Origin of the sequence: Chryseobacterium sp. 'Rf worker isolate 10', from assembly GCF_050753305.1 — a bacterium.
Classification (GTDB): domain Bacteria; phylum Bacteroidota; class Bacteroidia; order Flavobacteriales; family Weeksellaceae; genus Chryseobacterium.
Window position 1 is genome coordinate 403,701 of the sequence record NZ_JBOZOF010000002.1, and the last position, 115,343, is coordinate 519,043.

The 115,343-nt window shown below is 36.1% G+C and carries 104 protein-coding genes and 2 tRNA genes (2 of these 106 cut by a window edge); 39 read left to right on the top strand and 67 right to left on the bottom strand.

All coding sequences use genetic code 11. From position 1 onward, the window contains the following. Nucleotides 1-374 carry the start of a hypothetical protein gene (locus LKL37_RS11785; protein WP_431610766.1) on the bottom strand. Its footprint begins 2,854 nt before the window's first position, so 374 of the gene's 3,228 nt are visible here — the first part of the coding sequence; the start codon lies at nucleotides 372-374; its stop codon lies beyond the left edge, outside the window. A 152-nt stretch (nucleotides 375-526) separates the two neighbouring features. Between LKL37_RS11785 and LKL37_RS11790 the strand changes: the two genes are divergently transcribed. Beyond that, nucleotides 527-1,435 (top strand): T9SS type A sorting domain-containing protein, encoded by a 909-nt coding sequence (locus LKL37_RS11790; RefSeq protein WP_431610767.1) that lies wholly within the window; start codon nucleotides 527-529, stop codon nucleotides 1,433-1,435. 157 nt (nucleotides 1,436-1,592) lie between these two features. Further along, the gene (locus LKL37_RS11795) at nucleotides 1,593-2,402 is read left to right on the top strand and encodes a T9SS type A sorting domain-containing protein (protein WP_431610768.1); all 810 of its coding nucleotides are present in this window, start codon (nucleotides 1,593-1,595) and stop codon (nucleotides 2,400-2,402) included. A 62-nt stretch (nucleotides 2,403-2,464) separates the two neighbouring features. On the opposite strand, the gene LKL37_RS11800 is transcribed toward LKL37_RS11795, so the two are convergent. From LKL37_RS11800 to LKL37_RS11835, 8 genes are all read right to left on the bottom strand, one after another. After that, on the bottom strand, nucleotides 2,465-5,287 hold the full coding sequence (locus tag LKL37_RS11800; protein ID WP_431610769.1) for an aminopeptidase: 2,823 nt from the start codon (nucleotides 5,285-5,287) through the stop codon (nucleotides 2,465-2,467). Nucleotides 5,288-5,340: 53 nt separating this feature from the next. Then, nucleotides 5,341-6,720, bottom strand: a complete 1,380-nt coding sequence (gene pyrF, locus LKL37_RS11805) for an orotidine-5'-phosphate decarboxylase (protein WP_431610770.1) — start codon at nucleotides 6,718-6,720, stop codon at nucleotides 5,341-5,343. Between the two features lie 121 nt (nucleotides 6,721-6,841). Continuing rightward, entirely contained in the window at nucleotides 6,842-7,183 is a 342-nt protein-coding gene (locus tag LKL37_RS11810) for a YkvA family protein (RefSeq protein WP_431610771.1), read from the bottom strand. An 83-nt stretch (nucleotides 7,184-7,266) separates the two neighbouring features. Beyond that, on the bottom strand, nucleotides 7,267-7,806 hold the full coding sequence (locus LKL37_RS11815) for a TlpA family protein disulfide reductase (RefSeq protein WP_431610773.1): 540 nt from the start codon (nucleotides 7,804-7,806) through the stop codon (nucleotides 7,267-7,269). Nucleotides 7,807-7,815: 9 nt separating this feature from the next. Continuing rightward, entirely contained in the window at nucleotides 7,816-8,379 is a 564-nt protein-coding gene (locus LKL37_RS11820; RefSeq protein ID WP_431610774.1) for a thioredoxin family protein, read from the bottom strand. Nucleotides 8,380-8,396: 17 nt separating this feature from the next. Further along, nucleotides 8,397-9,467, bottom strand: a complete 1,071-nt coding sequence (gene aroC, locus LKL37_RS11825) for a chorismate synthase (protein ID WP_431610775.1) — start codon at nucleotides 9,465-9,467, stop codon at nucleotides 8,397-8,399. A 50-nt stretch (nucleotides 9,468-9,517) separates the two neighbouring features. Beyond that, nucleotides 9,518-11,089, bottom strand: a complete 1,572-nt coding sequence (locus LKL37_RS11830; RefSeq protein WP_431610776.1) for an LIC_10190 family membrane protein — start codon at nucleotides 11,087-11,089, stop codon at nucleotides 9,518-9,520. Between the two features lie 119 nt (nucleotides 11,090-11,208). Further along, on the bottom strand, nucleotides 11,209-11,763 hold the full coding sequence (locus LKL37_RS11835) for a YMGG-like glycine zipper-containing protein (protein WP_431610777.1): 555 nt from the start codon (nucleotides 11,761-11,763) through the stop codon (nucleotides 11,209-11,211). A gap of 321 nt (nucleotides 11,764-12,084) precedes the next feature. Here LKL37_RS11835 and LKL37_RS11840 point away from each other — a divergent pair, with 321 nt between their 5' ends. Further along, nucleotides 12,085-12,525 (top strand): hypothetical protein, encoded by a 441-nt coding sequence (locus LKL37_RS11840; RefSeq protein WP_431610778.1) that lies wholly within the window; start codon nucleotides 12,085-12,087, stop codon nucleotides 12,523-12,525. 458 nt (nucleotides 12,526-12,983) lie between these two features. Here LKL37_RS11840 and LKL37_RS11845 read toward each other — a convergent pair whose 3' ends face one another. After that, the gene (locus LKL37_RS11845; RefSeq protein ID WP_431610779.1) at nucleotides 12,984-13,817 is read right to left on the bottom strand and encodes a glycosyltransferase family 2 protein; all 834 of its coding nucleotides are present in this window, start codon (nucleotides 13,815-13,817) and stop codon (nucleotides 12,984-12,986) included. Between the two features lie 418 nt (nucleotides 13,818-14,235). Here LKL37_RS11845 and LKL37_RS11850 point away from each other — a divergent pair, with 418 nt between their 5' ends. Continuing rightward, the gene (locus LKL37_RS11850; protein WP_431610780.1) at nucleotides 14,236-14,415 is read left to right on the top strand and encodes a hypothetical protein; all 180 of its coding nucleotides are present in this window, start codon (nucleotides 14,236-14,238) and stop codon (nucleotides 14,413-14,415) included. 164 nt (nucleotides 14,416-14,579) lie between these two features. Here LKL37_RS11850 and LKL37_RS11855 read toward each other — a convergent pair whose 3' ends face one another. After that, nucleotides 14,580-14,972, bottom strand: coding sequence for a hypothetical protein (locus tag LKL37_RS11855; RefSeq protein ID WP_431610781.1), 393 nt, complete (start codon nucleotides 14,970-14,972; stop codon nucleotides 14,580-14,582). A 312-nt stretch (nucleotides 14,973-15,284) separates the two neighbouring features. Here LKL37_RS11855 and LKL37_RS11860 point away from each other — a divergent pair, with 312 nt between their 5' ends. From LKL37_RS11860 to LKL37_RS11880, 5 genes are all read left to right on the top strand, one after another. Then, on the top strand, nucleotides 15,285-15,767 hold the full coding sequence (locus tag LKL37_RS11860) for a hypothetical protein (protein ID WP_431610782.1): 483 nt from the start codon (nucleotides 15,285-15,287) through the stop codon (nucleotides 15,765-15,767). A gap of 3 nt (nucleotides 15,768-15,770) precedes the next feature. After that, entirely contained in the window at nucleotides 15,771-16,697 is a 927-nt protein-coding gene (locus tag LKL37_RS11865; protein ID WP_431610783.1) for an IS1595 family transposase, read from the top strand. Beyond that, on the top strand, nucleotides 16,688-16,933 hold the full coding sequence (locus LKL37_RS11870; RefSeq protein ID WP_369842509.1) for a hypothetical protein: 246 nt from the start codon (nucleotides 16,688-16,690) through the stop codon (nucleotides 16,931-16,933). Before LKL37_RS11865 ends, LKL37_RS11870 begins: the two co-directional genes overlap by 10 nt. Before the next feature lie 130 nt (nucleotides 16,934-17,063). After that, a complete protein-coding gene (locus LKL37_RS11875) occupies nucleotides 17,064-17,456 on the top strand; it encodes a hypothetical protein (protein WP_431610784.1) in 393 nt (130 codons plus the stop codon). Continuing rightward, nucleotides 17,446-18,639, top strand: a complete 1,194-nt coding sequence (locus LKL37_RS11880; RefSeq protein WP_431610785.1) for a DUF6575 domain-containing protein — start codon at nucleotides 17,446-17,448, stop codon at nucleotides 18,637-18,639. Before LKL37_RS11875 ends, LKL37_RS11880 begins: the two co-directional genes overlap by 11 nt. 167 nt (nucleotides 18,640-18,806) lie before the next feature. Here LKL37_RS11880 and LKL37_RS11885 read toward each other — a convergent pair whose 3' ends face one another. From LKL37_RS11885 to thrA, 9 genes are all read right to left on the bottom strand, one after another. Then, on the bottom strand, nucleotides 18,807-19,034 hold the full coding sequence (locus tag LKL37_RS11885) for a glutathione synthase (RefSeq protein ID WP_431610786.1): 228 nt from the start codon (nucleotides 19,032-19,034) through the stop codon (nucleotides 18,807-18,809). 434 nt (nucleotides 19,035-19,468) lie between these two features. Then, nucleotides 19,469-19,738 (bottom strand): hypothetical protein, encoded by a 270-nt coding sequence (locus tag LKL37_RS11890; protein WP_431610787.1) that lies wholly within the window; start codon nucleotides 19,736-19,738, stop codon nucleotides 19,469-19,471. 278 nt (nucleotides 19,739-20,016) lie between these two features. Next, a tRNA-Cys gene (locus tag LKL37_RS11895) sits at nucleotides 20,017-20,087 on the bottom strand. A gap of 58 nt (nucleotides 20,088-20,145) precedes the next feature. Then, entirely contained in the window at nucleotides 20,146-20,643 is a 498-nt protein-coding gene (locus LKL37_RS11900; RefSeq protein ID WP_431610788.1) for an RDD family protein, read from the bottom strand. Between the two features lie 45 nt (nucleotides 20,644-20,688). Next, nucleotides 20,689-22,053, bottom strand: a complete 1,365-nt coding sequence (locus LKL37_RS11905; protein WP_431610789.1) for a DUF4403 family protein — start codon at nucleotides 22,051-22,053, stop codon at nucleotides 20,689-20,691. A 36-nt stretch (nucleotides 22,054-22,089) separates the two neighbouring features. Beyond that, nucleotides 22,090-22,458 carry a dihydroneopterin aldolase gene (folB, locus tag LKL37_RS11910; RefSeq protein WP_431610790.1) on the bottom strand — a complete coding sequence of 123 codons (369 nt, stop codon included), beginning with the start codon at nucleotides 22,456-22,458 and terminating at the stop codon, nucleotides 22,090-22,092. Between the two features lie 4 nt (nucleotides 22,459-22,462). After that, nucleotides 22,463-23,767 (bottom strand): threonine synthase, encoded by a 1,305-nt coding sequence (gene thrC / locus LKL37_RS11915; RefSeq protein WP_431610792.1) that lies wholly within the window; start codon nucleotides 23,765-23,767, stop codon nucleotides 22,463-22,465. A gap of 16 nt (nucleotides 23,768-23,783) precedes the next feature. Then, nucleotides 23,784-24,710, bottom strand: a complete 927-nt coding sequence (locus LKL37_RS11920) for a homoserine kinase (RefSeq protein WP_431610793.1) — start codon at nucleotides 24,708-24,710, stop codon at nucleotides 23,784-23,786. Between the two features lie 10 nt (nucleotides 24,711-24,720). After that, the gene (gene thrA, locus LKL37_RS11925; RefSeq protein ID WP_431610794.1) at nucleotides 24,721-27,168 is read right to left on the bottom strand and encodes a bifunctional aspartate kinase/homoserine dehydrogenase I; all 2,448 of its coding nucleotides are present in this window, start codon (nucleotides 27,166-27,168) and stop codon (nucleotides 24,721-24,723) included. A gap of 333 nt (nucleotides 27,169-27,501) precedes the next feature. On the opposite strand from thrA, the gene LKL37_RS11930 reads away from it, so the two are divergent. The 4 genes from LKL37_RS11930 to LKL37_RS11945 all read left to right on the top strand — a co-directional run bounded on the left by LKL37_RS11930 (nucleotide 27,502) and on the right by LKL37_RS11945 (nucleotide 28,375). After that, nucleotides 27,502-27,696: a bacteriocin-like protein gene (locus LKL37_RS11930; RefSeq protein WP_431610795.1), complete on the top strand. Its 195-nt coding sequence runs from the start codon at nucleotides 27,502-27,504 to the stop codon at nucleotides 27,694-27,696. A gap of 51 nt (nucleotides 27,697-27,747) precedes the next feature. Beyond that, nucleotides 27,748-27,918, top strand: coding sequence for a bacteriocin-like protein (locus tag LKL37_RS11935; RefSeq protein ID WP_156121586.1), 171 nt, complete (start codon nucleotides 27,748-27,750; stop codon nucleotides 27,916-27,918). A 62-nt stretch (nucleotides 27,919-27,980) separates the two neighbouring features. Continuing rightward, a complete protein-coding gene (locus tag LKL37_RS11940; RefSeq protein WP_047379010.1) occupies nucleotides 27,981-28,190 on the top strand; it encodes a bacteriocin-like protein in 210 nt (69 codons plus the stop codon). Between the two features lie 11 nt (nucleotides 28,191-28,201). Next, nucleotides 28,202-28,375, top strand: a complete 174-nt coding sequence (locus LKL37_RS11945) for a hypothetical protein (protein WP_431610796.1) — start codon at nucleotides 28,202-28,204, stop codon at nucleotides 28,373-28,375. Nucleotides 28,376-28,448: 73 nt separating this feature from the next. On the opposite strand, the gene LKL37_RS11950 is transcribed toward LKL37_RS11945, so the two are convergent. The 4 genes from LKL37_RS11950 to LKL37_RS11965 all read right to left on the bottom strand — a co-directional run bounded on the left by LKL37_RS11950 (nucleotide 28,449) and on the right by LKL37_RS11965 (nucleotide 31,303). After that, nucleotides 28,449-28,610 (bottom strand): bacteriocin-like protein, encoded by a 162-nt coding sequence (locus tag LKL37_RS11950; protein ID WP_431610797.1) that lies wholly within the window; start codon nucleotides 28,608-28,610, stop codon nucleotides 28,449-28,451. Between the two features lie 52 nt (nucleotides 28,611-28,662). Beyond that, nucleotides 28,663-29,682, bottom strand: a complete 1,020-nt coding sequence (gene nadA / locus LKL37_RS11955; protein WP_034694934.1) for a quinolinate synthase NadA — start codon at nucleotides 29,680-29,682, stop codon at nucleotides 28,663-28,665. Between the two features lie 110 nt (nucleotides 29,683-29,792). Then, nucleotides 29,793-30,359 carry a guanylate kinase gene (gene gmk / locus LKL37_RS11960; protein WP_129038118.1) on the bottom strand — a complete coding sequence of 189 codons (567 nt, stop codon included), beginning with the start codon at nucleotides 30,357-30,359 and terminating at the stop codon, nucleotides 29,793-29,795. Between the two features lie 86 nt (nucleotides 30,360-30,445). After that, nucleotides 30,446-31,303: a YicC family protein gene (locus LKL37_RS11965; protein ID WP_431610798.1), complete on the bottom strand. Its 858-nt coding sequence runs from the start codon at nucleotides 31,301-31,303 to the stop codon at nucleotides 30,446-30,448. A 178-nt stretch (nucleotides 31,304-31,481) separates the two neighbouring features. Here LKL37_RS11965 and miaA point away from each other — a divergent pair, with 178 nt between their 5' ends. Then, nucleotides 31,482-32,402, top strand: coding sequence for a tRNA (adenosine(37)-N6)-dimethylallyltransferase MiaA (gene miaA / locus LKL37_RS11970; RefSeq protein ID WP_431610799.1), 921 nt, complete (start codon nucleotides 31,482-31,484; stop codon nucleotides 32,400-32,402). A 250-nt stretch (nucleotides 32,403-32,652) separates the two neighbouring features. On the opposite strand, the gene LKL37_RS11975 is transcribed toward miaA, so the two are convergent. The 4 genes from LKL37_RS11975 to LKL37_RS11990 all read right to left on the bottom strand — a co-directional run bounded on the left by LKL37_RS11975 (nucleotide 32,653) and on the right by LKL37_RS11990 (nucleotide 39,582). Continuing rightward, entirely contained in the window at nucleotides 32,653-34,065 is a 1,413-nt protein-coding gene (locus LKL37_RS11975; RefSeq protein WP_431610800.1) for an efflux transporter outer membrane subunit, read from the bottom strand. A gap of 172 nt (nucleotides 34,066-34,237) precedes the next feature. Next, nucleotides 34,238-37,420: an efflux RND transporter permease subunit gene (locus tag LKL37_RS11980; protein WP_431610801.1), complete on the bottom strand. Its 3,183-nt coding sequence runs from the start codon at nucleotides 37,418-37,420 to the stop codon at nucleotides 34,238-34,240. 40 nt (nucleotides 37,421-37,460) lie between these two features. After that, the gene (locus LKL37_RS11985) at nucleotides 37,461-38,621 is read right to left on the bottom strand and encodes an efflux RND transporter periplasmic adaptor subunit (protein WP_105701916.1); all 1,161 of its coding nucleotides are present in this window, start codon (nucleotides 38,619-38,621) and stop codon (nucleotides 37,461-37,463) included. A gap of 364 nt (nucleotides 38,622-38,985) precedes the next feature. Continuing rightward, on the bottom strand, nucleotides 38,986-39,582 hold the full coding sequence (locus LKL37_RS11990; RefSeq protein ID WP_089689792.1) for a TetR/AcrR family transcriptional regulator: 597 nt from the start codon (nucleotides 39,580-39,582) through the stop codon (nucleotides 38,986-38,988). A gap of 299 nt (nucleotides 39,583-39,881) precedes the next feature. On the opposite strand from LKL37_RS11990, the gene LKL37_RS11995 reads away from it, so the two are divergent. Beyond that, nucleotides 39,882-40,436 carry a thioredoxin family protein gene (locus LKL37_RS11995; protein ID WP_047378998.1) on the top strand — a complete coding sequence of 185 codons (555 nt, stop codon included), beginning with the start codon at nucleotides 39,882-39,884 and terminating at the stop codon, nucleotides 40,434-40,436. A gap of 115 nt (nucleotides 40,437-40,551) precedes the next feature. Here LKL37_RS11995 and LKL37_RS12000 read toward each other — a convergent pair whose 3' ends face one another. Next, nucleotides 40,552-41,457, bottom strand: a complete 906-nt coding sequence (locus LKL37_RS12000; protein ID WP_431610802.1) for an AraC family transcriptional regulator — start codon at nucleotides 41,455-41,457, stop codon at nucleotides 40,552-40,554. Between the two features lie 123 nt (nucleotides 41,458-41,580). On the opposite strand from LKL37_RS12000, the gene LKL37_RS12005 reads away from it, so the two are divergent. Genes LKL37_RS12005 through LKL37_RS12015 form a run of 3 tightly spaced genes read left to right on the top strand, consistent with a single transcriptional unit; the run spans nucleotide 41,581 to nucleotide 46,747 of the window. Next, nucleotides 41,581-42,810: an MFS transporter gene (locus LKL37_RS12005; protein WP_431610803.1), complete on the top strand. Its 1,230-nt coding sequence runs from the start codon at nucleotides 41,581-41,583 to the stop codon at nucleotides 42,808-42,810. A 2-nt stretch (nucleotides 42,811-42,812) separates the two neighbouring features. Next, entirely contained in the window at nucleotides 42,813-44,294 is a 1,482-nt protein-coding gene (locus LKL37_RS12010; RefSeq protein WP_431610804.1) for a trehalase family glycosidase, read from the top strand. Nucleotides 44,295-44,317: 23 nt separating this feature from the next. Further along, nucleotides 44,318-46,747, top strand: a complete 2,430-nt coding sequence (locus LKL37_RS12015; protein WP_431610805.1) for a TonB-dependent receptor — start codon at nucleotides 44,318-44,320, stop codon at nucleotides 46,745-46,747. Nucleotides 46,748-46,880: 133 nt separating this feature from the next. Here the strand turns inward: LKL37_RS12015 and LKL37_RS12020 are convergent, their stop codons facing one another. Next, nucleotides 46,881-47,519 carry an MBL fold metallo-hydrolase gene (locus tag LKL37_RS12020; RefSeq protein ID WP_431610806.1) on the bottom strand — a complete coding sequence of 213 codons (639 nt, stop codon included), beginning with the start codon at nucleotides 47,517-47,519 and terminating at the stop codon, nucleotides 46,881-46,883. 70 nt (nucleotides 47,520-47,589) lie between these two features. Here LKL37_RS12020 and LKL37_RS12025 point away from each other — a divergent pair, with 70 nt between their 5' ends. Further along, entirely contained in the window at nucleotides 47,590-48,807 is a 1,218-nt protein-coding gene (locus tag LKL37_RS12025) for a type IX secretion system plug protein domain-containing protein (protein WP_431610808.1), read from the top strand. A gap of 370 nt (nucleotides 48,808-49,177) precedes the next feature. Continuing rightward, on the top strand, nucleotides 49,178-51,142 hold the full coding sequence (locus LKL37_RS12030; protein ID WP_431610809.1) for a M4 family metallopeptidase: 1,965 nt from the start codon (nucleotides 49,178-49,180) through the stop codon (nucleotides 51,140-51,142). 88 nt (nucleotides 51,143-51,230) lie between these two features. On the opposite strand, the gene hemH is transcribed toward LKL37_RS12030, so the two are convergent. The 3 genes from hemH to LKL37_RS12045 are packed head-to-tail and all read right to left on the bottom strand — an operon-like array spanning nucleotide 51,231 to nucleotide 53,692. After that, nucleotides 51,231-52,259, bottom strand: a complete 1,029-nt coding sequence (gene hemH, locus LKL37_RS12035; protein ID WP_431610810.1) for a ferrochelatase — start codon at nucleotides 52,257-52,259, stop codon at nucleotides 51,231-51,233. A 15-nt stretch (nucleotides 52,260-52,274) separates the two neighbouring features. Beyond that, nucleotides 52,275-52,802, bottom strand: a complete 528-nt coding sequence (locus LKL37_RS12040; RefSeq protein ID WP_431610812.1) for an NADPH-dependent FMN reductase — start codon at nucleotides 52,800-52,802, stop codon at nucleotides 52,275-52,277. Nucleotides 52,803-52,813: 11 nt separating this feature from the next. Further along, complete coding sequence (locus tag LKL37_RS12045) at nucleotides 52,814-53,692, bottom strand: NifU family protein (protein WP_431610813.1); 879 nt, start codon at nucleotides 53,690-53,692, stop codon at nucleotides 52,814-52,816. Nucleotides 53,693-53,856: 164 nt separating this feature from the next. On the opposite strand from LKL37_RS12045, the gene LKL37_RS12050 reads away from it, so the two are divergent. Further along, the gene (locus LKL37_RS12050; RefSeq protein ID WP_149387001.1) at nucleotides 53,857-54,393 is read left to right on the top strand and encodes a gamma carbonic anhydrase family protein; all 537 of its coding nucleotides are present in this window, start codon (nucleotides 53,857-53,859) and stop codon (nucleotides 54,391-54,393) included. 173 nt (nucleotides 54,394-54,566) lie between these two features. Here LKL37_RS12050 and LKL37_RS12055 read toward each other — a convergent pair whose 3' ends face one another. Continuing rightward, nucleotides 54,567-55,019: a hypothetical protein gene (locus LKL37_RS12055; protein WP_431610814.1), complete on the bottom strand. Its 453-nt coding sequence runs from the start codon at nucleotides 55,017-55,019 to the stop codon at nucleotides 54,567-54,569. Between the two features lie 82 nt (nucleotides 55,020-55,101). Here LKL37_RS12055 and LKL37_RS12060 point away from each other — a divergent pair, with 82 nt between their 5' ends. Beyond that, nucleotides 55,102-57,228 (top strand): helix-turn-helix domain-containing protein, encoded by a 2,127-nt coding sequence (locus LKL37_RS12060; RefSeq protein ID WP_431610815.1) that lies wholly within the window; start codon nucleotides 55,102-55,104, stop codon nucleotides 57,226-57,228. Nucleotides 57,229-57,262: 34 nt separating this feature from the next. Here the strand turns inward: LKL37_RS12060 and LKL37_RS12065 are convergent, their stop codons facing one another. Further along, nucleotides 57,263-58,111, bottom strand: a complete 849-nt coding sequence (locus LKL37_RS12065; RefSeq protein ID WP_431610816.1) for a M12 family metallopeptidase — start codon at nucleotides 58,109-58,111, stop codon at nucleotides 57,263-57,265. Between the two features lie 321 nt (nucleotides 58,112-58,432). Here LKL37_RS12065 and LKL37_RS12070 point away from each other — a divergent pair, with 321 nt between their 5' ends. Next, nucleotides 58,433-59,449 (top strand): LLM class flavin-dependent oxidoreductase, encoded by a 1,017-nt coding sequence (locus LKL37_RS12070; protein ID WP_431610817.1) that lies wholly within the window; start codon nucleotides 58,433-58,435, stop codon nucleotides 59,447-59,449. Between the two features lie 54 nt (nucleotides 59,450-59,503). Beyond that, nucleotides 59,504-60,625 (top strand): 3,4-dihydroxy-2-butanone-4-phosphate synthase, encoded by a 1,122-nt coding sequence (gene ribB, locus LKL37_RS12075; RefSeq protein ID WP_431610818.1) that lies wholly within the window; start codon nucleotides 59,504-59,506, stop codon nucleotides 60,623-60,625. A 101-nt stretch (nucleotides 60,626-60,726) separates the two neighbouring features. Here ribB and fmt read toward each other — a convergent pair whose 3' ends face one another. From fmt to folK, 6 genes are all read right to left on the bottom strand, one after another. Then, nucleotides 60,727-61,674: a methionyl-tRNA formyltransferase gene (fmt, locus tag LKL37_RS12080; protein WP_431610819.1), complete on the bottom strand. Its 948-nt coding sequence runs from the start codon at nucleotides 61,672-61,674 to the stop codon at nucleotides 60,727-60,729. 163 nt (nucleotides 61,675-61,837) lie between these two features. Next, nucleotides 61,838-63,742 carry a RecQ family ATP-dependent DNA helicase gene (locus LKL37_RS12085; protein WP_431610820.1) on the bottom strand — a complete coding sequence of 635 codons (1,905 nt, stop codon included), beginning with the start codon at nucleotides 63,740-63,742 and terminating at the stop codon, nucleotides 61,838-61,840. A gap of 78 nt (nucleotides 63,743-63,820) precedes the next feature. Beyond that, complete coding sequence (locus LKL37_RS12090; protein WP_431610821.1) at nucleotides 63,821-65,257, bottom strand: OmpA family protein; 1,437 nt, start codon at nucleotides 65,255-65,257, stop codon at nucleotides 63,821-63,823. A 211-nt stretch (nucleotides 65,258-65,468) separates the two neighbouring features. Further along, the gene (locus tag LKL37_RS12095) at nucleotides 65,469-66,995 is read right to left on the bottom strand and encodes an OmpA family protein (protein WP_431610823.1); all 1,527 of its coding nucleotides are present in this window, start codon (nucleotides 66,993-66,995) and stop codon (nucleotides 65,469-65,471) included. 44 nt (nucleotides 66,996-67,039) lie between these two features. Beyond that, nucleotides 67,040-68,119: an OmpA family protein gene (locus tag LKL37_RS12100; protein ID WP_431610824.1), complete on the bottom strand. Its 1,080-nt coding sequence runs from the start codon at nucleotides 68,117-68,119 to the stop codon at nucleotides 67,040-67,042. 17 nt (nucleotides 68,120-68,136) lie between these two features. Further along, entirely contained in the window at nucleotides 68,137-68,553 is a 417-nt protein-coding gene (gene folK / locus LKL37_RS12105) for a 2-amino-4-hydroxy-6-hydroxymethyldihydropteridine diphosphokinase (RefSeq protein ID WP_431610825.1), read from the bottom strand. 20 nt (nucleotides 68,554-68,573) lie between these two features. Here folK and sppA point away from each other — a divergent pair, with 20 nt between their 5' ends. Then, nucleotides 68,574-70,331 carry a signal peptide peptidase SppA gene (gene sppA / locus LKL37_RS12110; RefSeq protein WP_431610826.1) on the top strand — a complete coding sequence of 586 codons (1,758 nt, stop codon included), beginning with the start codon at nucleotides 68,574-68,576 and terminating at the stop codon, nucleotides 70,329-70,331. A gap of 76 nt (nucleotides 70,332-70,407) precedes the next feature. On the opposite strand, the gene LKL37_RS12115 is transcribed toward sppA, so the two are convergent. The 6 genes from LKL37_RS12115 to rpmB all read right to left on the bottom strand — a co-directional run bounded on the left by LKL37_RS12115 (nucleotide 70,408) and on the right by rpmB (nucleotide 72,870). Next, nucleotides 70,408-70,668 carry a GlsB/YeaQ/YmgE family stress response membrane protein gene (locus LKL37_RS12115; RefSeq protein ID WP_431610828.1) on the bottom strand — a complete coding sequence of 87 codons (261 nt, stop codon included), beginning with the start codon at nucleotides 70,666-70,668 and terminating at the stop codon, nucleotides 70,408-70,410. A 71-nt stretch (nucleotides 70,669-70,739) separates the two neighbouring features. Beyond that, nucleotides 70,740-71,693 (bottom strand): signal recognition particle-docking protein FtsY, encoded by a 954-nt coding sequence (gene ftsY / locus LKL37_RS12120; protein WP_431610829.1) that lies wholly within the window; start codon nucleotides 71,691-71,693, stop codon nucleotides 70,740-70,742. 15 nt (nucleotides 71,694-71,708) lie between these two features. Next, nucleotides 71,709-72,176, bottom strand: coding sequence for a RidA family protein (locus tag LKL37_RS12125; RefSeq protein WP_431610830.1), 468 nt, complete (start codon nucleotides 72,174-72,176; stop codon nucleotides 71,709-71,711). Between the two features lie 89 nt (nucleotides 72,177-72,265). Beyond that, entirely contained in the window at nucleotides 72,266-72,418 is a 153-nt protein-coding gene (locus tag LKL37_RS12130; protein WP_073175385.1) for a DUF4295 domain-containing protein, read from the bottom strand. Between the two features lie 20 nt (nucleotides 72,419-72,438). Next, nucleotides 72,439-72,621 (bottom strand): 50S ribosomal protein L33, encoded by a 183-nt coding sequence (rpmG, locus tag LKL37_RS12135; RefSeq protein ID WP_027373683.1) that lies wholly within the window; start codon nucleotides 72,619-72,621, stop codon nucleotides 72,439-72,441. Nucleotides 72,622-72,627: 6 nt separating this feature from the next. After that, nucleotides 72,628-72,870: a 50S ribosomal protein L28 gene (rpmB, locus tag LKL37_RS12140; protein WP_002976757.1), complete on the bottom strand. Its 243-nt coding sequence runs from the start codon at nucleotides 72,868-72,870 to the stop codon at nucleotides 72,628-72,630. 243 nt (nucleotides 72,871-73,113) lie between these two features. Between rpmB and LKL37_RS12145 the strand changes: the two genes are divergently transcribed. Further along, nucleotides 73,114-74,823: a T9SS type A sorting domain-containing protein gene (locus LKL37_RS12145; RefSeq protein ID WP_431610831.1), complete on the top strand. Its 1,710-nt coding sequence runs from the start codon at nucleotides 73,114-73,116 to the stop codon at nucleotides 74,821-74,823. A gap of 201 nt (nucleotides 74,824-75,024) precedes the next feature. On the opposite strand, the gene lnt is transcribed toward LKL37_RS12145, so the two are convergent. After that, nucleotides 75,025-76,659, bottom strand: coding sequence for an apolipoprotein N-acyltransferase (gene lnt / locus LKL37_RS12150; RefSeq protein WP_431610832.1), 1,635 nt, complete (start codon nucleotides 76,657-76,659; stop codon nucleotides 75,025-75,027). A 70-nt stretch (nucleotides 76,660-76,729) separates the two neighbouring features. Next, entirely contained in the window at nucleotides 76,730-77,071 is a 342-nt protein-coding gene (locus tag LKL37_RS12155; RefSeq protein ID WP_431610833.1) for a winged helix-turn-helix transcriptional regulator, read from the bottom strand. A gap of 94 nt (nucleotides 77,072-77,165) precedes the next feature. On the opposite strand from LKL37_RS12155, the gene LKL37_RS12160 reads away from it, so the two are divergent. The 3 genes from LKL37_RS12160 (at nucleotide 77,166) to LKL37_RS12170 (ending at nucleotide 78,660) form a co-directional block, all read left to right on the top strand. Continuing rightward, entirely contained in the window at nucleotides 77,166-77,534 is a 369-nt protein-coding gene (locus LKL37_RS12160) for a nuclear transport factor 2 family protein (RefSeq protein WP_431610834.1), read from the top strand. 23 nt (nucleotides 77,535-77,557) lie between these two features. Then, entirely contained in the window at nucleotides 77,558-78,121 is a 564-nt protein-coding gene (locus LKL37_RS12165) for a hypothetical protein (protein WP_431610836.1), read from the top strand. A gap of 116 nt (nucleotides 78,122-78,237) precedes the next feature. Then, complete coding sequence (locus LKL37_RS12170; RefSeq protein ID WP_431610837.1) at nucleotides 78,238-78,660, top strand: VanZ family protein; 423 nt, start codon at nucleotides 78,238-78,240, stop codon at nucleotides 78,658-78,660. On the opposite strand, the gene proC is transcribed toward LKL37_RS12170, so the two are convergent. The 4 genes from proC to LKL37_RS12190 all read right to left on the bottom strand — a co-directional run bounded on the left by proC (nucleotide 78,641) and on the right by LKL37_RS12190 (nucleotide 82,544). Beyond that, the gene (gene proC / locus LKL37_RS12175) at nucleotides 78,641-79,444 is read right to left on the bottom strand and encodes a pyrroline-5-carboxylate reductase (protein WP_431610838.1); all 804 of its coding nucleotides are present in this window, start codon (nucleotides 79,442-79,444) and stop codon (nucleotides 78,641-78,643) included. The genes LKL37_RS12170 and proC overlap by 20 nt on opposite strands. Before the next feature lie 381 nt (nucleotides 79,445-79,825). Further along, the gene (gene murB / locus LKL37_RS12180; protein ID WP_431610840.1) at nucleotides 79,826-80,839 is read right to left on the bottom strand and encodes a UDP-N-acetylmuramate dehydrogenase; all 1,014 of its coding nucleotides are present in this window, start codon (nucleotides 80,837-80,839) and stop codon (nucleotides 79,826-79,828) included. 3 nt (nucleotides 80,840-80,842) lie between these two features. Next, nucleotides 80,843-81,328: a hypothetical protein gene (locus tag LKL37_RS12185; RefSeq protein WP_431610841.1), complete on the bottom strand. Its 486-nt coding sequence runs from the start codon at nucleotides 81,326-81,328 to the stop codon at nucleotides 80,843-80,845. 10 nt (nucleotides 81,329-81,338) lie between these two features. Further along, nucleotides 81,339-82,544 (bottom strand): pyridoxal phosphate-dependent aminotransferase, encoded by a 1,206-nt coding sequence (locus LKL37_RS12190; RefSeq protein WP_105701883.1) that lies wholly within the window; start codon nucleotides 82,542-82,544, stop codon nucleotides 81,339-81,341. Between the two features lie 216 nt (nucleotides 82,545-82,760). On the opposite strand from LKL37_RS12190, the gene LKL37_RS12195 reads away from it, so the two are divergent. The 4 genes from LKL37_RS12195 to LKL37_RS12210 all read left to right on the top strand — a co-directional run bounded on the left by LKL37_RS12195 (nucleotide 82,761) and on the right by LKL37_RS12210 (nucleotide 88,583). Continuing rightward, on the top strand, nucleotides 82,761-85,343 hold the full coding sequence (locus LKL37_RS12195; protein WP_431610842.1) for a fibronectin type III domain-containing protein: 2,583 nt from the start codon (nucleotides 82,761-82,763) through the stop codon (nucleotides 85,341-85,343). A 143-nt stretch (nucleotides 85,344-85,486) separates the two neighbouring features. Then, nucleotides 85,487-86,671 carry a hypothetical protein gene (locus LKL37_RS12200; RefSeq protein WP_431610843.1) on the top strand — a complete coding sequence of 395 codons (1,185 nt, stop codon included), beginning with the start codon at nucleotides 85,487-85,489 and terminating at the stop codon, nucleotides 86,669-86,671. Between the two features lie 10 nt (nucleotides 86,672-86,681). Then, nucleotides 86,682-88,103 (top strand): hypothetical protein, encoded by a 1,422-nt coding sequence (locus tag LKL37_RS12205; protein WP_431610844.1) that lies wholly within the window; start codon nucleotides 86,682-86,684, stop codon nucleotides 88,101-88,103. A gap of 24 nt (nucleotides 88,104-88,127) precedes the next feature. Beyond that, complete coding sequence (locus LKL37_RS12210; protein ID WP_431610845.1) at nucleotides 88,128-88,583, top strand: DUF1801 domain-containing protein; 456 nt, start codon at nucleotides 88,128-88,130, stop codon at nucleotides 88,581-88,583. Nucleotides 88,584-88,932: 349 nt separating this feature from the next. Here the strand turns inward: LKL37_RS12210 and LKL37_RS12215 are convergent, their stop codons facing one another. The 5 genes from LKL37_RS12215 to LKL37_RS12235 are packed head-to-tail and all read right to left on the bottom strand — an operon-like array spanning nucleotide 88,933 to nucleotide 97,853. Further along, nucleotides 88,933-90,198, bottom strand: a complete 1,266-nt coding sequence (locus LKL37_RS12215) for a TolC family protein (protein WP_431610846.1) — start codon at nucleotides 90,196-90,198, stop codon at nucleotides 88,933-88,935. Then, nucleotides 90,188-93,283, bottom strand: coding sequence for an efflux RND transporter permease subunit (locus tag LKL37_RS12220; RefSeq protein WP_431610847.1), 3,096 nt, complete (start codon nucleotides 93,281-93,283; stop codon nucleotides 90,188-90,190). Before LKL37_RS12220 ends, LKL37_RS12215 begins: the two co-directional genes overlap by 11 nt. 15 nt (nucleotides 93,284-93,298) lie before the next feature. Continuing rightward, complete coding sequence (locus tag LKL37_RS12225) at nucleotides 93,299-94,402, bottom strand: efflux RND transporter periplasmic adaptor subunit (RefSeq protein ID WP_431610848.1); 1,104 nt, start codon at nucleotides 94,400-94,402, stop codon at nucleotides 93,299-93,301. A gap of 56 nt (nucleotides 94,403-94,458) precedes the next feature. Continuing rightward, nucleotides 94,459-97,131: a magnesium-translocating P-type ATPase gene (gene mgtA, locus LKL37_RS12230; RefSeq protein ID WP_431610849.1), complete on the bottom strand. Its 2,673-nt coding sequence runs from the start codon at nucleotides 97,129-97,131 to the stop codon at nucleotides 94,459-94,461. Nucleotides 97,132-97,154: 23 nt separating this feature from the next. After that, complete coding sequence (locus LKL37_RS12235) at nucleotides 97,155-97,853, bottom strand: MgtC/SapB family protein (protein WP_431610851.1); 699 nt, start codon at nucleotides 97,851-97,853, stop codon at nucleotides 97,155-97,157. A 363-nt stretch (nucleotides 97,854-98,216) separates the two neighbouring features. Between LKL37_RS12235 and LKL37_RS12240 the strand changes: the two genes are divergently transcribed. Then, on the top strand, nucleotides 98,217-99,062 hold the full coding sequence (locus LKL37_RS12240; RefSeq protein WP_431610852.1) for an EamA family transporter: 846 nt from the start codon (nucleotides 98,217-98,219) through the stop codon (nucleotides 99,060-99,062). A 250-nt stretch (nucleotides 99,063-99,312) separates the two neighbouring features. Here the strand turns inward: LKL37_RS12240 and LKL37_RS12245 are convergent, their stop codons facing one another. Continuing rightward, the gene (locus LKL37_RS12245) at nucleotides 99,313-100,674 is read right to left on the bottom strand and encodes an ATP-binding protein (RefSeq protein WP_431610853.1); all 1,362 of its coding nucleotides are present in this window, start codon (nucleotides 100,672-100,674) and stop codon (nucleotides 99,313-99,315) included. Between the two features lie 30 nt (nucleotides 100,675-100,704). Next, entirely contained in the window at nucleotides 100,705-101,406 is a 702-nt protein-coding gene (locus LKL37_RS12250) for a response regulator transcription factor (RefSeq protein WP_431610854.1), read from the bottom strand. A gap of 101 nt (nucleotides 101,407-101,507) precedes the next feature. On the opposite strand from LKL37_RS12250, the gene LKL37_RS12255 reads away from it, so the two are divergent. Next, nucleotides 101,508-102,182, top strand: a complete 675-nt coding sequence (locus LKL37_RS12255; RefSeq protein ID WP_431610856.1) for a YiiX/YebB-like N1pC/P60 family cysteine hydrolase — start codon at nucleotides 101,508-101,510, stop codon at nucleotides 102,180-102,182. Nucleotides 102,183-102,342: 160 nt separating this feature from the next. Beyond that, on the top strand, nucleotides 102,343-102,654 hold the full coding sequence (locus LKL37_RS12260; protein WP_431610857.1) for an NIL domain-containing protein: 312 nt from the start codon (nucleotides 102,343-102,345) through the stop codon (nucleotides 102,652-102,654). 266 nt (nucleotides 102,655-102,920) lie between these two features. On the opposite strand, the gene murA is transcribed toward LKL37_RS12260, so the two are convergent. Both murA and LKL37_RS12270 read right to left on the bottom strand, forming a co-directional pair. Continuing rightward, nucleotides 102,921-104,228, bottom strand: a complete 1,308-nt coding sequence (gene murA, locus LKL37_RS12265) for a UDP-N-acetylglucosamine 1-carboxyvinyltransferase (protein WP_034695010.1) — start codon at nucleotides 104,226-104,228, stop codon at nucleotides 102,921-102,923. After that, a complete protein-coding gene (locus LKL37_RS12270; RefSeq protein ID WP_431610859.1) occupies nucleotides 104,228-104,902 on the bottom strand; it encodes a DUF4290 domain-containing protein in 675 nt (224 codons plus the stop codon). Before LKL37_RS12270 ends, murA begins: the two co-directional genes overlap by 1 nt. Before the next feature lie 187 nt (nucleotides 104,903-105,089). Between LKL37_RS12270 and LKL37_RS12275 the strand changes: the two genes are divergently transcribed. Then, the gene (locus LKL37_RS12275) at nucleotides 105,090-106,529 is read left to right on the top strand and encodes an alpha-amylase (RefSeq protein ID WP_431610860.1); all 1,440 of its coding nucleotides are present in this window, start codon (nucleotides 105,090-105,092) and stop codon (nucleotides 106,527-106,529) included. A 217-nt stretch (nucleotides 106,530-106,746) separates the two neighbouring features. Here LKL37_RS12275 and LKL37_RS12280 read toward each other — a convergent pair whose 3' ends face one another. Beyond that, entirely contained in the window at nucleotides 106,747-107,157 is a 411-nt protein-coding gene (locus LKL37_RS12280) for a thiol-disulfide oxidoreductase DCC family protein (protein WP_431610861.1), read from the bottom strand. Between the two features lie 4 nt (nucleotides 107,158-107,161). After that, on the bottom strand, nucleotides 107,162-107,629 hold the full coding sequence (locus LKL37_RS12285; RefSeq protein WP_431610863.1) for a heme-binding domain-containing protein: 468 nt from the start codon (nucleotides 107,627-107,629) through the stop codon (nucleotides 107,162-107,164). 415 nt (nucleotides 107,630-108,044) lie between these two features. On the opposite strand from LKL37_RS12285, the gene katG reads away from it, so the two are divergent. Beyond that, nucleotides 108,045-110,324: a catalase/peroxidase HPI gene (gene katG / locus LKL37_RS12290; protein WP_431610864.1), complete on the top strand. Its 2,280-nt coding sequence runs from the start codon at nucleotides 108,045-108,047 to the stop codon at nucleotides 110,322-110,324. 136 nt (nucleotides 110,325-110,460) lie between these two features. Here the strand turns inward: katG and LKL37_RS12295 are convergent. Then, nucleotides 110,461-110,531: transfer RNA gene (locus LKL37_RS12295), tRNA-Gln, on the bottom strand. A gap of 376 nt (nucleotides 110,532-110,907) precedes the next feature. Between LKL37_RS12295 and der the strand changes: the two genes are divergently transcribed. Beyond that, a complete protein-coding gene (der, locus tag LKL37_RS12300; protein ID WP_431610865.1) occupies nucleotides 110,908-112,218 on the top strand; it encodes a ribosome biogenesis GTPase Der in 1,311 nt (436 codons plus the stop codon). A gap of 61 nt (nucleotides 112,219-112,279) precedes the next feature. Here the strand turns inward: der and LKL37_RS12305 are convergent, their stop codons facing one another. Beyond that, a complete protein-coding gene (locus LKL37_RS12305) occupies nucleotides 112,280-112,762 on the bottom strand; it encodes a GNAT family N-acetyltransferase (RefSeq protein ID WP_431610867.1) in 483 nt (160 codons plus the stop codon). A gap of 173 nt (nucleotides 112,763-112,935) precedes the next feature. Continuing rightward, nucleotides 112,936-115,343 carry the 3' portion of a Pls/PosA family non-ribosomal peptide synthetase gene (locus LKL37_RS12310; protein ID WP_431610868.1) on the bottom strand. Its footprint extends 1,513 nt past the window's final position, so the window shows 2,408 of its 3,921 coding nt (coding positions 1,514-3,921); its start codon lies off the right edge, out of view; the stop codon is at nucleotides 112,936-112,938.

The following is a 115,343-nucleotide window of genomic DNA, read 5'->3' on the forward strand; positions in this document are numbered from 1 at the left end:
ATACTTGCTAAAATTGTAACGTCTTTGGATAGCCGTCCTGAGATCTGAAGATCCATAGAACTTTGTACAGACTGTCCCTGGTTATTTCCAAAAGTAATCCCACGGATAATGGAACCCTTTGAATTTAGCTCTCCTAAAAATCTCTTTTTATCATTTTTTGCCAGTACAGCCTCATCAATAACGATCTTGTTGTGCGTTCTGATAAAGTCCAGTGTGTCTTTTGCAAAAATATCCTGTTCAAGCCTTGCTGCGAGAATACTGTCTCTTTTTATACTGTCTTCAGGAATGTTAGGATTTTTCCACGAGAATACCTGAGCATTTCCTGAAAATATGCCTAAGAAGAAAAAAATGAATACAAGAGTAAAATTTCGCAACTTTTAAAAATAATTCGTAAAAATAATTAAAAAATGTTAACATTAAGGGCTTAACTATAATTAACAAAAACTTAACCTGTTTATTGTCCCAAATAAAAAATTAGATGTAGTTTTGTGATGTAAGAAAATTATTAACAACAGAAAATTAAATCATGAAAAAACTTTATTCGTTAGCTATTGTTTTAGCATCAACTTTAGCATTTGGTCAAATCAGCTTGACAACTTCTGGAACTGCATACACTGAAAATTTTGACGGGATGGGACCTACAGGAACGACTTTACCTACAGCATGGGTATCAACTGCACCTACTGTTATTGTTTCTAACGGATCTTCAAATTCAGGAGCTATTTACAACGTAGGAACTACTGGAGCTACTGATAGAGCACTAGGTACTTTGGCTTCAAACTCTCTGACTCCAGTTTTCGGGGCATCTTTTACTAATAATACAGGATCTGCTATCACATCTTTAGCGATCAGCTATACGGCAGAACAGTGGAGAACAGGAAGCAGTAATACAGCAAACGAAGTGGTCGCTTTTTCATACAGTACTGATGCAACTAGCTTAACAACTGGTACATGGACTCCAGTTACAGCATTAGATCTTAATGAAATTTTAACAACAACAACTTCAAGTGTACAGGTAGATGGAAATTTACCAGCTAACAGTGCTAGTAAAAATGGTACAATCCCAGGTTTAAATATTGCGAATGGTACTACATTCTGGATTAAATTTACAGATGATAATGCAGTGGGTAACGATGGAATGTATGCTGTAGATAACTTTTCATTAACTCCTTCTGGGGGAACTTTAGCTGTGATCGACGCTAAGAACAAAAAAGCAGGTAACTTCGTAAAGAACTCTTTCGTTAAAAACAATGAGATTGTTTTCGGATCTGATGTAAAAGATGTGAAAGTTTTCAACATGTCCGGACAGATTGTAAAAGAAGCTTCTGTAAAACAAAACGAAACTGTAAGCGTTGCTGAATTATCAAAAGGAAACTATATTGTAACAGGTACAGTGAATAACCAACCGGTTTCTCAAAAAATTCTTAAAGACTAATCTCTTTTAGATAAAAATACAAACAGCTGCTTCATTGAAGTGGCTGTTTTTTTATGATTATTTGTTGATTTTTAGATTTTCCTATCCTATTTATTTCTTAATTTGGTGGTATTGTTTTTGATATTTTTATTTCAAATCCATTTCTAAAATTAATACGATGAAAAAAATCTTTATTCTTGCAGGACTTTTATTATTAACAGCCTTTTCGAATGCTCAGATTGTAATCAATGAGATTTATGGTGGTGATGCCAACTCAGGTGCTGTATTGAAAAATAATTATATTGTACTCAAAAATGTTGGACCCAACCTTGTTTCTTTGACGGGAGCAAGTATTCAATATGCTCCGGCGATAGGTGCTTTTACTGAATATCATACACTTCCGGATTTTACTTTAGGGCCAGAAGAAACCTACTTAATTCAGGAGTCAGCCATTGAAGGAGGTACTGAAGATCTACCGCCACCCAATTTTATTGCCACTACAATAATTAATTTTGACGGAACACCGAACAAATCTGCCGGGTTAAAGATTTCCAGTGTTTCAGGAAAAATAGCTTTAGCTGGAAATATAGTGCAGGTTAACGGACCTTCTGCGTCTAATGTGCTGGACTTTGTAGGTTACGGTTCCAATGCAGATCAATTTAAAGGCGATGGGCCGGCTCCTTCTCCCACTACAACCACTGCCATTAAAAGAACATTAGTGAGTAATAATGATAATATGGCAGATTTTTCACTCGAAGGAAGTGTGAAATCAGGCTTTGTACAGAATCCTTTTATAAAAGACAGTAAAGTGATATTCGGAACAGAGGTGAAGGATGTGAAAGTATACGATACATTCAGACAGGTTGTTAAAAAATCACCCACAAAATTAGCTTCAAGTCTTGATATTGCTGAGTTACCAAAAGGAACTTATATTGTTACAGGAACTATCAATAATATTCCTATTTCTCAGAAAATTATAAAAGATTAGTTTTTAATAAAGAAGGACAGCCTATTCATCAGCTGTCCTTTTATTTTTTGTTTTCAAGAATATTAATACCAGCCTCTTCTCGCTGCATTAATGATTGATCCAAGATTAAGAATCAATGTATATCTGATACGTTTACCATAATCTTTGAATGAAGGTTCAAATCCTAAAGAAGACTGTATGGGAAAGTAAACTTCAAGAAAATCCGGGATAATTCTTACTTTAACTCCGGTGTCCCATATGAATTTGGCAGGAAGATCTTTGTTTTTATAAACTCCTGCATCGGCATAAACATGGAATATTTTCCAGATGCTTGAATCTACGTTTGCAGATGTGATCCATTGATTCACGGTTCCTGGTAAGAATGATTTAAAACCACCGTCAGCTAATATAAACTGTTGTGAAAGAAGACCGCTGCTGGCACTCTCTCCCAAAAGGGTATAAGAGAATGAGTAATTGGAAACCCTTGAAATACCATAGTCGAAAAGATTATTTCGGGTATTGTTTCTTAAAAAGTATCCTGCAAATAAACGTAAGCTCAGCTTTTGTTTAGGAGCAAATTCCCATCTGTAGAAACCTTCAGCCGTAATTTTGTTGAAATCTTCCATTCCCTGAGCGCTCAGACTGAAACTTTTTTCATGGATCATCTGGCTGTCACTATAGCCGTATCCAATGCTCCAGAGATTATACTTGCTGTAGTCGTTATCAGCAATCATTTCAGGACTCAGATCTCTTTCAAAATAATTATAAGAAATTCCGATTCCTCTGCTTACTGTACTTCTTGGATTTTTTCTGAAGTTGATGGAAGAAGATATTGATGTCTTTCGGTAGGCCAGGTCATAATCATAGTGAAAATAAGAACCTGATAATCCAAAAGTTAAGCTTCGGATAATGCTTTCTGCCGGCAGAATAGAGTAGGACACTGCTCCTGAACCGGTCAGTTTTCCTGTTCCGGTACTATAGGTTGGTGTTACTGAATACAAGAATTTCTGATCAAAGAAAGATTGGTTTTTTAAATTAACTCCCAAAAGAAACTTATCATACGTATTGTTGAAACGTACTCTCGGGCTGATATAAATTTCGTTGTATTCAGGATTTGGAATGTCTTTTATTAATTTAAGTTTAATTTTTTTAGCATTGGAAAAAATTCCTTTTGCATACAGAAAATTATCTCTGTAATTGGATTCCGGAAAGATGTAGCCACTATTTAAAGTGACTTTGTAAATGTTATCTGAAGCAGGAAGCGTCAGACTGGTCATGCGCTCATTTTCTTCAGTATCTATCCAGTATGCTTTCTTTTCTCCTTCTCTGGTTTCCGTTTCCAGTTTTACAGGAATAGAAATATCGGTATTTTTTACAATGTTTATTTGGAGTGAATCATTTTCTTTTCGAATGTTTTTTAATTTGAAATCCACTCTGTTTTTCTGCTTGAAAAAATTTGAAAGATAGGTTGTTGACTTGCTCTTTTCAGAAAGAGAAGTCAGAAACTCTTCAGGATGTATTCTTTTTCCGGAGTTCTGAGAAATATAATTTCTTACAATGTCATTGAAATGATCATACCCCATTTTATCCGCTGAATAATTAAAAAGACTTCCGGTTTCAAAACTGCTGACAGCCATATCATTAAAGTTACTCAAAACAGGAAAATGCTCGGTAATCTTCTGATCAAGGTTTTGCAGCATGATATACTGATAGGAAAGCCCATAACGGTCCAGAAGTTTTACTTTGGAAGCATGGAATAATTTTAAAGGTTTAATTCCGAATATTTTGGTTTCAGGAAGCGTACCTAAAAGTTTGGTGTCTGGATAGAATTTTTTCAGATACTGAATTTCCAGATAAGATTTTAAACCGTTTTTGAACCAATGATCTTTTTCTTTATCGGCAATAACGCTTTCATCAAGAATCTTCTTGGTGATCATTCCAAAATAATCCAGATCAGTTTTTTCAGCGTTGGTAAATAGCTGGAATCTGAATTTCCAGAAGGTAATATCATTATTTCCGAAAAAATCTTCTTTAGCTCTGAATTTATCCGAAATGAAAATGCTTTTCGGTAAAGACCCGATTCTTTCTTTCAGGAATTTTAATTGTAAAGGAAGATAGAATTCCAGGTTTTGTTTTTCTTCAGGGTTCAGGTTATACCCAAACTTGATTTCGGTTTCTGCCCCGTCAACATTGGTTTTTATAGAAGGATAACCAATGGAAGAGATCAAAAACTCAGGATCAGAATCCAGATTTCCCCTAAAAGAATTCATCTGAATCTGCGGAAGATTACCTTCAACAAACGTATTTACAGGGATATCAAAGTTGATGGTCCAGAAAGTATTAAAACTTACAGGTTCTTCGATATCGTGGTAGTTTCTTTGGGAAATATTGTCCGGATCAAAATGATCCGGAACAATAAAGAAATATTTTAATACTGTATTCTGAGCGGATGTTCCATATCCCGTAAAAGTTTTATCGGGAAGCTGCATTCTGTATTGCAGTTGTAATGTAACACTTTCGCCAGGTTTCAGAACATTTTTCAGAGGAATAAAAAGATTTTCATCTGAGAGTGTATTCACAGGAATGACTTCATTTTCAGAATTTTTAATATTCAGTTCAAGAAGTTTTCCCAATTGATCACTTTTCGCAAAATGCAAATCCGTATTCCGGTCTTCCAGTTTTCTGTAGACTAAAGAAGTTCCGCGTCTGTTGTAAGCGGAAACCCAATTCAGGAGTTTAATGGTCTGCAGATCTTTTTCAGAATGATTGTAATAAACAATTTCCTGATTGATCTCAAGGTTCTTTTTGTCAGATGACAGTTTAGCTTCAATGTATATGCTGTCTTTCTGTGCAGAAACCTGTGCGACTCCCCAGAACAAAATAAGACAAATGCTGATCTTTTTCAAATATTCGTGATAAAGCCCAAATATAACTTATTTTGTATATACTTTATAGGATTTTAACCCTGAATTGTCTTTTTGTCCAAAGAATTAATATAAGCATTCCAGCCTTCGGTCTTATAAGTGATTGCAGATGCTTCAGGATCATCAGATTTATAGATTCCTCTTCCCACGATAATAAAATCTGTGTGCAGTGTTTTGAATACATGTTCCGGTGTATTGTACTGCTGTCCTTTACCATCTCCGGAATCAGCAAGATTTACACCTGGAGTGAATAATAAAAGGTCTTCAGGAATTTTATTCTGAGATACACCACCAATTACATTCGGATGAGATAAAGCTACTTTTAAAGCCTCTTCACGATAGCTTGCAGTTGTTAATGCTCCTTTGGAAGACATTCCAACGATGGCTACCACCCCTACATTTTTGAAGCAGTCTAATGATTCAAAACCTCCGATCACCTGAGAGGTTACGAAGTCTGCCCAGTTTGTAATTTTGAACGCTCCGCTTGTAAACTGAAGTTCCTGCGTATTTCCGATGTCAGCAAATTTTCTATCTTCCATCAGTAAGAACTGATGTTTTGCAGCAATTGCTTTTAAAGGAGTGATTGTTTTTTCATAATCAAAATCAGAAATGATATCAATATGCGTTTTTAAAGCAATAACGTGCGGGCCTACTTTTTCAGCAAGTTCTAATAGCTCCTGAGTGGTTGTAACATCAGCAGAAGCAATAAGGTTTGATTTTTTTGCTAAAGCTGTTTCCAGTAATTTTTTTGAAACAGAATGTTGTGTAGTCTCCAGTTTCTGCTCGTAAGAAGATCTCGTTTCTTCTTCAAACTGAATATGATTCCCCTGAAGGAAATCCTGGATTCTTTTTACCTCTTCATCAGACAGTTCACCGGTTTCCTGAAGAATATCACATACTTCCGAAATGTTGAAAAGCGTGTGCACTCTATACCCTTTACTTTCCAATAATTGTTTTCCACCCTGTTCTCTGTCTAATACCACAACGATGTCAGAAACTTTAAGATCTTCCTGTTCTATTTCAGGAATGGTTTCTAACAAAGATTTTCCCGAAGTGATTACATCTTCTACCAAAAGACAGTTTTGTCCTTTCTGGTAAATTCCTTCAATCAGTTTTTTTGTACCGTAGCTTTTAGCCTCTTTTCTTTTTATAATTAATGGAATGTAGCTTTCCAGAGACATTGCAGTTGCCATAGGAAGAGCAGCATAAGGAACTCCACAGATTAAATCAAAATTATCTAAAGGAAGCATTTCCAATAAATAATTAGCAAGATTTTTTAAAATTTTAGGATCTGAAGCCAAAGGTCTCAGGTCTACATAAAAAGGACTTTCAATACCACTTTTCAGGGTAAACCTTCCGAATTTAATGATGCCTAGTTGGTAGCACTCTAAGAAGAATTCTTTTTTACTTTCCATTATTTTTTATTAGATATTGCAAATTTAAGGAATTGAAATAAGGCTTAAAAATTTATCGCTCATTTGTAAATAAAAAACCACCCTGGATTGACCAGGATGGTGTGAAAAATATAATAAACTATTATTTTACGATTTCAGCATCAATAACTTGGGTACCGCTGTATTTTTGCTGGGCTTCCCATAATAAAAACTTGTCAACCTCTTTGATGAGTTTTGGAATGGTAAGTGACAATACTGCCAGATCATCCATCACTCCAAGCACAGGTATGGCAAATTCAGGAAGCAGGTCGATCGGAGAAATGACATATAAAATCCCCAGTAAAGGAAGAATAATGTCTATGGATCTCATCGGATAGGTTCCTCTTCTCCACATTTTGACCATTCTGAAAATATCAGGGATCTTTTTTACAAAGCCCTTGTGATTGATAGCTTCTTTTGCAAGATTTAATTTTGAATATTTCATTTTGTGTTTGGATTTAATAAATTTTTCAACGATATAAATTTCACAAATCCTGTACCAACAAATTATAAAATTTAGTTAAAATATTATTTGATGATATTGTCAATGAACTGATGCACAGTCTCTGTGTTCCAATCTTTTGTAGCATCTTCTTTAATAAGGATTCTTCCGTGCTTATCCAACAGGAAAGTGGTAGGGAATACTTTAGGAAGAATTTTCTCAGAAATAGGGCTTTGAGCAATATATACAGGAACAGTATAGTTATTTTCTTTTAAAAACTTTCTTACATCTTCTTCCTTATCATTCATGGCTATCAATACGAAGTCTACATGATCTTTTCTGGTATCATAAAGCTTCTGAATAGAAGGCCATTCTTTTCTGCAGGGCGGGCACCATGTTCCCCAGAAATTCAGGAAAACACCTTTATCCTTAAAATTTTTAAGATTGGTGCTTGGAGCATTGATTCCTTTAAGTTCTATATCGTAATCCTCTTCACTGATATGAACAGCATTTTCAATGGTGGCTACCGGAAAGAATGTATCCTTCAGGAAATTCCTTATTCCCGGTACAAAAGCAACCACACCGATAATGGCAATGATTACAAGATAAATGATACTTTTTTTCATATCTCTTTTTTATAGAAGATCTAAAATTTCCTGAACAGCATCTTTTCCTCTGTTTTTGGCATAATATATCTGCAGATCATTATAAAAAGTATCTTTTGGATACGCTTCAGGATCAGCTTTATATTTCATCAGAAGCTCATATCCATATTTCGGACGTGGGCCCCACGAATTTTTTACATTCAGGTCTTTATCCAGAATCAATACTTTAGGGATAGATTCTGTACCATTGGTCAGAAACTGATTAATTAAACTTTTATCGCTGTCTCTCAGGAAAACTCTTACTTCATTATGTCCTTCAAAAAATCTGAAAAGTGCAGGCACTGTTGCGCTTGCATCTCCGCACCATGCTTCGGAAATGATTAAAATCTTTCCGTCAAAATTTTTGGCAGCAAGTTCTTTCAGTTGATCTTCATCCGGAACGTATTTTTTTACCGTTCTGTCCATTCTTTGAAGACCCAGTTCGTAATATTGTTTATAGTCAAGTTCCTGTTGGTTGGCAGGATTTTCTAATCTTTCTTTTGCAATCTGAAGGTATTCTTCAAAAGAAATTCCTTTATCCCAGTAATTTTTCATTACCAAAAATATTTATGTTAAAAATTATTGATGTTTCTTGTTTTGTTGATCAAAAACAGGTCGGCCAGTACAAATGCAGCAAGACTTTCCACTACAGGAACCGCTCTCGGAACTACACAAGGATCGTGACGGCCTTTTCCTTCTACGATGACAGGATTTCCGTCTTTGTCAATACTGTCCTGAGGTCTAAGAATAGTAGCCACAGGTTTGAATGCTACACGGAAATAGATATCCATTCCATTAGATATTCCTCCCTGAATTCCTCCTGAAAGATTAGATTTTGTAGTAAAATCTGTATTGAAAGCATCATTGTGCTCTTTTCCTGTCATTTTGGCACCGCAGAAACCGCTTCCATATTCAAAACCTTTACAGGCGTTGATATTAAGCATTGCTTTTGCCAGTTCGGCCTGAAGTTTTGAAAAAATAGGTTCACCAATTCCTACAGGAACGTTTTTAATCACACAAGTGATGGTTCCACCAATTGTATTACCTTCTTTTTTGATTTCTTTGATTCTTGCAATCATCTTTTCCGCTGTTTCAGCATCAGGACAGCGAACATCATTGCTTTCCGTTTGAGAAAAATCTAAAGCCTGATATGGTTTTTCACAGAAAATATCACCGACGGAAGAAACGTAAGCGTTGATCTCAATGTCTGGTAAAAGCTGTTTGGCAAGTGCACCTGCTACTACCCAGTTCATTGTTTCTCTTGCAGAAGATTTTCCACCCCCACGATGATCCCTGAAACCAAATTTCTGGTCATAAGTAAAATCAGCATGACTTGGACGATATGCGCCTGCGATATGATCATAATCTTTCGATTTCTGATTTTCGTTTTCGATAATAAAACCAATTGGGGTACCTGTCGTTTTTCCATCAAAGATTCCGGAAAGAAACTTTACTGTGTCACTTTCTTTTCTTTGTGTAACGATTGCTGACTGGCCGGGTTTTCTTCGGTTCAGTTCGTACTGAACCTGATCGAGATCTACCGCTAAACCTGCCGGAAAATTATTGATGATACCGCCATAAGCCACTCCGTGACTTTCTCCAAATGTTGTAAGACTAAGAAGATTACCTAATGTGTTGAACATACTACAAAATTACCTTTTTTTCTTCAGATAATAAAGTTTCTGGATTTGTTCTATTTATCAGTGTTTTTGATATTATTGATAACCTTTTGGGCTTCCTTTTTTTCTTCTGAAGTCATTTTTTTCCAGATAAATCCTTTTTTAAGATCATTTTTGTCTGAAAGCTGAGGGAAAATACCTGCTTCCACATAGTCAAAGATATAGTTTGGATTAACGGCAGGAATTGGAGTATCAAAACTGTAAGGATAGTGATGAGAAATATTAAATTTAAAATTTCCGACTTTAAATGTGTTAAACTGATGATACTCGTAGGTTGAAGGTTTGTAAAGCTGTTTTTTATCAATTCCTGTCATGAAACTTCCTACTCTGAAACTTGGAATATACCTCTGGATAAATTCAGGTAAAGATAAGATAGAAATACATAATAAGCTTAGCGCTGAAAAAATAGCAATGGATTTCTTTCGGTCAAAATATTCATAAAACAGAACGAAGAATATCACGAAAAAAACATCTATAAAAAATCTGTATTGTGCGGAAAATACCAGTACTAATATACTTTTAATCAATAATGAAATACAGATCAGTGTGATGAGCTTTTTCTTTTTTATCCAGGCAAATGCAATGAAAATAACTAAGCTCAGAACAAAAAGAATATTGATTTTGGATTTGATTCCTTCCAGAGAAAACCAGCTTTTAATATAATCCGATGTTGAAAATTTTTGAATTTCCTCATACGTATACTGCATGTCATAGGTTTTCATGATGGCAAATTGCGACGAAATTTTTAAGACTTCCGTATTAGGTTTCCATGATACTCCCAAATCACCTATTGCTACAGGAAAAACAGGATAACCGAATACCCAGATATTTTTCATGAAGAAAAGCACGAGGATTATACTACCTAAAAATAATGGTCTGAAATTATTTCTGAAGATAAAGAAAGAACTTAAAAATGTCAATATCGGCAGCCATATCATGGTAGGTTTTATGGCAAAAACAAAGACTGAAAATGCAAAAAGCAGCTTGGTATTTCTGTTCCCGGTTATAATTTCATTTAAAATAATGAGTGAAAAAATAATGACAGGAAGATCCGGACTTGGCGATTGTGAAAACAGCAACAATACCGGTATGAAACAAAGGTGTATCCAGCTTTTTCTTTCAATGGTATAAATGCTGTAGATGATGAGCAGTATGGTATTGATTCTTAGAAACGGATCGGAAAAATTTGAAAACCCAGCCTGAAAGATATGCCAGATAGACATTTGACCCAGTGTCAGGTCTATATTGGAAATTCCTTTTACCAGTCCATATTCTGTAAGCCACTTGAGTGTGGGAATATAATATCCGAAATGATCTAATATATAAGGATAAAAAGAACCGGCGAACATAATTATCATAGAACTTATGCCCAATAATGCAAAGTCTTTTTTTGAAAACTGATAAAATTCCTGATAGAGCTTATGTTTAAAGAAAAAGAGTAATCCAAATAGTATGGAAGCTGCTTCTACATAAATATTTAAGGGGACAAAAAAAGAAAGAAATGTCCATATCAGACTTATTCCCAGGATTCCGGATAAAATTTTTCCCGAGATTCCGTCGAATAAAAATCCCCATATATTTTCCATGATTTTTCCCCAGCCCATAAGGACGGGAATGATAAAAATGGAAGAAAACAAAATCAATATCATAAAAAAAGATTGCTTAAAAATAAGCAATCTTTATATTCTATTATTAAAAATATTTTTTAACGGGGTTGTACTCTTCCGTCTTTTCTATCTTGTGATCTACCAATGGTATATCCTGTAGCTCCTCCTACAACACCACCAATTACAGCTCCCAGTCCTCTGTTTTTCTTAGCGATCAGGGCTCCGGCTGCAGCTCCACCTACAGTACCAATCACGGTTCCCTTAGCGGCCTTGCTCCATCCTTTTTTCTGAGTAGTTCCTTGTGAAGTACCACTTCCGTTATTGGCATAACTTCCGTTGCTGCTTCCTCCTGAATTGGAATTTGAGCTTCTGTCTCTATATATTGTTCTGGTTTCTCTGATCACCTTTGGTCTTGAATTATTTTCAGCAGCAGCTCTTGCTTTTTTGTTTTCTGATATACTGTCTGCTTTTTTCTGAGCTTCATAGACCATTTTTTCCTTTTCAATAGCCAATTTCTGTTTTTCTATTTCAAGCTGTCTTGCCTGAAATTCGAGCTTCTGTGCTTCCAGTGACTTCTCTGCAACGCTGTCATCTTTCTTGCAGGCCGTCATTAAAAAGACGGATAAAAAACCTGCTAATACTATCTTTCTCATAATTCAAATTTTAATACGATAAAGCCATAACGACTTTGATTTTAATTATATTTTCAATTATGAAGCCAAATTTTAGTTAATAAATGTTAAAAACAATAATAAAAAGAGAGTTAATTTTATATAATGATCAGTTTTGTACTGTTGGTGGTAGATTCCGGTGGTTTAAGAATAATGATTTGATTTTTTTTTGATTGCATGTTTTCACACGAAAAAAACTTATTAAACTAAATTTTATCAGAACATTTATAAATTTTAGTTCACTGATAGTTTTTATTGAATTCATATAAGTTGACTACTTTTGAATACCAAATTACGTTTAATATGAAAAAATCAATTTTTACAGTATCAGCATTAATTGGATTACTGGCTGTTACAACGTCGTTTTCTTCTCCGGAAACAATAGAGAATAATAAAAACTGTTCAGAAATAACTGATACAGCGCCAAAAACTCAGACTTATAAGATTCGTTACGGGCTTCTTTCTAAAAGCGGAACAAAAATTCTTTCGGGAAATTATGATGTAGGAAGTTTTGTTGCCGAAAATATAGCTACCGGAGAAATATATGATACTTATTATGGAGGTGGATTTCAGTCGGTTCCGCAATATTATGACGGCCTTCCGGCAGGAACTTATACTTTTTCTGCGATGCAGGGACAAGGTGGCTGGGTTGGGTATGGAACAGTAGTTGCTACAGTTTCGGACGCACAGGTAGATTCTGATGGATATATTACGGTGTATATTCCGATAATTTGGGAAGAATAGGGTTTGTGAACCCAAAAATATTTAGCTAAATTTACGATTCTGGGAATAAGGTTTTTTTTAGATATTAAATAATCATCTATCAGCTTTATTTTCTTTATGCAATTCTTAATAGCGTAAAATTATTTTTGATGTAATCTTCAGGACCAAGTTTGACTCTTATATAAAGTAATCATTCTTCTGTACCATATTGTATTTATATTTTTCTCTTAAAGAAATATAATAATAACGGTTGTGTTGAGTGATTCTACAACATTCTGTTTGGATTTTTTCTAAATAGATTTTTTTCATCATTTGTGTTTTTTAGGCCTCCTTCAGGAGGCCTTTTTATTTTGACCGACTTTTCAAAAAAAGTTTATGATTATGCTCATATAATAATTGTACAGTAGATGGTATATTTGATAAAACATTTCCATTCCATATTTTATCAAAAAGACTCCTCGTTTCGAGAAGTCTTTTGTTTATATATTATCTAAAGTAACTTTTATTTTGCTGATTAAGCGTTCTATTCGGTTGTTCTGATAATTAAGGAGTTCAAATATTTCCTGTGAACTGGTGAAAATTTCAGGAACCATTTTGTTGTTGATATTTTTGAGTCCCCGTCTCTTCATAGTCTCATGGATCACTCTTGCAAATGAGTCTTTTGCGCTTTGTTTGGATTTGTCCTGGGAAATTCCATCAGAATGCATTCTGTATAAATATAAAGGTTCTTTGAGGTATTTTACTTCTCCCTGTTCCAATATTTTTAAGTAAAGATCCTGGTCTACCGCATTTTTCAGATTAGGATTAATTCCTTTTGTTCTTAAATATGTTTCCCTTTTGAAGGTAAAGAAATGGGCAACCTGAATAGGGCAATTGAAAAAATAACGGTTGTTGTAGATTTGCTTGGTGCCGGCATATATACTTTTAGGAGTAAGATTTTCATCACAAAGTCTCATCTGGGAATAAACGGCTACCAGATCATTTTTATGTATAAATTCATGAATGGTTTTTTCCAGAGCTTCCGGATAAATGGTATCATCCGGATCAAGGTAGGCACACAGATCTCCCTGAGCATATTGTATGCAGGCTGCTTTTGTAAAACCACAACCTTCATTGATGGTGTTATGATAGAGTTTGAAGCGGGAGTCATTTTTAATCAGTGATTGTATAATCTCTACTGAATTATCTGTAGAAGCATCATCAATAATAATCACCTCCCAGTTTTCATAGGTTTGATTAATTAATGATTGATAGCATTCTTTAAAATACTTTCCATTATTATAGTTGGCTATAAGTATAGAAAAATTTATCACGTTATTTTGAATTAATAATGTAAAATTATAAAATAATACATATGAAAAACATAACCTGGATCATAGTATATTTCATATATTTTTATTATATTTTAAAGATTATGAGTGATAATTGTATTCTTTATATTGTTTATTGGTGAATAATATATAAAAATTAAAGACAAATCGATGATCGGTAAATATTTAGTAATTATTTATTGTCTTTTTTTGAGAAATAGTTTCTAAAAGCTGGAAAATGCTCTATTTAAAAGAAATAATCATTTTATGATTATACTCATAAAATAAGAATAAAGACTGGTATATCTTTGGTGTAAGAATTAATAGATAAAATAATTTTGGTAATTATACGTTAGTTTACACTAAAGAATAAAATTCATATTTTATATCATTTTTATTATATTTGATAAAATTGATAACTATGAATAAATTTATTGAAATTAATGGTACACATTTTAATCTTTTTCACGTAATTTCCATTAGAGCAAGTAAAGATACAAGAACAGGATATCCCATGCTTACCATAAAGTTTTCAAATGGTGAAACTGAGAAGATTATTTGTCAACAAGCTAACGAAATTATTTCAAAGCTAAATATGTAAAAAATTTCACAATACAAAAACAAAAGAGACCAACTATTAAATTAGTAGGTCTTTTTTTATTAACAATTTTAAATTTTAAGAATTATGAAAATTATAAAAATGAAAAAATGGTATTTTAAAAATGACTTATTTGAAACAAAATCAATAAGACATTGTATGTTTCCTTAAATACCTAATTCAGCAAATTGAGTTTGTATTTCATCCATGAAATATTGATTATCAAAATACTTTAATTGTAAGTGGGTAAGATTTGGATTATTTAGCATTATAAACATTCTAGTATTTGCCATACATGTTTGAATTAATCCAGCTAATGTTTCAACCTCTGCTCTTAAAGTATTTCTATCAGCTTGCTCTAATGCGAATGTTGTTATCGTTTTACAGAATAAATGTTGTTGTTGATCGATAGGGAGTAATAATTCAAATCTAACTTCAAGAATTAGATGTCCTTCTCTTTCAATTGGGTTTAATAAAAACCCGTAATGTTGGTGCTCAAGATTTTGTTCAAGAATGTCATTGTTTAGGCATGCTACAGCAATGATTTTAATATCTCTCATAGGTAAAAGTTTTGTCCAAATATAAGTAAAAAAGGTATAATTTTTGTATTTTTGTAGCAATATTTATCGAACAAGAAAGCGTTAAGCTATTTTAATCTGGGTTCTGAAATCTGACAGTTTCTACACTTTGCCCCACACGATTAAAGTAACTGATGCTCACTCCATATGGTGTGGGTTATATGTTGCTATTTATCATTGGGGCAGGTTTTGTCAGAACCTCAGAACAGGATTAGTAGTCTACAAAGCCCACGCCTTTCTATTTTAAATCAAAAATATTTCTACTTTGGGTTTTGAGTGGATTAAAATTCACCAATGAAAAAAATTATCTTTTCCTTATTTATGTTAATGGGAACTTTTTGCTTTTCCCAAACTGTAACTAAAAAGTATAACTCATATTATAACAGATATGATTATTTCGATTCTTCATCAAACCTTATAGGTTATGAAAAGTACAATAGTTACTCTGGAAGGTGGGAGTATTACAGTTTAAGAAGCCCTCAACAATCAAGACAACCTTATCAGTATAAAGATCCTGAACAATTAGATATTTCTAATTTAGGTAATGCTGCAACAACTTTACAAAATAGATATAACGATAATAGAAGAAAAGCTCAAACTGTAATAGACGATATTGTTTATCAAATAAAATCTATGAATATATCAGATTCTAGGAAGTCTAAGATATTAAATGCTTTTAATGAGACTGTTAATATGAATATACGAAGAATTTCAAATGGTGAGATTAATTGGCTTTATGATGTATCTAATATTATTATAAAAAATACAACTGAATAGATTATGTTTAACACCAATATAAAATCAGTATTTGAATTAACTCAAACCTTTTCAACAGAACAGGATTGCATTGATTATTTGGAGATGTTGAAATGGAACAAACTTCCTGTAAGTCCTTTTGATGAAACTTCAAAAGTATATAAGTGTAAGAATAATCAATATAGATGCAAAAATACAGGCAAGTATTTTAATGTTAAGACAGGAACAATGTTTGAGAATTCTAAAGTTAGTCTTCGTAAATGGTTTATGGCTATTTGGCTTGTTACGTCCCACAAAAAAGGGATTAGCTCAATACAATTAGGAAAAGATATTGGAGTAAGACAAGCAACAGCATGGTTCATGTTACAAAGAATTAGAGCCTGTTTTGGTATTGAGAATAATAATGAGCTTGAAGGTATTGTAGAATGTGATGAAACTTTTATTGGAGGCAAGAATAAGAACCGCCACAAAGACAAGAAGGTTCCACACTCACAAGGCAGAAGTTTCAAAGACAAAGTTCCTGTGATGGGAATGTTGCAAAGAGATGGTAAAATGAATGCATATGTTGTAGATGATACAAAAAGAAAAAGTATTCAACCTTTGATTTGTAGATATGTAAATCCTGAGAAAACAATATTAATAAGTGATGAATGGTGGGCTTATAAAGGCTTAGATAAATATTATACTCATAATGTAATCGACCATTCTAAAAAAGAGTATGTAAGTTTGCAGGACAATAATATACACACAAATAACATAGAAGGAAGTTGGAACATACTGAAAAGAAGTGTTTCAGGAATGTACAATCACGTTTCAAAAAAGCATCTTCAAAAATATGTTGATGAATTTGTATATAGATTTAACCTGAGAAAGGTCACAGACCAAGAAAAATTCAGATATTTGTTGTCAAATTCAAATGTCCGAACTAAGTATAAAGAATTATGTCATTAGGTGAAGCACTTAAAGAAAAAAATGTGAGATACATTACAAAAGATGGTGTAGATTATTTTTATGTTGAAGATATAAAGAAAAATTATGAATACTTTGCATTCGATGGAACTGAAATAATTTACATAGACAATATTCCTTTAGTTGATGGCAAACATGTGCTTAAATTAGTGGAATTCGATTTGAATATGAAAAAGGTTTTAAACTTTAAACCTAAAAAGAAAGATAAAGAATCTTAATCTGTGAATCAATACTTTTGTGAGTAATATTTTTAGTTTTTAAATTTGCATATCTTCTATGTAATGAATATTTTATATATTTAAAGCCTTATAATTATTTGTTTCACCAAATCATAATATAATAAGTGCTATGTGGAAAGAACAACTTCCTGATAAATGTCCGACTGATAAGGCAATTGATTTAGAATCCGAAGTATTTAGAGTCACAAAGTCTGAGACCCCTTGTGATGATGATTTTTTAGTATATGCAAAGCTCTATCCAGAAAATACTAGATATCAAAAAGTATGTAAAGCTTATGCAATATCTTTCTTTAATACTATTGAAAATGCAAAAAATGCCATAAAAGCTTCTATTGAAAGAGGAAACAAATTAGGAAATTATATTGCCAAATACAATTTAGTTAAAGAACATGGTAAATCTGAACTAAATGAAAGTAACGGACATATAAGCACATGGTTTTATGAAAATGCAAATTTTGAAAGTAATAATACATTAAACATTATTGAGTATAATGACAATTGATTCTAAATATCATATTCCTGAATTCCCACTTAATTTAAGTGTGGTAGAGGCTTTTGATTTTTCAGAAGAACCAGTCTTATTACTTGAACAAGATGAAATTGGAAATTTCTATTTAAGTTATTTAACATATTCTAATGGAGAAGCTGATGTTGAAACAAGATCTTATCTTCAAATAAGTAAAGAAAAACTCCAAAATGTTTTTGAAAATAAAATTTCAGTTTATCATGCTTTTTCAAAACCTGAAAATGGTTCCTTATATGTTATAGATTATGATTTGAGAACTGGTGATGCATTGAATGTATTTCTCGTCCCCATAAATGTAATATCTGAATACAATTTAGTACCTGATTGGTATAATTATAATTTTGATTATTCAATTAAAGAGGTTGAACTAAGTGAGACATATATCTTAAACTATTCTGAGAAAAAGCAAAATTTAATATTTGATTTTTATTTACAAAGTGAAAATTTAAAATCATCTATAAAGCCATATGCTTTTTTTAAAGTTTTTACGCCTGTAGTTGATATAATCAAAAATTTAGTAGGTTTTGATAGTAGAAATGCTGATAAATATCTCGAATTTTCAAATCTAAGACAGGCATCATTAGGTATCACAATTGAAATTAATTACTCTAATGATTTATTTTTAGAAAAGGAAGATATTGCAATAAATACAATTATCGATTTATTAAATGCACAAAATCAAGAGGACTTTAAGAAAGTTATCAATTCTACTAAAGACACGAAATATATAAAAGAATATTCTTTAATTATAAAAACAATCATTGATAATAAAGCAACTCTTAGTACTGCATATGCTAATCCTATTACAAAAGAGGTTAAGTATGCTATATTAGATGAGGAAAAAGCTAAAATTGCAAAATCAATTATTGATGAATCGTTTGAAGTTATTGAAGACATTGAAATAATAGAAGGGATATTTAGGGAGATTGATATTGATGCAAAAGAACCTTCTTTTAAAATATATGCCCCTAGTGAAGATATCTCAATAAGGGGTAAATTTGAAACCTCAATACTTGAAAAGATACAGAATGATTATGTAAATATTGGAAAAGAAAACTATCGATTTACAATAAAGACTTTATATTATCCTGAAACAACTGTTAAATCAGAAGAAATAAAGAGGTATATAACAGACTATGAGTTAATTAATAAAGAATAATAAATATTAAGAGGACTAATTAATTTTAGTCCTCTTTTATTTTTAACAAGTTAGTGTAAACTAACGTATAATTACCATAATTTTTATCTCTGAAATAAAATTTTTTTTCATCATTTGTGTTTTTTGAGGCCTCCATTTTTGGAGGCTTTTTCTTATGATGAAAAGTTTTAAAGATCAAATAGTATTCTGCCTTCAAACGGTGTATCCCATATGATAAATACTTTATCATTTGATTTTCGTAGAGGAGCCTGAACTACTTCATAGTCTCCTTTTTCGGTCAGTCTTTCTATGATAAGATCAGAACCTTCACCTATTTCATTTGTTTTATATTCCAACTGATATTCTTTTTCATTGCTTTTTGTGAAATCTTCTTTACTAAAAATTCTTTGTGCCATGATTATTTAAATTTATTGGATTGGTTTTAATAAAGAATAAATTATGCCAATAGGGTATTGATATGATTTTTTTTGAAAGTCAATACACTATATATTTCCTGAATATGAATTTTATTTTATAAAACTGTAAATTATTTTTTTTCTAACATTTCTACCCTGATATTATATTTATCTGAATTAATTATAAATAATTATGAAGTGCTTTTTAAAGCATCAATAAAATAGGTTTAAAATGCTGAAATTGTAAAAATGGTATCACACGAATAAATCTGTTTTTTTTGTCAAATTTGTTATTCTTGGCACGATTTTTCGATATAGAAATATAACTCATGTTTAATTTGAGTTTTCATGGTTATTAGTTTTTATCCTCGGAATTTCCGAGGATTTTTTTTGAATTGAAATAAAAAATCCCCGCCAAGTGGCAGGGATATTTATTAAGGCAGGTTTGATAAATCATCTAATTTACTTTCTAAAGACAGAACTTCAGCATTGTTATACTGATGTGCTTTATCAAGTAAGTGTCCCAGATAAATGACGATAGAGTCTATATTCCTTCTTGAAATAAAAATATTTTCTCTTTGAATTTCCTCTTCTATTTCTTCCACATAATCTATTTCTTCATCATCAGCTTTGTCTTGTATTTCCTTTTCATACTGTATTGCTGCGAGTATGAGGTTTTTTTCTTCAGGGGTAAAGTGTATCATCAGTATTTGATTTTAGTATTATTTTTCTATAGATTCTTTGATCCCTTTTTTAACGGCATATTTTATTAATCTGTAAAAACCATAAATACCACCGAATATCAATAGGGTTAATATAATTGCTGAAATGATAATGTGTGTTGATGATATTGATAAAAACATGGTTAGCTATTTATTAAAGATATGGTTATTATTTTTTCATAAATATAATAATATATGTGTGATAATGAGGTAAGAAATAAAAACAAAAAAACCTCTAAATAACTTAGAGGTTTTTTCTGAGGTACCTAGCGGATTCGAACCGCTGTAGATGGTGTTGCAGACCACTGCCTAGCCGCTCGGCCAAAGTACCATTTTTACCATTTTTGAGATGTGCAAATATAGCAAAATTTCTTTATGAACAAAAGTTTTTAAGCAATTTCTTTCTTTCCAAGAGCTTCTATCTCGCTTTTTGCTTGAATTTCAGCCTGATAATTTTTGATGTTAATTACCCTTGTATCACTCCATTTGTCATGCCAGCCGTTTACCCCAAGAAATGATAGACCGTCAAAAGGAACAATTCTGGAAAGAGTTCTGTAAATAATTTGCTGGGTGGTAGGCTTTGTACCATCTGTACTGATTACTTTGGTTCCTGTAATATACTTTGCAACGGTTCTCCCATCTAAATAGTTTTCCATCAAAAAATAATAAAGACAATAATTGAAATTTCCAATCAGAATTTGCCCTAACAAATTTCCATTACTATAGAAGTAGAAAAACTCAATTGAAGTGGCTTCATAAAGAAGATTAGAAACAGTAGAGAGAAGATAATTAATAATATATAGTACTATAAGATCCAGAAAATTATTAGCCAGTCTGATTCCTGATGAGGCTTTGTTATATTCAACAACATTTAGAATTCTTTTCATGTGTAAGATTATTAGTTTTTTAGTTTAATTTTTTATTTAAAGTTTTTAGAATCCGTTCACCAATAATTTTAAAGAGGCATTGGTGTCAATTACAGCCGTAATACCTGTATCGCTGAGTAGAATTTTGCTTGGTTTAAGATTGAAAACTTTTCCGTTCATCTTTAATCCTTTATAATATTCTTTGTTAAAAGCTTCTTCAATACTTTTTCTGGAGGCTTCTTCCAATTCCTGAGTGGGAATGCCATATTCCTCTTCAATCATTTTTACTATTTTTCCCTGGAATAGAAGTGAGGCTGTTTTTTGCAGGATATTGGTCGTTTTCAGTTTAAACTTGGTTTCTGATAAAACAATTTTTCTCTTTGTTTCATCATACACCGGGATTCCTGAAATAATAGAAGTTCCTTTTATATAGCCATCGGTTTGAGCCTCAATAACCACTCTGTTATCCAGTCCATACACTCGGATGTCAGTTACTTTCACTTTAGAATCACGCACGTCAAATTCTTTATTAAGGAAAGTTTTTCTTGCCATATTACTTGCTTCCGTAAAAGGAATATTGGCCGTCGTCTGTAAAATAAACTTATCCGCAACAGTGGGAGTGGAGTTAAAATTAGCAACACTTGTTACTGGTGAAGAAGCTGCAGGTTTATTTCCTGTAAAAGTTTCGGAATAAATATCAACACCAAGGGTAGCATTGATCTGGTTTCCATAAAATTTCAAAGGAGTGATATTAACTGCTACCGGACTTACTTTCAGCCAGGTATTATATTCTTCCGAAATATTGAAAGGCTGCAGAAAAGTATTCCACGCCATTAAGGCATATTGCTGGAAGTTCAGCTGCGTAGCCATTTGCTGGTCTATCGTTTTACAGAATTTTTCCTGTTGCTCCTTTAAACTTTTTTCGACAATGGAGGTAATAGGAATCTGTATTCTTCCATAATCAAGCACGGGTTTGCTTACCCATCTGAAACCGTTCGGCTGGGTATTCGTAGTGATGGTCCAGTTGTTTTTAAAAGTAACTGTTGTATTGAAAGACATTACTGTTTCGAAGGTGGTGTTCTGATAGGTATATACTCCCAGAGTGCCAATTCCTTTTTCTGCCCATATTTTTAAGGGAACTTCAATCAGTAAATTCTGGCTGGTTCCTCCTACGAGGCGGATGGGTCTGGTCTTCCAGACTTTTACTTTGAACTGGTCATTGTTGTTATCCGTATAAGAATCATCCTGATACACCAGATCTTTCACAGAAGCATTGATCATATTGCTCAGTTCCGAAAGAGGAATCGTTACAGGCATCGTAATGCTGGATTTGATCTTAGGGAAGTTATAAGCCGCCAGTTGATTATCTACACCTGTCTGCCCAAAAGTACTGATCCCTATTGCTAAAAATAATATTTTGACGAATTTCAATTTGTATGTTTTTTTTAATGAACGAAAATAATAATTTTAATTTTCCGGTTTAAAGCTTTTTTCAAGTTCTATACTGGCACCCATCATTTCTCCCTGCATCGGTGGTGCTGTTTTCGTTATTTTTAATTTAATATAATCAACCTGTGGAAAGCTGTCGTGAATTTTTGTGATGATTCTTCCGGCTACATGTTCCAGCAATTTGGACTTTATTTTCATTTCCTTGTGGAGAATATCGTTGATATCCGCATAACTGATGGTATCATGCAAATCATCGGATGCAGCTGCTTTCCACAGATCGGTATGAAGTTCTGCATTCAGAATATAATACGTTCCGATGATATTTTCTTCAGGAAGTACACCATGGTACGCATATATTCTTACATCTTCAAGATATATTTTGCTCATTGCTTCAGATTTTATGAAGCAAAAATCGTCTTAATTCTTCAAAATCTGAATTTATTTCTACAGTTTTTTTCTCCTTTTTCATAAGTTCATTTAATGATTCAGGAATTTCAATCTGAGTATGAATAGCTTTTTCCACAGCATCAGGAAACTTTACCGGATGTGCGGTCCCCAGAATAAATCCTTTTTGTCCTGGATTTCCTTGCAGATATTGTTCCATTGCAGCAAATGCAACAGCACTGTGAGGTTCCAGAATATATCCGTATTTCTCATAGACTTCCGTAATGGTGCTCATTGTTTTGTCATCATCAATGGAATAAGCTGATATTTTATTTTTCAATGTTTCAAACTGATGCCCGAAAAGTTCCAGAATTCTCACAAAATTGCTCGGATTTCCTACATCCATGGCATTGGATAAAGTAGCAACGGCTTTTTGCGGCTGATAATTTTGAGTTTTAAAATAATTAGGAACTACATGGTTGGCATTACAGGCCGCAATAAAATGACTGGCAGGCAGTCCTCTGAAATGAGCCAGCAATCCGGCACAAATATTTCCGAAATTTCCGCTAGGAACACAAATTACCGGATGTTCCTTATGATATTGTTTCCATTGTTTTAATGCAATTAAATAATAAATCTGCTGGGGAAGCCATCTTGCCACATTGATAGAATTAGCAGACGTCAGAAACAACTGGCTGTTGATTTCTTCATCCGAAAAAGCCTGTTTTACAAGATTCTGACAGTCATCAAAACTGCCGTTGACTTCCAACGCTGAAATATTTTCACCCAATGCAGTCAACTGCTTCTCCTGAACCGGGCTTACTCTGTTCTTAGGATACAAAATAACTACATCAATCTGTGGGATTTTATAGAATCCATGAGCAACAGCTCCTCCTGTATCTCCTGATGTAGCTACCAGAACAGTGACTTTTTTCTGTTCGTCTTTCAGGAAATAAGACAGACAACGGCTCATGAATCTCGCACCGATATCTTTAAAAGCCAGGGTAGGACCATGGAATAACTCCAGTATAGAGATCTGTTCATCAATCTTGACCAGAGGAATCTCAAAACTGACGGTTTCAGCAACAATTTTCTCTATTATTTCTGAAGGAATTTCATCTCCGACAAAATCTTTCATGCATCTGTACGCAATTTCTTCATTAGAATATTGATCAAGATTTTGAATAAATTCTTCATCAAACTGAGGAATGTTTTCAGGGAAAAACAATCCTTTTTCTTTTCCCTGGCCTTTTATTGTTGCTCCTCTGAAATCAATTTTTTCCAGATGATCTTTTAAATTATAATATTTCATTTTTGTTTTTTTATGATTAAGCTTCCTCGATGATCTGAATGCCTGCCGGGTTTATTTTTGAAACATAGACAAGACTTTCTATTTCAATTTCATCATAGACTGATTGCATCATTTGAGCAATTTTTTCTGCTGTTTCTTTTTGTTCGGACAGCATGAAAATGGAAGGTCCTGAACCGGAAATTCCTCCTCCCAATGCACCTAACTGCAGACTTTTTGTTTTAATTTCTTCAAATTTCGGAATCAAAATACTCCGCACAGGTTCTATAATGACATCATTAAGACTCCTTCCAATCAGCGGAAAATCATTTTTCTGAATTCCTGCTACCAGACCTGCTATATTTCCCCACTGTTCTACAGCACTTTTTAATGTGATATTTTTCTTTAAAATCTGTCTGGCATCTGAAGTTTTGACTTCCACCTGCGGATGTACGGCTGTTACAAATAAATCAGGACTATTTAAAGGAATAATATCAATAGGATTAGTAGATTTTACCAGCGTTATTCCACCATAGATACAAGGTGCGATATTATCTGCATGGCGTACTCCTGAAGCCAGTTCTTCTCCAAACATGGCAAAATAAACCATTTCCTCTTTTGAGAGTTTGTTTCCTAATAAAATATTGGCTCCAAAAGCGGCTCCGGCGGCACTTGCCGCGCTGGAGCCGAGCCCGCTTCCTGGTTTTATATGTTTATGGATAATGACTTCAAAACCGTTTTTCAGATTGAAATATTCCTGAATTTTTAATAGAACAACACCCGCAACATTTTTGGGAGCTTCTTCTGGAAGCCCGAAAGAATCTGTATGTTTTATAATAATTTCGGGAGTTTCCAGTAATTTAAATTCCATCTCATCGTATGGATCATGAACTACCATTCCTAAAATATCAAATCCGCAAACCAGATTGGCTACAGTAGCAGGGACTTTTAATTTTACATTTTTCATAATTGTATTTTTAAATAGAACGAATAATATCTGCAAAAACTCCACTTGCCGTAACATCAGCTCCGGCACCGGCACCTTTCACTACCAATGGCTGTTCGGAATATCTGAGGGTTTTAAAAATGACAATATTGTCTTTGCCATACAAGTGAAACAGATCACTGTCCGGGGCGATATGCTGTAAACCTACTTTGGCTTTTCCCTCTTCAAATTTTGCTACGTATTTTAATATTTTTCCTTCGTTTTTAGCTTCATTAAATAAGTTCTTAAAATGATCTTCATATACTGTCAGTTTTTCATAAAAACTGTCAACGTTTCCCTGCATGCATTCTTCAGGCAGAAAACCTATGTTTTCAATTTCATCAAACTGAAGGGGATATCCGGCTTCTCTTGCCAGAATTAAAATTTTTCTTGCTACATCAGTTCCAGACAAATCGAGTCTTGGATCCGGTTCTGTATATCCCTCTTTCTGAGCCTGAGCTACTACTTCAGAGAATGTTCTGCTGCCATCATACTCATTAAAGACAAAATTCAATGTCCCGCTTAATACAGCCTGAATGGATTGTATTTGATCTCCGCTTTTGATCAGATCATTAATGGTTCCTATCACGGGAAGCCCAGCTCCTACATTGGTTTCAAAATAGAAATTGCAGCTGTGGTTTCTCGCCGTATTCTTTAAGGTTTTATACTTTTTAAAATCTGAAGAAGCTGCAATCTTATTACACGCAACGATATTCACACTTCTTTTCAATAGCCCTTCATACACTTCAGGAACGTCAGGACTTGCCGTTACATCAACGAAAACAGAATTTCTAAGGTTTCTTCTGATAATTTCATCAGCAAATTCCCTGGCAGAGGCTTTCTCACCCTTCTGATCCCAGATAAGATAGTTTTCTTTTGATATTCCCTGATCGGAAAATACCATATAACGACTGTTGGAAATTCCTGCAATTCTCAGATTGATTAAAAAGTTTTCTTTTAAATAATCATTTTGATCATAAATCTGCTGAATCAGTTTTGAACCTACATTTCCGGTTCCGCAGATGTAGAGGTGAATTTGTTTAACTTCAGATTCAAAAAATTCTTCGTGAAGTACATTCACTGCTTTTTTACTGTCTTTTTCTGAAATGACAATACTGATATTTCTTTCCGATGATCCCTGGGCAATTGCTCTTATATTAATTCCGTTATTTCCGAGACATCCAAACATTTTTGCACTCACACCACTTCTGCTTTTCATGCTTTCTCCTACCAAAGCCACAATGGAAAGCCCTGTTTCAATTTTTACAGCATATACTCTTTCCAGATTGATATCATCAGCAAAAGAAGAATTGATAGCATGTTCTGCACGCAAAGCTTCTTTTTCCTCAATAGCAATGGTGATAGAATGTTCTGAAGATCCTTGTGTAATAAGGATTATATTTATTTTTTCATGACTTAAACACTGGAAAAGTTTTGCTGAAATACCCGGAATTCCTACCATACCGCTTCCTTCTAAGGTAAGCAGAGCAATATTGTTCATATTTGAAATTCCTACTGCAATCTGTTTTTCATCGTCTGAAGATTTCAGTTGATGAGAAATTAAAGTTCCCTGTGCTTCAGGATCAAAAGTATTCTTGATGATCAGGTTTATATTGTTTATCATTACAGGCTGAATGGAAGGTGGATAAAGTACTTTTGCCCCAAAATGAGAAAGTTCCATCGCTTCATGATAAGAAATTTCTGAAATAGGTTTGGCATTGGAGGCCAAACGTGGATCGGCAGTCATCATCCCACTTACATCGGTCCAGATCTGTAGTTCTTCTGCATGAACAGAAGCTGCAATAATAGAAGCGGTATAATCTGAGCCGCCTCTTCCTAATGTTGTTGCATTATTTTTTTCGTCATGAGCTACAAAACCGGGGCCTACAATAATACGGTTCTGATTTTCATTCAGAAAACCGAAAATATTCTTTTCAGTAGATTCAAAATCTACTTTTGCATTGGTGAAATTGCTGTCTGTTCTGATCAGATCTGCAGTATTCATCCATGCACAGTCTAAACCTTCATGATGAAGTTTTGCTGCAATAATTTTTGAAGACAGAAATTCTCCGTAAGAAGCAATTTTATCTTTTATTCTATCTGTCAATTCACCAAGTACAGCGATTCCGTTGCAGAGGTCTTCAATGTCATTGAAATGTTTTTTTACAAAACTCAGCCATGAACTTTGCTCTGCAATTGAGAACAGTTCTTTGACCAAACTGATATGTTTTTCTTCAAGGTTTTGAACAATCTGATTGCAATTTTCATCTTTTACAGAAGCGTATTCTGCTGCTTTGATCAGCTGGTCGGTAACGCCGTGAAGAGCTGATACAATGACAACAACTTTACTTTTTAAAGATTCTTTTTTTATGATTTTTTCTACCAGTAGGATATTCTGAGAATGGGCGACTGATGTTCCGCCGAATTTTAAAACTTTCATCAATTATTTTTTTGAAGTTGGATAAAAAGAAATGGTTACTCTTTAAAAAAAGAGTACAGGTACCGTAAATAATATGTGAAAATTTACCCCGTTATGGGGTAGTTGTTGTAGTTGTGAATGTAGAAACAGAAGATATGCCTGAAATAGGTAATCTCAGGGCAGAAATATCAGATATGTTTCTTAATACATTCATTGTAACGGAACAAATGTACAAATTATTTTGAAACAGCCCAACGATTAACATAATAAAATATATTTCCTTTTTTAGAGATATATTTGGTGTAATTGATTAAAAATGTTACATTTATCATATTAACTAATAATAAAATAACCATGAAAAATTTAAAGAAACTGAACCGTCAAAATCTGAAATCCATCAGTGGAGGAAATGTGAATAACTGTTTTGAGAATTGTCCTGCCGGACCCTACGGACCGGGTGAACCAAGATCATGTGCTGATTATTATGCATTACCGGAATGCTGTAAAGGAAGAGTATTAGTAAGCTTTGAATGCTTCGGTCCTTACTAATTTAAACGATAAAAATTTATTGCTAATACAGAATACCAAAATTATTATACTATGAAAACAATTAAGAAATTATCAAGAGAGGATAAGAAAAATATCAAGGGTGGTTTCACGGATATTCAGATTGAGGCATGTGGGGGAGAGCAATTTGTATGTTTCCGTGGAGGGGGAAAATGGGGATGCTGGCTGAAACCGGGAGGAACCTGTTATGCACCAATGCTGTAAGTATTGGCTGCTTATACGATCCGATGTAAAAAATCAAAATCAGAAATTTAATTAAAACTACTATGAAAAATTTAAAGAAATTAAACAGAAAAGAACTTGAACAATTAAATGGAGCAGCAGGTCCGTCAAGATGTGCGGGATGCCCACAACATGCTACATTCGGAGATGGTCCTGAATATCAGTATCCATGTTCTGCTTATCAGGGACTGCCTGATTATTGTAAGATGTGTGTTCTGGTAAGCATGGAATGTGTGGATGGAGGGGTGTCTTAAAATTTTAAAGTATGAAAACAATTAAAAGATTAAGCAGAAGAGACCTGGAACTGGTGAATGGAGCAGCTATTTCAAGATGTGATGGTTGCCCTACCCATCTTGTTTTTGGTCCGGGTTCATCCAGTGATCCTTCATGTGAGGCCTATTGGAACCTGTCCAAAACTGCAGAATGTGTGTTGTGGTAAGTATGGATTGCTTTGTTGCAATTACTGCAGACTAAAATAAAAAAAGCACTGTAAAAACAGTGCTTTAATTTTATTAACAATTAGGAGGGAAATGCTCTCCTTTTGGGATACAAATTGATTCTCCATTGCATCCTGATCCGCAGGTCTCATGTATTTCACAAAAGTTGCAGAAAGTTCCTGCTCCACCGTTTACTCTTTTAAGATTTTCTCGGGTTAATTTTTTTAGATTTTTCATATTTATTATTAGTTTGAATGCTAAATATAATAAATATTGAATGACAAAAAAATTATTTTATGCTTTTAGAAAGATCAAGCATGGCTTCAATAGGCTTCAATGCTTTTAATCTTAATTCTTCGTCGATAAGAATTTCAGGAAGCTCATATTTCATACATAAATAAAGCTTTTCCATGGTGTTACGCTTCATGTAGAAACATTCTGAACAGTTACAGCTTTCGTCAAAAACCAATGCAGGAATAAGTTCTTTGTGAGGTGCACGTTTTCTCATTTCGTGAAGGATACCTTCTTCTGTAGCGATGATGAATTTCTGACAGTCATCTTTTTCTACATAGTTCAACAGAGCAGAAGTGGAACCGATAAAGTGAGCCAGTTTCAAAACAGCTTCTTCACTTTCAGGGTGTGCAATCAGTTTTGCATCCGGATTGTCTGCCAGCTGCTGGGCAATTCTTTCCATTGAGAATGCTTCGTGTACTACACAGCTTCCATCCCAAAGGATCATATCACGACCTGTTTTTTTAGATAAATATCTTCCCAGGTTTTTATCCGGTGCAAAGATAATCGGTCTGTCTTTTGGCAGTGCTTCAATTACTGTTTCTGCATTTGAACTTGTTACGATGATATCACTTTCTGCTTTAGTTTCTGCATTACAGTTGATGTAAGTAGCAATTAAAGCATTCGGGTGCTGTTCACGCATTTTTCTCAGTCCTTCTCCGGAACAACCGTCTGCCAGAGAGCATCCAGCCATGGTATCAGGAAGAACTACTTTTTTAGTTGGATTCAGAATTTTAGCGGCTTCTGCCATGAAATGTACTCCGCAGAATACAATCATATCAGCATTGGTATCTTTTGCCTGTCTTGCCAGCTGTAAAGAATCTCCCAGGAAATCAGCGATATCCTGAATTTCTCCGGGCTGGTAATAATGGGCAAGGATTACCGCATTTTTTTCTTCTTTCAGTTTAAGAATGGCTTTCACCAATTCTTCTCCCTGAGGAATAGCAATATCTTTAATATCCAGAAATCCTCTGACAGGAATTGCAGATTTAGCTTTTTCTAATGTTTCGGTACTCATATCAACCTCAATTTTTTCTTTTATAGAAGTTAGAGATTAGAAACTAGAGGTTAGTATAAAATGAGGATAATTTTCCTGACACTAAAAAACTAACTTCTAATTTCTAACTTCTAGTTTCTTTCTATAAAACTTTTTATTAAACTTTCTATTTCTATTTTAGCTGCATCAAGATCTTCATTAATAACGATCTTGTCAAACTCGCTGGCGTAGGTCATTTCTTCTTCTGCCTTTGCTACACGGGTTTTTATGGTTTCTGCATCATCTGTATCTCTGGAGATCAATCTTCGTTCCAATTCTTCAATGGAAGGTGGTTCTATAAAAATAGACAGTGCTTTTTCACCGAAATATTTTTTTAACGAGATGCCTCCTTTTACATCTACATCAAAAATAACTACTTTTCCCTGCTTCCATATTTTTTCTACTTCAGATTTTAAAGTACCGTAATATTTGTCAGTATATACTTCTTCATATTCTACAAAAGCATCTTCAGAAATTTTCTGTCTGAATTCATCCGGTGTCAGAAAATGATAGTCCACAGCATGAACTTCACTTCCTCTCGGCTGTCTCGTTGTACATGAGATTGAAAATTCCAGTTCAGGAAATGTTTCTAATGAATGCTTTACCAATGTAGTTTTTCCGCTCCCTGATGGTGCTGAAAATATAATTACTTTATCCATTTTTTACAATTTCGGGTTACGAGGTCCGAGTTTCGGGTTCTTTTCTTAGAAATGACAACCACACATCTCGTAACTCGTACCTATCATTACAATACGTTTAACGTTTGTTCTTTAATTTTTTCAAGGTCATCTTTCATCATCACAACCAGTTTCTGGATTTCTGCGTGATTGGCTTTAGAACCTAGTGTATTAATTTCTCTTCCGATTTCCTGAGAAATAAAGCCCAGTTTTTTTCCGTTGAAAGATTCATTGTCCATTACTTCTTTATAATATTTCAAGTGCTGGGCAAGTCTTACTTTTTCTTCAGAAATATCAAGCTTTTCAGTGAAGTAGGCCATTTCCTGATAAAAGCGTGTTTCATCCACATTTTCAAATTCTTTTAAAGATTTCTGATAACGTTCTTTAACGCTTACAATTCTTTCTTCTTCAAAAGGAATTACTTCTCCAAGATACTTGTCGATATTCTGAATATTCCTGTTTAATTCTTCATGTAAAATGCTGCCTTCAGTTCTTCTGAATTCTTCGAACCTGTCGATTGAATTGTTAACAATCTTAGCCAAAGCTTCCCATTCGCCTTCCGTCAATTCGTCAGGTCTTGATGTAATAGCATCAGGAAGTCTTACCGCCATTTTAAGGTATTCGAAATTGGGTCCGTCAGAAGCTATGTTTTTAAGTTCATTGATATAAGAATCAATTAAATTTTTATTAATTTTTACATCATTGGACTCCTCAAGATTCTCAATATTAACGTAGCAGTCTACTTTTCCACGGATAATTCTATCGTTAAGAATTTTTCTGATTTCAAATTCTTTTTCTTTATAACGTAAAGGAATTTTAATATTCAAATCAAAGCTCTTGCTGTTCAGAGATTTAATATCTATAGTAATTTTTTTTCCTTCAAAAACATCTTCGGCTCTACCGAATCCGGTCATTGATAAAATCATAGTTTTTTATTGTTCTACAAAGATAAACATTTAAGTCTATAGTTTGGTTAATGTTGAATGGCTGGAAGATGGAGGCTGGATGTTAAAATTAAATATAATTTATATTTATAATAATCTTCCTACTTCCTGCCTCCATCTTCCAGCCAATTAAATAAACTCGTTTTCGTAAATTAGCGCTGTGAAAAAGAAAAATTTAATTTCTGTTGTAGGACCCACCGGAATTGGTAAAACGAGATTGGCAATTGATTTGGCTCAGTATTTCAATACGGAGATTATCTCCTGTGATTCCCGTCAGTTTTTTAAAGAAATGAAAATAGGAACAGCAGCGCCCTCTGAAGAAGAACTTGCTGGAGCACCTCATCATTTTATCGGAAATCTTTCAGTGGAAGAATATTATTCTATCGGGCAGTACGAAGAAGATGCCCTTCAAAAACTTAATGAACTTTTTACCAAGCATGACACCGTAATTCTTGTTGGCGGAAGCATGATGTATGAAAAAGCGGTGATAGAAGGTCTGCATGATTTGCCAGAAGCGAATGCTGAAAATCAGGAGAAACTTCAGACTATGATGGAGCAGGAAGGAATAGAAAAGCTTCAGGGAATTTTACAAGAACTCGATCCCGAGTATTTCAGTGTGGTGGATATTCACAATCACCGCAGGCTGTTGAGAGCCATTGATATTATCTGGCAAACGGATAAAAAATATTCTGAACATATTTCGGTTTCTCAAAATGGCAGAGATTTTAATGTGATCCGTATCGGAATAGAAGCTCCAAGAGAAGAACTGTACGACAGAATCAACCGCAGGGTAGATATTATGATGGAAAACGGATTGCTGGATGAGGTAAAGGGTCTTGAAAAATTCAAAGAGCTGACTGCTTTAAATACGGTAGGATATGCAGAGCTTTTCAAATATTTTGATGGCGATTGGGACCTTGATTTTGCCGTTTCAGAAATAAAAAAGAACAGCCGCAGATATGCAAAACGCCAGCTGACATGGTACAGAAAGGCGGATGATATTCATTATTTACAATTAGGATATTCTGAAAAAGAGTATGAAGATTTGCTAAAATGGATTGCGGAGGAGTTTGAAAAATAAGATGCTTTTACATTATTAAACGACTTTAGGAGTTTTTAAAATATAGATTCCTACGGAATGACATAGTGTGCGGATAAACTAAGCGCTTAGTTTGTCATTCTGACGAAGAAAGAATCTCATCGATTGTTTTTTTAAGATTCTTCATTCCACTTTGTTGACACTACAGATGGTAATTAATTAGGGCGTTTTTATACTAAAAAAATGCGGCTCTGAAAAGAACCGCATCTTAAAACAAATATAATTTAATTTACTACTTCCAACCGCCGCCTAGCGCTCTGTATAAATCTACAATGCTGCTTAATCTCTGTCTTTTAATGGAAGCCAGATTCAACTCTGCCTGTAGGGAATTTCCCTGTGCTGTAATCACTTCCAGGTAATTGGCTGAACCTCCTTTGTAAAGAAGTTGTGCACTTTTAATTCCGTCTTTCAACGTGGAAGATTGTTCTGTGGCTTTCAGTTCCTGAACTTTTAAATTTTCATTAGAAACCAAAGCATCAGAAATTTCTCCGACAGCATTCAATACCGATTGACGGAATGCCAGAACATTTCTTTCCCTTTGAATTTTTGCTACTGCAAGGTCTGTTTTTAATTGTCTTTTCTGGAAAATAGGCTGGGTAATTCCTCCTAAAACGGATCCGAATAACGAAGCCGGAATCTGAAACCAGTTATCAATTTTAAATGAATTTACTCCTCCATTGGCTGTAATCTTCAATGCCGGATACATATTCGCCTGAGCAATTCCTACCATGGCATTGGATTCTAATAAAACCAATTCCTGCTGGCGCACATCCGGTCTGCGGCTTACCATAGCTGCCGGAAGCCCTGCGGAGATATTCTGAGGTAAAGAAGTATCAGACATTTCAATGGTTCTGTTTACTTTGTTAGGCAGTTCACCTGTCAGAATACTCAATGCATTTTCCTGAATAGCAATATTCTGTTCCAGCTGAGCAATCAGAAGTTCTGTTGCCTGTTTCTGTGCGGCTGCCTGCTGTACTCCTAAAGAGGTGTTATCACCACTTTCCCACATTTTCTGTGTAATCATCAGGGTATTGCTGCTTAGCTCCAGATTAGATTTTGCAATAGCTAATTGTCTGTCAAGCATTAACAGGTTATAATACCCTTGTGCAATTGCTGCTACTACTTGAGTCTGAACTGCTTTTGAACCTTCATAGGTTTGAAGATACTGCATTCTTGAAACTTCCTGCTGGTTTTTGATTTTTCCCCAGATGTCTGCTTCCCATGAAAGGTTGAAGGCTGCATTATAATCTTCAACATGGCTTGAACCTAAAAATAAATTTAAGCTTTGTCCGTTCATACTGTTTTTGGAAGGTCTTGAAATCTGTCCGCTTACTCCGAAACCAACGTCCGGATATTGCATATATTTTGCCTGTTTCAGCTTTTCCTGTGAAGCAGCAACCTGCTTTAAGGCGATCTGAAGGTCATAATTATTTTTAATTCCTTTTTCAATCAATCCCTGTAAAATAGGATCGCTGAAAAACTGTTTCCATTCCAGATTGGCTATACTGGCTGTGTCGGCAGTTGCTGTGTACTGAAACTTTTCCGGAAGAGGAAGCTCGGGTTCCGCATATGCCAGTTTAGACACACACGAAACAGAGCCTATAGCCAGTGCAAATGTTAGAATAATATTTTTTACTCGTTTCATAGTTTTTAAACTTTTAATTGAATACAAAACTTAGAGAGGTTTCTGTTGAGGCAAAAATTGTCTTTAGTAGGAGAAAATAGTTAGCTTTTTTAAACCATTAAGAAAAGTCAGGTGAATAGTTAGCCCTTTATGATCTTAAAATTTTCTCTAAGTTTTTGTAATTCATTTTTTATTAGTGACTAGCAGCTAAAAGTTCTTCCTCCATTTGTTTTTTCAGAAGTCTTTTCTTTTTTCTGCTTGGCATTTTTTCATGCAGATACTGGAATACCACATACATTACCGGAATGATAAAGATTCCCAATATTACTCCTGTAAGCATTCCTCCTACGGTACTATAACCGATAGAGTGGTTTCCTTTTGAAGAAGCACCCTGTGTCCATACCAGTGGAAGCATTCCCACGATGAAAGCAAAAGAGGTCATTAAGATCGGTCTTAAACGTAATCTTGATGCCTGAAGTGCAGATTCAATTAATGTTTTACCTGCTTTTCTTCTCTGTACGGCAAACTCTACAATCAGGATGGCATTCTTGGCCAGTAGCCCGACCAGCATGATCAATCCTACCTGAACATAAATATTGTTATCAATTCCTGCTAATCCCGTGAATGCAAATACTCCGAAAATACCTGTTGGAATGGTAAGAATAATAGCAAATGGAAGGATATAACTTTCATATTGAGCTGCCAGTAAGAAGTAAACAAACAGGATACTTAAGAAGAAGATAAATGAAGTCTGTCCACTTGTTTTGATCTCTTCACGGGTAATCCCTGTCCACTCATATCCATATCCTCTCGGAAGGGACTGCTGAGCAACTTCTTCTACTGCTTTGATGGCATCTCCGGTACTGTAACCAGGTTTTGGAGTTCCGTTAATTGTTACTGCGTTGAAAAGGTTATTTCTTGTTACCGTTTCAGGACCGAAAGATCTTTTTAACGTTACCAGAGTTTTGGCAGGAACCATTTCTCCTGATTTATTTTTCACATAGATTCCTTCCAGTGAATTAACATCTGTACGGTAAGGAATATCTGCCTGAGCCATTACTCTGTAATACTTTCCGAATCTGTTGAAATCCGATACAAAGCTGCTTCCGAAATAAATCTGCATGGTCTGCATCAATTCTGTTACAGAAACACCCAACTGGTTGGCTTTATCAGTATCTACATCAATAGTATACTGAGGGTTTCCAGCCGCATACGTTGTAAAGGCAAAAGCAATTTCAGGTCTTTTCATCAGCTCTCCAATGAACTGTTGAGTAGTTGTTCCCAACTGTTCGAAAGAACCGTTTGTTTTATCCTGAAGCATGAATTCAAATCCGGAAACGTTACCGAAACCTTGTACAGTAGGGAAGTTGAAGAAGAATGCATTGGCATCTTTTACCTGGCTTACCTTACCTGTCAATGTTGCTGCAATCTGATCAGGGTCTTTCATTTCACCACGCTTGTCATAATCTTTAAGTTTAATGAAACCTGCAGAATAAGGAGAAGCATTAGCATTACTGATGAAGTTCATCCCATCCGCTACCCAAAGGTGGTTGGTTGCTTTTTCACCATTGATAATTTTATCAATTTGAGCTGTAGCTCTGTGTGTTCTTTCTAATGAACTTCCCGGAGGAGTATTCACTGCATACAATACGAACCCCTGGTCTTCAGTAGGAATAAATCCTGATGGTGCTTTTTTGATCAAAAATACACTTGCCGCTGTAATGATGACAAGACCTCCTATCGCAACCCATTTGTTTTTAATTAAAAATTTAAGGCTGTAGATATACTTTCTGGTCATGCTGTTGAAACTGGCATTGAAAGCATTGAAGAATCTTGCTCCAAAACCTTTTTTATGACCGTGTTCACCATGTTCTCCCTGAGGATCATTTAAGAACATCGCACATAATGCCGGGCTCAATGTTAATGCATTCACTGCTGAGATTAAAATCGCAATCGCTAATGTGAAAGCAAACTGTCTGTAGAAAACCCCTGCAGGTCCCTGCATGAAACCAACCGGAATAAATACGGCACACATTACCAATGTAATGGAAATGATGGCTCCTGAAATTTCACTCATCGAGTTCATTGTAGCCTGTTCTACCGGCATCCCTGTCTGTTCCATTTTAGAATGGACGGCCTCTACCACTACAATGGCATCATCCACTACAATACCGATGGCCAGAACCAATGCAAATAAAGTAAGCATGTTGATACTGAAACCAAATAACTGCAGGAAGAAGAATGTTCCGATAATCGCTACCGGTACGGCAATAGCAGGAATTAATGTAGATCTGAAATCCTGAAGGAAAATAAATACTACAATAAATACCAATACGAAAGCAATAACAAGCGTTTCCACAACCTGATGAATTGAAGCATCAAGGAAGTCTTTGGAATTATACATGATAATGGGTTTCACTCCTTTTGGAAGCGTGGTTTCCATTACTTTCACCTGCTTTTCAATTTCTGTCAGGATTTCGTTGGCATTAGAACCTGCGGTCTGTAAGATCGCAAATCCGGCAACGGGTTTTCCGTCTACTCTGTTGGTGGCAGTATAGGTATAAGATCCAAACTCTACTCGTGCAACATCTTTTAATCTTAAGAAAGAACCATCACTATTTGCTTTGATAGCAATATTTTCATAGTCTTCATTCTTATTCAGTTTTCCTTTATACTTAAGGATATATTCGTAAGTTTCCTTACTTCCCTGTCCAAGACGGCCTGGGGCAGCTTCAAGGTTGTGATCTTTAATGGCTGCTAAAACTTCCTGTGGAGAAAGATTATTTGATGCCAGACGATCCGGTTTCAACCAGATTCTCATGGAATAATCCCTTGTTCCGAATACCTGAGCCTGTGCAACTCCGGGGATACGCTGTATCTGTGGAATAACGTTGATCTTCAGATAATTTTGAAGGAATAATTCATCATATTGTTTTTCATTTTCACTGGTCAGTCCCATGAACATAATCATACTGTTCTGAACCTTCTGGGTTGAAATCCCGGCCTGTACTACTTCCTGAGGCAGCTGGCTCATTGCTTTTGATACACGGTTCTGTACGTTTACCGCTGCATTATCAGCATCTGCTCCCTGTTTGAAGTACACACTAAGTGTCATGGTACCGTCATTACTGGAGTTAGAAGTCATATAGGTCATATTTTCAACCCCGTTCACTGCTTCCTCAATAGGAGTGGCAACCGAACGTGCTACCACTTCAGCATTAGCTCCAGGATAGAATGCCGTTACCTGAACGCTTGGTGGAGCGATATCCGGAAAGAGGGCAATCGGTAAATTAAAGAGAGACAAAGCTCCCAATAATAAGAGTATTATGGAGATGACCGTTGAAAGGACCGGTCTTTCTATAAATTGTTTTAACATAAGAAGTTTATTTTTTTAAGTCTTCTGTTTTCGGAAAGGACTATAATGGTTTTGCTTTTAATAAGCTGTCAGACGAAATATTTTTCGGTCTGATGGATGCGCCGTCTTTTAAGCTTCCGATTCCTGTGTATACGATTTTTTCTCCACGGGAAAGTCCTTCAGAAATAAAGTAATAGCTGTCTGTTTTTCCAGATATTTTAATAGGTCTCCCCATTACTTTTTTATCTTTATCCATCACATATACATAGGTTTTATCCTGAATTTCGAATGTAGATTCCTGCGGAATAACTACTGCGTTCGAGATCAGCTGAGGCATACGCACTCTTCCTGTGTTTCCGGTTCTTAAAGTTCCGTTGGTATTAGGGAAAACGGCACGTACGCTGATAGCTCCCGTAGTTTTATCAAATTGCCCGTCTACAATACTCAATCTTCCTTTTTCAGGGTAAGTACTGTTATCGGCGATGACAAGATCTACCATCGGCATATTTTTCAGCTTTTCTTCTAAGCTTGCTCCAGGGTATTTGTTTTGGAAAGCAATGAAATCAAGTTCACTTAAAGAGAAGTAGGCATAGATTTCACTGATATCAGATAATAAAGTCAATGGATTTACATCTGTTCTTGAGATCAAACTTCCTTTTTTGTAAGGAATTCTTCCGATATAACCACTTACAGGAGCTGTAATCGTTGTAAATCCTACATTGATTCTTGCGCTTCCAACAGAGGCTCTGGCTTGAGAAGCAGCGGCAACGGCAGCTTCATAATTGGCTTTTGCTGTTTTAAGCTGTACATCAGAAACTACTTTTGCAGCAACCAGTGGCTGAATTCTGTCTACTTCCACTCTTGCTTTTTGAATATTGGCATTGGCAGCCTGAAGATTAGCCTGAGCCATATTCATCTGCTCGCCGTAGCTTCTTGAATCTATTTTAAATAACGGTTGTCCTGCTCTTACATAAGCACCTTCTTCTACATAGATTCTATCCAGATATCCGTCTACCTGAGATCTGATTTCTACGTTGTTTTTCCCTTCCAAAGCAGTTGGGAATTCCTGATATGTAGTGGCTGGTGATGTAATAACGGTATAAACCGGAAGTTCTGGAGCTGGAGGTGCGGCATTGGTTCCTTCTGCGGCTTTTGTGCAGCTCTGTAAAAGAATTATACTTGCAATAAGTACAATAAACCTTGTTTTTCCAGGTAATTTCATTGTTGGTTTAATTTTTTTAATGAAGTGTTAGAGGTAAGTAAAGTGTTTTGATAAATGCTGTATTTTTTCCTAACAGTGTTAATAATTAGTTCAAAAAAAATTACAGAATTTTTAATGTCCAATGAAGTCGATTGTTTCCATAATTGAAAATTGTTTTTAATGTATTTAAGTGTATAATGATGGTGTAAGGTGTGTTAATTTTACTAACAGTGTTAATTGATAAGCAAAAAATGACTAATTTTAACAACTGAATACTATGAATGGCTCCATAAATGATTGCGTTTTTAATCAGGAATAACAGAATAATTTAAATCAATCCGGTGTTAAATTTCCTAACGGTGTTAATTTTTAATTCAAAAAAAATTTACAAAGACTTAATAAAAGCCGAAACAGTTTCGTCCAAAGTAGTCTTATTCATTGTTGAAGGGATATCAGCTGTACGCATCATCATAATAGAGATCATTCCGTGTACGGCAGAAAACAGAGCATGAGACATATGACAGGCATTGTCCGGATTGGATCCGTTTTTCTTAATAATCTCATAGGTGCATTCATAGATAAGCTCCTGAAATGATGAGAATTCTTTTTTCATCTGACCTTTTCCGCAGCACTGCATTCCAAGACCAAACATTAGCTGGTAATATTCCTTATTTTTAAAAGCAAAGTTCCAGTAAGCATCCACAATCGCAACAAGCTGTTCTTCCGGAGTACTATGTTTCTGCTGAGCTTTTAATAATTCTATATGTAACTTGTGGAAGCCATCTAATGAAATTTCAAATAGAATAGCTTCTTTATTTTCAAAATAATCGTACACCACCGGGGCACTATACTCAATAGCGTCTGCTATCTTTCGCATAGAAAGTGATGCCCAGCCTTCAGTTTTAGCCAACGTGAAAGCAGCCTGCAAAATATTTGCGCGGATAGATTCTTTTTCTCGTTGACGGCGTTCATGTAGACCCATGATATTTATTTACTAACAGCGTTAGCAAAACTACAAACTTTTTAGTATAACTTCCAAGGGATATTATACATTTAAATTCAAAAGGCGGTTTATAGAAGATACTAACCAATCGGCTGGAAGCTGGAAGAATGGGAGCTGGAAGTTGTTTTGCGTTAAAAAATTACCATTAATAGAATTTGACTATAACTATTTTTGAGGAGCAAATATCTTCCTTCCTCTATCAAAAATAAAATGTCTGTTTCAGAACCCAGCTCAATTAATAAAAGAAATATCTATCTTTGCGGTAAAGAAAAAAGGATATGAATACTCCCTCAAATATGCTGGCATTAGGAACAAAAGCCCCGTTTTTTGAACTTCCTAACCCGTCAAAAACGAATGAACTTCAGTCTTTGGATGAACTGAAAGGAGAAAAAGGAACTTTGGTAATCTTCATGTGCAACCACTGTCCGTTTGTTCTTCACGTGATCGACAAGATCAATGAATTATACGAAGATTATAACGAACGTGGAATTGAATTCATTGCCATCAATGCTAATGATATTGAAAAATATCCGGCAGATTCTCCTGAAAAAATGATTGAATTCCAAATTGAAAGAAATTTTGATTTCCCTTATTTATTCGATGAAAGCCAGGCTGTAGCTAAAGCTTACGAGGCTGCTTGTACACCGGATTTTTATTTCTTTGATGATAAACTTGACCTTGTATACAGAGGTCAGATGGATGATTCAAGACCTGGAAATAATAAAGATGTTACAGGTGAGGATCTGATTATTGCTTTTGAAAATCTTTTGGCTGGAGAAGCGCAGGAAGAAATTCAAAGACCTAGCATGGGATGCAATATTAAATGGAAATAATTACTGGTTGCTGATAATTTAGTGACTGGTTTTACTCATCATAATACAAGGCTGCTCTTTCAGAGTGGCTTTTTTTGTTTCTTATTGATTCATAGTTAGGAGTCTAAACAAATTATTAAAAGCTTACTTTGGGCTTAGCTTCCTTTTCAATCTTTATATCTACATTGACATTGCTGTGAGAATAATTCCGGATAAATTCTGAAGGAGTCTTCCCCGTATATTTTTTAAACATCCTGTTAAAATACGTTACATTATTAAAACCGCATTGGTAACTGCATTCTGAAATAGACCTGTCCTGGGCCATCAGCAAGCATGCTTTATTGATTCTATAGCGGTTCACAAACTCTGTAAAAGTAATCTGAGTTGCTTTTTTAAAGAAATTGCAGAATGCAGGCAAAGTAAGATTGGCCAGTTTGGCAACGTCTTCAATATCAATTTCTTTGTCGTAATGATGTTCTACATAGGTGAAGATATTCTCAAGGCGGGTTTTATTTTTTGAAATAATGGTATAAGGCATGATTTCCTTATTTAAGAGATCATAATCCTCACATTTCGAAAGCTCAAAAAGAATTTCAAGCAATAGTAAATATCTTTTATAGCCTTCAGATTCTAACATCAACTTCAGTTTGGGAAGCATTACTTTTTTTACTTTATGGTGAAAATGAATCCCGTATTTTGAAAGTTCCAGCAGGTTTTTGATGGATCTTGCTTCTACTTCCTGTTGGGGAAACTGAAGGATTTCTTCTTTGAACTGCAGCACAATTTCTTCATGAGGATCAATAGAATTCAGCCCAAATCCGGAGTGGGGAATATTGGAACCAATTAATACCAGATCTCCATTCGTATAATTACTTTTATGATAGCCTACATGGCGGGTTCCGTTCCCGGAAATGACACATACCAACTCAATTTCGGGATGATAATGATATTCCCATTTGAATTCTGAAATGGGAGAATTATTATGAATGGTACGGAATGAACTCTTTTCATTAGGGATTACCCTTTCAAAAGTAACTTTCATTTAATTAATCATATTTATTCATTAAAAATACTAAATATATTAATATAGTTCAAATATTGATTTACTGTGTTAAATTATCGTTAACAGAAATGCTTCTATCTTAGCCGACAAGAAATAACCTGAATGAAAAATCTTAACATCAAGGCCGTTTTATTTTTAAACTATTTTGTCTTCGCAATTCTTCTGAATTCTGTAGGAACAGTCATTCTACAGGTACAGCAGAATTTTGGGATCTCAAAATCTTCGGCCAGCATTTTGGAAGGCTTCAAAGATCTTCCGATTGCCATATGTTCTTTCATTCTGGCTTCATTTCTTCCGAAGATAGGAATCAAAAAATCGATGCTGATTGCTTTACTGCTGGTAAGCTGCATGTGTTTTGTAATGCCGTTTACCAATGACTTCTGGGTATTCAAATTATTATTTGCAACCGTAGGGGTTTCTTTCGCATTGATTAAAATATCGGTTTTTACTTCTATCGGGCTGGTAACGGAAACAGATAAAGAACATTCCAGCTTTATGGGATTTCTGGAAGGTTTTTTCATGATCGGAGTATTGGCAGGAAATGTTTTATTCAGCTTATATATAGACGATCATAATCCTAAATCTACAGAATGGCTGAATGTATATTGGGTTTTGGGAGGACTTTCAACTTTATCTTTTTTATTCTTATTCTTTTCAAAACTGAACGAGCAGGAAGCTAAAAGTGAGAAAACAGATCTCCTGGGAGATTTAAAAAACAGTGTAAGCTTATTCAGTTATAAAAAGGTATTGTGCTTTTTATTATGCGCTTTCCTTTTTGTACTGGTGGAGCAGAGCTTTCAGACCTGGACGCCTACTTTTTATAAAGAAATTTTAAAAGTGCCTACATCTATGAGTATTCAGGCCGGAGCGGTATTAGCAGGGGCCTTTGCTTTGGGAAGATTTTTGTCAGGATTCTTCTCTAAGAAATTCAGCTGGATTTATGTAGTTTCTTTTTGTGTGGTTGGTTTTGCCATCAGTTTACTGCTGGTTTTACCTCTTACCCATAATATTCATATTGATACGAATACAAATTGGATGAATGCTCCTTTGGTGGTCTATTTATTTCCTTTAATGGGAGGTTTGCTGGCACCTATTTATCCAAGCATTAATTCTGTAATTCTGGCATCTATCCCCAAATATCTGCACAGTGCCATGTCAGGATTGATTGTTGTTTTCTCAGCAATCGGGGGAACCATCGGTTCTATCATTACCGGTTTTGTGTTTCAGGAGTTCAGCGGGCAGCAGGCATTTTATCTTTCCCTGATTCCGCTTTCATTACTGATCACATCTGCGGTCTTCATGAATAAATTAAAAATTAATCCTAAAAAATAACAATGAGTAATCAGCTTTATATAAACGAAATTCAAAGTCTGTTTGATGCGGTGCAGAGATCTGAAATTTTTGAAGATCAGAAAATGATGACGGATGCAGTTCCTCTGTTTCCTATTGCAAAGATTAATGAGGATTATGAACAATCAAAAAATACCGAAGGCTTTAACCTGAAAGATTTTGTGATGGCTCATTTTGATTTTTTAGGAGCAAGAGTTTCTGTACACAGAGAAGAACAACTTCCAATTGGTGAACATATTGAAAAATTATGGGATGAACTGACGCGTACAGCATATGAAGAAAAAGGAACCCTTTTAAAATTACCAAAACCATATATCGTTCCGGGAGGTCGTTTTAATGAATTTTTCTATTGGGACAGCTATTTTATTATGCTTGGATTAAAGGTTTCCGGAAGAGTAGAAATGATGGAAAACATTATTGAAAACTGTTCTTATCTGATTAAAAATGTTGGATTTGTTCCGAATGCGAGCAGAACACATTTCTTAAGCAGATCGCAGCCTCCTTATTTTTCATTAATGCTGGATCTTCTTTTTGAAACGACGCATGATGAAGGAATTTATAAACAATACCACGAAACTCTGGAGAAAGAATATGCTTTCTGGATGAATGGCGAAGAATGGCTTGAAAACGGATCCAGTGTAAAAAGAGTGGTTAAAACAACAGACGGAGATATTCTGAACCGTTATTATGATGCAGAAAATGCACCGCGTCCCGAAAGTTATCTGATCGATATTGAAGATCATGAGACCACTTCAGGAGACGAATTTTACAGAAACATAAGAAGCGCCTGCGAATCCGGCTGGGATTTTTCCAGCAGATGGTTCGCAGACGGAGAAAATATACAGACGATAGAGACGCTGAATCTTGCACAGGTTGATCTGAACTGCCTTTTATGGCATTTGGAAATGACTTTGGCAAAATCTTCAGCACTTCAAAATCTGAGTGAAAAAAATAATTATTTTTCAGAAAGAGCAGCAAGCCGAAGACAGATGATCAATACCTATTTCTGGGATGGAAATACTAACAATTATAAAGATTATCACACTAAAAAAAACACAAACACACCGTCTGAACATATTGCTGCTCTTTACCCTTTATTCCTTGGAATTGCAGATCAGGAACAAGCTGAGGGTGTTGCTAAAGCGGTTGCTGAAAAATTTCTTTATCAGGGAGGGCTTGTCACTACAACTAAAAATTCAGGACAGCAGTGGGATCTTCCCAATGCATGGGCTCCCTATCAATGGCTTGGCTTTAAAGCAATGAAAAATTATGGCTTTGATGAACTGGCAGAAAAAATTAAAAACAACTGGTGTTCCAATGTAGAAAGAGTCTATAAAAACACCGGGAAGCTGATGGAAAAATACAATGCATTAGACACAGAAACAATAGCAGGCGGCGGGGAATACCCCAATCAGGATGGATTCGGTTGGACCAATGGAGTGTATTTACAATTACAACAAAACTGAAACTAACAATAAAAGATATGGCTATGAAAAAAAAATCGATCTTTTTAATCGCCGCTACAGCTACATTATACTTTAATAATGCTTATGCCCAGGAAACTCCGAAAGATTCGGCAAAAGTTTCTTCTATAGATCAAATTGTCATTACCGGAAATTCCGGTCCTAAGAAAAAAATAGAATCCAGTACTGCGATTTCCACATTTAGTGCTAAAGAAATTCAGAAGCAGAATCCTATCAGTGCAGCTGCTTTATTGCAGAGAGTACCCGGGTTTGCTGTGGAAACTTCAGGAGGTGAAGTAGGAAATAACCTTTTCGCAAGAGGAATTCCTTCAGCAGGAGCTTATGAATTTGTACAGGTACAGGAAGACGGTCTTCCGGTTTTTGAAGATGGGGCACTTCAATTTGCGAATGCAGACAACTTTTTCCGTGTAGATAATTCGGTAAGCCGTCTGGAAGCTCTGAGAGGAGGTTCAGGGTCTATTTTTGCTACCAATTCTCCTGGGGGACTTATCAACTTTATTACGAGAGAAGGAACCAATGATTTCAGAGGAACTGCAAAAGTGGAAACAAGTACTTACGGATTGATGCGTACAGACCTTAATGTAGGCGGAGCATTGGTTCAGGATAAATTATTCTTCAATATCGGTGGTTTCTACAGAACAGACAGCGGAATCAGAAAAACAGGTTTTAAAGCAAACGATGGAGGGCAGATCAGAATGAACCTGAAATATGTCTTTGATAAAGGCTACGTAAAGGTATATTATAAAAAACTGGATGATAGAAATACATTCTTCCTTCCGATTCCTTTGATTCAAAATGGAGATGATTTGAAAGGGTTCCCAGGTTTTGATCCAAACTACGGAACATACAGCTACAGATCAATCAGCCAGTTGAATATCCCACAGGCCGGAGGAGGATTTTTCAAAAGAAATCTTGAAGACGGAATTCATCCGAAAGTAGATGTTTTAGGTGCCGAGTTTAAATATGATCTTGGAAACAATTTCACTGTTTTAAACAAAACAAGATATACGAATATCAACATGAATTATACAGGAATTTTCCCTGCCGGAGCTCCATACACAGCAGGAGATTTTGCCAAGCGTAGTGGGATTGCCGGAAATAATTATCAGTATTCATTAGTAAGTAACGGAGCTGTAGTAAATCCTGCCAATGTACAGGAACTAGGGTTCTGGGCTATTGACAAGCAGATGAATAATTTTGTGAACGATTTGCAGTTCAATTATAAATTTGACAAAGGAAATGTTACCGCAGGTTTCTATAAATCAAACTGGAAGTCTCACCAATACTGGAACTGGAGCAATATTCTGGCGACTGCAACAGACAGACCGGAATTGCTGAATCTTGTAGATACTTCTCTTACCCCTTTGGATAATGGATATTCAAAAACATATAACGGGGTTACCAGTATGACGTTTCTACAGAGAGACACGCAAACTCAGGGAAGTTTGAATGATCTTTATGTAAACTTAGACTATAATATTACCGATGCTTTAAGTGTGAATGGAGGTCTTCGTTACAGCCACGATTATTATAAAGGGAATTTTGCCAATACAACGACTGCCAATTTAAATAATTCAGGGTTAACAACGGATGGAACTCACGGTTTCAACACGACAACTGCTGATGATAATATGAGTGTATTAGGAAATAAATACACGTATTGGAGCTATAATATTGATAAAGTGTCTTTCACTTTAGCTGCTAATTATAAAATCAACAGAGAAAATGCTGTATATGCCCGTTTTTCTAACGGTTTCAGATCTCCGAATGAAGAAGCATACTACAATTATTTCTCCAACCCGACTCCTGATAAACCGTTAAAATCTGTAACAACCAATCAGCTGGAAGTAGGGTACAAGTATTACTCGCGTACTTTTGATATCGCAGTGATTCCTTTCTATTCTACCTTAAAAAATCTTTCCTTTACGGATATTTTCTCTAATGGAAAATCTGAAAATACATTTGCCAATACCCAAAACTACGGGGTTGAATTTGAAGGATATGCCCGTCTGTTCAATAATATTTTAGAAGTTTCATTCAACGGAACCGTTCAGAGCCCTAAATATAAAAACCTTGAAGCAGGAAGTCTTCTTGAAGGAAATGTAGTACGAAGAATGCCGAAATTTTTCTTTAATATTTCACCGGCAGTTAATATTACAAAAGCATGGAGAGCCTATGCAAGCATGAATTACTATGGAAAACGTTTCCAGGATGAGAAAAACGTACAAACCTTGCCAGCTTTCACAGAATTCGGGGCTGGTACCTCTTATCAGCTGGGAAAAATACGTTTTGCAGTTGATGGAACCAACATCTTTAATACCATTGGCATCACAGAAGGAGATCCAAGAGCAGGATCACCAAACGGTGACGGAACCATTATGGCAAGACCTATCATGGGAGCTGCTGTAAGAGCATCAATTACTTTAGATTTCTAAAACAGACTCTATTTCTTCTTACCAAAATAAAACCACCAGAAATTTCCGGTGGTTTTATATTTTTATTTAAAAATTAATCTCATAATTGATCATAAAAAGATCCGCATAATCTGCGAGAAACTTTATTCATCGTTTATTTCAAAAACGGATTATACTGTTTTTCAAATCCAATAGAGGTAGGATTTCCATGTCCGGAGAAAACCTGAGTATCATTATCCAGAATGAAAAGTTTCGATTTAATACCCTCAATCAGCTGATCATAATTTCCTTTGTAAAGATCTGTTCTACCGATACTGCCTTCAAAAAGAACATCCCCTGAAATCATGAATTTCTGATTGTCATTATGATACACCACACTTCCCGGAGAATGTCCCGGAACATGATAAATTTTAAACTTCTCACCATCCAAATCCAGTTCATCCCCTTCCTTGATGTATTCTACATCCACTTTTACAGGATCTATCTGCATTCCGAACCTTACGCCGCTCGCCTGAAGCATATCCAGTACTTCCTGATCTTCCTGGTGCATATTCACAGGAACTTTGAATGTATCAAAAGCCCACTGAAGCCCAAATACATGATCAATGTGCGCATGTGTCAGAAGTATCTTCTGAATTTTCAGTCCGTTTTCTTTGATGAAGTTATCAATCGCCTGAGTTTCCTGTCCGCTCATATTTCCCGGATCAATTAACCATGCATTTTTATTTTCGTTATAAATGATGTACGTATTTTCGCTCGCAAAGTTGAATACGAAACCTTGAATCTGAAGCATATCTGAATATTTTTTATTCAAAAATACGATATTATTAAGAAAATGGCTATTTTTCGTTATCTTCGTCATAATGAAAACTTTGCGAATACTCCTACTTTTTTTGAGCGGACTGGTTTTTGGACAAAACATCCAAAGTATTCAGCTGTTCAATCCTCAGACCAATGATGAAACCCCGGTAATTAAGATTGGCGAACAGCTGGTTCTTGGCTTTGACGATCTTACCAACGGCAGCCAGATCTACAGGTATACATTCAAACATTATGACAGAAACTGGAACGAAGATAATCTGTTTTTTACAGAATTTGCTACCGGAAGCATGAATGCACTTCTGGATCAGTTTCAGTATTCCTTCAATACATTACAGGCTTATACCCACTATAAACTGGTTTTTCCGAATGATAAAATCCAGCTAAAGGTTTCAGGGAATTATGAACTGATTGTCTACAAAGATTCTGCAGACCAGCCTCTTTTCAAAAAAAGATTTTATCTTGTAGAAGATGTAACCTCTGTAGCTTTAAATATTTCAAGATTTGCAGATGCAAAAAAGCCTAATCTTAACCAAAGGGTAGAAGTGAATGTTTCTCCGAAAGGTGGAGATATTTCTTCCAATGTGAATTCAATCACAATGAATGTGATGCAGAATAACAACCCAAATATGGTAATTTCCAATCTTAAGCCAAGCAGTGTTTTAGGAAATCAGGTGCTTTTCCAACAGATGAATCTTACCTTCCCAGGAGACAATGAGTTTTATTATTTCGATAATAAAAATATGAATATGGCTGCCGATATGGTACGTGTTACCGAAATAAAAGATGATGTCAACCAGACCTATCTGCATCCGGTATGGGCATTTCCTTTAAATTATCAATATCAGCCAGATGTGAATGGAGCATGGTATTATAGAAGAAATGATTTAGGAAGAGAAAGAGATGCCGAAAGAGAAGCTGACTATTCATGGGTACATTTCTATCTGGAATCGGATCCTGTGGATAAAGAGATTTATGTTCTAGGAGGGTTTAATAATTTTTTGCCAAGCAAAGAAAATCAGATGCAGTATGATGCAGCTACCAAACAATATGTTGCTAAGATATTCCTGAAGCAAGGGTTTTATAACTATGTTTTGGTGACAAAAGATGGAAACGGATTGAACTTCGGTGAAGTGAATGGTAACTTCTGGCAGACGGAAAATCTTTATCAGGCATTTCTTTATTATGCTCCGTTTGGAAGAAATTATGATGGTCTGATGGGATATGGTGAATTCAGAACACCTATTGCCAATAAAAGATAATCATGATCTGATATCAAATTGCATAAAAATTTACCTATAAAATAGGACTGTCTCTTAAGATGGTCCTTGTTTTTTTGTCAATTTTGAGAATATCGGGCAGTAAAATTTCATAATTGGCTTAATTTTTTCGATTATAATGCACTGCATAGTGAAAAATATTAATTCATAAAATTTTTATTTTAATTAAATATTTTAATCTAAAAATTATATTGTTGAAAAATTATATTTAAATATTTTTCTTTGTTTTAAAATCATCATTGTGTTTTATTTATTGATTTATAATATCAATTGAATTTTAATCATGATTTATATCATTTTATTGTGAAAAGTTTATACATTCGTCAATACAATCAACCAACCAAATATTATTATGAAAACGAAATTTATCTTAGTGGCAAGCGTTGCTGCCTTCTCTTTTGTTTCTGCACAAAACAAACCATCAAAATTAGATCCGGGTAAAAGCGGCTTACATGCAGAATTCATGCGATTCGAAAAAAATGCACCAGCATTCCAGGGAAGTCCTGTTTTGTTTGATGAAGCATCACAAAGGCTTTCTCAGGGACAAGGACTTAAGTTAGGCCTAGAGAGAGATGCATTGGGTTTTGAAACTCATAGATTCCAACAGACCGTAAACGATATTCCTGTAGAATACGGAATGATGGCAGTACAGACAAAAGACGGAAAAATCGTAGGACAGTCAGGAAAATGGGTTCTTAATGTTCCGAAGGGAGTTGAAAAGAAAGCCAATCTTTCTGAAAACATTGCACTGCAAAATGCTTTATCATTCATAGGGGCAGAATCCTACAAATGGCAGAATAGAGAAGAAGAAGATTTTCTTAAAAAAGACTCTAAAAATGCCGATGCAAGCTTTGCTCCTAAAGGTGAATTGGTATATTATTCAGATCCTACAGATGAAAAACTGAATGACTTAACACTCGCTTATAAATTCGATATTTATGCGGAAAAACCATTAAGCAGACAGTATGTTTTTGTAGATGCTAAAAATGGTAAAATACTGGGAACGGATGCCATCATCCACGAAGTAAATACTCCGGGAACAGCTACAACAGCGTACAGCGGAAGCAGATCTATTGTTGCGGATTCTTATAACGGAAGCTACAGATTAAGAGAAACCGGAAGAAACGGAGGTACCTCAGTAGAAACATACAACCTGAAAAAAGGAACCAATTATTCAACAGCAGTAGATTTTACAGACACAGATAATGTATGGAATAATGTGAACACCAACAAAGATCAGTATGCTACCGATGCTCATTGGGGAGCAGAAATGACTCTGGATTATTACTATACAAAATTCGGTAGAAAAAGTATAGACAACAATAATTTTGCAATCAAATCTTACGTACATTATTCTACTAATTATTTCAATGCATTTTGGGATGGTTCCAGAATGACCTATGGAGATGGAAGTTCTACAACAAACGGAGGAAAACCATTAACAGCTCTTGATGTTTGTGGGCACGAAATTACTCACGGTATGACTTCTAAAACAGCCAATCTTGCTTACCAGAGAGAATCCGGAGCATTGAATGAAGGTTTTTCTGATGTTTTTGGAAACTCAATAGAACGTTGGGCAAGACCTACTCAGGCAAGCTGGACACTGGGTGAAGATTTCAGTTATGTAATCAGAGATATGGCAAATCCAAATGCTTATAGCCAGCCGGATACTTATAAAGGAAAATACTGGAAAGATGCAAGCAGTTCTTGTACTCCTCAGGGAAATCCTAATCTACCTGGATATAATGATTCATGCTGGGTTCATACCAATTCGGGAGTGCTTAACTTCTGGTATTATTTATTGGTAACAGGAGGTTCTGGTACGAACGATAACAGCTTTGCTTATAATGTTACCGGAATAGGATTAGATAAGGCAGGAGCTATTGCTTACAGAACATTAACAACTTACCTTACTTCATCTTCCAATTATGCAAATGCAAGAACATATTCTATCCAGGCAGCTACTGATTTGTACGGGGCAACCAGCAATGAAGTAACTCAGGTTAAAAATGCATGGAATGCAGTAGGTGTAGGAGGAGGAACTTCTGCAGCAGGAAAAGTGGCAGCTGTAGATACTCAGCTTTATACAATAAGTCCAAACCCTGCAACAGACAGGTTTACTGTAAACTTTGAAGGTAAAGCAGGAAAAGGAATTGTAGAACTGGTAAGCCTTACAGGTAAGAAAGAAATTTCTGAAAAAGTTGAGCTTACAGACGGTATCAATAAAGTGAATATCCAGTTACCTTCCAATATACTACCAGGAGTATATATTGTAACAGTAAATGGGCAGAAGGCAGGAAATCTTATTAAAAAGTAAGTAGACACCACATCAAATCTTAATATATTCAACGAAAAGGCCACAAGTTAATTCTTGTGGCCTTTTGTTTATTTTTGACTTCAATGAATTATATCAAATAAAAATCATTCAGCTTTTCTTCACAAAGTATTTTTACGACATCGATCCAGCGGTCTTCATCATTCAGACATGGAATATAGTGGAAATTTTCACCCCCGCCATGCATAAACTGTTCTTTACCTTCTACAGAAATTTCTTCCAGAGTTTCCAGACAGTCAGAAACGAATGCAGGACATACAATAGCCAGATTTTTAATTCCTTTTTTACCAATTGTTTCTAACGTTTCATCCGTATAAGGTTCAATCCATTTGTCTTTTCCTAATCTTGACTGAAAAGAAACAATTGTTTTCTCTTTAGGCAAATCCAGTTTTTCAATAACGCGCTGTGTTGTTGTATAACATTGATGACGGTAGCAGAACTGATGGCTCGGATTATCTTCTCTGGAACAACAGTCATTAAGATTACAGGTCTTTGTAGGATCTGTTTTATAAATATGTCTTTCCGGAACTCCATGATAAGAAAACTGCAAAGCATCAAAATTTTCAGGAAGCTTCTCTTTAATACTTTCTGCCAGACAGTTGATATAAATATCCCTGTTGTAAAAAGGTTGAATATAATTGATTTTTATCCCTGGAAACTTCTTTTTTCTGACCTCTTCTGCCTTTTCGATAACAGTTTCTGTGGTACTCATAGCATATTGAGGATATAAAGGGAAAAGAACAATTTCTGTGATTCCCTGATCTACCAATTTCTGAATACCGGTTTCAATGCTGGGCTGCGCATATCTCATCCCGATTTCCACCGGAACATCTACCACTTTCTGAAGTTTTTTCTGAATTTGTTCAGTGATAACAATCAATGGTGATCCTTTATCTGTCCAAACCGTTTTATACGCTTCAGCAGATTTGGCGGGTCTTGTTTTCAGGATAATCCCTTGTACAAGCAGAGCACGAAAGATCCAACGGTAATCAATCACCCTCTCATCCATCAAAAATTCATCAAGATATTCTTTTACGTCGTTTACAGAGGTTGATCTCGGCGATCCGAGGTTGACCAGTAAAATTCCTTTCTTATTCAATATTCTAAATTTTAATTATGAAACAGAAGTTGTAAAATCTGTTACTAATTTTGATACTTTAGCAAAGGTATTACTTTCAAGTAAGCCATTGCTGTCAAATTTGCCTTTTATTCCCTTTATTAATGCCTGATGTTTATCATCCACTGCTGCGCCGAGAGTTTTTAAGATTAATAATAACTCTTCGTGGCCTTTTTCTCCACTGGCTGAAGCGGTGATCACAGCTACAGGCTTTTCAGAAAAAATGGTTGTAGAAACACACCATTCCAGCATATTTTTTAATCTGCCAGGAATGCTGAAAATATATTCGGGAGTAGAAAATATAACTCCCGATGAATTTTTAACATCTTCCCTCATCTTCAGCACCTCTTCCGGAGTATTTTCGTCTGTTAAGGCAGTATCAAAATGGGGAAGAACAGAAAGATCATTGTATATCTGGAAATCGGTACTGTCCATATTTTCCAGTATCTGCTCCATCAGTTTCAGGTTGCTGGAATTTTCTGAAGCGCTTCCAATAATGACCACAATTTTCTTTCTGTAAGGCATTTCAGCTATTGTTATCCGTTTACAGCTTCCACTCTTTCTACTAAATCAGGAACGAATTGCTTTAAAATATTTTCGATTCCGTTTTTCAAAGTAGCTGTAGAACTCGGGCAGCCTGAGCAAGCTCCCTGTAAAAGCATTTTTGCAGTTTTGCTCTCCTGATCATATTCCATTAAAGAAATTTTTCCACCATCATTTTCTACAGCAGGAGCTACATATTCATTCAAAATGTCAGAAATTTTCTGCTCATCTTCCGTATAATCTCTATTGATGATCTTTTCAACAGGGTTTTCGTGTTTCTGAGGTTCCATTTTTGAAATTTCACCTCCGTTTTGAAGATATTCTGCGATAAGACCACGAACAGCCATCATCACCTGGTGCCATTCTACGGAATGATTTCTTGTAACTGCTACGAAATTATCAGAAATGAAAACCTCTGTAGCAAAATCAAATTCTTTAAAAATAGCCTCAGCCAAAGGAACTTCTTCAGCTGCATCTCTCGATTTTACTTCCACAAAACCATCCATCAGCAATTTGCTAGAAACAAATTTCATTACGTTAGGATTCGGAGTCATTTCAGCATAGATCTGATACATTTCTTTTTTCTTCTGAAGATAAATTCTTGGGTTAGCCAATAATTCGTCTTCAATCACATTTTTCAGACTTTCAGCTACATGTTCCCATTCTATGGTATCCTGTTTTGCTACAGCAACAAAATTAGCCGTAATGAAAATTCTTTCCACAAACGGATAATTGAAAAGTTCCTGAGCTAAAGGAATTTCTGAGATATCTGAATTTCTGTCCAACTCTAAAGACCCAGGAATGAGATTGTAATCTGTAACAAATTTCATTACTTTCGGGTTTTCGGTAGGTTCTATAAGTACGGTACGCATTTTTTCGTTAAATTTGAGATACAAAAATACGCATTAGAAGTTAGAAGCTGGAAATTGAGAGTTAGATTTTTGCTATCACTGTAATTTAGAACTTAGATACCTGAAAAGATAGTATATTTTAATTTTTCAAATTGGCATATTTTCAAATTTTCAAATTAATATTTATGGCACTTATAAAAGAACTTTTAGGAAAAGCACCACAGATTGGAGAAAACACCTTTTTAGCAGAAACAGCTACCATTATTGGTGATGTTACCATGGGAAGAGACTGCAGCGTTTGGTATAATGCGGTGATCCGAGGCGATGTACATTATATCAAAATGGGTGATAAGGTGAATGTTCAGGATAATGCAATGCTGCATTGTACCTACAAGAAACATCCATTGAATATTGGAAATAATGTTTCTATCGGGCATAATGCCATTGTGCACGGATGTACCATTAAAGATAATGTCCTGATTGGGATGGGAGCTATTGTGATGGATGACTGCCTGGTAGAAGAAAATTCTATTGTAGGAGCTGGATCTGTAGTTACTCAGGGAACTCATATAAAATCCGGAGAAGTGTGGGGTGGAGTTCCTGCGAAAAAGATCAAAGATATCAATGCACAGTTATTGGAAGGTGAAGTAAATAGAATTGCTGATAACTACGTGAAATATTCTTCTTGGTATAAGGAGAATGTGAAAGACCATCAATTTTAGGCTGTCAAGTGAATAGTAAATAGTCAATTCGCTGTGCTTGTCAATTTTTTTAATACAGAAATTAACCATTCACTTGCGAAGCAAAATTCACTATTGACGTACCAAAATAAATATAAAAGCTCCGTCCATAGACAGAGCTTTTTTCGATTTGATATAGAACCTTTGCTTTATTGTTAGTTGGGATCAGGCGTGATCAGCCTTACCTTTCCATGAATACATTTTAGAGATGTAGGTGGAGTAATCGCCACACAGTCGGACATAATATTATATTTTTCATTAAAAGCCCTTACTTTATCCGTATAATCGTTCACTCTCTGTAAGAAAGCGGTTTCTATTTTCTTGGGATAAGCAATATATTGTTGAGGTCCGCCACAAGATTTTGCCCCCATAGGAGCAAATGCCCATTCACTGACGTCGGTACATTTTTCCCCCGATACTTCAGATTCAATGGAAGCTTTTATTCCGTCGAGTTGTGCCTGTTCGTATTTTTGACTTTCTTCATCAACAGGTCTGTTGGCAATATCAACAGGAAGATTAGTGTTGGTATTTTTTGATGTATTACAGGAAACTAAGGTTAACGTAATACATAATGCTATTACCGGGACATGAAAGAATAATTTTTTCACAATAAACTTTTTTCTTTTTATAATTTTTCAAAACTTATGCCAAGGTAAGAAATTCAAATTCATTTCCGTATTTTTGACGACGATGAACAATCATTTTTTTGACTTAATAGAATATACCAACAGAAGCGTTTTTTTAACCGGGAAAGCCGGAACGGGAAAAACGACATTTCTTAATGATTTTGTAAGACGAACAAAGAAAAAACATATTGTAGTAGCTCCCACAGGAATTGCTGCGATTAATGCAGGTGGGGTAACCATCCATTCTATGTTTGGACTGCCGTTGAGAACCTTTCTTCCTACAACAGAAAGGATAGATACCAGTTTGGCAAATAATATTGCCGATCTGATGCCCCATTTCAAATACCGTAAAGATAAATTGAAACTTCTCAGAGAAGTTGAGATCATTATCATAGATGAGGTTTCGATGTTGAGGGCAGATGTTTTAGATATGATGGATTTCTCTTTAAGATTCATCAGAAGGAATAATCAAAGATTTGGAGGCGTTCAGATGCTGTTCATCGGAGATTTGTTTCAGCTTCCTCCGGTAGTGAGGGATGAGCATATTCTGAAAATGTACTACAATTCACCTTTCTTTTTTGACAGTCATGCCATTAAAGAAATCCCTATCGTTACCATTGAACTTACAAAAGTGTACAGACAGTCTGACGAAGAATTTCTTGAAATTCTGAATGCTATCCGTGATGGTGATGTAGACAATATAGACTTTAATCATCTCAATGAAAGGTATGATCCTGACTTTGATATGGGAAAAGAATCTTATGTATATCTGTGTTCTCACAATAAAATGGCAGATGAGATCAATCAGGAGAAATTGAAAGAGATTAAAGTAGACCCTCAAATGTATGAGGCAAAACTTGTAGGCGATTTTAAAGAAAACCAGTTTCCAAATGAGCAGTTTTTGGAGCTTAAAATCGGAGCTCAGGTCATGTTTATTCGAAACGATATTTCCGGCGAAAAGAAATATTTTAATGGAAAACTGGGAGAAATCATTGGATTGGATGAAAATGAAATCCGTGTTGTACTGGACGAAAGCGAGAGAGAAATTGTTGTAAAAAGAGAAACCTGGGAACAGAAAAAATATTTCCTTGATACCGATAAAAATATCAAAGAAGAAGTGTTGGGAAGTTTTGAACAGTTTCCAATCAAGCTTGCATGGGCTGTAACGATCCATAAAAGTCAGGGGTTGACATTTGATAAAGTTATTATTGATGCAGGGAAAAGTTTTACTGCCGGTCAGGTATATGTAGCTTTATCCCGTTGCAGAACTTTGGAAGGAATTGTTTTAAAATCAAAAATTACCCCTGAAGTTATTTTCAAGGATAACAGAATTTTACATTTTCACACAGATACAATTGCCAACGACCATGTGGAAGCCATTCTGAATCAGGAAAAATATGATTACAGCATCAGAAAAGTACTTCGAACCCTGGATTGTACATGGTTTCTGAAAGAAGTGGAGGAGTGGAATAACCTTTCAATAGTCACTAAGAATATCGACCATGCTAAAACCAAACAGCTTTATCTTCAATTGAAACATGAAGCAGTAAATCTTGGAAAAATATTTGAAAAACTGGAGCGTATCATTTTTCAGAAGGTTAATAATTTTATTGAACAGAAAGAAGAATGGACTGAGATTGAAAGCAAATCAAAAGGTGCAGTTAATTTCTTTTTTACAGAAATCAGAAATAAAATTTTCGATCCCTTGAAAGATTTTTATGCTGAAATAAAAGGAGCGAAAGGTTTAAAACAATATAACGAAGAATTTAAAAACTGGCTGGAAGATATTGAAGAGTATCTGAACAGTCTGAGAGATATTCACCTTCTTGAAACGAAACTTTTAGATGAAAAGAATGATAAAGAAATCAATCTGAAAATCGCTAAAGTTCCGTCACAGGTTTTAACTTTCCAGTTGTTTGAACAAGGGAAAACCATTGGAGAAATTGCCTTGGAAAGAGGTTTGGTGAAAGAAACGGTGATTGGCCATCTTGCCAAATTTGCAGAACAGGGATTGCTGGATATTGCCAGAGTAATTACTTCAGATAAGATCAAGGCTTTTGAAGAGGAGTTTTACAAAAATCCACACGAAACATTAACCGAATGGAAAAATGCACTGCCAAGTACTTTTGAATTTAACGAAATCAGGATTTTAATCAATCATTATAATTATAAAAAAGAAAAGAACTCCTAGGAGTTCTTTTCTGATTTGATATGAATTTTTGAAACTAAGGATACATGGCATTAATGGTATTGATATCTCCGGTTGTAAACCCGGTTCTGTTATAGGTAAAACTGCTGTTATCAGCTCTTGTAATAGTTGGCTGTCCGTTTTTAGAATAAGATGTCGGCCAATACATCATCACAGAATTGATATTGAATGGCCCTATATCCGTACCGGAACTATAGATATTAAAATTATAAGACTGCCCGCTTTGGATATTGTTCCACAGGATTTTTACATATTGATCTCTGTCTTTACGGGTATGTTCATGGTAAAGTCCTACCGTATGTCCCATTTCATGAATTACCGATCCTACAGAAATATACTGATCCAAAGAAACGGTTTGTTTTCCGCCCTGATAGCCGATATGAGCCCAGCCATCTGATCCGGATGAACTTCCAAAAATAAATTCAACATAATTAGACTGATTGGTGCGGTAGATCCATTGAGTATTGGTTTTATTGTTGTACTCGCTGATCGCAGAGTTGATTTTATTGACATTGATGGAACCCATGTTGCTGGCAATTGTATAATAAATTTTACCACTTGGCCATCTTGAATAGCTGGCACCGCCTTTGTTAAATTCGCTGCCTTCTGACAGTTGTTTGTCCGAAAGAACAATATCTCCCTGGAAAAAATTCATTCCATCTTTTCTTTCATACATTATATCCTGGCCTCCCAATTTTCCCTTTTTAAGATTATCTGCGTTGAAGGCATTGGTTTGTGCTTCGGAGGTAATTTCTTCATTGTTTTTGCTGCAGGATATTAATGTTGCAGCGATAAGAAAACTCATAAAGACAGTTTTTCCTGTCAGGATCTGCCGATACAACAGACTGTTTGATTGTTTGTTCATATTAAAGTTTTTAAGATTTGGTATACGAATATAATAAATATTTCTCTTTTTATTGAATTATTAATGTTAAAGTATGCTTTTATGAGATAAATGCTTTTTAGAATTTTAAACTAAAACATCACATAAATAAAATCAAGTGAACAAAAATTTTATTCCAATAGTTTTTCCCTGAACTGATCAATTGTTTTTATTAATTACAAAAAGTAACTAATGCGGTTTTTATGTTTTAAATTTGTTTGGTTCTTTAAGAGCCGAATTTAGAATTATGAAATTGTCGAAGGAGATTTTTTATCACCCTTCGAAAAAATTAACGATCTCAATATGAAAAATTTTGAAATTTCTGTTTTAGATCTTGCACCGGTAAAGCAAGGCAAAAGCATTCATGATACTTTTCAGGATAGCTTATCATTAGCCAATCACGCTGAAAATTTAAACTATAAAAGATTCTGGCTGGCCGAGCATCACAATATGGAAAGTATTGCAAGCTCAGCAACTTCTGTTTTAATAGGTTTCATTGCCAATGGAACGAAAAAAATCAGAGTAGGTTCAGGAGGAATTATGCTTCCTAACCACAGTTCGCTGGTTATTGCAGAGCAGTTCGGAACATTGGAGTCTTTATTTCCCGGAAGAATCGATCTCGGATTAGGAAGAGCACCAGGAACAGATGGGTTGACAGCTCAGGCTTTAGGAAGAAACCCAGCCATTATCAATGAGCAGTTTCCAAGACAAATTCTTGAACTTCAAAGATATTTCTCAAAAGAAAATTCAGATGCGATGGTTCGTGCGATTCCCGGAGAAGGTTTGGATGTTCCACTTTATATTCTGGGATCAAGTACAGATAGTGCATGGCTGGCTGCAGAACTAGGTTTACCCTATGCATTTGCAGGACACTTCGCTCCGGAGCAGATGGAAATGGCTTTTAAAATATACAGAGAGCATTTCGAACCTTCAAAATATGCAGACAAACCTTATATTATTGCCTGTGTAAATGGGGTAGCAGCTGAAACTTCCGAAGAAGCTCATAAAATTTCGACTACTTTATTTCAGGCATTTATCAATATCGTAAGAAATGACAGAAAGCCTTTTGCTCCACCAGTAGATGATATGGATGAAATCTGGTCACCTATGGAAAAATCTATGGTTTTGCAGAAGCTGAGATATACTTTTATCGGAGATCAGGCTGAGGTTCAGGAAAAGCTTAAAGATTTTCAGGAAAGATTCCAGGTTGATGAGCTGATGATCAATTCACATATTTACGATCATCAGAAAAGATTGAGATCTTATGAGATTTTCAGAGAGGCAGCGAACTCTATCCAAAGCGTAATAAACCATTCATAATTAGTTGGCAGATGCTTATTTTTATGAGTATCTTTGCAAAAATAAAAAGTAAAAATGTCCGATATTAAATTAAATACTATTCCAGAGGCTATTGAAGACCTTAAAAATGGTAAAATAATCATAGTAGTAGATGATGAAGATAGAGAAAATGAAGGTGATTTTCTTTGTGCTGCAGAACTGACAACGCCGGAAATTATCAATTTTATGGCACTTCACGGAAGAGGGCTGATCTGTATGCCGCTTCCTGAAAAAAGATGTGATGAGCTTGGACTTGAGGTGATGGTAAGCAGAAGCAGCGATCCTAAAGAAACTGCTTTCACTGTATCGGTTGACCTTTTAGGTAACGGAACATCTACCGGAATTTCTGCAGGAGACAGAGCAAAAACAATTTTAGCTTTAATGGATGAAAAATCCAAGCCTACAGACTTTATGAGACCTGGCCATATTTTCCCGCTTCGTGCAAGAAAAGGGGGTGTATTGAAAAGAGCCGGACACACTGAAGCTGCTATTGATCTTACCCATTTAGCAGGTTTGAAAGAAGGAGGCGTAATCTGTGAGATCATGAATGAAGACGGTACAATGTCTCGTCTGCCTGAGCTTCACGCTTTCGCTCAAAAACATGATATGAAGATTGTTTCTATTGAAGATCTGATCCATTATCAACTTAAAAAAGGAAACCTGGTAGAAAGACTTGAAGAGAAAAAAGTAAAAACACATTACGGTGAGTTTGATTTTTATGCTTTCAGAGAAACTTCTAATGATCAGATCCACTTTGCTTTAACAAAAGGAGCATGGACAGTAGATGAGCCAGTTTTAGTAAGAGTACAGTCTTCAGATTCTTATTTCGATGTATTGACAAGACTAAACAACGGTGAGAAACCATTGTTGGAAAAAGTAACAGGTATGGTAAATGAAGCTGGGAAAGGAGCGATCATTTTCATTAATAACGTTTCTAATTCCGAAAATACATTGAGAAAACTTCAGCAGTTCCTGAATTATCAGGATGGTCAGGAGCAACATCCTACGTTGGCGTACAATTACAGAGACTATGGAATTGGAACGCAGATCTTAAAGAATTTAGGAATCAATAAGTTTAAAGTAATCACTCAAAATCCTAATATCAAACCTCAGGTTGGAGGATATGATGTAGAAGTTACTGAGATGGTACAATTATAATCAATGAATAGTCAGGGATAATCTTGACTGTCTACAAAATAAAAAAGGTTTAGAATTTTCTAAACCTTTTTTATTTATTTAAGATGATGTAATATCATTTTCTAGTGTAATGAGATTTCGTCAAAATTTCTGAAACCATTCAGGAAATCTTTCACAGTCATTCTTTTTTTACCTTCCAATTGAAGCTCCAGCGGGTAGTATATTCCGTCCTGCGTATAGATTTTAAATTCATTCTTTGAAATATTTAAAGTTCCTGCAGGTTTCCCGTGATCAGAAAGTTCAAATTTACCTCCGAATATTTTTAATCCTTTTTCTTCGTTTTCAATCTTTAAAGTGGTGAAAGCAGCAGGATAAGGAGACATTCCCAGAATAAACTGATGAACAGTTTTTGAAGGCTGATCCCACTTGATTCTCGTATCTTCCTTGAAAATTTTATAAGCATTTTTAGGGTGTTCCACGTGTGGCTGAGGTTTTTCTTCAATAGCATTTTCTGCAAGTCCATCCAATGTTTTAACAACCAGCCCTGAACCCATTTCCATTAATCTATCGTGAAGGCTTCCTGCATTTTCATCAGGTAAAATTTCCATTTCCTGCTGAAGAAGAATATTTCCTTCATCTATTTTTTCATTAATAAAGAAAGTAGTGGCTCCGGATTTTTCTTCCCCGTTGATCACTGCATAATTGATAGGCGCTGCTCCTCTGTAATCCGGAAGTAGAGAGGCATGAAGATTGAAAGTACCCATTTTAGGCATTTCAAAAAGAACTTTAGGCATCATTCTGAAAGCTACCACTACAAAAACATCAGCATCCAGTTTTCTCAGTTCTTCCAGAAATTCAGGATTTCTTAGTTTTTCCGGCTGAAAAACAGGAATATTGTTTTCTTCTGCATAGATTTTTACTGGTGATTGGTGAATCTTTTGTCCACGTCCGCTTGCTTTATCAGCTACAGTTACAACACCTACCACCTGATGGTGAGTTTGATGGATTGCCTCCAAAGAAGTTTTTGCAAACTCAGGAGTCCCTAAAAAAACGACTTTCAATGATTTCATAATACAAAGATAAGTTTTTGATCTGAGAGTCGGAGGGTATTAGGATTTGAGGGTGGGAGAGTTTGATAGATAGGATGGGTGTATTTATCTTTTATCTAAAAAAAATCTATGTTTATTATTACTTATTACTTATTACTCATTACTCATTACTCATTAATTATGGCTAATGATTGAGCTCATACGTTCTGAAATTCAGCATTCTTACCTTTCCGGAATCTAAAAGGAAAATAAGGTTTTCCAGGATATTTTCTTTAGAATGATAACTCAGCTGTATAGAAAGTTCTTCAATCGTTGCTGGTTTTTTAGCCAGTAAATTGACGATCTGTTGAGAAATATTCTTACCAAAAATAGATTGTTTATTTTGTTCACAAACAGAACATTGTCCACAATTTTTTGAATTTTTTTCACCAAAGTAGGCTAAGATCATTTTCATTTTACAGTAGTCGTTATTTTCTACGTAAAATTTCATTTCTTCCCATTTTTGGATTTTGTTTCTCTGAATATGTTCAAATAATTTCCAATAAGCACTATTCACTGCCCTTTCATCGCGGGGTCTCAGGAATTTAATACTGGAAAGTGCACCATCAATATATTCAAGATAATTCTTTTGCTGCAGTTCCTTCAGACGTTCTTTGATTAAAGGTACACTGATATTGATTTTATGGCTTACCTGCTGTTCACTGAACATCACTTTGTGAGTTGTAATTCCGGATATGCTGCGGAAAAGAAGTTCTATGAAATGAGCGTCTTTTTGCGGCAGCTGATCTATCTCGTCAGCCTTGATAAAAAGTTCAAGAGAAGAGAGGCTTTTATTTTCGTTATAGTAAATAATTTCCTGATTATGCAGAAAATTAAGAATATTATTGATTTTTGCTTTCGACAGTTTTGTGAAATTCTGTATGCCTAAAGTATTCAGCTGAAATGTTTTTTCGGGAAGTTCAAATTCTGCCACCTGAAAAATCGAGTAGAGGTAGCTGATGATTTTTAAAAACTCTGCTTTGTTGGGCGTCTGGTTCTTTAAAATCTGATCAAAATTCAGGAGTTCCTGCTTACTCCAAAGCATGAAGGCAAAACTGTCTTTTCCGTCTCTTCCTGCTCTTCCAATTTCCTGATAATAGTTTTCCAGGGATGCAGCCGGAGAGTAGTGGATCACAAATCGTACATTGTCTTTGTCAATACCCATTCCAAAGGCATTGGTAGAAATTAGGACATGATTGTCACTGCTGTTCCAAAGATTTTGTCTTGCATTTTTTTCTTTTGTTGTTAAGCCTGCATGAAAATAATCTACATTTTTCAGTTGATTTTTTTTCAGGAATTCTGCCAGCAACTCAGCTTCTTTTCTGGTTCTTACATACACGATCCCTGAGTCGTTGCTGTATTTTAAAATATCAAAAACGCGCTGGAATTTATCAGATACTTCATCCGTAAATATTTTGATATTCTCTCTTTTGAAACTTTTTTGGAAAACAAACGGATTTTTAAGTTCCAGTTTATTTTTAATTTCTTCCAGAACTTTAGGAGTTGCAGTAGCAGTAAGGGCAAGGCAGGGGATTTCAGGGTTGTTACTTCTGAATGCTTTAATATTCTGGTAGCTAGGTCTGAAATCCTGACCCCATTCTGAAATACAATGCGCTTCATCAACAGCAATAAAGGATAACTGAATTTCCTCCATATTCTGAATAAACTGTTTATTGGTAAGTCTTTCCGGAGAAACATAGAGTAGTTTGGTAAGTCCTTCCTTACAGCGGTCATAGATTGTTTCAGCGTCATATTCATCCAATTCCGATGAAAGGTATTCTGCCTCTATGCCTCGAGATTTAAGCTGATTTACCTGGTCTTTCATCAATGCAAGCAAAGGAGAAACGACAAGGCAGGTTCCTTCTTTGAGCAAAGCTGGTAATTGATAACATAAAGATTTTCCTGCTCCTGTGGGTAACAGAACCAGGGTGTCTTTTTCATTGATAACAGCATTGATAATTTCTTCCTGAGAATCTCTGAAGTCGGTATAACCCCAGAAATACTTTAGAGTATCATATTTTAGCTTTTGAAAATCCTGCGGCGAAATCATGTTGTAAAAATAAGGAAAGAATGATGACAAAAAAAGTCACGCCTGGCGTGACTTTTATATAATATATCTATAAGTTTATTATTTAGCTTCGAAGTATACTCTTCTGTTGGCTCTGTTTTTCCATTCAGGGCACTTCGTTGCTGGTTCACATTCAGGGTATTTAAGGTCTTTTTCGCCTTTTCCTACTGCCTGTAGTTTACCTGTTTGAACACCGTTTTTGATCAGATAGTTCTTAACGTTGTTTGCTCTTCTTTCAGATAGTTTTTGGTTGTAAGCGTCAGTACCTCTTGTATCAGTAGCTCCGATTACACTGTAAGAACCATTTGAAGAATTGATATAGTTTACAGCATTATTTAGGATAGGAGTGTTTGAAGGTAAAATTCTGTCAGAATTTAAGTCAAATTCGATTCCTTCCAATTTAGTTTCTGTTTCTACTACAGGTCCTGTTGTTGCTACCGGGCATCCGTTGTTTTCAACAGGTCCAGGAACCGTTACACACTTATCGTAAAGGTCAATTACTCCATCTAAGTCTGTATCAAGAGCAACTCCGGCACCATCCACTCTTGCACCTGCAGGAGTATCAAGTTGTCTGTCCCAATCGTCGCATACTCCATCATTATCAGCATCTCCTTTTTTACATACTTCGATATCCTGGTTTTTATTAGCCAGTACATCCAGTTTGTAATAGATTTCCTGAAGTGGATCATGCCACATTACATGGGATTCATGCTTTCCAAGTTTTAAGGAAACCCCTAGAGTAGCATTGAAGAAGTTGTCAGAAACCTGCTCAGATTTTCTGTTGATAGCACTGTAAGCGTCACCACCACCATCAAATTCGTCATCACCGGTCACAACATACATTAATCTACCTTCAATATCAATTCTTCTGTTCACTTTGAATTTCAGACCTGTACCAGCCTGCATGAACATAGATCCTAATTGGAAAGGTTTTACCTCAGTCATCAATCTCTGTCCGTTGATATCTTTCTGATATGCTCTGTAAGCAATAGTACCGATACCTGCATATCCATGAAGTGCCCATCTGTAAGGAGAATGGTTGTCAACTCTTCTTAATAAATTAGAGAAGTTGATGTCTCCTAAGATTGAAATTGCATCATACTGAGTTCTTCCAGCTGGTGAAGTTGCATCAGGTGCTGAATCTTTGGTATTGAACCATCCCTGTCTGGTTTCACCTCTGTCATATTGTAAGTTGATTCCGAAAGCATGAGTAATAGCTTTATCAATACTTACATAAGCTGAATATCCAAAAAGGTTTTTACCGTTACCATTTTTGATAGAGGTCAAATCTGCTGACTGAAGAAGTGGAACACCTACACCGGCAGAAATAGACCAATCGTTAAATCTCTTGGATTGATTGGTAAATGGGGAAACATTAGCAGATCCCGAAGAAAATGTATTTGGATACTCTCCTTTTGAAACTGCCGTTGAGTCTTGTGCATAAGTGGCAGAAGGAATTGCCAAAGCAAATGCAACAATTGCTAAACTTAATTTCATAGTGTTATTTTTTTAAGTTAAGTTATTTTAAATGATTTTTTACGTTAAAAAGCGATTTTGTGTTGATTTTTTCAAGACAAACTTGCTGGTTTTGAATGTGTTTCATACCGATTGTCATGAAAATAATGATAAAGGTATGTAAAATAATTCGTAGTAGAAAAAAAATAAACCGAAAAGAGCAATTCTTTCCGGGTTATAGTATGTTTATGAATTATTTTTTCTTCTTCTTAGCTGGAACTTTTTTTACAGCTTTTTTTACTGGAGCATCTTCATAGTCTTTCTTTTTAATAGAATCCCATTCTGATGTTTCTATAAATCTTACCGTAACTTTTCTGTCCGCCATTCTTTCAGCATCTGAAGCTGATGCAGGGATCGTTGCTTCTGCAGAACCTAGACCTCTGGATTTCAGAACATTTTCATTGATTCCTCTGCTTTCCAAAGCTCCTACAACAGCAGCAGCTCTTTCTTTAGATAATCTTAAGTTATAAGCAGCACTTCCTTTGATATCAGTATGTCCTGTTAATAAATAATTACCTCCGTTTTCTTTAATAATAGAAGCTGCTAAATCCAATTTTGAGTTAGACTCAGGTCTGATCGTAGCTTTATTGAAATTGAAGTAAATATCTTTCAGTGTTTTTTCTACTTCTTTAGCTGTTTCGTTGTTATCTTTTTTTGCTACTGGACATCCATTGTTTTCAACAGGTCCAGGAACCGTTACACACTTATCGTAAAGGTCAATTACCCCATCTAAGTCTGTATCAAGAGCAACTCCGGCACCATCCACTCTTGCACCTGCAGGAGTATCAAGTTGTCTGTCCCAATCGTCGCATACTCCATCATTATCAGCATCTCCTTTTTTACATACTTCGATATCCTGGTTTTTATTAGCCAGTACATCCAGTTTGTAATAGATTTCCTGAAGTGGATCATGCCACATTACATGGGATTCATGCTTTCCAAGTTTTAAGGAAACCCCTAGAGTAGCATTGAAGAAGTTGTCAGAAACCTGCTCAGATTTTCTGTTGATAGCACTGTAAGCGTCACCACCACCATCAAATTCGTCATCACCGGTCACAACATACATTAATCTACCTTCAATATCAATTCTTCTGTTCACTTTGAATTTCAGACCTGTACCAGCCTGCATGAACATAGATCCTAATTGGAAAGGTTTTACCTCAGTCATCAATCTCTGTCCGTTGATATCTTTCTGATATGCTCTGTAAGCAATAGTACCGATACCTGCATATCCATGAAGTGCCCATCTGTAAGGAGAATGGTTGTCAACTCTTCTTAATAAATTAGAGAAGTTGATGTCTCCTAAGATTGAAATTGCATCATACTGAGTTCTTCCAGCTGGTGAAGTTGCATCAGGTGCTGAATCTTTGGTATTGAACCATCCCTGTCTGGTTTCACCTCTGTCATACTGTAGGTTGATCCCGAAAGCATGAGTAATAGCTTTATCAATACTTACATAAGCTGAATAGCCAAAAAGGTTTTTACCATTACCATTTTTGATAGAGGTCAAATCTGCTGACTGAAGAAGTGGAACACCTACACCAGCAGAAATAGACCAATCGTTAAATCTCTTGGATTGATTGGTGAATGGGGAAACATTAGCAGACCCCGAAGAAAATGTATTTGGATACTCTCCTTTTGAAACTGCTATTGAGTCTTGTGCATAAGTGGCAGAAGGAATTGCCATAGCAAATGCAACAATTGCGAAATTTAATTTCATCGTGTATTATGATTTGAATTCTTTAAAAAAGAAATTTTATTTAATTATTTTACTGGACATCCATTATTTTCAACAGGTCCCGGAACAGTTACACATTTATCATAAAGATCTATAACTCCGTCAAGATCCATATCCAAAGCAACTCCGGCACCATCTACTCTTGCACCTGCAGGAGTATCAAGCTGTCTATCCCAATCGTCACATACTCCATCATTGTCTGCATCTCCTTTCTCACAAACTACAAAATCAGTAGAGGCATTTTCTAAAACACTAGTTCTGTAGTAGGCTTCCTGAAGAGGATCATGCCACGCAAGATGAGATTCATGTTTTCCTAATTTGAAGCTTGCCCCTAAGGTTACAGCCCATGAATTATCTGATTTTCTAGGATTAATCAAATTATAGTTGTTGTATGCAAGACCTCCTCCATCATATTCATCATCACCACTAATAAAATACATAGTTCTAGCTTCAATGTCAATAAGCTTAGATACATTATATTTTAGTCCTAGTCCTCCTTGATAGTATACAGAACCGATTCCCAAAGGAGCATCAATAAATGTAGGTGCTGTTTTATTACCCCATTTATTCTTATCATTGTCATGCAATGAAGTTCTATATCCCTGAAGACCAATTCCCATATATCCATGGAAAGCCCATCTGTATGGAGAATGATTATCAACTCTTCTTAATAGATTAGAGAAGTTAATATCACCTAATAAAGCCAGCTGATCAACTTGAGTTGTAGCGGTAGCTACTCCGGCAGCCTGTCCTGCAGCTCCGGCAAGTTGCCCTGTCTGTTTTGTTTCTCCTCTTGTATACATGATGCTTAAACCGAAAGTATGTGAGATTTGTTTATCAATACTTACATAAGCATTATATCCCCATTTAATATTATCCTTGCGGATAGATTTTAAATCGGAGTGAACCATAAATGCAGGACCTCCTCCAACAGAAATAGACCAGTCTCTGAAACGTCTGGCTTTGTTGTCGAAAGGCTGCATATTAGCGGAACCTGAAGAGAATGTATTAGGGTACTCTGTGGAAGAGTTTACCGTTGTACTGCTATTCTGAGCGAAAGCAGCAATTGGCAAGGTTGTAGCCAATAATAATAAACCTAATTTCATACAATTTGTTTTATGTTTTAAATAAATTTTTCTAATAATACTCTTGAAAAATCCCTTTCAAAAAGATGTTTTTTATGAGGGATTTCTAATCTTTCTGATGTAAAGTTTAATTCATTATACTTAATAATATCAATGTCAATTATCCTGTCAGTATAGCCTCCGGATACTTTTGAATCATTAATTCTACCCATTTCAACTTCTATATTCTTAATACAATCAAGCAGTTGAATTGGTGAAAGATGTGTGAATATTACTGCTGCAATATTACAAAAAATATTGGAACTGACAAATTCTACGGGTTCAGACATTAAATATTCGCTTATTTGTGAAATGTTATTTCCTGCCTCTTTTATCTTCTCGAGTGCATGCTCTACATTTTTTTTTTGCTCTCCTAAGTTACTTCCTAGTAACAAAACGACCTTATGTTGCGACATATTGGAAAATTGATTGATTTATGAGAAGTTTCTTTAAAAATGTTTTGGCAAATATAGTAGCAATTGTCATACTTTGCGCTTTATTTTTCATCTTTTTCATTGTGATGCTTGTGTTCAGTTCTATGGGAAGTGATAAGTCGGCAGCGGTGAAAAAGAACTCGGTTCTTACGATTAATTTAAAGACAAATATAATTGACAGTCCTACTGAAGAGCAGATGGGATTGTTCGGTATAGGTGCCCAAAATAAAAGTGTTCTTTTATATGATGCATTGGAAGCTATTAATAAAGCTAAAACCGATGATAATATTAAAGGAATCAGTATCGAAGCAGATGATTTGAATGCAGGTCTTACTCAGATTGATGATATCAGAAATGCTATTGAAGATTTTAAGAAAAGTGGAAAGTTTGTATATGCTTACGGTAACGGAGTTTCACAATCTGCTTATTATTTAGGATCTGTAGCTGATAAATATTATCTGCATCCGGCAGGAGGAATTGAATTGAAAGGTCTATCTACAGAGGTAACCTTCTTTAAAGATTTTGCTGATAAATATGGTATTGGGATTGAAGTGATCCGTCATGGGAAATTTAAATCTGCCGTAGAACCTTTTCTACGAAATGATATTTCTCCGGAGAATAAGGAACAATTAAGCACTCTTTTGAATGATCTTTGGAAAAACACATCCAATAAAATGGCTGCTTCAAGAAAAATTGATACGGCTCAGTTCAGAACAATTACAGATAGTTTATATGGAATGATTCCTGAACAAAGCTTAAAATATAAACTTGCGGATAAGCTTATTCAGAAATCAGAGTATGAAGATCTTCTTAAGACAAAACTGAATGTAAAGGATAAAGAAAAGCTGAACAAGATTTCTTTGGCGAGCTATATCAGTTCTTATGCTGATGAAGATAAGTCAGGTGAAAAAATTGCCGTATTGTATGCTTCAGGATCTATCAACAACGGAGATGAGTATAATGATATTCATTCTGAGAAATATGTGAAATATATCAAAAAACTTCAGGAAGATGATAAAGTGAAAGCTGTCGTTTTCAGAATCAACTCTCCGGGAGGAAGTGCTAATGCTTCTGATGAGATTTTATTTGAATTGCAGCAGCTGAAAAAGAAAAAGCCATTGGTAGTTTCTTTTGGTGACTATGCAGCTTCAGGAGGATATTATGTAGCGATGGCAGCGGATAAGATTTATTCAGAACCTAATACACTTACCGGTTCTATCGGGGTATTTGGGGTGATGCCTTACTATAAAGATATTGCAAGCAAAAACGGAATCCGTGCGGATATTGTTGCTACCAATGCCAATTCTATGTATTATTCCGGATTAAACGGAGTAACACCTTATGGAGTAAATATGATGACGAGAAGTGTAGAAGGTACTTATAAAAGATTTGTACATTTTGTGACTCAGAACAGAAAGAAAACTTTTGAGCAGATTGACAATGTAGGCGGAGGTAGAGTATGGAGTGGTGTTCGTGCTAAAGAAATTGGTCTGGTAGATGAACTTGGTACTTTGAATGATGCGGTGAAGTTTGCAGCACAGAAAGCTGGATTAAAATCTTACCAGATAGATGATTTCCCTAAGAGAATGTCACCATTCGAACAAATCTTTAAAGATCTGAATGAAGAAGAGGTTTCTGCGAGAATTATCAAGAACAAGATTGGTAAATCCAACTATGAGATTCTGCAGCAGATTACAGATAAAAAATTACAGTCTGAGGTGAAAATGGAAATGCCATATCAGATTAGAATCAACAACTAACTAAATTTTATATTGTATACAAAAATCCCGGATCTGAAATTTCAGATCCGGGATTTTATTTTTTATAAGCGTATTATCAGCTTTTTCTGGTGGCCATTCCGTAAATCCAGAGAATGAGTAAAGCTCCTCCGATTGAAAGAATCCAGCTTCTCGGATTCCAGAAGGAAGTGACATCTCCCCAATGTAGAACGTAAACTCCTATAGCTCCTCCTACAAATGCTCCCAAAATTCCAAGGATAATAGTGATTAGCCATCCTCCTCCCTGAGTTCCGGGCATGATCATTTTAGCAATTGCACCTGCAATAAGACCGAATAAGATCCATGTTATAATTCCCATAGTTGCAAATTTTTTTATTGTTAATATTTAAAATGAATTGTTTGCTAATATAAGGGAAAGCATGATATAAATCATCTTTTCTTGAAGAATGAGTCTACAAATTCCGTACCATTAAAAAGTTGCAAATCCTGCATTTTTTCACCTACACCAATATATTTTACCGGAATTTGGAACTGATCTGAGATGCCGATTACAACACCTCCTTTTGCGGTTCCATCCAGTTTTGTTACTGCTAAAGCATTTACTTCCGTTGCTGCTGTAAACTGTTTTGCCTGTTCGAATGCATTCTGACCGGTAGAGCCGTCAAGAACCAAAAGAATCTCATGAGGGGCATCAGGAATAACCTTTTGCATTACTCTTTTGATCTTGGAAAGTTCATTCATCAGGTTGATTTTATTATGAAGTCTCCCTGCTGTATCAATGATGACAACATCTGCATTTTGTGCAACAGCACTTTGCACGGTATCAAATGCTACGGAGGCAGGATCTGATCCCATTTCCTGTTTTACAATGGGAACACCCACTCTTTCGCTCCAGATGACAAGCTGGTCTACTGCAGCGGCTCTGAAGGTATCTGCAGCTCCAAGAACTACTTTTCTACCTTCTGATTTGAACTGGTGAGCCAGCTTTCCGATGGTAGTTGTTTTTCCGACCCCGTTTACTCCTACTACCATGATGACATAGGGCTTTTTGGAAGTGTCAATATTTCCTGTACCGGCATGAGGATTTTCAAGCAGTAGTCCTGAAATCTCATCACGAAGAATTTGATCCAGTTCGTTTACTCCTACATATTTGTCTCTGGCAACGCGTTCTTCAATTCTTTCAATGATTTTGATGGTAGTGGAGGCACCTACGTCAGATGCGATCAGTACTTCTTCAAGATCATCAAGTACTTCATCATCTACTTTGCTTTTGCCAACTACGGCTTTCGTCATTTTTTCAAAGAATCCCTGACTGGATTTTTCCAATCCTTTGTCTAAGGTTTCTTTTTCTTCCTTTTTGAAAATATTTTTAAACCAACTCATAGTTTTAGTTTATTCTTATTTATTTTTAATCACTGCTGTGACTTCTACTTCTATAAATACATCGTCTCTGAAAAGCCTGCTCACTTCCACAAGGGTGCTTACAGGAGGGCTCTGAAGGTTGACATACAAATCCCTTACTTTTCTGAAATCAGGTGTTTTTTTGATGTCTGTGGTAAAGATTCCCAGTTTGATAATATCTTTTCCTGTTCCTCCATATTCTTTCAGGATACTTTCAATGTTTTTGAAAACCTGATGCGTCTGTTCCTCTATAGTATTTCCCACAAGATTACCTTCCGGGTCCAGAGGTACCTGTCCGGATAGTAAAATCATTTTGGAACTGCCACAGTCAATACTTACTGATTGTGACAGGCCTTTTATGTTGAAAACTTTTGGCGAACTTTTATATTCTACAGGATTCATAGTTTTCTGACTGAATGAAAATAGAAAAGTTGCTGTGCAGGCCAGAACAAGTATCTTTTTCATACTTTACTGATTAATAATCTGGTGCACAAAGATAACAAAAAAACTACCCAAAATATGAGTAGTTTTTTATATTGTAAACAAAGTACTGATTATTTTTTCAAATAACCGTCTACTTCGTCAGCATTCATTACTTTTTCTTCGAAAACGTAAGCTCCTGATTTAGAAGACTTAATCATTTTCACCACTTTCGTCATTTTCTTAGACTGACCGCTTTGTAGGGTTGCTACTACTTTCTTTGCCATGGTAAGTTATTATTTATAAATTACTTAATTTCTTTGTGAAGGGTAGATCTCTTAAGAACAGGATTGTATTTTTTCAATTCCAATCTCTCTGTAGTGTTCTTTTTATTTTTTGTAGAAATGTATCTAGACATTCCTGGCATACCACTTTCTTTGTGCTCTGTGCATTCAAGGATTACTTGAACTCTATTTCCTTTTTTTGCCATGATTTATTAATTCTTTTTAATCAATCCGTTTCTAGTAGCTCTTTCAATAGCTTCCTCGATTCCAATCTTGTTAATCACTCTCAATCCATGAGCTGATACTTTCAGTGTAACGTGCTTATCTTGCTCCGGAAGGTAAAACTTCTTCTCTAATAAGTTAATTTCAAAACGACGCTTCGTTTTGTTATTAGCGTGAGAAACGTTGTTACCAACCATTGCACGCTTTCCTGTTATTTGGCAAATTCTTGACATATCTCGATGTTCTTATTTGTATAATATTTGAGAGTGCAAAATAACGAAGAATTTTTTAGATAGACAAATCTTTTGGAAAATATTTGTAAATAAGTAGCTGATTAATAATATTGAATTTTTAAAATAGTAGAATCCTTGGGATACAGCAGATAATGGGTGCTGATATATTTCATACAGGCTTTTTTTTAAGCTCAGAATTTAATATTCTATCTTTGTTTTTAATTAATCTAAATAAAAACAACTATGAGGAGGATTTATATTTTATTGTCTATGTTACCTGTCAGCATCATGGCTCAGAGCTTTACTGAGATCCAGACCGGCATGAATAATTTTTATTATTCTGCAGCTGATATTGCAGATATGGACAACAACGGAACAATGGATATTGTGCTGAACGGAGCGATTGATTCTGATGGTGATGGAAACGTAGACAGTACTCATAATGAAGTCTATAAAAATAATGGAACAACATTATTGCCGTATGCAGGATTGGGAGCAGATGTGACGCATCTTGGCGATATTAGGTTCATTGATTATAATAATGATGGGCTGATGGATATTGTTTCTACCGGGCTTAGCTACATGGATGTCGTTAATTATAAACACTATCGGTTTAGAAATACGGGAACAGGGTTTGTAAAAGAGGATGAACTTCCCGGCAAAATTTATGGATCTATAGAAGTTTTTGATTTTAATCATGATGGAAAACCTGATTATGCCATCAATGGAACTCAGTATGCGCATGGCGGAGGTTTCAGAAATACATTGGATTATTATAAGAATACAGGTGCTGGTTTTGATATGACGGAAAACTGGGCAGATGGTACTCAGAGCGGAAGTTTTAAAATGGTAGATCTGAATAATGATAACCTTTTGGATCTTGTGATTATAGGATCAGACATCAATGGTACTCCAGTATCTAAAGTATATATGAATCAGGCAGGAGTTTTAACTCCTACGCAGGATCTTGCTCCGGTTGGAGTAGGGAAAATAGATTTTGCAGACTTTAATGCGGATGGATTTCAGGATATTGTTATTGTTGGAAGGGATGGAAATGACGACGGATATTTTGCCGTTCTTATGAATGACGGTACAGGTAATTTGGCTCCTCAAATGATTACAGGAACTGATATTTCTGATGTTTCATTAAACGTTGGTGATCTGAATAATGACGGTTATTATGACTTTATTATTTCAGGGAATGAAAATTACAATGCGGTAGTGAAAACTTATATTTATGATGCTGCCAATAATAAATTTAATGAAGGAACAATAACAGGCATTACTGACCTGGGTGGTCCGGGAATGGTGCATCTTTTTGATTTTAATAATGATCATCATCTGGATATCTTACTGGGTGGATTTGATTGGGCTGCTTCCGATCTGCCTTCGCTGACGAAAGTATTTAAAAATAATTCTACAGCAGTGAATGCTAAACCTACTGCACCCACTCAGCTGAACATGACGAAAAACGGAAACAGGTTCAATTTTACATGGAGTGGTGCTTCGGATGATAAAACTCCGGAGAATGCGTTACGCTATGAAATTACAGTAGGATCTACACAGGGAGCTCATGATATTGCTAAATATGTAGTGACAACACCATCATGGTTTCTGGAGCTTGATCCGGCTATTCAGAATGTGTACTGGAGTGTAAAATCTATTGATGCTTCAAAAGTATATTCTGATGCTTCCACACAAAGTACGTTGGGGACGGCAGAAATTAAATCTGATAAACAGCTTGTCATTTATCCGAATCCGGTATCCGATAAGGTATACATCAAAGGAGATAAAGTTTCGGAAGCCGAAATGTATTCTATGGATGGAAAAAAATTGAATATCAGTGTAAATGGAGATCAGTCTATTGATGTTTCTCATTTACCGAAAGGAGTATATTTATTAAAACTGAAGATAAAAAGCGAAATAACCACAAGAAAACTTACGATTAAGTAATTGAATCAATTCTATCTTCTATCAATGAGAAAAGCCAGACGTCCAGCTGGCTTTTCTCTTTTTTTGCGGTAAATATTTTACATATTTAAGTTAAAGTAAAACTTCATAAAATAAAAATCTGCGTAATCAAGGCTTGCAAATCTTGCCGATTACGCAGATTTTGTGTTTTTCATGCGGAATTTGTGCAATTTGTGTTTAAGACTAAGCTTTCTTCGTTTTCTTTTTAAACCATTCAATCAAAAAATAAAATAATAGAAACCCTAGTGCAAATATGGAGAACCTTGAAAGTATATCTCCTGCTCTGGTATAGAATGTCATGGTATCATATAGATTCACTTTCGCAAATAAAGCTGTTTGATCTCCATAAAAAGTATCAGCAGTCACTTCTCCCTTCGCATTGATGTGCGCTGAAATTCCACTGTTGGCAGCACGGGCGATTTCCCTTCTGGTTTCAATAGCTCTTAGTTTAGCATAAGATAAAAGCTGTTTATGTCCTTCTGTAACACCCCACCAGGAGTCATTGGTCATAATGCCTAAGAAATTAGCTCCTTTTTTCACATAGTCTGTTACAAACTCACCATAAATGCTTTCATAGCAGATGATAGGTGCTAGTTTACCTTTATTATAAGGATTTGAAAAAGCAACTCTTTCTTTATCTGTTCCCAAAGACGCCACAGTACCTCCGAGATTGAGCATAGCATCTCCTAAAAGTGGTTTTAAAACATTCATATAAGGGAATATTTCAACACCTGGTACGAGTTTTCCTTTGTGGTAAGCCTGAACTTTTTGATTAGGAACCAATTGAATGGCTGTATTGTAACTGCTCACCCAAACACCGTTGTTGATCTGGTAAGCTTCTTTGGGTAAGTCCGCAGGATTATAAAAGAAACGGTGTGAAGAAATTCCTGTTGCAAAAACAGATCCCGGATGTTGGGATAAAAATCCTTTGATGTTATTTAAAAGTAAACTCTTTTCAAAAGCTGTTTCAGAAATAGAACCTCTACCCGGAAGTGCCGTTTCCGGAGCGATATAATAATCAATTTTGCCTGTTGAGTTTTTTTCAGCAAGAGCCAGTAAATCCCGTTCTATGGTCAGGCTGTCTTTCGAATACTTTTCTGCATAAGGGTCAAGGTCCGGCTGCAGCATCAGAACGTTTACCTGTCCGGTTGGTTTTTCATCAAAGTTATTGTATTTGACTACCGAAATAATCATTGGCAAAACAATTAAAGCCCCTGCAATAGCAGAATTTTTGATCAGATCTTTTCTTTTTCTTCCGGCTTCCCAGGTTCTTACTGTGTAGAATATGAAAACATTAATGAGGAGAATCCAAAAACTTCCTCCGGTTGCTCCCAGTGTATCATACCATTGAATCAGCTTGGGGTAGTCTGAGAATACATTTCCAAGGTTTAGCCATGGCCATGTCAATTCCCATCCCAAATGAAATTTTTCAAAACTCATCCAGATGGCGATCAGAAATCCAAGTCCCCAATACGTTCCCTGTGCATTTTTATACCAGTGATAACATTGGAATACTAAAGAGTATAAAAGAGAATTTACCAGCACCGGAAATACAACAGCCATCAGAGAGTGGCTTCCGTCCGGATTCTTTGAACCATACAGCCATCCTGTAGTGACTACATTCCAGATCACAAAGCATACATATGACAATCCGAAGACCACCCAGCTTTTTCTTTTATAATCCGAAAATTTTGAAACTCCATGTTCCATCATCAAAAGTGGAACAAGGGCAAAAAATATAAAAAACGGAACTCCGTAAGTTGGCCATGAAACCGACAGCAGCATTGCTGAAATAAGGGTAAGTAATACGTATTTCATTGAGATAAAATATAATGCAAAAATAAGACTTGTAAAAAGAAACTCAAAGCCAAAAGAAATTATTAAAAAATTAATTTTTTAAGGCCATATCTTTAATTCCCCAATCCTGAATAGTCATCAGTATTGGCATGAATGTTTTGCCATAGTCCGTGAGTTTATATTCTACTCTGGGAGGGATTTCGGCATAGATGGTTCTTTCAATAATCTGGTCTTCTTCCATTTCTCTGAGCTGGTTTACAAGCATTTGCTTACTGATCATAGGAATGGCTTTCTGAAGCATGCTGAAACGGTTTACGTTCATACTTATTCCATACATAATTACCGTTTTCCATTTACCGCCTACTTTATTATAGAAATGAGTCACCGGGCAATTATTGGGATTGAAATCTTTAGTTTTTCTTTTATTTTCCATTGGTCTAAAAAAATGTACTATAAATAATAATTGAGACTAGTATTAATAAACATGACAAAGGTAATAACTTCGCAGCTATAAAAAATAACAAAATATGAATAATAAAGAATTAGTATTAAAAGCAATTAGCGCTGTATTTATTGATCGGGATATTACAGCATTTGACCAATATTTCGGAGAGCATTATACTCAGCATAATCCTGCAATTCCCAACGGTACTGATGCTTTGAAGCAGCTTTTACCATTGTTACCGGCAGATTTTGGGTATGAACCGGGTGTTATTACAGAAAATGGAAATATTGTTATGATCCATGGACGTTACACGAACTGGAATGGAAAGAATATGATTGCAGTAGATATTTTCAGAGTGGATAATGGAAAAATCGTGGAACACTGGGATGTACTGCAGGAAGAAGTAACAGCAGAAAATTCAGCGAATGGAAATTCAATGTTTCCCATATAATTCACTTAAAAATAAGAAACAATATGATGGAACAGATAAGAAATAATGCTTTGGGAGAATGGGAGAGTATTTCAACGGAAATCCGTCCCAGTTCGTTAAAAAATGAAGACGGAAGTTTAAAACCTTTTTATTTGAAAAGATCATTTTCATTGCTTCCGGAAGATCATTTTAAGCTGGAAATAATTAATTATGCAGACCCTTACGGAGAAATCCCTCTGGCTAAACTTGCTCTTGAAGGACATGCAGAATGGAAGGGAGATCATCCCATTGCTGAAGGAGCACAGAAAGTAGATTTTACAGCTGATGTAGCGTATGAAGTAACGCCATTAATTCAAAATTTCACAGATGTTTTAAATAGCTTGGCAAAAGATCATTTTGAAACCTGGGAAACCGGAAAATCTCAAAGTATATTGAGAAAAAAGTTTCTTCCGTTCGGATTGAGCGAAGGACAGGTTTTTAAAGAATATGATCTGATTTATATTTTTAATGATATGATGTTCTGGGGAGCAAGAAATATTGATGGAAGAGGTTTTGATACAGAAGCAAACCGGCCGACAAATCTGCAGATTCCAATGAAAAGGAAATAGGCATAATAGAATGTAAAAGAGAGCATAATCGCTCTCTTTTTTTGTATTGATAAATTTTAAAAATCTGTTTTAAAGGATATTGATTATTTTTTTGAAATGAATATCTTAGCGGTGCAATGTTGAAAAAAATATATAAAATCCTTATCGTACCGTATACGCTGTTTTTGCTCTATCTGATGTTTTTAGGGATGGGCAGATTCCAGTATGAAGATAATCTGATTACGGTAGAACCCATACTTTCCACCATTAAATATATCCAGGGAGTCAGATACTGGAGAGAAACTGTAACGGTGGTTCTCGGAAATGTTGTGATGTTTATTCCATTTGGTTTTTTGGGCTGGGTTTTTCCGAAACTTAGAGATTTAAAACCGTTACTTATTAATTTTATTGCTGCAATTATTATTGTGGAAGCTCTTCAATACTTTACAAGATTGGGAATATTTGAAGTAGATGATATCATCCTGAATACTTTTGGAGTGTATTTAGGCTGGCTGCTTTGCAGGTTTATGGAAAAGAATTTTAGTTATTTAGTTCTTTAGCACGTTTTTCGGCATTCAGAATTCCCTGTTTCAGAATATCTTTGAAGCTGTTTTCTTCAAATGTTTTTAAAGCTGCTTCGGTAGTTCCACCTTTAGATGCAACATCTTTAATCAGTTCTTCAAGATTTTTTTCTGAGTTATTGATCAGATGATAGGCTCCCAGCATGGTTTGTTTTACAAAAAGCTTGGAAAGGTTTTCTTCAATTCCCATTTCAATTCCGGCCTTAATCATTGCGTCAATGATATAATAGAAATAAGCAGGGCCACTTCCTGAAAGTGCCGTAACTCCATCCAGAAGCTCTTCTTCCTCCAAATATACTGATCTTCCGGTGCTGTTCAGTAATCGTTCTATATTGATTAACTGACTGAAGGAAATTCCGTCTGCAGCAGTATATCCCGTAATTCCCATTCCCAGAAGAGTAGGAGAATTTGGCATTGCTCTTACAACGAGTGGGTGATTTAATAGTTTTTGAATTTTCTCAATATTAATTCCCGCCATGATGGATAGTACCATCTGGTTTTCTTTTAATGTAAACTGAATATTTTGAGCTACTGCATGAAAATCCTGGGGTTTTACAGCAATGATGATCAAATCAGCATCGAGCTCTTTGACTTCTTCAAAGGTGGAAATTTTAGATTTGGGGAATTCTTCAGCTATTTTGGAGATTTTTTCCTGATTTCTGATAATAAGATGCAGATTTTCAGGTTTGATCAGTTCGTATTTCAAAAAAGATTTTGAGAAAGAAAGCCCCATATTTCCGGCTCCAAGAATAGCTATTTTCATCTCGAATTGTAATTTTTAGCTAAAATAATGATTTTTTTGATGATGTATCGCTATAGAGTAAGTGGAAATATTATTAGAAAACGCAAGGGCGCAAAGTTTTTGAATAACAGTTAGTTTTTAAGACGCGAGAAAATCGAAGATTTTCAGCAAGCATGAAATAAAAAAAACAGAGTCCTAAAGATCTGGGTCATCTGTGAAATCTATGCGAGATTACCTTATTAAAAAATATACGGAACTCAATTTTATTGGAGATAAAATCCCTGCGACCTAAAATAATAACAAAGAAAATTAAAGATCCTTGCGTCTTCGCGTTTACCCAACACTTCCAGAAAATAAGTAATAAAAAAAGACTGAAATCATATGAATCAGCCTTTTATATTTTTAAATAATATTTACTTCCCTTTCAAGCTCAATCCCGAATTTTTCTTTCACAGAATTAATAATTTCAGTGGAAAAATCGAAAATTTCTTTTCCGGTAGCATTTCCTGTTGCATTAATGATCACCAGTGACTGTAACTTATGGGAAGCGGCATTTCCGATTTGCTTTCCTTTCCATCCACACTGTTCAATAAGCCATCCTGCAGGAACTTTTACCATATTCCCGTTTGGATAACCCTGTATATTTTCGAACTTTTGTTTTAAAGCTTCAAACTGCACTAAAGGAATGGTAGGGTTTTTGAAAAAGCTTCCGGCATTTCCGATTTCTTTAGGATCCGGCAGTTTGCTTTGACGGATATTGATTACAGCTTTAGAAACATCCTGAATGGTGGGATTTTTTATTCCTAAGTTTTCCAGCTCAGATTGTATGGCTCCATATTCCGTTTTGATATGGTGGTCTTTTTGGGTAAGCTTAAAAGTGACTTCAAGAATAACATATCTGCCTTTTCCTTCCTGCTTGAAAATAGAATCTCTATATCCGAATCTGCATTGTTCAAGATTGAATGTTTCAACTTCGAAGTTTTCAAGATCCAATACTTTGCAGCTGACAAAAATATCTTTGATCTCCGTTCCATAAGCTCCAATATTCTGCATAGGAGAAGTTCCTACATTTCCGGGGATTAAAGAAAGATTTTCCAGTCCGCCGAAATTTTTCTGCAGGCAGTAGATTACAAATTCATGCCAGTTTTCACCAGCTTTTGCGGTTATCAATACTTCATTTTCATTGATGCTCTGTTCGGAAATACCTTTTAAATTAAGTTTGATGGCAAGGCCGTCAAAATCTTTGGTCAAAAGAATGTTGCTTCCACCTCCCAAAAACAGAAGCTGAAGAGAGTGGGCCTTCGAAAAAGTGATAGCCTCTTTTAATTCATCAACATTATTAACATCAGTAAAATAATGAGCATTGGCTTCAACTCCGAATGTGTTATAAGGCTTTAATGAAAAATTTTCTTGCATGTTTTATTTGTATTCTTTGGGAAGAATTTTGTCTAGTTGTTCTTTAAATTGTTGTAACTGCTTGTAATGTAAAGTATCTGCATAAGCATTCACGTAGATATGCGACTTTTTTGGAGTCCGGATCTGAAATGTTTCATCCATTCCGTCCACAGACTGTCGGCTGTGAGAACTTTTTATATGATCGAGATCTGCAATGTTGACCGATGATATAAGTTGTTTCCAGGTATCTGTACTGATGGCCGATGCCCACGCTTTGTGGGTTTGATTAGCTGTCATTCCTTTTTCTGCAAAAACAGAGTCTTTTGTGGCTTTAATGATCCTGTAGCTGCCGAGAGTTCCACCAATATCTGATACACTGATAAAGGTGATCTCGTTAGGATTTTTATGAGTGTCGGCTTTTTCCGCTTTTTTTGAATCACAGGAAAAAAATGCCGACAGCAAAAGAATCGAAAACAGCATTTTCAGATGTGTGATTTTTGTTGTCGGCATAGTGTATGTTTTACAGGCTGAATTCTTCTCTATATTTCTTTAGAGCTTCCTTAAGGATTTCAGCACTTCTTTTTAAATCTTCTTCTTTCAGAACGTAGGCAATTCTTACCTGTTTCTTCCCTAATTCCGGATTACTGTAGAATCCTCCTGCAGGAGCTACCATGATCGTCTCATTGTTTAGAGCATATTTCTCAAGCAGCCATTGTGCGAATTTTTCAGTATCATCTACCGGAAGCTCAGCCACACAGTAGAAAGCACCTCTTGGCTTAGGGCAGATAACACCAGGAATGGCATTTAAAAGATCTACCAATACGTTTCTTCTGTGGGTATATTCTTCTCTTACCGCTCTGATATAAGGACCATCGTTCTGGTGTGCCGCTGTTGCTGCAATCTGTCCCAAAAGAACCGGGCTTAATCTTGCCTGTGCAAAAAGCATGGCAGCATTACGGATTTTGTTGGAACGGGTAACCATACATCCGATTCTTACCCCGCACATAGAATAACGTTTGGATTCAGAATCAATGATGATACAGTTTTCAGCTAATTCTGGGAAATCAAGCATTGAGATCTGCTGTTTTCCATCATATACATATTCTCTGTATACTTCATCAGAGATGATTACGATGTCATATTTTAAAGCAATTTCTGCAAGCTTTTGAAGCTCCTCACGGGTATACAGGTATCCTGTAGGGTTTCCTGGATTACAGATGATAATTGCTCTTGTTTTTTCTGTAATTTTTTTCTCAAATTCTTCCACAGGAGGCAATGCAAAACCTGTATCAATAGTAGAAGGTACAGCTACTACATTCACGTCAAATGTGCTGGTGAAGCCATTATAATTGGCATAGTAAGGCTCAGGAATAATCACTTCGTCCCCTTCATCACATAAAGTAGAGATCGCAAAGTTAAGGGCTTCAGAACCTCCATTGGTAACAATGAAATTATCAGGAGTAAGATCTGAAAAGCCTAAAGAATGATAGTATTCTGTAAGGGCTTTTCTATATTCTATATTCCCTTCAGAAAGCGCATATTCCAATACTTTTAAATCTATGTTTTTTAAAGCATTTAAAGCCGTTTCCGGAGTTTCAATATCAGGCTGTCCGATATTAAGGTGATATACTTTTATTCCTTTTTGTTTCGCTTGTAACGCAAAGGGAACCAGTTTTCTTACCGGCGATGGCGGCATATGCAGTGCTCTGTTTGAAATATTCGGCATTGTTCAAAAAATTTGTATGACAAAAATAGGATTTAATTTCTCAATAATAAAATTAAGGATGAATAAGAAGTAGTTCTATATTCTTTTGAAATTTCTATAATTTCATTTTTATAAATGATAATATCTGACTTGTATCTAAAATATTTTACTTTTTATTTAAAAAAAAACTTTTTTGTATTGTTATTTTTCCTAAATTTCGCCACAAATGTGATCAAAATGGCAATAAATTTATTTTCTAGAGTGGTGCCCGCCATCGCTCTCTTCTCAGCCAGTGTAATGATGGCTCAAAATTATCAAACTATGCCGGTTGCTTCAGGCTATACGGCAGATGTAATTGCAAACGGAATAGGTTCCTCATTAGTTTCCACGAACAATGATGTAGACGGAGTTTCTTACGCTTTTGTAGCGAAAGATTTTCAACTGACCTCTACAAGTACACCTCTTACTTATGGTCTTCCAACTGATGGAATTATTAATTCTGTCGTTGCCGGAACACCGGGATTGAGCTATATCTTAGGAAATTTAAGTGGAAATAATGCATTAAGGTTAGCCGCTGCAAATGATAGCGGAACGCTTACTTTTACTACTCCTAAACCTGCTTTTACCCTGTATATGCTCTCTACCAGTGGTAGTGGAACATCTGTAGTGAATGTAACTGTCAATTTTTCTGATGGCAGTAGCCAGGTATTTTCCAATATAAGTCTATCTGACTGGTATGGAGGAGCCAATTTTGCCGTACAGGGAATAGGAAGGATCAAAAGAAGTTCAGATGCTCTGGAATCCAGTACTACAGATCCGAGACTTTACCAGACTCCATTAGCTATAGATGCTGCAAACCAGGCAAAGCCAATACAGAGTGTAGCAGTAACCAAAGCAAGTGGCGCAGGGTATCCTAATATTTTTGCTTTTTCAGCAGATGTATATTCAGACTGTGTGCCTCCAACATTGCAGTCGGTTTCAGGGATCACAGCTAACTCAGCTTTAGTTTCCTGGACAGCTCCAACCAATGCGGCAAGTTATGATGTATATCACAGTACTTCCAATACAACACCTGCCAGTTCAGTAACTCCTACTTATCCGGGAGTAGCAGGTACAAGTACAACGATAGGAGGTCTTAATTCAAATACAACCTATTATTATTGGGTAAGATCCAACTGTAACACTGCAACCGGCCAGAGTGTATGGTCTTTTGCAGGAACATTTAAAACAGCTTGTTCTACTTTCACGGTTCCATATACAGAAAATTTTGATACGACAAGTGTTGGTTCTACTTCAAATACTAATGCTCCAAGCTGCTGGGCATATCTGGAAAGTGCATCATTTGCAGGTTATGGATATGTAACGACATCAAATAATTATTCAGCACCCAATGCTTATTATATGACCAATTCAAGTGCTACTACGGGTAGCCAGATGTTAGTTGCACCTCCTACTACAAACCTTTCAGATGGTACTAAACGTGTAAGATTTTATGCAAAAAGCGGCGGAAGTAATTATACATTATTGGTGGGGACGCTATCAAACCCTGCAGATCCGGCATCTTTTACACAAATAGGTTCTCCTATTGCTTTGACAACTACCCACACACAGTATACGGTAAATATTCCTGCGGGTTCTGATTTGCAGTTAGCCTTTAAACATGGTTTAGGAGGTACTTCCCGTTCTATTTATATTGATAATATTACCGTTCAGAATATTCCTTCCTGTTTTGAGCCAACTGCAGTTACATCATCAAACGTTACCGCAAATTCAGCAGCAATAGGCTGGACGGTTCCTTCTTCAATTCCTGCAAACGGATATGAAGTATATTACAGCACAACTAATACAGCACCTGATGCTTCTACAGTTTTGAATGCTGCGAACTCTGTATCTGTAACTTCTGCTGCTGTTTCTGCGCCATTAGGCGGGCTGCAGCCATCTACTACATATTATGCATGGGTGAGATCTAGCTGTAGTGCATCTGATAAGAGTATATGGAGCGCTGCCTCTACACAGTTTACAACACTTTGTGTTCCGATAACTACACTTCCTTGGAGCGAAAATTTTGATGCAATGGCTACTACAGGTTCTGCGATTATTCCAAATTGCTGGAAACAAACTCCGGGAGGAAGTTCATCTGCAAATAATTTTACGTCAGCAAATGCTTCTCAGCAAGGATATAATGATCCTAAATCTGCACCTAATTATCTGACGATTTATTATCCATATACCAATGCTGCTTATTTATGGACACCTACATTTACTTTAACTGCAGGAACGTCATACGATTTTATATTCTATTGGGTAGGAGATGGTTTTGCGGGCTGGCAAAATGAAGTATTGGTAAATAATGGCCAAACAGCGACCGGAGCAACCAGCTTAACAACATTTATTACGGCTGATCAAACAGCTGCAGGGGGAAGTAACAGTACTGCTTATAATAAAGTTACCGTTTCTTATATGCCAACGTCTACCGGTGATTATTCATTTGGAATTAAAACTTTAAATACAACAACAGCTCCGTATTATATGGGATTTGATGATTTTTCGCTTACACAGTCTAATTTAGCAACTGCTGAAACATCTGTTAAGAAAAAAGAAATCAGTGTATATCCAAACCCTTTCAAAGATGTTCTGCATATTGCTGATATCAAAGATGTGAAATCTGTTACCGTAACAGATGTGGCAGGAAGAGTTGTGAAAACGATCGACAACCCAACTACAGAACTTCAGTTAGGCGAATTGAATGCTGGCTTATACTTAGTGACGATGAACTTTAAAGATGGTTCAAAATCAACAGTAAAAGCTATTAAAAAATAAAATTTTTTGAGTTAATAATTTCTGTAGGCAGTTGCATTCGTGTAGCTGCCTTTTTTATGACTACATTAAATAATAACTGGACAGAATATTATTAAAAAATGTTGATGAAATTATTATACATTTGCACCGAAAACTATGACACTATGAATAAATTTAAACTCCTTTTTTTAATACCATTATTTTATTCCGAATTTTCACACGCGCAGAGAATTGATAAAGAAATCATCAGTTTTCAGCTTTTAAAAGAACCGGTTTTTCCTACAGATCTTTCCAGCAGAAACTACACGATTACAGTAAAATCCCCTTATAATATCACCAAAGATGATGTGGTAAGACTGTCAAAAGAAGACTATCAAAAAAAGGTGGATAACTATCAAACTAATGTTGAAAATGCCAAGTACGAACACGGAGAAAGATTAAAAGACTATGATGCTGAGGTGAAAAAACTTCAGGAAAAATATAAACTGGAATCTGCAGAATACAGCAAATTATCAGCTGTTGAAAAAATTGCTGCTACTAATGGAGCTCCTACTTTGAGGCTTCCTTCAAGACCAATTCTTAATATTCCACCAACGCCGGTTTATCAGCAGCCTGATCTGAGAGATGCCTTAATTGTGGATAATAAAATTCTGGCTTCTCAAATAGATGTAATTGGTTTCTCAAAAGGAGGAAATTATCTTGATATCGTGATTGAAATGGAAAGAACAAACTTTCAGGACAATCAGGGAAAAACTTTCGCCAATCAGCCAACAAGGATTATAGCAAAGCAGGGAGGGGCTGTAAAACTGGATAAAACCTATTTTTCAGATTTTGCTGAAATAGCAAGTGTTCCAACCAATGAAATTAACCTGAATGCTCAGGAGAAGAGATATCTTCAGAGGACGATGGACCGTACAAGGAATATTATTAATGAAAACTTCGGATATCAGACCATTAATTCTACGGTGGCACTGGCAACTGTAAAGAACAAAGGGGAATATGATGATCTGGAAAAAGCCTATATCTACGTTACGACCAATCTGAAAAAACTTCAGGCAAAATCGGATTATCCACCGAATAAAGTAGCCATGGAAAATATGCAGAAAGGAATTGATATTTGGAAAAGTGCTTTGACAAAAATAAATTACAACGACAAAAAAGCTCCTTACAACCAAAAAATAGGGGAATACCTTTATTTTAACCTGATCAGATTAAATATCGCTTTGGGGAATTATCAGGAAGCAGAAAAATATTTAAATGAATTACAGGAACATCTTGTAGACATCAAATTATCCTACGATGCTAATCTTGAACTGAAAAGATTAGAAGAGAAAATTTATAATAACTAAAGAAAACGATATGATTAAACAGATTATTGCTTCGGCATTAATTACTGCTTCTGTGTACTCTTATGCACAGACGAAAGTGACTGAAGGAACAAAATTTACGGTGGATGCCAATCTTGAAACCGATGATAAACTGGTATTGGCAGATGATTACAATTCTTATATGTTCAGTGCTATCAATATTGACGGACTGATGAGAAATGTTTTCCCTCACAAGAAATTGCTGATGAGAAAACTGGATCAGAACGGAAGTCTGGTAGATACTTATGTAAAAGACTATGCCAATAAAACCAACGGTGTACTTCACAATTATCTGGGATCTCAGCAGATAGATGATGATAAATTCATAGCATTTACGGAAGAGTATTTTGGAAAAGAAAACAGAAAAGAAGTTTTTCAACATGTTTTCAGCAGAAAGGAAGGTACTTTTACCACGAAAAGTATTGCAAAATACAGCATTGAATCTACCAACAGATCAGGAACAACCTATGTTCTTTTCTCCGAAAACGGGAAATATGCAGCGATCTTCAATGACAGATTTGCCAACAAAAAAACAGAGAATGTAAATGATGTTCTTGTATTGGATCTGAGAACACTTACTCCGGTTTGGAACAAAGAAATTACATTGAGCAGTGATTATGTTGAAAAATCTTTGACATTAACCAACTCAGCAAAAATTGTTGTATTGCGTAAAGCAGCGGGCTGGAAGGAGTCTTATAAACTGGAATTGGTTTCTAATACTGAAGATAAAGATCTTCCGTTCGATGATAAATATATTCCTGAAAAACTATACGCGTTCAGTAAAAACGACAATGATTATCTGGTAACTTTTGGAAGAAAAAATGCTGCGGTTACCATTGGAGCGAGTACTTTCGGAACAGTAATGTTCTACGATATGAAATCCGGGAAAGCAGTGATCAGCAATACCAATTTAGCAGGAAGCAAAGACATGAACGATGTGAAGGTGATCAAAACCATTGTGAAGGGTGATGAGACTTTAATGGCTGTTCAACAGGAAACCGTGACGAGACCAATGCCTACGACAATGAACCGCTTCCCTGATCCTGTTTATTCTCTGGATGCAGGAATGCTGATCAAGTTTGGTAAAGAAGGAGACGTAAAGCAATTTGTGGCAGCAGGAACATCTACAGGAAAAAGAATTCACTTGGTTGAAGCAGGAGACAAGCTTTATATTTCTGCATTTTACCCTAAAGGAGCATTTGGAAACACAGGATTTTCTATGAAAGTTTTTGATTTTGCCAATCTGAAACCTCAGGAAGTAAGCCTTGATTATAAAGGAAGAAATTTCTTCCAGAACTATGGCTTTGCTGACGGAAATATGATTCAGTACGTTCCGAATGTGAACAAAATGATGTTCCTTCAAAAGAGCAGCAAAGATGTTCAGATGTTCAATGTATACAATTTTATAAAATAATCGTATTTTAGAAAAAAATACAATATGCAGATTCAGTCAGTTTCCATAGAAGATTATATCTCCAAGATTCCTGAAGAAAGACAGGAAGCTTTCAAAAAGCTTTACGATACGGTGAATGATAATCTTCCAAAAGGTTTTGAAGAAGCTACCAATTACGGGATGATAGGCTGGGTCGTTCCTTTGTCAACATATCCTGCCGGATATCACTGTGCACCGGGAACACCGCTTCCATTCATTAATGTGGCTTCCCAGAAGAATTTTATAGCACTGTATCATATGGGACTGTATTCTACACCGGAACTTCTCGACTGGTTTGTGGCGGAATATCCTAAACATTCCAAAAAGAAGCTGGATATGGGAAAATCCTGTGTCCGGTTCAAAAAAGCAGAAGATATTCCTTTTGAACTGATTGCAGAACTCAGTAAAAAAATGACTGCCGACGACTGGATTAAAATTTATGAGTCGCAGTATAAGAGATAAAAAAAGCTCTGGAATCAGATAGATTTCAGAGCTTTTTTTATGCTGGAAGATGGAGGATTGAGGCTGGAAGTGATATTTGTGTTTTTAGAATCATTGATTGCGATTTGATGATAATTTTTTGAGTTTTTAAAAATTAATGATATTTATATACAATTTTACATTAATCCTGTTATCCTCTGTCATTCTGAATGTAACGCAGTGAAATGAAGAATCTAAGCTTTACATGGGATTCTTCCTTCGTCAGAATGACAATGGTGTAAAATTGTATATAGCCGCCAAATTAATAAAATGATTTTCATGTATCCATCGGCTTCCAGAAACTTCCATCTCCCAGTTTCTTTCTTCCTTTCTAAAAATGAATATCCCAAATTCCAGTTTTACGTTCAAGCTCAATCAATGCTGCTGCATTATCCGCAAGCGCCTGATAATAATCTTTTCGAACATTGTTATAGGTTCTTTGGGCATTCAGGACTTCAAGGATAGAGCTTTCGCCTCTTTTGTAGCTGTAGGTAATTCCTTCCAGAATACTCTGTGCTTCTGAAAGCATTCCGTTATGAAACTGTTTGAGTTGTTTCTGAGTGGCTGTATATTGTTGATAAGCCTGCATTACTTCAGCTTTTATACCCTGTTCAATTTGTTTGTATTCAACTTCAGCCTGAGAATGAGCCATTTCAGCGATTTTCAATCCTGCATTTCTTCTGTTGGAAAATTTAAGGGGAATACTAATACCCATTTTGACAGCATTTACAGTTGGGGAAGGTGCAATTTCGTTGGTGGCCTCGGTGTGACGTTCTGCTCCTGCACTGATCCCTAAGTCTATAACACGGTTGGCTTTTTCAAGATTGATCTGACTTTTAGCAACTTCCGTATTTTGTCTGGCTGCCAATAAATCTGCTCGTTCATTCAACGCCTGAAGAATCAGATCATCCATGTTGAAATCTCGGTTGAAGGTATTAAAATCTCCGGCAACATCTCTTCCTGTTATTTTACTGTCTCCGAGAAATACCGACAAACTGGTGAGAGCCTGTTCTTCTGCACTTTCAGCCTGGTATACTTCATTAAGCAGAGAAGCAGCTTCCAGCTTACTTTGTTTAGATGTCATTAATGATATCGTTCCTAATTTGTAACGGATACTGTCGGACTTTGCTAATTGCTGCATGTTTTTATAAGAATCCTGCTGTACCTCAAGCAAAGCTTTGGATTTTAAAGCATCAATATATCCTAAACTGGCATCCGCACGGAGATTCCTGAAAAAATCCTGCAATTGTATTTTACTCAGCTCCGATTGGTTTCTGGCGAGATTAACTCTGGCTTTTCTTTTACCACCCAATTCAAGTGTCCAGCCGATGGAAGCACCGTAGACATACCCCATATTCTGCTTCACTCCGTTATTGGTGGTTTCCATTTCCAGTTGAGGATCAGGAAACATATTAGCCGTCTGGATAGCTGCTTCAGCCATACTTACATTATATTTCTGAGAAGCGTAACCAAGATTTTTATTTCCGACAAGACTCAGGTATTCTTCAAATGGTAAAAGCTCTTTTTCCTGTGCCTTTATCCCTGTAATACTAAACAATATTACAGATAATATGATAATTTGAACTTTAATTTTCATCTGATTTCAAATTTTGTTTTTCGCTTCGGCGTTCAGCCATAAAATAAATAGCTGGTAGCACGAATAGTGTTAAAATAGTAGAGAACATCAGCCCGTACACAATGACGGTTGCCAGTGGACGCTGCACATCAGAACCAATTCCTGTAGCTAATGAAGCAGGGAAAAGTCCAATTACAGCAACCGTCGCGGTCATCAGAACAGGTCTGAAACGGTCTTTTGCACCTTTAATAGCAGCTTGTTTCAGTTCATATCCTTTCTTACGTAAATCGTTGATATGGGAAATCATGATCACTCCGTTCTGGATAGCGACTCCGAAGAGCGCGATGAATCCTACTGCTGAAGAGACATTCAGTGACATACCTCTTATATTGAGTGCCAACATTCCGCCAAATAATGCCAATGGAACAATAGACATCAGAACCAAAGCCTGTCTGAAATCTCCAAATGCACCATATAACAAAAGAAACATAATGGCTAATGCCAATGGAACGATAAATGCCAGTCTGGAATACGCTCTGTTTTGATTTTCAAACTGTCCGCCCCATTTGATCTGGTATTTTTCATGATCGTATTTAATATCTTTTTCAATTTTATCCTGTGCATTTTTCAGGAAAGAAGAAAGATCAGTACCTCTAAGATTCAGCTTTACCGTAAGATGTCGTTTATTCATTTCTCGGGTAATGGTGCTTTCTCCGGTACTCAGTTTCACTTCTGCTACCTGTGATAAAGGGATTTTTGCTCCGGAAGCTGAGGTAAGCATCAGGTTTCCGATTTTGTCCGGAGTATCACGACTGTCTTCTGTATAACGGCATGAAATGTCATACACCTTATTGCCGATAAAGATCTGAGAAATGGCTTTTCCTCCTAATGCAACTTCAATAAGGTCAGCAACATCTGCTACATTCAAACCATACTGGGCAATTTTATCTCGGTTGGCAATAATCTGCAATTGAGGTAATGGCGGTTCCTGATCAATGGCAAGGTCTGCCGAACCCGGAATTTTATTTAAAGTTGACAATACATTTTCCGCAATTCTTCTGGTTTCTTTAAAATCTTCTCCATACACCTTTACCACCAGTTCACTGTGAGCTCCGGAAATTTTATCCATTACCCCGTCAATCATAGGCTGTGAAAAACCTACGGTGAAACCGGGCATGCTTTTGTAATCTGCTGCCAGTTCTTTGATGAGGTCTGCTTTTGTTTTTCCTGCCGGCCATTCGCTGTAAGGTTTTATTCCTACAGAAACTTCAAAGTGGGAAGCAGTCCACGGGTCGGTACCATCATCATTACGTCCTGCCTGAACCATCATGTAAGTAATTTCCGGATGTTTTAAAGTACGGGCACGTAAAGTATCGCTCATTTCTTTTGATTTGGCTAAAGAAATTCCGGGTGGCAGCTGTACCTGAAGCCAGATGGAACCTTCATCCAGCTCCGGAAGGAAGTCTTTTCCTACATGATAGGAGAGGACTCCGGCAGATACCAGGACAATCATAATAGGAATGATTACTCTTTTGGGAGTCTGCATTATTTTTTCAATGCTCTTTCCGTAAGCTGTGCTTAGTTTTTCCAGCCATTTATTATGATAAATCTTCTGTGGTTTACGATAGATAACATAAGCCAATCCGGGGATCAGAAGCAATGCTACAGCAAGTGCTCCCAATAGTGCATATCCTACTGTAAAAGCCATGGGGGTAAATAATTTTTTCTCTACTCTTTCAAAAGCAAACAAGGGAAGATAAGCGGTAATGATAATAATGGTGGAAAAGAAAATAGGTTTGGCTACTTCAATCACTCTTTGGGTAATTGTTTTTTCTTCCAGTGTTTCTTCTGAGTTTTCTTCTCTTTTCTTCAGAATGGTTTCCAGCATGACGATAGCTCCGTCTACAATGATTCCAAAATCAATAGCTCCCAATGAAAGCAGATTGGCGGGAATATTGGTGAAATGCATTAATATAAAAGCAAATAACAAAGAAAGCGGAATGGTAATGGCTACCAGTAATGCTCCGCGCCAGCTTCCAAGAAATACAATCAGTACAATAATAACCAATACAATTCCTTCGGTAAGGGTGTGAGAAACTGTAGTAAGGGTTGTTTTTACAAGGTCTGTTCTATCCAGAAAAGGATGAATTTTTACACCGGCAGGGAGCGTTTCGTTATTTAGTTCTTCAATGGCTTCATGTACTCCTTCCAATACCTGTGAAGGATTTTGGCCTCTTAATAAAAGTACGATTCCTTCTACACTTTCAGAATAATTACGTTTTTTGTCTGTATAGCCAAGAATTCCTTTTCTTTCCAGATTTCCGTATTTCAATGTTCCAACATCATTCAGAAAAACAGGAACACCATTTTGGGTTTTGACTACAATTTTTCCGAGATCATCTAAGTCTTTTACCAAACCTATTCCGCGGATTACGTACGCAAGGTTTCCGCGGGGAAGCATACTTCCCCCAGCACTCACGTTGTTTTTGGAGATCGTTTCGGTAACTTCAGAAAGTGACAGTCCATATTGTTCAAGTTTATGTGGATCCAGCTCAATCTGAAACTGAGTGGTAATTCCTCCGAAATTGGTCACATCAGCAATTCCTGAAACTTGCTTGATTTTGGGAATAATCACAAATTTTTGTAAATCTGTAAGTTCCCGCAGGCTATGGTTGTTGCTTTCGATAATATAACGGTAAACTTCTCCGATAGGAGAGGTGAGGGGATCTAATCCTGGTTGTGCACCATAAGGAAGCTCCACATCTGTCAGTCTTTCCTGAATACGCTGGCGTGCCCAGTAATCGTTTATACCATCATCAAAAACCATTGTGATAATGGATAGTCCGAAGGTACTTTTGCTTCGCATCACATGCATTCCCGGAAGGCCGTTCAGAGATCTTTCCAAAGGAATGGTGATTTGCTGTTCTACTTCTTCAGCAGCCAGTCCCGGAACCTGTGTTACCACCTGAGAGGTTACATCGGCAATATCGGGATAAGCCTCTATGGATAATCTGGTCCAGGAATAATACCCGAAGAATCCCAGTAATAGGAAGAGAGCAAGCATGAGCCATCTCTTCTGTATAGAGATTGTTAGTAATTTCTTCATAGTTTTTCATTTACATTATTTCGCATCCAGCATATAAATTCCCCCTTCAGTCATGATAGTTTCTCCGGGTTTTAAGCCTGATGTAATTCTTACTGTTTTCTGATCAGTTTCTCCTGTTGTCACAGAACGTTTTGCATATTGACTCTTACCGGTTTTTACCCACACATACTGGGAATTGTCCTGCTGCATCAAAGCGGTTACAGGGATCATAACCGTTTTTTCAGGAGTCGTTGAAAAGTTGACTGTAGCATACATGCCTGGTTTTAATTTTCTATCCGGGTTGTCACATTCAATGAGAACTTTGATACTTCGGGTGTCTTCATCTACAATTTCATTGATGTGATATACTTTTCCGGTAATATTTCTGTCGGGATAGGCGCTTACTTTTACAGAAACCTGATCTCCTTTATTGACAAACCGGATGTCTTTTTCTTTTACATCACCTGAAATCCAGACTTTTGATAATTCTGCAATGATCATTACAGGGTCGGAATCTCCTTTCAGATATTGTCCGTTTACAATTTTGTTGGAAATAATTTCTCCGTTAATGGGTGCTCTTACCACAAGAGGACTTCCGATACCTCCGCCTTTACTGTTATACACTTTCAAGGCAGAAGAAGCATTGGAGAGGGATGTTTTTTTATTTTTAAAATCAGTTTCTGCTTCATCCAGTTCCTTCTGAATACCAACTCCATGTTTTACCAGATCCTGCTGGCGTCTGTAATTTTTTTCTGCAAGCTGTACATCATTCAACGCATCGGTATAATCTTTTTGAACCGAAAAATAATCTGAAGAAAGGATTTCAAAAAGAGGACTTCCGGCAGACACATTTTGCCCGAGCTGAATAAATGATTTTGTTATTCTTCCGGAAAAAGGGCTGGCAATTTCCGCATAATGATTGGGAATGGCCTGGATTGTTCCTGCTGAAACCACACCATCGCTGTGTTCCTGTTCGGTAACGATCTGTGTTTTTATTTTTTTGAAAACAGGATTGTTTTCCGGAACAGTGACCTGATCATTTTTTATAAGGAGATCCTGATCCTGCGGAGCTTCACTTTTGGAATTTTTACAAGAGATTATCAATGTCAAAAAGACCATTGTTAAGACTGTTTTTCTCATATAAGTTATTTATAACCATTATTTTAATTTCTCTTTATAGATCCGTGGCTGGGATTTTAAAGCCACTGCCCGAATTTTCTGATAAACCATTGTTTCACAAACTGGGTTAAAACACAGTATCCTGTGAGAATTCCTAATAAATAAGGGAAATAGCTCAGAGGTAAAGGCTGCATTTTCAGATACACGGCCATTGGAGTGAAGGGAATCAGAATTCCGATTAGCATGATTAAACTTGTTAAAGCAACTACCGGTGTGGCAGCCCAGCTTTGGATAAATGGTATTTTTTTCGTTCTGATAATATGAACAATCAAAGTCTGGGATAATAAACCCTCCACAAACCAGCCTGTCTGAAACAAACCTTGTTGTTCCGGTGTATTGGCTTTGAAAACAAAAAACATCACGGCAAACGTCACATAATCAAAAATGGAACTCAAAGGACCTATATACAGCATGAATTTTTTGATGCTTGCAGCTTCCCATTTTTTCGGTTTTTCCAGAAAGTCTTTATCCATTGTATCCCATGGAATGGAGGATTGCGATACATCATACAATAAATTCTGGGTTAGAATCTGAAGTGGAAGCATAGGCAAAAACGGAAGCAACGCGCTGGCTCCGATCATACTGAACATATTTCCAAAGTTGCTGCTGGCCGTCATTTTTATATACTTCACAATATTCCCGAAAGTTCTTCTTCCATAGATCACTCCGCTTCGAAGGACCATCAGATCTTTTTCCAGCAGAATGATGTCTGCACTTTCTTTGGCAATGTCTGCTCCTGTATCTACAGAAATTCCTACATCTGCTTCCTTGATGGCTGCTGCATCATTGATTCCGTCACCCATAAAACCAACGGTATGGCCTTTGGATCTTAATATTTTTACAATACGTTGTTTTTGTAAGGGGCTTACTTTAGCAAAAACAGAATAGAGATCCATATCCTTGCGAAGTTCATCATCACTCATATGCTCCAGTTCATCACCGAGCATAATGGTGTTGATAGGAATTCCTACATCGTTGCATATTTTTTTAGCGACAATATCATTATCCCCGGTCACAACTTTTACTTCTACGCCAAGCTTGTGTAAAGCCTTGATGCTTGGCTCCGCAGAGGGTTTTGCCGGATCAAGGAACCCCATAAATCCTGTAAGGGTAAGGTGAGTTTCATCGGTAACAGAATAATTCAGTGGATGATCACCGTCAAATTCACGGATGGCAATCAATAATACACGCAGTCCTTCAGCATTCAGTTTTTCGGACATTCTGATAATCTGCTTCTTCATAATATCATCCAGCGGAACACTATTATCATTCTCAATATGCAGGCTGTGATCTTCTCCCGGATCTAAGGCATATTGGCATAGAGGAAGCATTTCTTCCACTGCTCCTTTGCAGATCATCAGGTGCTTTCCTGTGGATGTATTCAATACAACAGACATTCTTCTTCTTTCAAAATCAAAGGGAATTTCGTCTACCTTTTGGTACAGCTCATCGGCTCTCATTAAGTTGTGAACTTCGGCATGATCAAGAACAGCCTGATCCAACAGATTTTTGAGCCCGGTTTGGTGGAAACTGTTGAGGTAGCCCCATTTCAAGACTTCATCATCTTCAATACCACGAACGTTGAGGTGGGTTTCCAATACAATTTTGTCCAGCGTAAGGGTTCCTGTTTTATCCGTACACAGAATATCCATAGCTCCGATATTCTGGATAGCATTCAGTCTTTTAACGATCACTTTCTTTTTGCTCATGTTAACAGCTCCTTTGGCAAGATTAGCAGTAACAATCATAGGAAGCATTTCAGGAGTTAATCCTACAGCTACAGCAATGGCAAACAATAAAGCCTGCATCCAGTCTCCTTTTACCAATCCATTGATCAGGAAAATAACAGGAGTCATGATCAGCATAAATCTGATCAGCAGATAACTCACTTTATTGACTCCGATATCAAAAGCCGTTTCAGGTCTTTTAGCAGCCAGACTTCTACTGATACTTCCGAAATAGGTGAAAATACCGGTATTTGCGACAACAACTGTTGCTGATCCGCTTACCACATTGGTACCCATAAAGCAGATATTCTGAAGACTGAGAGGATTGCGGTCTTTGGCATCTTTAATGGGGAGTGCATTTTTCTCAACCGGAAGGGCTTCTCCCGTTAGGATGGATTCACTGATGAAAAGATCTTTGCTCTTAAGAATTCTGCAGTCGGCCGGAACCATATCACCTGCGGACAGAATAACAATATCTCCGGGGACAATTTCAGTGATTTCTATTTCTTCGCTTTCATTAAATTTTCTTTTGGTGAGACAGCTTGTCTTTACCATCTTCTTTAGTGCTTCTGCTGCTTTGTTGCTTCGGAATTCCTGAATGAATCTTAAAACTGTACTGAACAGCAGCATCACCGAAATAATAATACTGGTACTGAAATCTTTTTCACCGGCAGGTACAAGAATAGCATCAATGAATAATGAAATGATGGCAATACAGGCCAGGATATAATTAAATGGATTAAAAAAAGAATGTGCAAACTGTTTTACCCATGAGGGGGCTTTTTGGGTAGCAATTTCATTTTTACCATAAATTTTCAGACGATCTTTTACCGTGTTTTCACTGAGTCCTTCTTCTGAGGTTTCCAGTAGGGCATAAATCATTTTTTCGCTCTCAGCAGCAGCTTCTTTCAATTTTACAAGAGCTGCGGAATTGAGATTTTTGTTTGAAGATTTTTTTAACATTGCTTCAAGGTTTGTTTTTAATGTTACAAATCGTTTTCAGTGCCTATAATTTCCCAGCTTACTTTGATGACTTTATCTTCAATCGTGAGTCTGCTGGCTGTTTTTTCCATGAAACTGTCCTGTGGAGTAGAAGCATGAACTTCTGCTGTAATGATGGCGTTTTCAGGCAGACCGTTGTCATCGCTGGTAAGAGATTTCAGTAATACTTTATCATTTCCGCTCAGAGACTGCATCAGTTGTACCCGGACGTGATTTTCCACCTCACTTTTGCACTTAATGCTGAGAAGGTATTCGGTATAATGGTTTCTACTGTTGATATTGTTCCCCAGTTTTACACCTAAAGGACGGAGAATGATATGCGTGAGAATAATAAATCCGCTGGTAATGGCCGCTTCCACCGGAAATCCCATGGCACTCAGAGCACCTACAGATGCAGAGCACCAGATGGTAGCTGCTGTATTGAGGCCTCTTACGGTAAGACCATCTTTCATGATAACGCCTCCTCCCAAAAATCCAATCCCGCTTACGATATAAGAGGCTATCCTGCCTGTAGCATCACCTCCAATTCTGATAGAAAGAAGAACGAATGCAGCAGAGCCAAGACATACCAGGGTATTGGTACGGAGGCCTGCACTTTTCTGGTGCCACTGTCTTTCAAAACCAATGCCGGCACCAAGGGCAAATGCGGTAAGGAGACGAAGAGTAAATTCTAATGTAGTCATAACTTTTCCTGTTTTTATAAAGCTTTTCAGCTGTACGGGAAAAGTGAGTACAACTAAAGCTTTTAAGATTGATAATTACTGTAAGGATCAGAGTCCATATGCTTTATTTTTTACTGTGCAAAAGTAAAAACGACTGTGCTTTTTTGCTGTTAGAGAAGCTTTAGAATATTATTAGAAAATCATTAGAGAAAATCTGAGCGAAAAAATTATATGAAATCTGTACCCATTGCAGACAATAAAATTTCAATACATTTGGAGCGGATAATTTTTAAATAATATATCTCACGATTTGTCATGTGAGATAAGAGATTGTTTAATCCCGGAAACTTCCCTCCAAAACCTTTTGAATTATATATTTTAGAAATGAAAAAATCAAACTTAGCAATACCAGCTACGCTTTTAGCGATTATCTGTGTGCAGGGAGGAGCCTCCATTGCAAAACAGCTATTTCCCGCTATCGGAGCTATTGGTACGGTTACTTTAAGAATTGTGCTTTCTGCAGTTTTGCTTACTTTGATTAACCGCCCGAAATTTCTACAATTTGACAGCCAGCAATGGAAGTACTGTGCAATATATGGAATTGGGCTGGCGGCTATGAATCTTATTTTCTATATGGCCATTCAAAGGATTCCGCTGGGATTGGCGGTTACTGTAGAGTTTGCAGGACCATTATTCCTTGCTCTGGCTTTGTCCCGTAAACTCTTGGATGTCATATGGGCATTGTTGGCATGTGTGGGAATTCTGCTGATTGTTCCGTGGCAGAATGATCATGTAGACTTGATAGGACTTGGGCTTGCATTTCTTGCAGGGATGTTTTGGGCTGTTTATATTGTAATGGGAGGAAAGGTTTCTAAAATAATGGATGGAAAAGATGCGGTTACCACAGGGATGATCTTTGCAAGTCTTGTGATTATTCCCTTTACGATATGGGATGGTGCTGTTTTTAATATTACCCCGACGATTTTTATGAAAGGGCTTGGTGTGGCTATTCTTTCAAGTGCTTTGCCTTTTTCATTGGAAATGATGGCTTTAAAAAAACTTCCGGCAAAAACTTTCAGTATTCTGATGAGCCTGGAACCTGCATTTGCAGCGCTTTCCGGATTGGTTTTTCTTGCTGAAGAATTATCTTTTTTACAGTGGATTTCTATTGGCTGCGTGATTGCTGCGAGTATTGGAACAACTATTTTTAGCAGAGTTTCTAATCATTAATAAGACTTTCACAATATGATAAGAATGCACTGGAAAATACAATTGATCTTACTTCTGATATCCCTCTTTTTTGTTGGATTGGGCATAGAAAGTATTGTAGATGAAAAAAAATCAGGTACTCTTTTGTTCAGACAATTTTTTCATATTGCTCCTTTTATAATCAGCAGTATAATTTTTATCATAAATATCTGTTACAAACATAAAAAAGGAGAATAAAAAGTTTATTCTGGAATTTGATTTTTTCGGGTGTTTACACAATATCAAATACCACCGTAAAAATAGTTTCATTATGTTTTGAAACCACAGTAGTTTTTGCATGGTGGAGTAAGATAATCTTCTCGGTAAGGAATAATCCTATTCCATGGCCCTTTTCCTGTCTGGACGTTTCGCTTCTGTAAAAAGGTTTAAAAATATGTTGTAAATCTTCTTTGTTTATGCTATTTCCGGTATTGGTAAAATTGATTGTAAGAATTTTTGAATTCGTATTTACATCAATCAGGCAGGTATGTTCCGGTGAATATTTGCAGGCATTATCAATAAGATTGTTGAAAGCAACCTGAAGAAGATATTCGTTTCCCTGGATGATAAGCTGGTGTTCTTCCACAGAATCTTCTATATTTAAAGAGACTTTATATCCTGAATTTTCTTTAGTGATTTTGGTGTAAGATTCCAGAAGAACTTCATCAAGGCGCACTTCCGAAAAACTGATTTCATTAGGATCATAGCTCGCTTTGGCAAGATCCATTAAACTGTTGGAAAGCTTTACCATATTGCGGGCATCTTCCAAGGCATATTGAATAGTTTCCTGATATTCTTCTTTGGTTTTATCTTTTTCAGAAGCCAGTTCCAGCTCAGTAATGATAGCCGATAAAGGAGTTCTCAGCTCGTGTGAAATATTAGATACAAAATGTTTTTGTGAATCAAAAGAGTTTTCAAGCCGCTCCAGCATTCCATTGAAATTTTGAGCAAGTTCATTCAGCTCATCTTTTTCCTTCGTTGTTTTAAGACGTAATTGCAGTTTTCCGGCTGTTATCTTTTTAATCTGAGTAACCATTTCACTCAGTGGGCTTAATGCTTTTTTAGAAAGAAATATTCCTGCCAGATAAATTAAAATCAGGATGATAAAAAAAGAGATAATACTGATGGTCAGAAGATGGGTAAGATAATCATATCCATATTTATCGTAAGCTGCTGCAGTTACCGCGTACGTTTTTCCTTCATAATGATACACCATTCCGATCACTTGTAAATCTTTCAGAAAGAAATTTATTTTCTTTTTTTCAAAGATCTGAGAAAGCATTTCCGGAGTTTCCTTTACGTAATCTACCTTGGCATCATCGTGATAAATCAGTTGTTTATTGACATCATAAATGGCGACCTGAACTTCATTAAGGGTTCTGGTATTGTTTTTATAAAGTTTATGCATTTCCTGCTCGGGAAGTGAGCTTCGGAAAAATAAATCAGCTTTGGCAATCGCTTCGTTCTGCAGTTCGCTGTAGAAAGATTTTTCTCTGGCTTCTTTGGATGAATAATAGATCGAAATACTGTAAATACTTAAAAGCATTGCAGTGATTAGGGTAAAAAGCAGCGTAAGTCTGGTTCTTATTTTCATCCGGATATTTTTAATTTATCTTAATGATTACTATACCGTGCCTGATTCGTAGTCTTTTTTCAGAATAAATCCCATACCGGCTTTGGTATGAATAAGCTTGGATTCAAAATCTTTATCTATTTTTTTTCGAAGATAATTGATATAAACATCAATAAAATTGGTTCCGGTATCAAAGTGGGTTTCCCATACTTTTTCCGCAATTTCACTTCTGGAAAGAACCCTTTCAGAATTCTCAAGCATGAATTTTAAGAGATTAAATTCTTTCGGAGTCAGTTTTATTAGAGTATGATCACGGCTCACCGTTTTCTGTTCCAGATTCATTTCAATACCTTCATATTTAAGAACAAAAACTTTTTGTTGAAGCTTTTGCGAAAAACGTTTCAGGAGAACTTTAATTCTTGCTACCAGTTCCCGCATTTCAAAAGGTTTGGTGAGATAATCATCTGCTCCGGCATCAAATCCTTCCAGTTTATCATCGGTGGTTCCCAATGCAGTAAGCATAATGACCGGGAGATTGGGTTTTAATGTTTTGATTTCAGTACAGAATTCAAGACCATCTTTTTTGGGTAATACAATATCAGTTACTACCAGATCAAAATGGTTCTGCAAAGCCAGTTTCAAACCTGTGATTCCATCATAAGCCACTGTGACCTCAAATTCAGCTTCCTGAAATCCCTTTGCAATCAGTTTTGAAAGTCTGTCATCGTCTTCAACTAATAAAATATGTGGCATAAGAATCTTGGAAATGTTTGGGTTGGTGTGAAGAATAGATCAATATTCCCACAAATGTAATAAATTCTATTTTGTAATTTTGGAACTGAATGTATAATAGAATGTCTGAATTTAAAATATTTTTTAGCAAAAGAATCAAAGAAATTATGATTGTAGGGATTTTGTCCTTTTTAATGGTTTTACTGGTTCAGTGTAATCACGCTTATCCAAGCAGTGTACAACTCAAAAATGGAGATCTTCTTTTTGTTACTGCCAAAGAATCCGGACTTTCCGGAGCAATCAATAATGTAACTCAAAAACAAAAGGCAGCTTCATTTGATCATATAGGAATTCTGGAAAAAGAAGGGAACAGAATTTTTGTTCTACATGCTGCTCCGAAAGGCGGTTCGCAAAAACAGGATTTGAATGATTTTATAAAAGACCAGAAAGAAGAAGGGCAGGAGGTGATTGTTTACCGTTTAAAACCGGAATATCAGAAAACAATTCCTGAAGCTGTTAAAAAAGCGAATTCGATGCTTGGCAAACCTTACAATTTCAATTATATTCTGGATGAAAACTCATATTACTGTTCAGATTTTGTAGAAAGAGCTTTTCGAACGGAAAATATTTTCAAACTGGAACCCATGACATTTATTGATCCAAAAACAGGAAAGACTAATATATTTTGGGAAGAATTTTATACCAAGAAAAATATCAAAGTCCCTGAAGGAGAGCCTGGTTGCAACCCTAATGGACTTGCTGGCTCTGACAAATTGGAAAGAGTAGGAAATTTTTAAAATATAGAGAGAAGCTGAACAGGCTTCTTTTTTTTATGTTAAATTTTTAAAAATATTAGTCTACTAATTTGGTGGACTAATATTTTTTTATATTTTTGTGACAGATTTAAATGCAGAACGCAATATGATCTGACAATGTTTAACCCAAAAATGTTTAGCAATGATTACACCTAATCCCGGCCTGCAGGTTTTGCAAAATAAAATAAGCCTGCCTAAAAAAGAATTGTTACTGGAAATAGAGTTGAATGGCAAAATGAAATTTGAACATTTGATGAATACGATCTATAATCAATTAGGCATCTGTCATAGAGTGTTATCTGCTAATATAGAGTATGTGAACGGCTACAGTTTTGGTTCAGTACAGTTATATATAAATGTCAATTCAGAAGATTTCCACCAGCTTGAAGTCTATCTGAATAAAAATAAACTTATCAATACGACGGTAGAATATACCTGCAGAACATATTTTTAAGTGAGATTCATATAGTTTTAATTACTCAAAGTGTCCGGTTCCTTGTACCGGGCACTTTTTTATACTAAAACAAATCAAAAAAAATCATTAACCGGGACAGAATTGAGGTTGCCTCAAGAGTGTCATTCTGAACGAAATGAAATGTAGTGAAGAATCTCATATACTTGGTTGACAATAAGATTCTTCCTTCGTCAGAATGACAAAAGTCAAACAAAAAAAGCGCTCAGAATATTCTGAACGCTTTCCTATTATTAAATAAAATAATTTTAAATTCTTTCGATGTCAGCACCGATTGCTCTTAGCCTTCCATCAATATTTTCATATCCTCTGTCGATCTGTTCGATATTGTGGATAATAGATTTTCCTTCAGCAGAAAGTGCTGCAATAAGAAGCGCATTTCCGGCTCTGATATCCGGGGAAACCATGGTTGTTCCTCTTAACGGAGCTTCCTGGTTCAATCCGATCACTGTAGCTCTGTGCGGATCACATAAAATGATCTGAGCTCCCATATCAATTAATTTATCCACAAAGAATAATCTGGATTCAAACATTTTCTGATGAACCAGAATACTTCCTTTTGCCTGAGTAGCCACTACTAGGATAATAGATAATAAATCCGGTGTAAATCCTGGCCATGGCGCATCCGAAATGGTCAAAATAGAACCGTCAATAAATTTCTGAATTTTATAATGTTCCTGAGCAGGAATGTAGATGTCATCACCACTTTGCTCAAGCTCGATTCCTAATTTTCTGAATGTATTCGGGATGACACCAAGCTGGTTCCAGTTTACATTTTTGATGGTAATTTCAGATTTTGTCATGGCCGCAAGACCAATCCAGGATCCGATTTCTACCATATCCGGAAGCATGGTGTGCTCAGTTCCTCTAAGGTAGTCAACCCCTTCAATGGTAAGAAGGTTGGATCCGATCCCTGAGATATTTGCTCCCATTCTGTTCAGCATTTTGCATAATTGCTGAAGATATGGCTCGCAGGCTGCGTTGTAGATTCTTGTTTTTCCTTTTGCCAGAGCTGCTGCCATTACAATATTAGCTGTTCCGGTAACAGAAGCTTCTTCCAGTAAGATGAATTTTCCTCTTAACTCTTTAGCTTTTAAAGAATAGAAATATTCCTCTTCATCATAATTGAATTCAGCACCTAGTTCAACAAGTCCCTGAAAGTGGGTGTCTAATCTTCTTCTTCCGATTTTGTCACCTCCCGGAGTTGGCATATAAGCCTCACCGTAACGGGCAAGCATTGGTCCCATCAACATGATGGATCCACGTAATTTTGCTCCGTCCTTTTTGAACTCGTTAGATTTAATATAATCGAAATTAACCTGATCTGCCTTGAAAGTATAATCTCCCTGTCCGTTTTTAGTAATTTTTACTCCAAAATCTCCAAGAATTTCAATCAGTCTGTTGACATCATGGATATCCGGAATATTTTTGATTCTTACTTCTTCGTCCGTCAGGAGAACCGCACATAAAATTTGTAGAGCCTCATTTTTGGCCCCTTGTGGAGTTATTTCACCCTGCAGTCTCTTTCCTCCTCTTATTTGAAATGTTCCACTCATTATTTTCTGTTTTTATGATTGTTATTATGCCTTCTCTTGTTAGGCTGGTTATTGTTATTGTTTTTATTATTGTTGTTATTCCTGTTGTTATTATTGTTATTATTTCGGTTGTTGTTATTGCCGGTATAATAGATTTTACTTTTCTCAAGAGAATCTATTCCGGTAAGATCCAACCTGTTTTCAGACAGTTCTTTCAGGTGGCGGAAAATTACGTCATCCGTCACATGTTCTTTATTATAGACATTGTAAGATTTCTTCATATTGTTGGCAATCACTTCGATAAGGGCTTCTTTTTCATCACCCTGTTCCAGTTCGATTGCTTTTTCTATCAATTGAAGAATACTTTTTCCGTAAAACTTAAAGTCACCCTGAAGTTTTGGATATTCCATTCTTTTAGGTTTTTCTGCCAATTGTTCCGGAGTAGGGAACGGATATGGGGACTCTACATCCAGATCATGATTAGCAAGAATAAAAAGATGGTCCCAAAGTTTATGTTTATAATTTTCCTCGTCGCGAAGTTGTGGGTTTCTCTGACCCATAAAATCGATGATTGCCATAGCCATTTCGTTCCTTTCCTCTTTGGTAGGAAGTTCTTTGCAGCGCTCAACCAACTGTTGTATAATTCTGCCGTATTCCGGCATATGAAGCTGAGTTTTTTGGGTATTGTATTCCATAGTATGCAAATATATGCATTAAAAGAAAAATGACTTCGAGAATCTTAAAAATTTATGATTTTTTAATGAAATATTTAAAAGCCTTTATTCTTGATTTATTGTGGAAAATGAAAATATTTCCCGTTGGATTGAATTTGTTTTCAATAAAATTGTATCTTGTTTAATAGATTGATAATTAATTATAACGATGAAAAAAACAAACTTTTTCCTTTCACTGCTGGCCTTAGCATTAGCAAGCTCGTGCCAGACCAGTGATGAATTAATGACAGAGCCTTCCAAGCAGCAAGAGGTTCATAACAAAATTGTAAATGTTACCCAACATGACGGGCGGCCTTTCAGCACCGGAAATGAATCCGGATCTGTGCAGGGTAAATTTGTATCGGGTCCTGGAGGTGGAGTTCTGATGCAAGGCTTCTACTGGGATGTTCCGGAAGGCGGCAACTGGTGGAATACGGTTAAAGACAAATTAACAGCCTGGTCCAATGCAGGAATTGGTGCCGTATGGCTGCCACCGGCATCAAAAGCACAGAACGGAGCCTATTCTATGGGATATGATCCTACGGATTATTATGATTTTGGAGATTTTAATCAAAATGGAAGCGTAGAAACCCGTTTCGGATCCAGAGCCGAACTGGAAGCATTGATTACAAAAGCTCATACTGAAAATATGCAGGTGTATGCAGATATTGTGATCAATCACAACAGTGGAGGACAATCTGAAGCCAATCCTTTTACCGGAACGAATACGTGGACTGATTTCTCAGGAGTGGCATCCGGCAAATTTCAGAGAAATTACAATGATTTTTATAAAAATGCCTACGGAAATAATGACGAAGGGGCTTTTGGCGGATTTCCGGATCTGTCTCATGCCAACCCTCATGTGCAGGACTGGCTTTGGGGAAGAGATGATTCTGTCGCAAAATATTATAAAAATGTGATGAAATTTGATGGCTGGAGGTTTGATTACGTTAAAGGTTTCGGACCTTGGGTAGTGAATACCTGGAATTCGAAAGTAGGAGGATTTTCTGTCGGAGAATTATGGGATTCCAATGTAAATACACTGGAGTGGTGGGCCAATAATGCCAATAGTTCTGTATTTGATTTTGCCGCTTATTACAAAATGGACGAAGCTTTTGACAACGGAAATTTAAACGTTTTGAATGATGATATGATGTGGAAAAGAAATCCGTACAAAGCAGTTACTTTTGTAGCCAATCATGATACAGATATCATTTACAACAAAATGCCGGCATATGCTTATATCTTAACCCATGAAGGGTATCCAACCATTTTTTACAGAGATTATGAAGAATGGCTTAATAAAGAAAGACTGAACAATCTGATCTGGATTCATAACAATAAAGCTACCGGAACAACCTCCATTCTGTATACCGACAACGATGAATATATCGCAAGACGTAATGGTTATAATGGTAATCCTGGGCTTGTTGTATACATCAATACATCCTCAAACTGGCAGGAAAGATGGATAGAAACCAATTGGAGCAGCCAGCAGATTAAAGATTTCACAGGAAATTCAAGCTGGTATCCAACAACTCAGGGAGACAAATGGGTGAAAATCCAGTGTCCGCCGAATTCTTATTCTGTGTGGTCGCTGAATTTATAAGTAATGGGTAATAATTGATAATTGATAAAGTTGGTAAGAGACTGTTCTTCAGCTTAATTTTCATTAAACATTAAACATTAAACATTAAACAAAAACAACTATACGTCTTATTTGTCATTCCGTAGGAATCTCTACAATGCATTATTTATAATACATATTGTAGGAAACTCTTACGGAATGATATTTTTATAAGTTGAATGAAATTTTGTAAGAATAATTACACCTGAATAAATTTTTTCTTCTGATGCTGATCCGGTAAATAACATTTCTGATTGGCCAGTTTCATCCTGTTTCTGGAAATGATATCATACACTTTGTCACTTAAAAATGCAGGCATTATTTTTCCAATAAAGGAAAGCTTATAAATACCTCCCAATAAGTTAGCGATTTCAAGCACTGCCCTTGATTTGATCTGGTAATAGCGTCCGGGTTTCCAGAGATACATCGTATTGAAAACATTCGTTTCCAAGCCTCTTTCGGATAAAAACTGCTGTCCGAAATCAGACTGAAGAGAAGCAAACATGAATTGGTCTTTCTTATCCCGCTCCAAAATCCACTGTACCCAGAAATTGCAGACACCGCAATCTCCATCAAAAAATACAATATGTTTATTTTCCCAGTTTTCCACGACTTTATTTATTAAACATGATTCCTCTTTCCGTATCTTCTTTCACTTTTTTGAAATATTGAACAAGATCTGCACGCTGCTCATCCGAAAGTTTAGCGTTTTGATGTCCCAGATAATAAGACCCAAGCGGCATTTCTTTTTTCTCCACCATTTCTATACATTCCTCCAGCTTATGAATCTGTCTTTTAGGTTCATATACTGCAAAGGTAGAAAAATTAAGATGTTTTCTGCCCTCATTAATATGATTTTTTACCCACCATGAAGCCGGGGAAATATTGCTGTACCATGGATACTTTGTTTCATTGGAATGACAGTCATAGCATGACGTTCTGAGGGTACGGGCAATTTTCTCCGGAGTATTTTTAATCTTAAGAAAATCCATACCGGGTGTAGGTGGTGGATTCGTTTTATCGATCGGAAAAAACTGGATAATAATAAACGCAACAAGTAGGATAACAATTATTTTTTTCATAGCAGGTGTTTCATATTTCATCCATATAAAGGTAGTTAATTTATTTTTAGTGAGATAAAGGGAAGCTGGAAGAAGGAGGTTGGGAGTGCTTCTGGAAGTAATATTTTTTTCGCGATCATAAAACTTCCTTCCTTCAGCATCAAGCTTCCTCTCTCTTTTAATTTCTTACGTTGAGTAATTCTAAATTGCAATGTATACTGCTGTTTTTATTTAAGTTAATTTGAAAATTACTAACTTAATACCACAATTATGCCTGAGCTGTAATGCTGCCGGAAAAGCTTGTTTATAGTTTTTAACTATCGTTGAAATAAAAATTAATAGATTGTATTTATCGATCAAACGTTGTAGGTTTGTCTTATTCTTACAACAGAGAAATTAAACTGTATTAATCAATATAAAAATAAAATAAACGAAAATGGAAAACGATTTGAATGACATCAGTAAATGCCCGTTTCATAACGGAACAATGAAGAAGAGTGTAGCAGGTGGCGGAACTCAAAATTCTGATTGGTGGCCAGATCAGCTTAGAGTAGATCTTCTGCGCCAGCATTCTTCCCTTTCAGATCCTATGGATAAGGATTTTGATTATGCTAAAGCTTTTGAAAGCCTGGATCTGGAAGCTGTAAAAAAAGATCTTCATGCATTAATGACAGATTCTCAGGATTGGTGGCCGGCAGACTTTGGTCATTATGGACCTCTGTTTATCCGTATGGCATGGCACAGTGCAGGTACGTATCGTATAGGTGACGGAAGAGGTGGAGCAGGAGCAGGACAGCAGCGTTTCGCACCATTAAACAGCTGGCCGGATAACGTAAGTCTTGATAAAGCAAGAAGATTATTGTGGCCGATCAAACAAAAATATGGAAGAAACATTTCATGGGCAGACCTTTTGATCCTTACCGGAAATATTGCTCTTGAATCAATGGGCTTTAAAACATTCGGGTTTGCAGGAGGACGTGCAGATGTTTGGGAACCGGATGCTGATATATACTGGGGATCAGAGAAAACATGGCTGGGAGGTGATTTACGTTATGCTCACGGTTCAGAAGGAGTACCAGAGGGACACTCAGCAGTTCTTCCTACCGATGATAATGCAGACGGAGATATTCATTCAAGAAATCTTGAAAATCCATTGGCAGCGGTACAAATGGGGCTTATTTATGTAAACCCTGAAGGTCCGGACGGAAATCCTGATCCTATTGCTGCAGCTAAAGATATCCGCGATACTTTCGGTCGTATGGCGATGAATGATGAAGAAACGGTTGCTCTGATTGCCGGAGGACATACCTTCGGTAAAACCCACGGAGCGGGTCCTGCAGATCATGTAGGCAAAGAACCTGAAGGAGCTGGAATTGAACAGCAGGGATTAGGCTGGGCGAGTACTTATAAGTCAGGAAGCGGAAGAGACGCTATTTCCAGTGGTTTGGAAGTAACCTGGACTGAAACTCCGACCGAATGGAGTAATTATTTCTTTAAAAACCTTTTTGAAAATGAATGGGAATTAACGAAAAGCCCGGCCGGAGCTCACCAGTGGGTAGCAAAGGATGGTGCAGAGATCATTCCTGATGCATTTGATTCTAATAAAAAGCATAGACCAACGATGCTTACAACAGACCTTTCATTGAGACTGGATCCTGTTTACGAAAAAATTTCAAGACATTTTTATGAAAACCCTGATGCGTTTGCCGATGCTTTTTCAAGAGCATGGTTTAAACTGACGCACAGAGATATGGGGCCGCGTGCCCGCTATTTAGGGCCGGATGTACCGCAGGAAGAGCTGATCTGGCAGGACCCTATTCCGGAAGTGAACCATGAATTGGTTGATGGTAATGATGTGGAAGCATTAAAATCAAAAGTTTTAAATTCAGGATTAAGCAATACTGAACTGATTTCTACGGCTTGGGCTTCTGCTTCTACTTTCAGAGGAAGTGATAAGCGTGGTGGTGCTAACGGTGCCAGAATAAGGCTGGAGCCTCAAAGAAACTGGGAGGTGAATAACCCTTCACAGCTGAACAAAGTATTGGGAGTATTGGAAGGAATTCAAAAAGAATTCAACGACTCTCAAAGCGGAGGTAAAAAAATATCGTTGGCAGATCTAATTGTATTGGCAGGTAATGCTGCTGTAGAGTCTGCTGCAAGAAATGCGGGTCAGGATGTGAAAGTTCCTTTTGCTCCTGGTAGAATGGATGCTTCTCAGGAACAGACTGATGTAGAATCTATGGGGTACCTAGAGCCTGCAGCTGATGGATTCCGTAATTATCTTAAAAGAAAATATACGGTTTCTACAGAATCTTTATTGATTGATAAAGCACAGTTGTTAACGCTTACTGCCCCTGAATTGACAGTACTGATAGGAGGGATGCGTGTTTTAGATACCAATTTTGACGGTTCAAAACATGGTGTATTCACCAGCCGTCCGGGAGTTCTTACCAATGATTTCTTTGTGAACCTTTTGGATATGGGAACACAATGGAAAGCAATGTCAGAGGATAAACAACTGTACATAGGAACTGATCGTTCAAGCGGTCAGCCAAAATGGACAGCAACGCGTGCAGATCTTGTTTTCGGATCCAATTCTGAATTAAGAGCAATCGCTGAGGTATATGGAAGTGCTGATGCACAAAGTAAATTTGTAAATGACTTTGTAGCAGCATGGACAAAGGTGATGAATCTGGACAGGTTTGATCTGGTTTAATAAATAAAATGAAAAAGGAAAAGACAGCAGAAATGCTGTCTTTTTTGTTTATCATGAATATATAAAACAAATGTATTACCATTCATTTCAGATACAAAATAAAAAAAGAAAACCACCCTTAAAAAAGGATGGTTTGTAGACCCACAGGGATTCGAACCCCGACTGACGGTACCAAAAACCGGAGTGCTACCGTTACACTATAGGTCTGTTTCTATGTTGCGAAATTATAGAATTTATTTTAAATATGAAAATCTAAATTAAAGATTAATTAACATAATAGAAGCTTAAATAGCATTACTTATTGATATCCAAATAATTATTTTTTCAATAAAAATATAAGAAATTTTGCTTTTATCCGGAAATAAGAGGTTTTTAAATCTTATCCATTTAATTTTTTATAGGAATAGTTATGATGATTTATCCCTTAAATAGTAACTTCCAGCCTCCCTCCTCCAACCTCCTTACTTAAAACCTTTGTTAAATAATAAAATCTTATCTTTGCAAAAAATTGGGCTCCAAAAGTTGGAGTAACCCATTAATAACATATCCTTGAGCAAAGCAAAAGGATTATTAAACATTTTTTATGTCAAATATTGTTGCAATCGTTGGACGTCCTAACGTAGGAAAATCAACGCTTTTTAACCGTTTATTAGAAAGAAGAGAAGCCATTGTAGATTCTACAGCCGGTGTTACCAGAGACCGTCACTACGGAAAATCAGACTGGAATGGGGTAGACTTTACTGTAATTGATACAGGAGGGTATGATGTAGGTACAGATGATATCTTTGAAGAGGAAATCCGTAAGCAGGTACAATTGGCGATTGATGAAGCAACTTCCATTATCTTTATGATGAATGTGGAAGAAGGGCTTACCGATACAGATTACGAAATTTACACACTTCTTAGAAGATCCAACAAACCGATTTATATTGTTATTAATAAAGTAGATTCTGCAAAAGAAGAACTTCCTGCAACAGAATTTTATCAATTAGGAATAGACAAATATTATACACTTTCTTCTGCTACAGGTTCTGGAACAGGAGATTTGTTAGATGATATTGTAAAAGATTTTCCTACTACAGAATATAAAGACCCTTTTGAAGGGCTTCCAAAAATCACTATTGCAGGTCGTCCAAATGTAGGAAAGTCTACGATGACTAATGCTCTATTGGATGTTGAAAGAAATATCGTAACAGATATCGCAGGAACTACAAGAGACAGTATTCAGACTTTATACAACAAATTCGGACACGAGTTTGTATTGGTAGATACAGCAGGGATGAGAAGAAAGTCTAAAGTAAATGAAGACCTTGAATTCTACTCTGTAATGAGATCTATCCGTTCTATTGAATATTCTGACGTCGTGATCATCATGGTAGATGCTACACAGGGATGGGAATCTCAGGATATGAACATCTTCGGACTGGCTCAGAAAAACAGAAAAGGAATTGTAATTCTTGTAAATAAATGGGATTTGATCGAAGACAAGCAGACCAATACAATGCGTGATTTCGAAAAATCAATCAAAGATAAAATTGGTCAGTTCCAGGATATTCCAATCTTGTTTGTTTCAGCTTTAACGAAGCAGAGAATCTTAAAAGCAGTAGAATTGGCAATGGAGGTTTATGAAGACCGTAAGAAGAAAATCAAAACTTCAAAACTGAATGAAGTGATGCTTCCGATCTTTGAAAATACACCACCACCAGCATTGAAAGGAAAATATATTAAAATCAAATACTGTGTTCAGCTTCCTACGCCGTCGCCACAGTTTGTATTTTTCTGTAACCTTCCACAGTATGTGAAAGAACCTTATAAGAGATTTACTGAAAATCAGTTGAGAAAACAATTCGGATTTACCGGAGTTCCAATTGAAGTATATTTCAGACAAAAATAATAAGAACGAGTGTTCAAAAAGACTCCGGCAAGCGAAGCTTGCCGGAGTCTTTTATTTTAGTCTACATCCATTTTTCATAGACCAGTCTTACGGGTTTATATCCTTGAGAAGCCAGCCAGCGCTGCATGGTGTCGTTGGTACAAAGGGTATAGCGGTAGATTTTTCGAATTTTATAGTTTGTATAAGCTTCTTCAAATGCTTTGTTAAGAGCAGAGTAGATTCCCTGTTTTCTAAACTCTTTTTTTACATATCCTTCAGATACATACAGGTCATCTCCTTCTCCAAGTTCAAAATTACTGTCGTCTTTTTCATCAATATATCCGAATAGAAAACCAATAGCTTTTCCATCAATTTCAGCAATAAGAAAAGTTCCGTCATTTTCTTCCTCACATTCAGCCATAAAACGGAGGTAGTTTTCCCGGATCTGATTCCAGTCAGCCGTTTTGTTATTTATTTCTTTTTCCGAAATATGAAGTTCTCCTACCAATTCATCTACAATAGGAAGATTTTCAGCGATTTTTATTTTTTTGATGGAATAATTCATAATGATGTTTTTTTTAAATTTGCTGGAAGCTGGAGGCTGGAAGAGGGAGGATGGGGGTAACCTGTGACAGATAATATACCTGTTGTTTTAAAATAAAAGCTCAATAAAAAGACATTTATTCCTTTTATTCGCTTTCATCACCTCCATCATCCAGCCTCCAGCTTCCCGCATAATTACTTCCCTCTCAACGGACTTCCGTACCATGATGTATTGTCAGAAAGAACTTCTCCTTTCATCACCAGAGAAAGTGGATCTATATTGACATTATTTCCAATTTCGCTGTCATATAAAATAATGGTTCTTGAGTTGATCGTAGTCTGGCTGCCAATTTTTACACTTCCAATTTTCATAATTCTGTCTTCAAAAAGATGGGTTTGAGGGCCGCAATCTTCATTCAGCATAGTTTCATCTCCGATAGATACCATGTCAAACTCGGTAATGTCAGTTGTATTGAGCCACACCCTTTTTCCAATTTTTACGCCTAAAAATCTCATAAAGAATGGAAGCCAGAATGTACCTCGCAGGAAGTCAAGGAAAAACTGTACAGGAAGTGCTTCATAAATAGTAGTGATTCCCTCGCTCAACCAAACTTTTATACTGTACATTGGCATTTCAGTTTTTTTATATTTTCCAATCAATATCCACTTCAATATTACGGTGAAGAAAAATGAAGGTAAGGCAACAAGCCCTAGGTAATAAAACGGAGCCAGTAAGATAAGATAATGAATGTTCCCTTCCAGATAAGTACTTGTATAGGCAATAAATAATACACTGCAGATAATCACTACAGTCTGTGGGAGAATAATCCTGATTCCTTCTACAATAGCTCTTGCAAGCTTAAGTTTGAATGGCGGATTATATGTAAGATTATCCTGAAATACTTCAGATTTCTGTCTCGAAGGAAGACCGATGGGAGGAGATCCGAACCAGTCTTTTTCACTGGAATTTTTCAATTGTTCTTCCGAAGGCGCTTTACTCAGTACACCAATCAGCATATCGTTTCCTAGCTCATATCCTTGAGGAATCAGGCCGCTGTTTCCTACAAAACTGTTGTTTCCGATAGTGGTTTTAGATAAAATTAATTTTTCATTTCTTACATCATGTTCTCCAAGAATTACTGCGTCAGCAATAAACGAGCCTTCACCAATTTCCAAAAGATGGTGAGAAACATCACTTGCAGTCGATATTTCTGAGTTTTTCCCCACCTTTGCTCCCATCATTCTGTAAAACTTACTGATATAAATAGAGGCAAAAAGTGGATGTACAATAATGAGAGATAGGTTGAAAATCTGATCCTTTATCCATTTTTTATAATACATAAAACTGTACACCGGATAAATGCCCGGTTTCATATTGTACTGTAAAATACGGGTCAGAATACTTACCACTCCTATAAATAATAAAATATATACTGTAGAAAGTATCGGGGCCTGCCACAAATAATAAAAATTGTAATCAGCTGAACGGTCATCCAGATAATACAAAGTATAAAGGGTAGGAGCTAAAGGTAATACAATAAGAAGAGGGAAGAAAAACAACGAGCATGCATACAATAATGCAAACCTGTTTCTTTTTCCTGCTGAAGTCAATTGAGGAACTTCAATTTCTTCACCGGATTTTACTCTTACTTTTTCGGCAGGACTGCCGTTCCATACTTCTCCAAACCCGATCCTTCCACCTTCATTCAGACAGCTTAAGTCCTGAAGTTCTCCAAATTGTTCAATCTCAGTGTCTCCACATACAATAACAGAAGATCCCAGATAAGCATGTGCTTTTATATGTACTTTTCTTATTCTTAACATTCCGTTTTCAACAGAAGCATTATCTATGCTGCAGCCAGAACTGGTATTTACATTTTCATCAATGGTCACAAGATCTTCTGCTGCAATCGGCAGAAGGCTCAGCTGGGCACTTGGGTGTACCTTTACACCCAGTAATTTTAAATATTTCGGATATAAAGGAGTTTCTACAATAAACTCAGAAGGCATTAGCCTTTTAATTGTTTTCCATAGCCACCATCTGAAGTAATACCAACCCCAGAGCGGATAATCTCCTTCTTTTATTTTTCCAATCACAAGCCATTTGGTAAGAACAATAATGATGGAATATACAGGAGGAATCAAGGTATACAGTAAAACGGCACTTAATAGAGCATAATGCAGTCCATATCCGTTAATCTGAAAATAATAATAACTTAAATAAGGAAAAAATATCTGAATACTTAATAATGCAAATACAGCCATTAGACTGATCGTCTGAGCTATATTACAGGCAATATACTGGAATGTTGAAACCCTTTGAAAAGGCTCCTGATGAGATGCTGCCTGAGTATGTTTATTTCTAAGGCATTCAGAATAAGCTGATAAAGGTCGGTTTTCATAGATTTCCTTTAATGAAGCAGTAGGGATTCCAGCTTTTTGACGAAGATGAGAAACCAGTGTTGCTGCCAGTAGAGAATGTCCACCCAGATCAGTGAAAAAATCCTGATTCAGGTTAATTTCTTTTCCCGGAAACACCCATTTCAGAGTCTGAATAAGTCTTTCCTCTATAGGCGCTTCATGATCAATTTTTATTTCTTCGT

What these genes read in the sequence shown, in the direction of transcription:
- LKL37_RS11790 (WP_431610767.1), top strand. Translation starts at nt 527, where the DNA reads ATGAAAAAACTTTATTCGTTAGCTATTGTTTTAGCATCAACTTTAGCA.
- LKL37_RS11795 (WP_431610768.1), top strand. Translation starts at nt 1,593, where the DNA reads ATGAAAAAAATCTTTATTCTTGCAGGACTTTTATTATTAACAGCCTTT.
- pyrF (WP_431610770.1), bottom strand. Translation starts at nt 6,720, where the DNA reads ATGGAAAGTAAAAAAGAATTCTTCTTAGAGTGCTACCAACTAGGCATC.
- LKL37_RS11810 (WP_431610771.1), bottom strand. Translation starts at nt 7,183, where the DNA reads ATGAAATATTCAAAATTAAATCTTGCAAAAGAAGCTATCAATCACAAG.
- LKL37_RS11815 (WP_431610773.1), bottom strand. Translation starts at nt 7,806, where the DNA reads ATGAAAAAAAGTATCATTTATCTTGTAATCATTGCCATTATCGGTGTG.
- LKL37_RS11820 (WP_431610774.1), bottom strand. Translation starts at nt 8,379, where the DNA reads ATGAAAAATTACTGGGATAAAGGAATTTCTTTTGAAGAATACCTTCAG.
- aroC (WP_431610775.1), bottom strand. Translation starts at nt 9,467, where the DNA reads ATGTTCAACACATTAGGTAATCTTCTTAGTCTTACAACATTTGGAGAA.
- LKL37_RS11830 (WP_431610776.1), bottom strand. Translation starts at nt 11,089, where the DNA reads ATGGAAAATATATGGGGATTTTTATTCGACGGAATCTCGGGAAAAATT.
- LKL37_RS11835 (WP_431610777.1), bottom strand. Translation starts at nt 11,763, where the DNA reads ATGAGAAAGATAGTATTAGCAGGTTTTTTATCCGTCTTTTTAATGACG.
- LKL37_RS11840 (WP_431610778.1), top strand. Translation starts at nt 12,085, where the DNA reads ATGAAAAAATCAATTTTTACAGTATCAGCATTAATTGGATTACTGGCT.
- LKL37_RS11850 (WP_431610780.1), top strand. Translation starts at nt 14,236, where the DNA reads ATGAATAAATTTATTGAAATTAATGGTACACATTTTAATCTTTTTCAC.
- LKL37_RS11855 (WP_431610781.1), bottom strand. Translation starts at nt 14,972, where the DNA reads ATGAGAGATATTAAAATCATTGCTGTAGCATGCCTAAACAATGACATT.
- LKL37_RS11860 (WP_431610782.1), top strand. Translation starts at nt 15,285, where the DNA reads ATGAAAAAAATTATCTTTTCCTTATTTATGTTAATGGGAACTTTTTGC.
- LKL37_RS11865 (WP_431610783.1), top strand. Translation starts at nt 15,771, where the DNA reads ATGTTTAACACCAATATAAAATCAGTATTTGAATTAACTCAAACCTTT.
- LKL37_RS11870 (WP_369842509.1), top strand. Translation starts at nt 16,688, where the DNA reads ATGTCATTAGGTGAAGCACTTAAAGAAAAAAATGTGAGATACATTACA.
- LKL37_RS11875 (WP_431610784.1), top strand. Translation starts at nt 17,064, where the DNA reads ATGTGGAAAGAACAACTTCCTGATAAATGTCCGACTGATAAGGCAATT.
- LKL37_RS11880 (WP_431610785.1), top strand. Translation starts at nt 17,446, where the DNA reads ATGACAATTGATTCTAAATATCATATTCCTGAATTCCCACTTAATTTA.
- LKL37_RS11885 (WP_431610786.1), bottom strand. Translation starts at nt 19,034, where the DNA reads ATGGCACAAAGAATTTTTAGTAAAGAAGATTTCACAAAAAGCAATGAA.
- LKL37_RS11890 (WP_431610787.1), bottom strand. Translation starts at nt 19,738, where the DNA reads ATGATACACTTTACCCCTGAAGAAAAAAACCTCATACTCGCAGCAATA.
- LKL37_RS11900 (WP_431610788.1), bottom strand. Translation starts at nt 20,643, where the DNA reads ATGAAAAGAATTCTAAATGTTGTTGAATATAACAAAGCCTCATCAGGA.
- folB (WP_431610790.1), bottom strand. Translation starts at nt 22,458, where the DNA reads ATGAGCAAAATATATCTTGAAGATGTAAGAATATATGCGTACCATGGT.
- thrC (WP_431610792.1), bottom strand. Translation starts at nt 23,767, where the DNA reads ATGAAATATTATAATTTAAAAGATCATCTGGAAAAAATTGATTTCAGA.
- LKL37_RS11920 (WP_431610793.1), bottom strand. Translation starts at nt 24,710, where the DNA reads ATGAAAAATGTAAAATTAAAAGTCCCTGCTACTGTAGCCAATCTGGTT.
- thrA (WP_431610794.1), bottom strand. Translation starts at nt 27,168, where the DNA reads ATGAAAGTTTTAAAATTCGGCGGAACATCAGTCGCCCATTCTCAGAAT.
- LKL37_RS11930 (WP_431610795.1), top strand. Translation starts at nt 27,502, where the DNA reads ATGAAAAATTTAAAGAAACTGAACCGTCAAAATCTGAAATCCATCAGT.
- LKL37_RS11935 (WP_156121586.1), top strand. Translation starts at nt 27,748, where the DNA reads ATGAAAACAATTAAGAAATTATCAAGAGAGGATAAGAAAAATATCAAG.
- LKL37_RS11940 (WP_047379010.1), top strand. Translation starts at nt 27,981, where the DNA reads ATGAAAAATTTAAAGAAATTAAACAGAAAAGAACTTGAACAATTAAAT.
- LKL37_RS11945 (WP_431610796.1), top strand. Translation starts at nt 28,202, where the DNA reads ATGAAAACAATTAAAAGATTAAGCAGAAGAGACCTGGAACTGGTGAAT.
- LKL37_RS11950 (WP_431610797.1), bottom strand. Translation starts at nt 28,610, where the DNA reads ATGAAAAATCTAAAAAAATTAACCCGAGAAAATCTTAAAAGAGTAAAC.
- nadA (WP_034694934.1), bottom strand. Translation starts at nt 29,682, where the DNA reads ATGAGTACCGAAACATTAGAAAAAGCTAAATCTGCAATTCCTGTCAGA.
- gmk (WP_129038118.1), bottom strand. Translation starts at nt 30,359, where the DNA reads ATGGATAAAGTAATTATATTTTCAGCACCATCAGGGAGCGGAAAAACT.
- LKL37_RS11965 (WP_431610798.1), bottom strand. Translation starts at nt 31,303, where the DNA reads ATGATTTTATCAATGACCGGATTCGGTAGAGCCGAAGATGTTTTTGAA.
- LKL37_RS11975 (WP_431610800.1), bottom strand. Translation starts at nt 34,065, where the DNA reads ATGAAACGAGTAAAAAATATTATTCTAACATTTGCACTGGCTATAGGC.
- LKL37_RS11980 (WP_431610801.1), bottom strand. Translation starts at nt 37,420, where the DNA reads ATGTTAAAACAATTTATAGAAAGACCGGTCCTTTCAACGGTCATCTCC.
- LKL37_RS11985 (WP_105701916.1), bottom strand. Translation starts at nt 38,621, where the DNA reads ATGAAATTACCTGGAAAAACAAGGTTTATTGTACTTATTGCAAGTATA.
- LKL37_RS11990 (WP_089689792.1), bottom strand. Translation starts at nt 39,582, where the DNA reads ATGGGTCTACATGAACGCCGTCAACGAGAAAAAGAATCTATCCGCGCA.
- LKL37_RS11995 (WP_047378998.1), top strand. Translation starts at nt 39,882, where the DNA reads ATGAATACTCCCTCAAATATGCTGGCATTAGGAACAAAAGCCCCGTTT.
- LKL37_RS12000 (WP_431610802.1), bottom strand. Translation starts at nt 41,457, where the DNA reads ATGAAAGTTACTTTTGAAAGGGTAATCCCTAATGAAAAGAGTTCATTC.
- LKL37_RS12005 (WP_431610803.1), top strand. Translation starts at nt 41,581, where the DNA reads ATGAAAAATCTTAACATCAAGGCCGTTTTATTTTTAAACTATTTTGTC.
- LKL37_RS12010 (WP_431610804.1), top strand. Translation starts at nt 42,813, where the DNA reads ATGAGTAATCAGCTTTATATAAACGAAATTCAAAGTCTGTTTGATGCG.
- LKL37_RS12015 (WP_431610805.1), top strand. Translation starts at nt 44,318, where the DNA reads ATGAAAAAAAAATCGATCTTTTTAATCGCCGCTACAGCTACATTATAC.
- LKL37_RS12020 (WP_431610806.1), bottom strand. Translation starts at nt 47,519, where the DNA reads ATGCTTCAGATTCAAGGTTTCGTATTCAACTTTGCGAGCGAAAATACG.
- LKL37_RS12025 (WP_431610808.1), top strand. Translation starts at nt 47,590, where the DNA reads ATGAAAACTTTGCGAATACTCCTACTTTTTTTGAGCGGACTGGTTTTT.
- LKL37_RS12030 (WP_431610809.1), top strand. Translation starts at nt 49,178, where the DNA reads ATGAAAACGAAATTTATCTTAGTGGCAAGCGTTGCTGCCTTCTCTTTT.
- LKL37_RS12040 (WP_431610812.1), bottom strand. Translation starts at nt 52,802, where the DNA reads ATGCCTTACAGAAAGAAAATTGTGGTCATTATTGGAAGCGCTTCAGAA.
- LKL37_RS12045 (WP_431610813.1), bottom strand. Translation starts at nt 53,692, where the DNA reads ATGCGTACCGTACTTATAGAACCTACCGAAAACCCGAAAGTAATGAAA.
- LKL37_RS12050 (WP_149387001.1), top strand. Translation starts at nt 53,857, where the DNA reads ATGGCACTTATAAAAGAACTTTTAGGAAAAGCACCACAGATTGGAGAA.
- LKL37_RS12060 (WP_431610815.1), top strand. Translation starts at nt 55,102, where the DNA reads ATGAACAATCATTTTTTTGACTTAATAGAATATACCAACAGAAGCGTT.
- LKL37_RS12065 (WP_431610816.1), bottom strand. Translation starts at nt 58,111, where the DNA reads ATGAACAAACAATCAAACAGTCTGTTGTATCGGCAGATCCTGACAGGA.
- LKL37_RS12070 (WP_431610817.1), top strand. Translation starts at nt 58,433, where the DNA reads ATGAAAAATTTTGAAATTTCTGTTTTAGATCTTGCACCGGTAAAGCAA.
- ribB (WP_431610818.1), top strand. Translation starts at nt 59,504, where the DNA reads ATGTCCGATATTAAATTAAATACTATTCCAGAGGCTATTGAAGACCTT.
- fmt (WP_431610819.1), bottom strand. Translation starts at nt 61,674, where the DNA reads ATGAAATCATTGAAAGTCGTTTTTTTAGGGACTCCTGAGTTTGCAAAA.
- LKL37_RS12085 (WP_431610820.1), bottom strand. Translation starts at nt 63,742, where the DNA reads ATGATTTCGCCGCAGGATTTTCAAAAGCTAAAATATGATACTCTAAAG.
- LKL37_RS12090 (WP_431610821.1), bottom strand. Translation starts at nt 65,257, where the DNA reads ATGAAATTAAGTTTAGCAATTGTTGCATTTGCTTTGGCAATTCCTTCT.
- LKL37_RS12095 (WP_431610823.1), bottom strand. Translation starts at nt 66,995, where the DNA reads ATGAAATTAAATTTCGCAATTGTTGCATTTGCTATGGCAATTCCTTCT.
- LKL37_RS12100 (WP_431610824.1), bottom strand. Translation starts at nt 68,119, where the DNA reads ATGAAATTAGGTTTATTATTATTGGCTACAACCTTGCCAATTGCTGCT.
- folK (WP_431610825.1), bottom strand. Translation starts at nt 68,553, where the DNA reads ATGTCGCAACATAAGGTCGTTTTGTTACTAGGAAGTAACTTAGGAGAG.
- sppA (WP_431610826.1), top strand. Translation starts at nt 68,574, where the DNA reads ATGAGAAGTTTCTTTAAAAATGTTTTGGCAAATATAGTAGCAATTGTC.
- LKL37_RS12115 (WP_431610828.1), bottom strand. Translation starts at nt 70,668, where the DNA reads ATGGGAATTATAACATGGATCTTATTCGGTCTTATTGCAGGTGCAATT.
- ftsY (WP_431610829.1), bottom strand. Translation starts at nt 71,693, where the DNA reads ATGAGTTGGTTTAAAAATATTTTCAAAAAGGAAGAAAAAGAAACCTTA.
- LKL37_RS12125 (WP_431610830.1), bottom strand. Translation starts at nt 72,176, where the DNA reads ATGAAAAAGATACTTGTTCTGGCCTGCACAGCAACTTTTCTATTTTCA.
- LKL37_RS12130 (WP_073175385.1), bottom strand. Translation starts at nt 72,418, where the DNA reads ATGGCAAAGAAAGTAGTAGCAACCCTACAAAGCGGTCAGTCTAAGAAA.
- rpmG (WP_027373683.1), bottom strand. Translation starts at nt 72,621, where the DNA reads ATGGCAAAAAAAGGAAATAGAGTTCAAGTAATCCTTGAATGCACAGAG.
- rpmB (WP_002976757.1), bottom strand. Translation starts at nt 72,870, where the DNA reads ATGTCAAGAATTTGCCAAATAACAGGAAAGCGTGCAATGGTTGGTAAC.
- LKL37_RS12145 (WP_431610831.1), top strand. Translation starts at nt 73,114, where the DNA reads ATGAGGAGGATTTATATTTTATTGTCTATGTTACCTGTCAGCATCATG.
- lnt (WP_431610832.1), bottom strand. Translation starts at nt 76,659, where the DNA reads ATGAAATACGTATTACTTACCCTTATTTCAGCAATGCTGCTGTCGGTT.
- LKL37_RS12155 (WP_431610833.1), bottom strand. Translation starts at nt 77,071, where the DNA reads ATGGAAAATAAAAGAAAAACTAAAGATTTCAATCCCAATAATTGCCCG.
- LKL37_RS12160 (WP_431610834.1), top strand. Translation starts at nt 77,166, where the DNA reads ATGAATAATAAAGAATTAGTATTAAAAGCAATTAGCGCTGTATTTATT.
- LKL37_RS12165 (WP_431610836.1), top strand. Translation starts at nt 77,558, where the DNA reads ATGATGGAACAGATAAGAAATAATGCTTTGGGAGAATGGGAGAGTATT.
- LKL37_RS12170 (WP_431610837.1), top strand. Translation starts at nt 78,238, where the DNA reads ATGTTGAAAAAAATATATAAAATCCTTATCGTACCGTATACGCTGTTT.
- proC (WP_431610838.1), bottom strand. Translation starts at nt 79,444, where the DNA reads ATGAAAATAGCTATTCTTGGAGCCGGAAATATGGGGCTTTCTTTCTCA.
- murB (WP_431610840.1), bottom strand. Translation starts at nt 80,839, where the DNA reads ATGCAAGAAAATTTTTCATTAAAGCCTTATAACACATTCGGAGTTGAA.
- LKL37_RS12185 (WP_431610841.1), bottom strand. Translation starts at nt 81,328, where the DNA reads ATGCCGACAACAAAAATCACACATCTGAAAATGCTGTTTTCGATTCTT.
- LKL37_RS12190 (WP_105701883.1), bottom strand. Translation starts at nt 82,544, where the DNA reads ATGCCGAATATTTCAAACAGAGCACTGCATATGCCGCCATCGCCGGTA.
- LKL37_RS12195 (WP_431610842.1), top strand. Translation starts at nt 82,761, where the DNA reads ATGGCAATAAATTTATTTTCTAGAGTGGTGCCCGCCATCGCTCTCTTC.
- LKL37_RS12200 (WP_431610843.1), top strand. Translation starts at nt 85,487, where the DNA reads ATGAATAAATTTAAACTCCTTTTTTTAATACCATTATTTTATTCCGAA.
- LKL37_RS12205 (WP_431610844.1), top strand. Translation starts at nt 86,682, where the DNA reads ATGATTAAACAGATTATTGCTTCGGCATTAATTACTGCTTCTGTGTAC.
- LKL37_RS12210 (WP_431610845.1), top strand. Translation starts at nt 88,128, where the DNA reads ATGCAGATTCAGTCAGTTTCCATAGAAGATTATATCTCCAAGATTCCT.
- LKL37_RS12215 (WP_431610846.1), bottom strand. Translation starts at nt 90,198, where the DNA reads ATGAAAATTAAAGTTCAAATTATCATATTATCTGTAATATTGTTTAGT.
- LKL37_RS12220 (WP_431610847.1), bottom strand. Translation starts at nt 93,283, where the DNA reads ATGAAGAAATTACTAACAATCTCTATACAGAAGAGATGGCTCATGCTT.
- LKL37_RS12225 (WP_431610848.1), bottom strand. Translation starts at nt 94,402, where the DNA reads ATGAGAAAAACAGTCTTAACAATGGTCTTTTTGACATTGATAATCTCT.
- mgtA (WP_431610849.1), bottom strand. Translation starts at nt 97,131, where the DNA reads ATGTTAAAAAAATCTTCAAACAAAAATCTCAATTCCGCAGCTCTTGTA.
- LKL37_RS12235 (WP_431610851.1), bottom strand. Translation starts at nt 97,853, where the DNA reads ATGACTACATTAGAATTTACTCTTCGTCTCCTTACCGCATTTGCCCTT.
- LKL37_RS12240 (WP_431610852.1), top strand. Translation starts at nt 98,217, where the DNA reads ATGAAAAAATCAAACTTAGCAATACCAGCTACGCTTTTAGCGATTATC.
- LKL37_RS12245 (WP_431610853.1), bottom strand. Translation starts at nt 100,674, where the DNA reads ATGAAAATAAGAACCAGACTTACGCTGCTTTTTACCCTAATCACTGCA.
- LKL37_RS12250 (WP_431610854.1), bottom strand. Translation starts at nt 101,406, where the DNA reads ATGCCACATATTTTATTAGTTGAAGACGATGACAGACTTTCAAAACTG.
- LKL37_RS12255 (WP_431610856.1), top strand. Translation starts at nt 101,508, where the DNA reads ATGTCTGAATTTAAAATATTTTTTAGCAAAAGAATCAAAGAAATTATG.
- LKL37_RS12260 (WP_431610857.1), top strand. Translation starts at nt 102,343, where the DNA reads ATGATTACACCTAATCCCGGCCTGCAGGTTTTGCAAAATAAAATAAGC.
- murA (WP_034695010.1), bottom strand. Translation starts at nt 104,228, where the DNA reads ATGAGTGGAACATTTCAAATAAGAGGAGGAAAGAGACTGCAGGGTGAA.
- LKL37_RS12270 (WP_431610859.1), bottom strand. Translation starts at nt 104,902, where the DNA reads ATGGAATACAATACCCAAAAAACTCAGCTTCATATGCCGGAATACGGC.
- LKL37_RS12275 (WP_431610860.1), top strand. Translation starts at nt 105,090, where the DNA reads ATGAAAAAAACAAACTTTTTCCTTTCACTGCTGGCCTTAGCATTAGCA.
- LKL37_RS12285 (WP_431610863.1), bottom strand. Translation starts at nt 107,629, where the DNA reads ATGAAAAAAATAATTGTTATCCTACTTGTTGCGTTTATTATTATCCAG.
- katG (WP_431610864.1), top strand. Translation starts at nt 108,045, where the DNA reads ATGGAAAACGATTTGAATGACATCAGTAAATGCCCGTTTCATAACGGA.
- der (WP_431610865.1), top strand. Translation starts at nt 110,908, where the DNA reads ATGTCAAATATTGTTGCAATCGTTGGACGTCCTAACGTAGGAAAATCA.
- LKL37_RS12305 (WP_431610867.1), bottom strand. Translation starts at nt 112,762, where the DNA reads ATGAATTATTCCATCAAAAAAATAAAAATCGCTGAAAATCTTCCTATT.